The sequence below is a fragment of the Altererythrobacter sp. C41 genome (assembly GCF_016803135.1).
In the GTDB taxonomy this organism is placed as follows: domain Bacteria; phylum Pseudomonadota; class Alphaproteobacteria; order Sphingomonadales; family Sphingomonadaceae; genus Pelagerythrobacter.
In genome coordinates, this window is sequence record NZ_JAEVFE010000003.1 from 56,889 (window position 1) to 168,964 (window position 112,076).

The window sequence follows — 112,076 nt, forward strand, 5'->3', positions numbered from 1 at the left end:
CTACATCGCCGGGTTCGACGGCAAGAGAATGGCCGAGAAGAACAAGCGGCAGACGGGCGAGGACTGACGCTTGGCCGACCCGCTCGCCACTCCGCTGACCGACCTGCTCGGCTGCCGCCTGCCGGTGGTGCAGACGGCGATGGGCTGGATCGCGACGCCGCGCCTGGTGGCGGCGAGCAGCAATGCCGGGGCGTTCGGATTCTTGGCGGGCGCGGTGATGAAGCCGGCCGAACTGGCCGACGCGATCGCGGAGACCGGCAGGCTCACGCCGCACCGGTTCGGGGTCAACTTCCACAGCTTCCAGCCCGGCGCGCGCGAGATCGTCGAGGTGATCCTCGCGAACAGCGAGCGCGTCGGCGCGGTGAGTTTCGGGCGTGGGCCCGATGCCGGAATGATCGCGCGGTTCAACGAGGCTGGGATCGTCTGCATGCCGACCGTCGGTGCGGTGAAGCATGCCGAGAAGATGGTCGCGCTTGGGTGCCGGGCGATCACCGTTCAGGGCGGCGAGGGTGGCGGCCATACCGGCTCGGTCGCGACGACGGTGCTGCTGCCGCAGGTTCTGGACGCGGTGGGCGTGCCGGTCGCTGCCGCAGGCGGGTTTGCCGACGGGCGCGGCCTCGCGGCGGCGCTCGCGTGGGGCGCGAGCGGGATCGCCATGGGATCGCGCTTCATGATGACCGCCGACAGCCCGGTGCCCGAGGCGGTCAAGGCCGCCTATACGCGTGCGGGGACCGGCGACATCTTCGTCACCGACCGGATCGACGGCATTCCGCAGCGGATGATCCGCAATCCGATGCTCGACCGCATCGAGAGCGGTGGCGCGCTCGGCAAGTGGAGCCGCGGTCTTACCGCCGCCTTCGCGATGAAGCGCGCGACGGGGGCAAGCTGGGCCGACCTGCTCGCCAGTGCTCAGGCGATGCGGAGCGAGGGTGGCAAGTCCCTTCCCGAAGCCATGCTCGCCGCCGCCGCGCCCGTGCTGCTGCAGAAGGCCGTGGTGGAGGGCGATGCGGTGGGCGGTCTCATGGCCTCCGGCCAGGTCGCGGGCCGGCTCTCCGATCTGCCGACCTGCGCCGAGCTTCTCGCCCGGATCGAAACCGAAGCGCGCGAGCGGATCGCGGCGCTCGCCGGCCGCACGGCCGCAATCGAGGGAGCTGCGTGATGCCGATTGGCTGGTCCGTGGAAGAGCGCATTGCCGAAGTGGTGTTCGACGTGCCGCCGGTCAACGCGTTCGATTCCGCGACCTGGCTCAAGCTGCCGGGCATCATCGGTTCCCTGGCCGTGCGGCAGGACGTGCACTGCATCCTGATCCGCGCCGAGGGGCGGGGCTTCTGCGGGGGCGTCGATATCAAGGAAATGCAGGCGCATCCCGAGCGCATCGCCGAACTCAACCGCGGTAACTATCTGACTTTCAAGGCTGTTCGAGCCGCCGAGATCCCGGTGGTGAGCGCAGTGCACGGCTTCGTGATCGGGGGCGGCATCGGCATTTGCGGCGCGTCGGACACGATCATCGCCGCCGAGGACGCCTATTTCTCGCTGCCCGAGATCGACCGCGGGGCGATGGGCGGGGCGAGCCATCTGTCGCGGATGTTGCCGCTGCACAAGGTGCGGGCGGCGTTCTTCACCGGCGGCAAAATTCCCGCGGAAGAGGCCTGGCGGCTCGGCGCCATCGAGAAAATCGTGCCGCGCGAAGAGCTTAGGGCAGAGGCGCGCGCGTTCTGCGCCACGATAGCCGCGAAGAGCAGAAAGGCACTTACAGTAGCCAAGGAGGCACTGAACGGCCTCGAGGAGCGCGACGTCGACCGCGGCTACCGCTGGGAACAGGGTTTCACGCTCGAAATGTACATGCACGAGGACAGCCAGCGGTCGCGCGACGCGTTCGTCGAGACCGGCGGGGCGGCGAAGTTCTGATGGATCTCGCCTATACTCCCCGGCAGCAGGCTTTCCGGCAGGAGGTGCGCGAGTGGCTTGCCGCGCACGTTCCGGCCGAGCGGCTGGTCACGCTCGAGCGGCAGGACGGCTTCGACCAGCACGTCGCGTGGGAGCGCGAGCTGGCGAGCGGCAACTGGGGCATGGTGACCTGGCCGAGCGAATACGGCGGGCGCGGGCTCGACCTGATCGAGTGGCTGATCTTCGAGGAGGAATACTGGGCCGCCGGCGCGCCGCTGCGGGCGAACCAGAACGGCATCTTCCTGCTCGGCCCGACGATCATGGAATTCGGTTCGGACGAGCAGAAGGCGCGCTTCCTGCCGCCGATGGCGAGGGGCGAGGTGATCTGGGCGCAGGCGTGGTCGGAGCCCGGCGCGGGCAGCGACATGGCGGCGATCAAGACCACCGCGCGGAGAGATGGCGATCACTACGTCATCAACGGGCAGAAGACCTGGTCGAGCCGCGCGAGCTTTGCCGACTGGGGCTTCGGCCTGTTCCGCACCGAGGAAGGGAGCCAGCGGCACAAGGGCCTCTCGTTCCTGCTGTTCGACCTGAACGCGCCCGGCATCACCCGACGCCCGATCCGCCAGCTTCACGGCGACCCGGGATTTGCCGAGCTGTTCTTCGACGAAGTCCGCGTGCCCGTGGAGAACCGCATCGCGGGCGAGGGCGAGGGCTGGAAGGTGGCGATGGCGACCGCGGGCTTCGAGCGCGGGCTGATGCTGCGCTCCCCCGGCCGTTTCCAGGCGACCGCCGCGCGGCTGATGGCCCTGCTGCGCGAGGCGGCGGACCGCGCCTCGCCGGGGCTGCGCGAGGAGGTCGTGCGGCTGTGGATGGGCGCGCAGGCCTATGCCTACAACACCTATCAGGTCGCGGCGCGGATCATGGCCGGCGGCTCGATCGGGGCCGAGGCGAGCCTGAACAAGATCTTCTGGTCCGAACTCGACCGCGCGATGCACCGCGCGGCGATGCACCTGCTCGGCCCCGCCGCCGAACTGCAGACCCTGCCTGACGGCCGCGCGAACGAATGGCTCGAAGGGTACATCTTCTCGCTCTCCGGTCCGATCTACGCCGGCTCGAACGAGATCCAGCGCAACATCACCGCCGAGCGCCTGCTCGGCCTGCCGCGCGTGGGAGCGGGCTGATGGATTTCGGACTTCCACCGGAAAGCGTCGAACTGGCCGAGGCCGTGCGCGAATACCTTGCCGGCACGCATGGACCGGACGTGCTGCGGCGGCTCGACGCCGGCGGCAACCGCGACCTGCGCATCTGGCAGGGCCTCGTCGAAATGGGCCTGACCGGACTGCTCGTGCCCGAGAGCGAGGGCGGGCTGGGCATGACGCTGCTGGGCGGCGCCCTGATCGCCCGCGAATGCGGCCGCGCCTGCCTGGCCGAGCCGCTGGTCGACACCGCGCTGATCGCGGTGCCGTGGCAAATCGCGCGCGGCGAGACGGGTGACCTCGCGGCCATCGCGGCGGGCGAGAAGCTCGTCGCCCTGCCGCACGCGGCGAACCCGTGGGTCGCCGACGGGGAGGGCGACGAGTTCGCGAGCGTCGACCCGCTGCGCAACCTCGTCGCCGCGCCCGAGGACGCCGGCGACGATCCCCTGCTGCTCGATCTCGGCGCGCTGACGAGCGCGGCGCAGCTCGTCGGGCTGGCCGAGGCCATGCTCGACCAGGCGGTCGCTTATGCACAGGTGCGCGAGCAGTTCGGCCATGCGATCGGCGGGTTCCAGGCGATCAAGCACAAGCTGGCCGACGTTGCCGTTGCGCTCGAATTCGTGCGCCCGGTGCTGTGGCGCGCGGCGCAGGCGATGGACGACGGGCTGGCGAGCGCGCCGCTGCACGTCAGCCACGCCAAATATGCCGCGACCGATGCCGCCTACCTCGCCGCCGAAAGCGCGATCCAGGTCCACGGCGCGATGGGCTATACCTACGAGGTCGATCTCCATTTCTGGATGAAGCGCGCATGGGCGCTCGCCGGCGCATGGGGCGACCGCAATTTCCACTATCACCGGATCGAGGACGCCGCGCTCGGCGGCGCGCACCCCCTCGGCCCGCAGCACACGTTCGCCTGAGGAGCCGATGGCCGAAGCCTATATCATCGACGCGGTCCGTACCCCGATCGGGCGCAAGAAGGGATCGCTGGCGCAAGTGCATCCCGCCGATCTCGCCGCGCACCCGCTGCGGGTGCTGGTCGAGCGGACGGGCATCGACGCGAACGCGGTCGACGACTGCGTATGGGGCTGCTGCGATACGATCGGCCCGCAGGCCGGGGACATCGGCCGCACGGCATGGCTCGTCGCCGGCCTGCCCCAGCATGTCCCCGGAACGACGGTCGACCGCCAGTGCGGCTCCAGCCAGCAGGCGGTCCATTTCGCCGCGCAGGGCGTGATGAGCGGCACGCAGGACCTCGTCGTCGCGGGCGGCAGTCAGGCGATGAACGCGATCCCGATCTCCGCCGCGATGTTCGCCGGCCAGCCTTACGGCTTCGACAATCCGTTCAACACCGCGCGCGGGTGGGTCGAGCGCTACGGCGACGGCCTTCTCAACCAGATCAATTCGGCCGAGATGATCGCCGGGAAATGGAACATCTCGCGCGAGGCGATGGAGCGGTTCGCGCTCGCCAGCCACGAGCGCGCACAGGCGGCGTGGGACAACGGCTGGTTCGATGCCGAGGTGGCGCCGCTGGAAGGGCTCGACCGCGACGAGACGATCCGCCCGAACACGACGCTGGAAGGGCTCGCCGCGCTCAGTCCGGTGCAGGAAGGCGGGCGCGTCACCGCAGGGGTCGCGAGCCAGAACTGCGACGGCGCGGCCGCGCTGCTGATCGCTTCCGAGCAGGCGGTGAAGGACCACGGCCTCACGCCGCGCGCGCGCATCCACCACATCTCGGTGCGGGCCGACGATCCGGTGTGGATGCTGACCGCGCCGATCCCGGCGACCCAGCATGCGCTGCGAAAGGCCGGAATGACGGTCGCGGACATCGACCTGTTCGAATGCAACGAGGCCTTCGCCAGCATCCCGATGGCGTGGATGCAGGAGCTCGGCATTCCGCACGAGAAGGTCAACGTCCAAGGCGGCGCGATCGCGCTCGGCCATCCGCTGGGCGGCACGGGCGCGCGGCTGATGACCACGCTGCTCGGCGCGCTGGAGCGCACCGGCGGCCGCTACGGCCTGCAGACCATGTGCGAGGGCGGCGGCCAGGCCAACGTCACGATAATCGAGAGGCTTTGACGAATGGGGATCTGCGAAGGCAGGACTGTGATCATTACCGGCGCGGCGCGCGGGCTGGGCCGCGCCTATGCGCTGGCCTTCGCCGCCGAGGGTGCCAATGTCGTCGTCAACGACATCGGCGCCTCGCTGGGCGGCGAAGGGCGCGACACGTCGGCTGCGGACGCGGTGGTCGAGGAAATCGTTCGGAGCGGCGGGAAGGCCGTCGCCAACTACGACGACGTGACCGACTGGGACGCGGCCGGGCGGATCGTCGAGACCGCGGTGCGCGAGTTCGGCGACCTCCACGTGGTGGTCAACAACGCCGGGATCGTCCGCGACCGGATGTTCGTCTCCGCCACGCTCGACGAATGGGACGCGACCATGCACGTGCATCTGCGCGGGCACTTCTGCGTCAGCCGCCATGCGGTCGATTACTGGCGCGGCAAGGCCAAGGCGGGCGAAGCGCCCGATGCGCGGATCATCAATACGACCAGCGGCGCGGGGCTGCAGGGCTCGATCGCGCAGGCCGCCTATTCGACCGCCAAGGGCGGGATCGCCACGCTCACGCTGGTCCAGGCGGCCGAGCTCGGCCGCTACGGCATTACCGCCAATGCGCTGGCGCCTGCCGCGCGGACGCGCATGACCGAGCAGGCCTTCGCCGAGAAGATGGCGACCGAGGGCGACGCCTTCGACACGATGGACCCGGCCAATGTCGCGCCGGCGGTCGTCTGGCTCGGCAGCGCGCAGAGCGCCAAGGTGACCGGCTGCGTGTTCGAGCTCGAGGGCGGCAAGATCATGCTCGAAGACGGCTGGCGCGAAGGGCCGTTCGTCGACAAAGGCGCGCGGTGGGCGCCGGGCGAGGTGGGCGAAGCGGTGGATCGGCTGCTCGCCGAACGCATGCCGCCCCGCAAGGTCTGGGGCACCTGAGATGGCATTCGCGCTCGACGAGCAGCAGCAGATGATCGCCGAGACGGCGGCGGCGTTCTTCGCGGAGAACGCAGGGGGTGAGCGCACGCGCGCCGCGATGGCCAGCGGCATCGATCGCGACCTCTGGCGCGCCTATTGCCGCGAACTCGGCTTCGGTGGTCTGACCGTGCCCGAGGATCTCGGCGGTGCGGGGCTCGGCCACGTGGAGCTGGCGATCGTCGCCGAGCAGGCGGGGCGCACGCTGGCGGCGATCCCGCTGCTGGGCCACGCGATGGCGACCGCTGCCTTGCTTGCGAGCGACGACCGGGCGGCGATCGATGCGCATCTTCCCGCGATGATGGCGGGAGACCGGATCGTCGCGGCGGGCGAGCGAGGGGGCGAGGGCTTGCTCGTGCCGCATGCGGCGCAGTGCGATCTGCTCCTCCTGCTCGGCGAAGGCGGCGCGCGCCTGATCGATGCCGGCGCGGCGACGGTCGAGCCGCTGAAGTCGCTCGACGAGACTCGTCCGCTCGCGCGGGTTCACGCATCCGGCGGCGATCCGCTTCCCGGCGGCACAGCGCCTTGCGAGGCGGCATGCGCAGCCGGCGTCCTGTGCCTCGCAGCGGAAGCGCTCGGCGGTGCGCAGGAGGCGCTCGATCGCACGGTTGCCTTTGCGCAGGAACGCGAGCAGTTCGGACGGCCGGTGGGCTCGTTCCAGGCTTACAAGCATCGCCTTGCCGACCGCGCGGTCGAGATCGAGCAGGCGCGCTCCGCCGTGTGGTGGGCGGCCTGCGCGCTCGACGAGGGGCACGAGACCCGCGCGCTGGCGCTCCATGCCGCCAAGAGCTTCTGCGCCGACACCTACCTGCGCGTCGCGGGCGACATGATCCAGCTCCACGGCGGCATCGGCTTCACCTGGGAGCACGACGCGCATCTGTTCTTCAAGCGCGCCCGCGCCATCGCGAACATGCTCGGCGACGGCCCGCATCACCGCGAGCGCGTCGCGCGGATCATGCTGGACGAAGCGGCATGAAGCTGGGGTTCTCCGACATGGAAGAGGCGTTCCGCCGCGAATGTGCGAGCTGGCTCGACGAGCAGATGGCCGGCGAGTTCGCCGACATCCGCGGGATCGCCAATCTCGTCGACAAGCCCGAGCGCCGCAAGGCGTGGGAGCGGCGGCTGGCCGAGCATCGCTATTCGTGCATCGGCTGGCCGATCGCCTGGGGCGGGCGCGACGCCACGCTCAACGAGCAGGTCATCTTCGCCGAGGAATACGCGCGTGCCGGGGCGCCGAACCGGCTCAACCACATGGGCGTCGAGCTGCTCGGGCCGACGCTGCTCGCGCTCGGCAGTTCCGAGCAGAAGGCGCGGTTCCTGCCGGCGATCGCCGAGGGCACGGCGATCTGGTGCCAGGGCTATTCCGAACCGGGCGCCGGCTCCGACCTCGCGGCCATTCGCACCCGCGCGCGGCGCGACGGCGACGAATGGGTGATCGAGGGGCAGAAGATCTGGACCAGTCTCGCCCAGTTCGCCGACATGATCTTCGTGCTCGCGCGGACCGAGGATGGGACCAGTGGGCGCGAGGGGCTGAGCTTCCTGCTCGTCGACCTCGACCAGCCCGGCATCGCAATCCGCCCGATCCGCCAGATCAACGGCGAGGCCGAGTTCAACGAGGTGTTCTTCGACGGCGCGCGCTGCCCGGTCGAGAACATGGTCGGCGCCGAGGGGGAGGGGTGGACGGTCTCGACCACGCTGCTCTCGTTCGAGCGGGGCATCTCGACCCTCGGCCAGCAGATGCAGTTCCGCAACGAGCTCGACGCGGTGATCGCCGCGGCCAGGCGCAACGGCAAGGCGGCCGACCCGGTGTTCCGCCAGCGGCTCGCGGAAGCCGAGATCGGCCTGCGGCTGATGCGCTACGGCGCGCTTCGCATGCTGGCGGACGGAAAGGGCGGCGCGCTCGCGGGCGCGGCGCTGACCTACAAGATCCAGTGGGCGAGCTGGCGCCGGGCGCTGGGCGAGCTGGCGATGGACGTGCTCGGGCAGGAGGGCGAGGTCGCGCCCGTCGATGCCGAGGCATGGCCGCTGCTCACCAATCTCTATCTCTATTCGCGCGCCGACACGATCTACGGCGGCACCAACCAGATCCAGCGCAACCTGATCGCCGAGCGCGGGCTCGGCCTGCCGCGCGAGCCGAGAGGAAACGCATGAGCCTGACGCCGACCTATCCGCCCGGGCGCAACCTGCTTGCCGGAAAGACGGTGCTCGTCACCGCGGCCGCGGGAACGGGGATCGGCTATGCGGTCGCGAAACGCGCGGTCGAGGAAGGCGCGCGGGTCTTGATCAGCGACTGGCACGAGCGGCGCCTGGGCGAAGCGGCGGCGCGGATCGCCGAGGAGACGGGAAGCGAGCGGCCGGCGACGTTCGTCTGCGACGTGACCGATCAGGCGCAAGTCGACGCGCTGCGCGATGCGGCCGAGGCCGAGCTCGGCGGTCTCGACGTTCTCATCAACAACGCGGGCCTCGGCGGAGAGACCGCCGTCGTCGACATGACCGACGACGAGTGGCACCGCGTGCTCGACGTCACGCTCAACTCGGTCTTCCGCATGACGCGCGCGTTTCTCCCCGGAATGTATGCGCGCAAGGCGGGGGCGATCGTCAACAACGCCTCGGTCCTCGGCTGGCGGGCGCAGAAGGGGCAGGCGCACTACGCGGCGGCGAAGGCGGGGGTCATGGCCTTCACCCGCTGCTCCGCGCTCGAGGCGGCGGAGCACGGCGTGCGGATCAACGCCGTCGCGCCCTCGATCGCGATGCACGCCTTCCTCGCCAAAGTGACCAGCGACGAATTGCTCGCCGAACTGTCCGCGCGCGAGGCTTTCGGGCGCCCGGCAGAAGTGTGGGAAGTCGCCAACGTCATGCTGTTCCTCGCCTCCGACCTCGCCAGCTACATGACGGGCGAGGTTGTCCCCGTGTCGAGCCAGCACGCATGAGCGCGCCGCGGATATTCACTCGCCCCGCCGACCTGCTCGGCAGCGAGGGCGCTCCGCTCGGTCCCACCGCGTGGCTCGCGATCGAACAGGATCGCGTCGACGCCTTCGCCGAGGTGACGGGCGATCACCAGTGGATCCACGTCGACGTCGAGCGCGCGAAGGCGGGGCCGTTCGGCGGCACGATCGCGCATGGCTATCTCACGCTGGCGCTCGTGAACCATTTCCTGCCCGAGCTGATCGAAGTGCGCGGCTTCGCCCATGCGGTGAACGTCGGGGCGGACCGCCTGCGCTTCCTCGCGCCGGTGCCGGTCGGCAGCCGCATCCGCGCGGTGGGCGAGATCGTGAAGGTCGAGGAGATCAAGGGTGCGCTCCAGTCGACCGTGCGCGTGACGATCGAGATCGAGGGCGGCGACAAGCCGGCCTGCACGATCGACACGATCAGCCGCTACTATCCGGAAGAAGGGGGCGCCGGATGATCGATCCGTTGCCTCCGACCGTTCCGCATCTCGTGGCCGCGGCCGCGCGGACATGGGGCTCGCGCACCGCACTCGTCGAAGGGGAGGTGCGCTGGTCCTTCGCCGACCTCGAGCGGGAATGCCGCGCCGCCGCCTCGGCCATGCTCGCGAGCGGCGTGGGCGAGGGGGACCGGGTCGCGATCTGGGCGCCCAACGGCCGCAACTGGATCGTCGCTGCGGTTGCGGCCATGACGACCGGAGCCGCGATCGTGCCGCTCAACACCCGTCTCAAGGGCCGCGAGGCGGGGGAGATGCTGCGGCGCACCTCGGCCAAAGTGCTCGTCACCTGCGGCGACTTCCTCGGCACCGACTATCCGGCGCTGCTGGCGGGCGAGGACCTTCCCGCGCTGGAGCGGACGGTGCTGCTCGATGCCAACTGGCAGGCGTTCGTCGCCGAGGGGAACGGCGCGGACGATCCGTCGATCGACGAGGCACTGGGCCGCCTGACCGCGGGGCATGTCTCCGACATCATGTTCACCAGCGGCACGACCGGCGCGCCCAAGGGTGTGGTCTCGACCCACGACCGGATCGTGCCGATGTTCGCCGACTGGGGCCGCCAGATGGGGCTGACGAGCGACGATCGCTACCTAGTCATCAATCCCTTCTTCCACAGCTTCGGGTTCAAGGCGGGCTGGGTCGCGGCGCTGATCGCCGGTGCGCCGATCTATCCGCTGGCGACTTTCGACATTCCGCGCGTGATCGAACTGATCGAGCGCGAGCGGATCTCCTTCCTGCCCGGACCGCCGACGATCTACCAGTCGCTGCTGGCGGCGAAGGCGGAGACGGATTTCGACACCTCCTCGCTGCGCGGCGCGGCGACCGGCGCGGCCAGCGTGCCGCCGGAACTGGTCCGCCGCATGCGCAGCGAACTCGGCCTGGTCGACACCGTCACCGCCTACGGCATGACCGAGTGCGCCACGATCACCTCGTGCCGCCGCGGCGACGATGCCGAGCTGATCGCCGAAAGCTGCGGCCGCGCGCTGCCGGGGCTCGAACTGCGCATCGTCGACGACGAGGGGAAGCCGGTCGCGCAGGGCGAGGCCGGCGAGGTCCAGGTGCGCGGTTACGGCGTGATGCTCGGCTACCTCGACGATCCGCAGGCGACCGCCGAGACGATCGATCCGGACGGATGGCTCTCCACCGGCGACATCGGCTGGATCGGCCCGGAAGGCTATCTGCGGATCACCGACCGCAAGAAGGACATGTTCATCTCGGGCGGGTTCAACGTCTACCCGGCCGAAGTGGAGCACCTGCTCGCCGAACATCCGGCGATCGCTCAAGTCGCGGTGATCGGCATTCCCGACGACCGCATGGGCGAGGTCGGCAAGGCCTTCCTCGTGCTGCGCCTGGGACAGGCTCTGGCCGAGGGCGAACTCGCCGAATGGGCGCGCGGGCGCATGGCGAACTACAAGGTTCCGCGCGCTTTCACCTTCGTCGAAGGCCTGCCGCACAACGCCTCCGGCAAAGTGACGAAGGAGGCGCTGCGCGATGGCTAGCAGCCTTCCGCTCTCACCGTTCCCGGCATTCGCCACCTTCAAGGACAGTGTGGCCACGCTGTCCGGCTTATCCATTGCGTGTGGCCGACTATCGTCATCGACAAAAGCTGTGCGCCAACGCGTGCACGATAAGGGAGAGGTTTTCATGAAACGCACGAAGACGGCGCTGATGCTCGCGGCATCGGCACTCGCATGCTCACCCGCGCTCGCGGCGGCCCAGGACGCGGCAGCCGCGCCGGAGGAAGCGGAAACCACCAGCGCGCCTGCGACCGGCGGCAGCAACGAGATCGTCGTCACCGCGCAGCGGCGCGAAGAGCGGCTGGTCGACGTTCCGATCTCGGTCAGCGCGGTCAATCAGGCGGCGCTCGACCGCGCGCAGGTCCGCACGGTCAGCGACATCGCGACCGTCGTGCCCAACATCCAGATCAACGAGACGATCGGCAATACCTACGGCCCGCTGATCACGATCCGCGGGCTCTCCCCATCGGCAGACACGAGCCTCGCGCGCGACCAGCCCGTGGGCCTCTACATCGACGGCGTGCCGATCGGGAAGTCGACCGGCGCAGCGTTCGACATCGTCGATCTCGAACGGGTCGAAGTCCTGCGTGGCCCGCAGGGGACGCTCTACGGCAAGAACACCATCGGCGGCGCGGTGAACCTCATCACCCAGAAGCCGAGCGGTGAGTTCGGCGGGCAGGTGTCGACCAGCTACGGAACCTACGACAATTTCGTCGGCAAGATGGTGGTCGATCTGCCCGAGGTCGCCGGCTTCAGCCTGAAGCTGAGCGGCGTGACCAAGCAGTACGGCGGCTACTACCGCAACTCGGCTACCGGCGAGAATTTCGGCGAACAGGATCTGTGGGCCGGCCGGGTCGACCTGCAATGGCAGCCGGCGGACAGCTTCAGCGCGCTCTACAGCTACGACATTTCCAACAGCAAGGGCACCCCCAGCCAGCTCGCTCTGCTGGCGGTGACGGGCGCCGGGTCGGTCGCGTTCCTCAACCCTCTGCTGGCGCCCTACGTCGTGGACGGACGGACCCGCACGACCGGCTCCAACAGCGCGCTGCAGAGCGACTTCGAGACCACCGGCCACGCGCTCACGCTGCAATGGGAGCCGGGCCTGGGCGATCTCACGCTGAAGTCCATCACCGCGCGGCGGACGGCGAAGACCCGCTCGATGAGCGACTTCGACGGCACCCCGATCGACCTCATGCGCTTCACGCTCAATAACGATTACGAGCAGTTCACGCAGGAAGTGCAGGCGCTCGGCACGCTGGGCGACTTCAAGTACACGCTCGGGTTCTTCTACCTCGACGACAACTACGACGTGTACAACCCGCGCTGGAACTTCCAGTTCGGCGGCAACGAGGTGTTCGACATCTCCGAGCGGGGCGGCGAGAGCAAGTCCTACGCCGGATACGGGCAGCTTGCCTGGACGCCTTCGGCACTCGACGGCCGGCTGACGCTGTCCGCCGGCGCGCGCTACAGCCACGAGGAGAAGTCGGCTTACGAACTGCTGCTGGCGAACACGGCCTACGCGACCAATCCGGCGAGCCCGAGTTCCGGCGTGTTCGTGCGCGACGAAAACGGCAATCCGGTCACGCGCAGCGGCCAGCCCGCGGCGGGCGCGCGGCCGGGGGCCGGCGGCATCGGTTACACCGACCTCATTCCGCTGACCAACAGCGGAACGTGGAAGAAGTTCACGCCTGAATTCAACATCCTGTACAAGATTCAGCCGAGCTTCTCAGTCTATGCGCGCTACGCCACCGGCTTCAAGAGCGGCGGCATCAACGATACCGCGGCGACCAATGCGGCGTTCCTGACGCCGTATGATCCGGAGAACCTCACCTCGTACGAAGCCGGCCTCAAGTATGCCGGCTGGAACGGGCGCGTGCAGCTCAACGCAGCCGTCTATCACTCGATCTACAAGGATTTCCAGGCCGGCGTGTTCGTGCCGACGCTCGTCACCACGAACATCATCAACGCGGGCGAGGCCCAGTTCACGGGCTTCGAGATCGACGGTGCGCTGCGTCCGACGGACTCGCTGACGATCAACTTCGGCGGCGGCTATGTCGATGCGCGCTATACCGACTTCGTCCTGCCCGACGGGACCGACGTGACCGACAGCTACGTCCTCTCGCGCGTGCCGAAGTGGAACTGGCAGCTCGGTGCGGTGCATCAGGCCGACCTTGGCTTCGCGACGCTGGAGACGAGCGCGAACTATTCGTGGCGCTCGTCGCAATACTCCAGCATCGTGTCCGATCCGCTCTCGCAGATGCCCTCCTACGGGCTGCTGAACGCGCGGATCGCGCTGACCGACATCGAGCTCGGCAACGGCTCGACGCTGGAAGTGGCGGCCTGGGGCAAGAACCTGACCGACAAGGAATATCTGGTCAGCGCCATCAACCTGTCGGTCCTGACCGTCGGGCAGTTCGGCGAACCGCTGTCGGCCGGCGTGGAAGCCCGCGTCAAGTTCTGATCCGGCGGAGGGACTGGGGTTGGAAGGCGTGTCGTTCACGCGTGGGCGGCACGTCTTCGCTTTTCTCGGCGTCGTCACTTTCCTGACGGCGATCGGCAATCTCGGGCTGGTTTCGGTCATGCCGACGATCGGGCGGGCCGTGGGCATGCCCGACTATCTCGTCGCGAGCGTGTTCTCGCTGTCGGCGATGACCTGGGCGGTCAGTTCGCCGTTCTGGACCCGCCATGTCGCAAGGGCGGGGCCGAACCGCTACATCCGCGCGGGGCTGGTCGGCTTTCTGCTGTCGATGGCAGGCTGCGGCGGTGCGGTCGCGTTCGGACTGGCCGGACTGATCACGCCGTTCGCGTGTTTTCTGGGCTTTTTCGTCTTGCGCGCGGTGTTCGGTTTTCTCGGCTCCGCCTCGGCGATCGCGACCCAGTCGCTGATCGCGCATGCGACCGCCGGAGAGCAGCGCACGCGCGTCCTCACCGGATTGGCCGGGGCGCTGAGCCTCGGCACGATCGTCGGACCTGCGGTGGCGCCATTCGCGATCGTGGAGCCCTTCGGCCTCACCGGGCCGATGGTGCTGTTCGCCGTGCTCGGCGCCCTGGCGCTGGCGGGGACCTATGTATTCCTGCCGCGCGGAGCGGATGCCGCGGCGCCTTCGGCGGCGCGCACGGGTTCGGACAACTCGATCCTGGCGGTCTGGCGCGGGCGGGGAAGCGGGCCGGCGCTCAGCTTCGGACTGCTGCTCTGCAGCGCGCAGGCGATCAACCTCTACACTATCGGCTTCGTCCTGCTCGACCGCGTGCGGGGCGGTCCGCTCGCGGCGCAGGACAGCATCGGCCTGACGATGACCCTTGGCGCGGCGATGGCGCTGGTGGCGCAATGGGGACTGCCGCGGATCATGCGGCCGGTGCCGATGCGGATGATGCTGATCGGGACCGCATTGTCGCTCGTGGGCAACCTGATCGCGCTTTTCGATTCGAGCGAACTGGCGGCATCGGCCGGATTCGTCGTCGCCTGCTTCGGCTACGGCCAGGCGCGGCCGGGTTTCAGCGCTGCGGCCTCGTTGGGCGGAACCGATGCCGAACAGGTGGCGATCGCCTCCGCGACGTCGTTCATCGCAGGGGCTTCGATCATGCTGCCGCCGGTGGTCGCCGCTGCCGCTTACGAGGGCTGGGCAGGGGCGCCATTTGCGCTGGCGATCGGCTTGCTGGTGCTCGGCATCGGTGCGCTCGCGGCAGGGCCCATTGTCTTTCGCGAGCGATAAACAGTTTGCTGCGGGGCGCTTTATCGCCGGCCGTGCGCGGCCTTATCCTCTCCGTCTGATTTCGAATGTGCGCGCCCGCCGAGGCGCGGCACGGATTTGTGGAGACGGATCAAATGGATCGCTACCTGGTAATTTCCTCCGACGGACACGTGGGCCTCCCGCCCGAGCGCTACCGCGAATATCTCGACAGCAAGTATCACGAGCTGTTCGACGAGACGGTGCAGAAGGAGATCAAGGCGCGCGAGGAGCACGAGAAGCGCTTCCTGATCGACGACTTCAACAACAAGTGGCGCGCCAAGGTCGGCGACGGCCTCGAAGGCGCGTGGGACGGTGCGATCCGCAATCGCATTCTCGACGGCGACGGCGTCGCGGCCGAAGTCCTGTTCCCCGACGGCATCACGGAGCGGAACGCCCCGCCGTTCGGCGCCGACATCGGCCTGCGCCCCAATGCCGACCGGGCCGAGCTCCAGTGGGCCGGCGCGCGCGCTCACAACCGCTGGCTGGCCGAATTCTGCCAGGACGATCCGCATCGCCGCATCGGCCTGGCCGTGGTCCCCGCGCTCTACGATCTCGACGAGACGATGAAGGAGATCCGCTGGGCGGCCGACAACGGGCTCAAGGGCGTGTTCTTCCCCTCGTTCACCGAGGGCTACGACATGTACAACCACACCAAGTATCACAAGGTATGGGCGATGCTGGAGGAGATGAACCTCCCGCTGCACTTCCATTCGGGCGCCTCCCCGGCCTACGATACCACGCAGCCGGGCTGGATCGGCACTTACCTGTGCGAATTCGCCTTCTGGATGACCCGCCCGCTCTGGGGCATGACCTTCGGCGGCGTGTTCGAGGAATATCCGAAGCTCAAGGTCTGCTTCACCGAAGCCGGCGGCGAGTTCTGGTTCCCGTGGATCATGCAGCTCATGGACATCCGCGCCTCGGCCAAGCACACGAGCGGCAAGCTCGGCGACTACTACGCCAACATGAGCATGAAACCGAGCGAGTACTTCGCGCGCAACGTGTGGGTCGGCTGCTCCGCGCTGCCCGACGAGGAGACCACGCAGTCGTATTACGATATCGGCATCGACCGGATCCTCTGGGGCACCGACTATCCGCACCCCGAGGGGACCTGGCCGAACACGGCGGACAAGATGTTCGCCAGCCTCGGCGGCCTGCCCGACGCGGACATCCAGAAGATGCTCGGCACCAACGCGCTCGAGGTCTACGATCTCAACGAGAAGGCGCTGTGGGACATCGCGGCGAAGATCGGGCCGCGGCGCGAGTCGTTCATCAAGGAAGCGGCCGAGTAAGCCGAACTGTCAACCAAGTCCGGACCGATTGTTTTCCCGGGCGGCGATGCTAAGCGTCGCCGCACGGGAGAACGCATGTCCAACTGGCGCGGCATCGAGGAATTTCTGGCGGTCGTACGCCACGGCAGCTTCACCGCTGCCGGCGAGAAGCTCGGCGTCTCCAAATCCTTCGTCAGCAAGACCGTGCAGGAGCTGGAGCAGCGCCTGGGCGTGCAGCTTCTCGTGCGCACCACCCGGCGGCTGTCGCTGACGGGTGCAGGCAAGAGCTTCTACGCCGAATGCTCCGAGCTGCAGGACCGGCTCGAACAGGTGGAGCGCAGAGTCGCGCGCTACAGTTCCGAGCCTGTCGGCCGCCTGCGCGTCGGGCTGAGCGACATCTTCGGCTCCGACTTCATGTCGATGATGCTGGCCGAATTCAGCCGCGAGAACCCGGCCGTGGTGATCGAGGCGATCGCCTATCTCGACGAGAACGAGATCTCGCAGGAACAGTACGACGTCGTCATCCGCTACGGCAATCTGCCGAGCTCGAGCCTGCGGGCCCGCATGTTCGGTTATCTGTCGTACTGCCTCTGCGCCTCGCCCGACTATGTCGAGCGCAAGGGCTGGCCCTCCAAACCGGCGGACTTGCGCAATCACGACTGCCTGACCGACCTTACCGCCACCATGCGGTTCAACGACGACGTCGAGGTCAAGGTCTCGCCACGCTGGCGCAGCAACAGCGGGATTTCGCTGCGCAGCGCGGTGCGGCAGGGAATAGGCATCGCGAGCCTGCCGATCTCGATCATGCGCCAGGGTCTGGCCGAAGGGACGGTGCTCGCGCTGGAGGAGGACTGGGCCTATTTCGACCGCGAGTGCTGGGTCGTCTACTCGCCCGGGATCATGGCCGCCTCGACCCGTGCCTTCATCGATTTCCTCGTGCGCTACGTGAACCGCGAGAAGGTGCGTCCGTCGCTCGCGGCCAAGCTGGCGGCGCGGTACTGAGCCGCCAGGCGCGATTGTTCGCTCACATGCACGAAGAGTGCGCGACCGAAGCCTTCCGCACCGGACCCCAGCGGTTATTCTGCCATCAAATGAACAGACAGGCGAGTTCGCCCGACGGGTGAACAACGCCGGAGAAGAGAGGATAGTGATCGTGCCCCAGGTGGAACGTTTCCCCATGCCCATCCCGTTCGGCTGGTTCTGCGTGGGCTATTCGTCGGACCTTGCCGTAGGCGACGTGAAGCCGCTCCGCTATTTCGGCCGCGATCTGGTGCTGTTCCGTAACGAGCAGGGCGAGGCAGGGCTACTCGACGCCTACTGTCCGCACCTCGGCGCGCACCTCGGCTACGGCGGACGGGTCGAGGGGGATTCGATCCGCTGCCCGTTCCATGCCTGGCAGTTCCGGCCGGACGGGTTCTGCTCGAAGATCCCTTACGCCAAGGCTTTCCCGCCGCGGGCCAAGCGCGAGCCGCTGGCGCAGTCCTATCCCGTCGCCGAAAATTCGGGCGTGATCTGGGCCTGGTATCACCCCGACGATATCGCGCCCGAGTTCGACGTGCTCGACTATCCCGAATTCGTCGATCCGGAGTGGGCCGAGCCGACCAAGCGCGAGTGGCGCTTCGCCAGCAATCCGCAGGAAATCGCCGAGAACGGCGTCGACGTCGCCCACTTCGCCTACGTCCATTCGATGGACGCCGTGCCGGAGGGGGAGACGAAGTACGAAGGCGTGCGCCGCCATTCGTTCGTACACGGTCACCGCACGATCCCGATGCCGTCGGGCGAGGTCAAGGAAGTGCCTTACTCGGTCGAGACCGTGCAGAACGGCGCGGGGCAGAAGTTTACGCGACTCAAGGGCCTGGTCGAGCTGAGCCTGCTGGTTCTCGCGACGCCGGTCGAGGCGGACGACGTCGAGCTGCGCTTCTGCTTCACTCATCCGAAGGTCGAGCCCGGCTCGATGGAGGAGAAGGTGGTGCAGGAAGCTATCGCCAACACCTGCGGCCAGAAGGGCGTCGAAGGCGATATTCCGATCTGGGAGAACAAGATCCACCGCGCGCAGCCCTATCTGTGCGACGGCGACGGCCCGATCCTGCGATTCCGCCGGTACTTCGAGCAGTTCTACGCCGAAGGTCCGGAAGGCGGCCGGTTGAGCGTCGCCGCCGAATAGGCGCGGCGCGGCCGGGCGCGGCCAAAAATTTCGAACAGAACGAACGAGAGAGGAGAAGTCTTATGTCCAGGCTCCGCTATGTCGAGGGTCCGAGCGATAACCGTGGGGCCGGCATGCTGCGCAACACCGTCCACGGCATCCGCGCGACTTACGAGACCGACCGCGAAGTGATCGACGCCCTGCTGCCGCGCCCGCTGGAAGCGCTCGAGCGGCCCGAGATCTGGCTGCAGATGGTCCACGTGGCGATGCACCGGAGTGAGGACGAGACGATCGAGATCGGCGCGCTCACCATGACGGTGCCCTGCACGCACGAAGGCGCGCCCGGCGCCTATTGCTTCCACATGGCGATGGAGGGCGAAAGCGTCGTCACTTCGGGCCGCGAGCGTTACGGCGAGCCGAAGAAGATCGCCGAGACCCACTTCGAGCGTGACGGCGACCGCATTCGCGCGACCTGCACTCGCCACGGCATCCCCTATTTCGAGATCGAAGGCACGATCGGCGACAAGATCGACCAGCCGCTCGAGTTCGAGGAGCACATCTTCTGCTACAAGGGTCTGCCCTCGATCAGCACGCCCGGCGAGTTCGACGGCGACGTATTCCTCACGCGCCTCAACTGGGAGCGCCGCTACACCGATCGCCGCGCGATGACCGGGAAGATCACCCTGCGTGAATCGCCGTGGGATCCGCTCGCGGACATCCCGGTGCGCAAGCTCGTCGACATGCAGTTCGTCGAAGGCGGCACGGCGACCGGCGGGCAACTCCTGCGCACGGTGCCGGGCGAATGGATCGCGCCGCACTGGGTCGGCCGGATGGACGACCCGCGCAACGTCGGGATCGAACTCGGTCAGCGAAAGGCCGCCTGATGCAGGATTACTCGGGCCGCGTCGCGGTCGTTACCGGCGGGGCCAGCGGCGTCGGCAAGTGCCTTTGCACCCAGCTTGCGGAGCAGGGCGCGCATGTCGTGATCGTCGACATCGATCCGAAGCGGATCGAGGAGACGCGCAGTGCCCTCGAGGGCACCGGCAGCGGCCGCGTGCTCGGTATGGCCTGCGACGTGACCCGCGAAGAGGATGTGCGCGCGCTGGCGGAGAAGGTCTTCGCCGAGTTCCCGACCGTCCACCTGCTGTTCAACAACGCGGGGGTCGGTCTGGGCGAGGCGGCCAAGAAGATGTGGGACATTCCCATGAGCGATTGGCGCTGGGGGCTCGACGTCAACGTCCTCGGCGTGGTCCACGGGATCGCCGCCTTCGTACCGCGGATGCTCGCTGCCGGAGAGGAAGGGGTGGTGATCAACACCTCCTCCACCAACGGCGGGCTCCGTTCGCTGCCCAACACGCCGATCTACGCGGCGACCAAGGCGGCGGTGACGAGCATATCCGAAGTGCTGCATCAGCAATTGCTGCGCGAGGGCGGCAAGCTGCGGGCCGCGATCCTGTTCCCCGGGCCGCATACGGTGAACACCGGCATTTTGGCGTCGGGCGAAGTGCGACCCGCGCAGTACGTCGACAATGAGGATCAGAAGAAGGTCGCCTACCGCACGATGGACGATCTGCTGAAGACCACCGGCTTGCAGATGAAGCTGACCGAGCCGGAGGAAGTCGCCGAGTTCGCCCTCGCAGGCGTCAGGTCGGGCCGGTTCTGGCTGATCCCGGACAATCCGGACGGCGACAAGCTGATAGCGACCCGCACGGACCAGATTCTCGCCCGGCAGGACCCGCCGTCCGCATGGTAGCCGCTTCACCCGCCGCGTCGCAGGGAAGCGACGCCACCGCACCGCGCCTGGGCCGCTTTTATCCGTGGCTGGTCGTCGCGATCCTGTTCGTCGGTTACTGTTTCAGCGCGATCGACTCGCGCGTCCTGACCCTGATGGTCGGCCCGATCCAGCGGGATCTGGGCCTGTCCGATTTCGAGATGGGCCTGCTGCAGGGCTTCGCCTTCGCGATCCTCTACTCGATCGCGGCGCTGCCCATCGGCCGCTTCGTCGACCGGACGAAGCGGCGGGCGGCGCTGATTTTCTGGGGCGTGCTGTTCTGGTCGCTGATGACCGCGACCTGCGGCTTCGCCAGCAGCTTCATCGGTCTGTTCATTGCCCGCGTCGGTGTGGGCGTGGGGGAGGCGACGCTCAGCCCGACCGCCTATTCGCTGATCAGCGATTACTTCGACCGACGAAGACGGGCGCTGGCGATCAGTTGCTACGCGATCGGCTACCCGATCGGCGGCGGCCTGGCGCTGTTGATCGGCGGCGGGCTGCTCACGTACTTCAACGACCGGGGCGGGCTCGTCCTCCCGCTCTTGGGGGAATTCGCCCCTTGGCAGGCGGTGTTCCTATGCGTTGCTGCGCCCGGCATACTGGTGGCGGCGGCGATGCTGCTCATCCGCGAGCCGCCGCGCCGCGAGATGGCGAAGGAACTCGCCCAGCAGAGCACGCTGCGCGAAGGTTTCGACTACGTGATGCGGCGCAAGGTGCTGTTCGGATCGCTGATCGGCTCGCTCGGGCTGATCGCGCTGCTCGCGATCGGCACGGCGCTGTGGTTCCCGACCTTCCTGATCCGCACTTACGGCATGAGCCCGGGCGACGTGGGGCTTTACTACGGCGGCGTGATGTTCGTGTTCGGGACGATCGGCACGCTGTTCGGCGGCTGGCTCTCCGGACGGTTGATGCATTCAGGGCGGGCGGACGCGAACATGCGGATCGTGCTGTTCTCGACGCTGCTGAAGGGCTTCCCGTTGATCCTTGCACCGCTGATGCCCACCGCCACGCTCGCGCTGACGATGATGGCGCTGGGAACGCTGATCGGGCAGGCCTCGCAAGGAGTGATGCTCGCGGCGATCCAGGACGTGACGCCGAACCAGCTCCGCGGACAGGTCACGGCGATCGCGCTGCTGGCGGTCAACCTGCTCGGCATGGGCCTGGGGGCGAGCGTCATCGCCGCGATCACCGACTTCGGTTTCGGCGATCAGGGCGCCCTGCGGTACTCGATCGCGATCACCGGCGCGGTGACGCTGCCGCTGATCCTCGTCATGCTGGTAGCGGCGCTGCCGCACTACCGGCGCGCGGTGGAGCAGCTCTCGAGCTGACGATCCGGCAATCGGTTTCGACCGGGCTCGGCCTCGCAGCGGGCCGGGCCTGGCGCTGCCTCGGATGTTTCGCGAAACCAGGTGCCGCGCCCGGCGTTGGGAGAGGTATGAGGGCGGCGGTTGATCCTTGATGGCTGGTAGGGCGCAGATCTGGCTCACCTATTGCGGTTCGGCGCCGGCACCTGCAGAACTCGCCGCGCGCTGGAACTGGGATCCATGGCTGCTTGCCGCGATAGCCGCTGCGACGGCGGGTCACGTCCTGCTCGCCTCCCGGGACCGGATTCGTGATGTGGCCTTCGCCGGGCTTGTGCTGGCGGCTCTCGTGCTTTTCGTTTCGCCGTTCTGCGCGCTGAGCGCGGCGCTGTTTACGGCGCGGGTCGTGCATCATCTGGCGCTCGTGTTCGTGGCGGCGCCCCTGATGGTGATCCTGTGGGGCGAAGCCCTGCAGCGCGCGTCGGGATCCCTGACCATATGGACGGCCGTTCAGGCGCTGGTGTTCTGGGCGTGGCACGCGCCGGCGCTCTACGCCGGGGCGCTTTCGCACGACGGCCTGTTCTGGGCGATGCAGCTCTCGATCACCCTTTCCTCCGCCGTCTGGTGGGCCAAGCTCACGCGCGCGCCTGCCGCCGGTGCCGTCGCCGGCCTGCTGGTTGCAATGGTGCTGATGGGGCTGCTGGGCGCTTTGCTGACGTTCACGCCCCGGGCGATCTACGAGCCGCATCTCCTGACGACCCAGCCCTGGGGCTTTGCGCCGCTGGAAGACCAGCAGATCGGCGGTGTCGTGATGTGGGCCCCGGGATCGCTGATCTATCTGCTGGCGGCGATGGCGATCCTGTTCCGCAAGCTGTTCCGCATGCCGACTGCGGAGACCGTGCGGTGAGGGAGACCATTGCCGAGTGGGCGGAGGACTATCGCAGCCGCGGCCGCTACACGCCGGTCGGGGTCGCCTTTCACTGGGTCATGGCGGCGGTGGTCATATTCCAGCTCGTCTCCGGCTGGATGATGCAGCGCTATCCGGTCGGGGCGGACAAGGTCGAGGCCTACCGGCTGCACAGCGAAATCGGGCTGACGCTGCTGCTGCTGGGCGCGCTCCGTCTTCTCTGGCGGCTCATGGTGCCGGGCCCGATCAACGCGGCCGACCACATGGGCTGGAAGACCACGATGGCCCATGCCCTACACATCATCTTCTACGCCCTGTTCGTCATTCTGCCGCTGACCGGGTGGATCATGTGGTCGTCGATCGACCCGCCGATGCCGCTCAGCCTCGCCGGTCTGGTCGAGGTGCCGCCGATGCCGTTCGCGGACCTGACGCCCGAATGGCGCATGTGGCTGCTCGACTGGGCGGAAGATGCCCATGCCGCCGGCGTGGTCCTGCTGACGCTGCTGGTTCCGGTCCACGTCGTCGCGGCGGTCAAGCACCACTTCTGGGATCGGGACGACGTTCTGGAAGGGATGCTGCCCGAGGTTCCCGACGATCCCTCGCATCCGGCGGGCCCGCAACACACGCCGCCACAGCTTGAAGTTCCCGCTCGTGCAACAGGCGACTGACCTGGCCCATCGCCCCTTGGGGATCGCCGTACCGTTCGCCGCTGCGCCAGGCGCGCAACTGGCTTTCGTTGTAAGCCGCCGTCTGCCACGCGAGCGGCGGTCCCGCAGCACCCGCCCCGGCGAGATCTCGGCCATGACACGCGGTGCAGGCGGGCAGATTGCGGGAGGGGTCGCCGGAGAAGACGAGCCGTCGTGCGGCGGCGGTGCAGGCCGGCCCGCCAGCATCGGATGCGGGCGGCGCTTCCCTATCGGCGTAATAGCTCGCGGCGGCGTTGCGGGCGTCCCAGGACAGGTGCGCAGCGATCGCTTCCATTTCGGGGTGCCGTCGCTGCCCGATCTCGTAGAGCTCGAGCTGACGCACGAAATAGCCCGGATCGAGCCCGGCGAGCCGCGGCGTCAGCTTGCCGTCGCCTTCTCCCTCGATCCCGTGGCAGACGATGCAGGCATTGGCCGCGCCGGCATCGCCGCCGGACAGCGCGATCAGTTCGCCGCTCCGCTCGAAGGGGTCGGCGACGGGCGCGGTGTCGGTGCAGCCTGTGGAGAGCGTGACCGCGATCATGACGAACAAGGCGTTTTTCACTCTCCCCATCGTGGGCAGGAACCGGCGCCGGGCATGAACGGTTCCCCAATCTAATGGGGGAGTGCGATGCAACGATCGGATATCGCTGGATGCAGCAAGTCGCGGTGGCGGCCGCCTTGCTGACAGTGGTGGCATGCAAGCCGCCGCCCGACGACCGCACGTCGCTCTCCGCCGACGCCGCCGAACGCGGCAAGGCGGTGATCGAGCGTGTCTCATGCGGGTCCTGTCATGCGATCCCCGGCATCGACTGGCCGCGCGGCGGTGCGGCTCCCTCGCTCGAAGACTTCGACGACGTCGGGCTGATCGCCGGGGCCCTGCCGAATACGCCGGGCAATCTGGCTGCCTTCGTCCGCGATGCGCCCGCGGCCAAGCCCGGCTCCACCATGCCGCCGATGCCGATCACCGCCGCCGAAGCGGAGGATGTCGCGGCCTACCTCTATGGGATGAATGATGAATAAGGGCGCAGCATCCGGCATCATGGAGGCGCTGTGGGGCTGGCCGCCGCCGGTGTTCGATCCGGCCGGGCCCTATGCAAGCAGCGTGACGACGCTTGCCTGGGTCCTTCTGGCCCTGGGCGTGGCGGTCACGGGCATCGTGATCGCGGCGCTCTACGTCGCGATCAAGGGGCCGGAACGCTGGCGGAAGAAACTGGGCGGTGAGAAGGCGGTGTGGATCGGAGGGATCGCCTTTCCGGCCGTGGTGCTTACCGGCCTGCTGATCTGGGGCCTGGCGCTCACCGCATCGCTGACCGAGCCGATCAGGGGGCGCGAGGCGCGCGTGCGGGTCACGGGCGAGATGTGGTGGTTCCGCGTCGAATATCTCGATCCGGCAGGCCGCGTGATCGTGCGCGACGCGAACGAACTGCACCTGCCGCTCGACCGGCCCGTTGTGCTCGAGCTGCGATCCGCGGACGTCGTCCACAGCATCTGGATACCGCACCTGTCGGGCAAGATGGACATGGTGCCGGGGCGGATCAATCAACTGCGGGTGGAAGCGAGCCGGACCGGCCGGTTCGGCGGCGTCTGCGCGGAATATTGCGGCGGGCCGCACGCGCTGATGGGTTTCGTGACCCAGGTTCACGAGGCGGCGGATTACGACCGCTGGCTCGCGGCGCGCGCGGCGCGGCAGGCGCAGCCGGTCGCGGCCGGCGCGACGCCCGGGCGGCCGGGCGCCGTCGTGCGCGACCCTGCGGAACCCCAGCGCTACGATCCGGCCCTGGGGTGGACGCTGTTCCGCGATACCGGGTGCGCCGCCTGCCACCGCATCGCGGGGACAGAGGCGAACGGCCTCGCCGGCCCCGATCTCACCCACGTCGGCAGCCGGCTGAGCCTGGGCGCCGGCATCCTGCCCAACCATCGCGGCACGATGATCGGGTGGATCGCCGACAGCCAGTCGATCAAGCCGGGCAACCGCATGCCCAGCTACGACCGGCTCTCGGCCGAGGAGCTCGGCCATATCGCCGCCTTCCTGGAAGCGCAGAAGTGAGCGAGACCGGCTTCGACCATTCGCTCTACGACCGCTTCCCCACGTCTGGCCCGCGTCCGGAAGGGGAACTGGAGAAGCTGGAGAAGGCCTGGCGCGTTCCGCCGGGCTGGGGCCTGCTGACCGAGGTCAACAACAACTACGTCGGCTTCTGGTACGTCGCGGTCGCGTTCCTGTTCTTCATTCTCGCCGGCATTCTCGCGCTGGTCATGCGGGTGCAACTCGCGGTGCCGCTGCAGGACATCGTGCCGATGGAGACCTACAACCAGGTCTTCACCATGCACGGCACGGTGATGATGTTCCTCTTCGCCGTGCCGATGGTCGAGGCGATCGGCGTGCTGCTGCTGCCGCAGATGCTCGGCGCGCGCGATCTGCCGTTCCCGCGCCTGTCGGCCTTCGCCTTCTGGGCCTACGCGATCGGGGGAATCTCGTTCTTCTTCTCGCTGTTCGTCGGCCTCGCGCCCGATGGCGGCTGGTTCATGTATCCGCCGCTCACTTCGATCGCGTTCTCGCCCGGGATCAACGCCGATTTCTGGCTGCTCGGGATCGGTTTCATCGAGATTTCAGCCATTGCGGGCGCGATCGAGATCATCGTCGGCGTGCTGCGCACCCGTGCGCCGGGCATGACGCTCGACCGCATGCCGATGTTCGCCTGGGCGATGCTGGTCTTCGCGTTCATGATCATCCTCGCCTTCCCCTCGGTGATCCTGTGCACCCTGCTGCTGGAGCTGGAGCGGGCGTTCAACTGGCCCTTCTTCGACCCCACGCGGGGCGGCGATCCGCTGCTGTGGCAACACCTGTTCTGGTTCTTCGGCCATCCGGAGGTCTATATCATCTTCCTGCCCGCGGCCGGGCTGATGAGCATGATGGCGACCACCGTGGTACGGAAGAGCCTCGTCGGCTATCGGCTCAACGCATTGGCGCTGGTGGCGACGGGCTTCATCAGCTTCGGCGTCTGGGCGCACCACATGTTCGCAACCGGCATGCCGCGGGTCGCGACCGGCTATTTCTCCGCCGCCTCGATGGCGGTCAGCCTGCCCGCCGGCATCCAGGTGTTCTGCTGGATCGCGACGCTGGCGAGCGGGCGCATCCGCTGGAACACCGTGTCGCTGTTCGTGATCGGCAGCGTGCTCGTCTTCACCATGGGCGGGCTGACCGGCGTGATGGTGGCGATGGTGCCGTTCGACTGGCAGGCGCACGACACCTACTTCATCGTCGCGCACCTTCATTACGTGCTGATCGGCGGAATGGTGTTTCCGATGTTCGCCGCCTTCTACCACTGGGCCGGGCTGACGAGCCGGAACGCGCTGTCCGAACGGGTCGGGAAGTGGGTCTTCGGCCTGATGTTCGCCGGCATTCACATCGCCTTCTTGCCGATGCACCTTACCGGCCTGATGGGGATGCCGCGGCGGGTCTATACCTACCTGCCCGACCGGGGGTTCGATCTGCTGAACCTAATCTCGACCATCGGCGCCTTCGTGATGGCTGCGGGGGTTGCGCTGTTCGTCTTCGACCTCGCGCGCCGCTTCCGCTTCACGGTCGATAAGGACGCGGGCAACGTCTACGACGCGGGCACGATCGACTGGCTGCCGACCGGCCTCTATTCGGTCCGTTCGATCCCGGTGATCCGCAGCCGCGAGCCGCTGTGGGACAATCCGGAGATCTGCCGCGACGTGGAGGAGGGACGCTACTTCCTGCCCGGAACCGCGACGGGCCTGCGGGAAACCATCATTACCTCCCCTGCCAATGCCGAACCCGAATATCTCCAGATCATGCCGGGGCCGTCGCCCTGGCCGGTCGCTTCGGCGGTGTTCACCGCGGGCTTCTTCCTGTCGCTGACCGTGCAGGCCTATACCTTCGGCTTCGCGTGCGCCGCGATTGCCGTGTTCGCGACGCTGCGCTGGCTGTGGGAGACCGATCGCCCGGTCCGGAAGCGGACGGCGGACATCGGCGCGGGCATCGAAGTGCCGATTCAGATCCCGGGTCCGAAAAGCCATGGCTGGTGGGCGCTGAATTCGCTCATGGCAGTGATCGGAATGATCGCGCTCATGGCGGGTTTCGCTTATCTCTACCTCTACGGCATCCATCCCGATGTGTGGATCGCCCCGCCTGCCTTGCCGGCGACCGGCACGATCATCGCCTTGCTGCTGCTGGCGCTCGCCGCCGCCTGGGGCGGGCGGCGCGTGCTGGCCCGGCACGAGGAGGGCACCTTTGCCGGCCAGGTGCCCTGGCTGCTGGCCGTCGTCAGCGCGACGCTTTCGGGCGCGGCTTGCTGGTTCGACGTCGAGACCTGGACCGCCACCGGCCTCGCGCCCACGAACAGCGGGCAGGGCGCGACCGTCTTCGCGATGATCGCGCTGCAGGGCGGCGTGGTCTTCGTCGGCGCGATCATGGCGCTCTACCTCGGCCTGCGCAGCGGGCGCGGACTGCTGCGGCCACCGGTTAACACGACCATGGACATCGTCTCGCGCTTCCTTGGCTTCGCGGCCTTACAAGGTCTCGGGTTTACGGTCCTGACGCGGCTGGCACCGGGGCTGGCATGAGCGAATTCGACAACCGCACCGACTGGATCGCCGTCGTCGCCGCGTTGGTGATCTGGACCGCGCAATTCATGGCGAAGTGGGCGGCCAGCGTGATTTTCCCGGACGCCGCGCCGGGCCGCATCATCGGGCTGTTGCTTTCGCTCGCCGGGCTGGCCGCGCTCGCGTGGCTATGGCGTGCGCGACAGGTTCGCTCGCTGTGGACGACGGCGGGGCTGGCGATCGCGATCGCCGCGCTCGCAACGCTGTTCGACACGCTCCCTCCGCTGTTCGGCTAGAGGGTGGCGAGCAGCCCCAGCCCGAGGACGAACAGCAGGATCACCGCCGCGGAATCGTAGCCCATTTTCAAGACCGTACGGTCGCGGTGCTCGAGTAAGCCGACCAGAAAGATGCCGATCAGCGCGGCACCTAGAAGCGCCGAGACGACCTCGAAGGTACCCAGTTCGTTGATCAGGGGGCCGCCGGCGAAGAGCACGTCGCCGAGCAGGATCAGCGACAGGTTGACGAAGTTGGTGCCGAGCACCTGACCGAAGGCCATCTCGGGACGGCGAAGGCGCAGGGCCGTGAGAATGGTCGCGAGTTCGGGCGTCGATGTGGCGAGCCCGATCAATGCGAAGCCGACCAGTGCGCTGGTCATGCCGGTCTGCTCGGCAATAGCGTCCCCGGTCTGCGACAGCGCGTAGCCGGCGGCGAAGATCAGGCTGCCGTCGATGGCGACCCGGAACCAAAGCGCGGCCGTGCCGATCGGTGCGTCTTCGGCGTCATCCGCTCCGCGTTCGGTCTCGTCCATGTCGACCGACCACGGAGACCGTGCGTCGTAGCCGGTCGCCAGCCGGAAGCAGCCGATGCTGAGCGCGCAGATCGCCAGGCCGCCCACGCCGACGCCGAACACGGTAACGTCGCCGATCGTGATCGCCAGCGCGACGGCGATCAGCACCAGCATGCACAGGGTCGCCATCATCATCGTCGAGGGCCGGGCGACGATGCCGGTCACCGCATGGCGCCCGATCCATGCATCGGCGACCGCGAGCAGGACGACATTGATCGCCGCGCTGCCGAGCAGGTTGTTTGCGGCGAGCGCCGGGTTCCCCATCACGGAGGCGGTGGCGACATTCGCCACCTCGGGCAGCGAGGTGATGCCCCCGAGCAGCAGCATCCCCACGAACACCCGGTCGATCCGCAACCGCGCGGCGAGCGTGTCGAGGTTGCGGGTCAGCCGGACGCCGGCGAACCACACCACGATCCCGGCCACCAGGAATATCGCGGCGTTGGCCCAGAGCGGGTTGGAGGCGGCGTCGGTCAGCGGCATGGCTTCGGAACGGGGCTGGCCGCCTGGGCGGGCGGCGGCCCGTTAGAGAATGGTCCTCCCGCCGGTGACCCCGACCGTGGCGCCCGAGACGTAGCTCGCCTCGTCCGCCGCGAGCATGACATAGACCGGCGCCAGTTCCGCCGGCTGCGCGGGCCGTCCGAGCGGTGTGTCCTGGCCGAAGGTCTTCACCTGCTCGACCGGCATGGTCGAGGGGATCAGCGGCGTCCAGACCGGCCCGGGCGCGACGCAGTTCACCCTGATCTTCTTCTCTCCGAGCAGCTGGGCGAGGCCGCCGGTGAAGTTCTGGATCGCGCCCTTGGTGGTCGCGTAGGCAAGCAGGGTCGGCCGCGGCATATCGGCGTTGATCGAGGTCGTGTTGATGATCGATGCGCCTTCGCCCATGTGCGGCAGCGCGGCCTTCACCAGATAGAACATCGCGTGGATGTTCACCGCGAAGGTCTTCTCCCATTCTGCGTCAGGAATGTCCTCCATGTTCTCGTAAGTCATCTGGTGGGCGGCGTTGTTGACCACGATGTCGATGCGCCCGAACAGTTCGGCGGCCTTACCGGCGATCGTGCGGCAGTGATCGGCCGAGGCGATGTCACCCGGTACGAGCACGGCCTTGCGGCCCGCCGCCTCGATCCAGCGGGCGGTCTCCTTCGCATCCTCGTCCTCGCAGAGATAGGAGATCAGGACATCCGCACCCTCGCGGGCGAAGGCGATTGCGACGGCCCGCCCGATGCCGCTGTCGCCGCCGGTGATGATGGCCTTCTTGCCTTCCAGCCGGCCCGAGCCGCGATAACTCTCCTCCCCGTGATCGGGCCGCGGGTCCATTGCGTCGGTCGTGCCGGGGACCTGCTGCTGCTGGGCCGGCAGCGGCGGCGTCACGGTTTCGGGCGGTGTGGTCTGGTTCATGGGAAGCGTTCCTCGATCGACATCTGCCGGGCAGTGCGGGCGTGCGGCGCCTCGTTGATCGAGGCGCGGCCTCGGTTTTCGAAACGAGCCTTCGGAAGCGCCGTTCCTGAAACTCTCGATCTCGAACGAGAGTGTAACGGCGGTGCTTTTCTCACCGTTTGAGACGCAGCGGCTACTGCGACGACGGGCGCGGGATTATCGTGATGCCCGCATCGTTCTCGAGCACGGCATGCTTGATCTGGTCGAGCCGCTCCAGACCATGCTGGGCGCGCGCGGACATCATGATGTCGGCGGTATCCATGCGGGTCTTCCTCAGGGCCCGTTCGTCGATCTTGCCGTCGTGGATCAGAAAGGTCGGCCGCCCGTCGATCACCTTGGATACGGCGGGGGACCAGCGCTTGAGATACGACAGGCCGATATCGAGCATGAACAGGGTAACGATCAGGAGCACGGCGTTGGTGATCGAGAAGTCGTCGCCCAGCAGCGCCTGCTGGGTTGTCTCCGCCACGATCAGAAGCAGGACGAAGTCGAACGGTGTGGCCTGTGCCATAGTGCGGCGCCCCGAGGCACGGATGATGACCACCAGCAACAGATAGATCGCGACGCCTCTGATTATGCTGTCCATGCAGCTCTCCTAAGGCAGTACGACAATGGGCAGGTCCGCTGTCCGCGCGCCGTTCACCTCGAAACGGCCCATGTGGGAGGGCAGCAGGATCTGGCTCGGACGAATGGAGAAGACCACGCTCCGCTCACCGGGGGCGGGCGAGGAATCGAACGAATACAAATGGCCCTCGGCCGTTGCAATGACCGAGGAGGGGGACGGGCTGACCGCCTCGACGGCGAATACCTCCCCGAACTTCGCAGGCACGAGAATTTCGATCCCGTTGTCGGCCGGCTGGTCCACCTTGACGGTCAGATGATCGGTCGCGGACCATCGGCCGACGCGCGGAATATCCAGCTCCGCCGTGCCCAATGTCACCTGCTGGCGGGATAGCGTCCCGCCGCTCCCCGTCAGCCCCGCCAGCGCGACGATCACCAGCGCGAGCATGATGAGCCACACGATCCGGCTGAGAAACCAGTGCCGTTCCTGAAGCCGGGGGTCGACGTCTATGTCGATGGACTGTTGGGACGCCATCTCCATATCCCGGAATTGCCGGTGGTCAGAGAGTGGTCGCTTGGGCGGGAGGGAGCCCGCTGGTTTCCGCCTGCGCCTTAAGCTCCTTCTTGCGGGCCAGCAATTGCTCGCCGAGCGCGTTCAGATCGACGTCGGTGGCGCGCGCCTGCTGGAACATGTTGCCCTGCATCTTCTCTTCCTCGCGCACGTGGTGCTCGATCTGCTCCTTCAGCACCGAAACCTTGGCGTCGTAGAACTCCTCGTCGGGGCTGCCCTCGGCGATCTCGTTCACGAGCACCTTGGCGCCGTCGTGCTCGACATAGGCTTCCTCGAGCAGGCTCTCCTCGATCTTGCCCTTGAGAGCGGGATAGAAGATCTCCTCCTCGATCATCGTGTGGATCTTGAGTTCGTTGCAGATCGTCTGCGCGATTTCCCTCTTGCGATCGAGGCCGGAGGATTTCTCGTATTTCGAAAACAGGTCCTCGACCTCGCGGTGGTCGGCCTGCAGGATGTGGGTTGCGTCGGTATCGGTTGTCGTCGCCATGTTCGTGCTCCTCGGCAGGCAGACGCTCCCGCACGGTTCGTCGTTCCTCTTTCAAAGTTGAGGAGGCTGCGAAGCGTGGCGCCTGCGCGCCCATCCGTGCGGGCAGTTAACCGATATCAAAGCGTGGGAATGGGGCGCCGCTGGAGGGTCAGGCGCGGCCCCTGAACAGCAGATCCTTGGGCAGACGCCGGCTCGGGCGCAGGACGATGACCAGCACGCCGGCGATGGCGATGGCAGCGCCGGCGAGCAGTTCGGTCGTCAGCGGTTCGCCCGCCAGCAGGGCGCCGAGCGCGACTGCCAGCAGCGGGTTCATCAGCGTCAGCGGCGCGACGACATTCACGTCGTGTCTGCCGAGGAGCCAGAAATAGACCGTGTGTGCGCCGACCGACACGACGAGCGCGGAGAAGAGCAGGACGCCGACGAAGTTCCAGCCGGCGTCGAGCGTGCGCGTGATCTGGCCCGACTCCGTCAGCAGCGAAATCGGGAGGAGCAGGAGCGCTCCGGAAAGCCCCGACCACGCCTGCAGCCGGAGCGGGGCGATATCGAGCTTCTTGAGCATGACGCTGCCGAGCGCGCCCGTGAGCGCCGAGACCGCCACGAATGCCAGGCCGAGGGACGCGGACAGCGCCCCCTGACCGACGAGCACGACCCCGATGCCGACCAGTGCCAGGACGATCCCGAGCGTTCGCCGCCAGCGCACAGTCTCCCCGAGGAGCACGATGGCGAACAGCACCGCGGCCGGCGCGCTCGCGAGGCTTACGATGGCGGCGGACGACGCGGTGGCGGTCCGCAGGCCGACGAACAGGAGCGCGAACGACGCTCCGCCAAGGAGGAGCGCGACCAGGACCGTCCTTCCGAGCGGGGAGGGGAGCGGGCGCAGCCATGGGAAGAGGACCGCGGCGACCAGCGCGGAGCGGACCGCGGCGAAGAAGACCGGCGGGAGGTCGAACGGCCCGACAGCGAACTTGCTCACCACGACGTTGAGCGCCCAGACGAGGCAAACCCCGAACAGGATCAGAAAATCGCGAACGGGCATCAGGCGGTGACGGGGCCTTCGAACGCGGCCCAGCGGCAGCCATAAGGCTCCAGCTCGAAGGCCTGTGTCCGCTCGACCGTGTCGCCCACGGCTTCAGCGCGCGAAGAGAAGATGATGCGCCCGCTTTCGCTCTGCGCGGAGGAGAGGTCGATCTCCGCCCGGGCCTTGCCGCCGGAGAGATTGTGCAATGTCAGCAGCGTGCGCCGCTGGTGCTCGTAGGCGATGGCGACGACCGCGCGGTGGCCGCTGTCCAGAACCTGCGGCGCGGCGCTGCCGATTTCCCGGCACCGCCGCCGCGTGCGCGTGAGCTTGCGGATCCAGTTCAGCAACGAATCGGAATCGAGATCCTGCACGGCGACGTTGACTTTCCTGTATCCGAACGGCCCCTTGCCGACCGGCTCGCGAACGGGCTGCGCCTGCGTGAATCCGGCGCCCCTGACATCCGACCATTGCATCGGCGTGCGAACCGCGTCCCGCCCGGCGAGGGAGAGGTCGTCGCCCATGCCGAGTTCGTCGCCATAGATGATCGCGGGAGACCCGGGCAAGGCGAACAGCAAGCTGTAGGCGAGCTTCAGTCGCTTCAGGTCCCCGTCCAGCATCGGCGCGAGCCGCCGACGGATACCGCGCCCGAAGATCTGCATGTCTTTCCTGGGTGCGAAGGCCGCGAAGACTTCCTCGCGCTGCTCGCTCGAAAGGCGCTCGAGATCGAGCTCGTCCAGGTTGCGCAGGAAGTTGATCCAGTGGCAGTCACGCGGGATCTTCGGCAGCAGCTCGAGCGCGAACCGGACCGGCTCCGCCTCTCTTCGCGCGAGGGCGAGGAAGAGGTAGTTCGTCATCAGAAAATTGAGCAGCGCGTGCAGTTCGTCGTCGTCTCCGAAGAAGGAGGCGATCTCGTCGGGGTTCTCGTCCGCCTCGCCGATCAGCATGGCGTCGACGGTCGTGGTGTCCACGAAGGAGCGGATCTGCTTCAGGACGTCGTGGCCGGCCTCCAGCGGCGCATCGGCGCGGCCTTTCGGCTCGACCATGTGCGACGCGGCGTCGACCCGGAAGCCGCTCGCGCCGCACTTCAGCCAGAAGCGCAGAATGCGGTCGATTTCGCTGCGCAGCGTAGGGTTGGTGTGGTTGAGGTCGGGCTGGAAGCTGTAGAAGCGGTGATAATACCACTTCCCGCTGACTTCGTCCCTGGCCCAGACACTGTCCTCCACCCCGGGGAAGATGGGGCCGTTCCCGGGCATGGGCGGTGCCGGTTCGTCGGACCAGACGTAGAAATCGTGCTCCTCGCTCGCGGGATCGTTCCGCGCCTTTTCGAACCACGGGTGTTCGTCGGAAGTATGGTTCAGCACGAGGTCGAGGACGACGCGAATGCCGCGCTCGTTGGCAAGGGTGATGAATTCGATCAAGCCGCCGAAGTCGCCCACGTTGGGGTCGACCGCGTAATAGTCGGAAACGTCGTAGCCGTTGTCCCGCCCGGGCGTGCGGAAGAACGGCATCAGCCATACGCAGTTGACGCCGAGGTCCTCGATATAGTCGAGCCGCTCGATCAGGCCGCGAAAGTCGCCGATCCCGTCGCCGTTGCCGTCCTGGAACAGGCCGACGTCGATGCCGTAGATGATCGCGTCCTTGTACCAAGGGTTCTGCGGGTCGGACATTCGTTCGTTCCTGTCAGTTGGCCCGGACGTTCGCCGGCAGCCGGGGAAGGACCTGCTCGCCGAACGCCGTCAGGAAGGCGCCCTGGTTGCCGCCGACGTTATGGAGGTAGAGTTCCTCGAAGCCGAGGTCGGCCACGTCCGCGATCGCCGCGACGAACCGGTCCGGATCGGAAGACATGATCACGTGGCCCTCGAGATCGTCGGCACCGAGGTCGCGCGTCGCCTCCTCGAACCCCTGCGGGCTGGGGCAGTTCTCCGCGATTGCGGGCTCGACCACGTTGAACCGCCAGTTGCGCAGCGCGAGCTCACGCGCCTCCGCTTCGGTCGGCGCCCACGACAGGTGCATCTGCAGGACGAGCCGCTTGCCGGCGCCCCCGCCGCGATGGAACGCCGCGACGATCTCGCGCAGTTGTTCGGACGGCATGTTCACGGTGATCAGGCCGTCGGCCCAACCGCCCAGCCATTCCGCAGTCTCGGCGCTGAGTGCGGCGCCAAGAAGCAGCGGGTGTGGACGGGCCGGCTGGGTGTAGAGGCGCGCGTCCTGCACGGGGATCGGGCGGTCGCGCGACACGGTCTCGCCGTTCCACAGCGCGCGGACGATCTGCGCGCCGGCTTCGAGGCGGCGGTTGCGCTCCGCTTTCGGAGGCCAGCCTCGGCCCACCACGGTCTCGTTCAGCGCTTCCCCGCTGCCGAGGCCCAACCAGCCGAGCCGACCGGGGAAGAGCCGCGACAGCGTCGCCCCGGCCTGCGCCACAATGGCGGGGTGGTATCGCCAGCCGCCCGGAACGGCGAGAGTGCCGAAAGGCACGCTCGTCGCCTGCATGGCCGCGCCGAGCCAGCTCCACGCGAAGCCGGACTGGCCCTGCAGATCGCTCCAGGGCTTGAAGTGATCGGAGGACATCACCGCGTCGAAACCGGCGTGCTCCGCCTCCCGCGCCAGATGGAGGAGGTCTTCCGGAGGGAACTGCTCGTGCGATGCGTGGTAACCGATCAGCACGCAGGTACCTCTTATTCGGCCGGCAAAGCGTAGGCGATCAGTTCATCGCCGATCGGCGTCTCCATGAAGTGATGGCCGCCCGCCATGACGACCACGTACTGGCGCCCGTTCGCCTCGTAGGTAATCGGCGTCGCCTGGCCGCCGGCGGGCAGCACGTCCTGCCACAGCGTCTCGCCGGTGCGCATGTCGATCGCGCGGAACAGGTTGTCGGTCGTCGCGGCGATGAAGATCAGCCCGCCGGCCGTGACCACGCTGCCGCCGTTGTTCGGCGTGCCGATCTCGAACGGCATCATCGAGGGGATGCCGAACGGCCCGTTACGCCGCGCCGAGCCGAGCGGGCGGTCCCAGATCGTCTCCCCGGTGCGCAGATCGATCGCGCGAATGCCGCCGTAGGGCGGTTCCTTGCACAGCAGGCCGGTGAACGGCAGGCGCCAGCCGGCGTTGACGTCGATCGCGTAAGGGGCGCCCATCTGCGGATCGCCGGCGCCCTCCGCGCCGCCGCCCATGTCCCCGCCGCGCGCCGCCCCGCGGGGAGCCCAGCCCATCTCGTCCGCCTCTTCGCGCGGGACGAGGCGGTTGTAGTTCGGCATGTCGTTGTAATTGGCGACGATCACGCCCCGGAGTGGATCGATCGCGATCCCGCCCCAGTCGGACCCGCCGTTGTAGCCCGGGTACTGGACCCAGCGCTGATCCGCAGTTGGCGGGGTATACATGCCCTTGTAGGACGCGCGCCGGAACTGGATGCGGCAGACCATCTGGTCGATCGGCGACATGCCCCACATGTCGCGCTCGTCGAGCTCCAGCCGCGCGAGCGTGTGGAACAGCGAGTAGGGCTGGGTCGGCGACCGCTGGGCAGGCTCGACGCCGCCTTGCGGCACCGGACGTTCCTCCACCGCCGTCAGCAGATTGCCGTTGCGGCGGTCGAGAACGTAGATGTCGCCCTGCTTGCTCGCGAGAACCACCGCGGGCACGCCGCCGGGTAGATCGATGAGCGTCGGCTGCGAGCCGAGGTCGTAGTCCCACACATCCTTGTGCACGGTCTGGAAATGCCAGGCGGGACGGCCGGTCTCCGCATCGAGGGCAACCAGCGAGGTCGCATACTCGTTCTCAGCCGGCAGGCGGTCGCTGCTCCAATAATCGCCGGCCGCGTTGCCCATCGGCAGGTAGACCAGGCCCAGCTCCTCGTCGGCGGCGGCCATGGTCCACATGTTCGGGGTTCCGCGGGTGTAGGTCTCGCCGTTCTCGGGTCGGCCCTGGCGATCCGGCGCGGTCATGTCCCACGCCCAGGCCAGTTCGCCCGTGACAGCGTCGAAGGCCTGGATCACGCCCGAAGGCGCGTCGAGCTTCTGGCCGTCGAGCACCTGATGCCCCGTAACGATGTTGCCGCGCACGACTACGGGCGGCGAGGTGATCGAGACCATGCCCGGCACCACCGGGCCCATGCCGGGCAGGATGCTGACCGAACCGTTGGTGCCGAAGTCCTGGCAGGGCCGTCCGGTCCGGGCATCGACGGCAATCAGCCGCGCATCCAGCGTGCCTTCGATGATCCGCCGGGCACAGGGTGCATCCGCCTCGGCGCTCGCGACTTCGTGGTATGCCACGCCGCGGCAGGCGGCGGTGTAGGGAATCCACTCGTCCGGGACCTGCGGATCATAGCGCCACCGCTCGTCGCCGGTCGCCGGGTCGAGCGCGATCAGGATGTTCTTGGCCGAGCAGAGATAGAGCGTGTCGCCGATCTTGAGCGGCGTGGTTTCCGCGCCGTAGCTGTTGTCCTTCATGTCCTCCGGGAGATCTCGCGTATGCGCGACCCAGGCCCGCTCGAGCCCGCCGACGTTGTCGGGCGTGATCTGCGTCAGCGGGGAATAGCGCTGCGCGCCTTGCGTGCCGCCATAGGCGACCCAGTCGCCTTCAGGCGCGATGAAGGTGCCGCCCGCGGCGTAGTTCGCGGCCGGAAGCTCGCGCACGGGGGAGGAAGATTCGTTGCGCGCGACGAGGAACGTGCCGGCGGCCATGACCGCGACGAATACGGCGGCTATCCCGAGCGCGCCCGGCCAGCCCAGTGGGCGCCGGCGCATCAATGGGGCGACGAGCACGACGAGAACCATCAGCACCGCGGGGCCGACGATACGTGGGACGAGGGCCCAGACATCCGCACCCGATTCCCAGAAGGCCCAGATCACCGTCCCGACGAAAACCAGAGCATAGAGCCACACGCCCATGACGTTGCGCAGGGCGATCAGGGTGCCGCTGGCGATAAGGGCAAGGCCTGCGATGAGGTAGTACGGAGAGCCGCCGAGAGAGAGCAGCCAGATGCCGCCCGCGGTCAGCACCAGGCCGATCAGCCCCAGAACGATGCCGAGCGCGACCGCAGCCCAGCCTCCGCGCCGTTCGGTCGAAGTGCTCTCGTTCGTATCATCCATGGATATTCCCCCAAGCGACGTCGCGGATGCGCCCGGACCCTGGGCGCCCGCGATCAAAATGGCTTCGACCGAGGCGGGGTTCCCCGCGGCGGGATAAAACCTCCTAACTTATGTTGGTTTATCCGGGTTTTCGGATCACGCGCGGGAACGCGGCGGCGGCGGATTCTATTGACGTATTTGAACTGGCAGGAGGTCGAGACGTGCATGTCCGCGGCGTGAGGAGACCGGCAGAATGACCCGGCGCATCGTGATCGGCATCGTGATCCTCGTCGCGGCGATAGTCGTCGGATGGATGCTGCTCCAGCCGATGGGGCGGCAGGACGACGGCACCTATCCTCCGCCCGACGCGGACTTCGGCTCGGTCGTCACGATCGCGGACGCCCGCATCGCTCTGCCGGCCACCGCAGGCGACCCCGCCGCGGTCCTGTTCGACATCACCAATCGCGGGCAGCGCACCGTCTTCCTGTCGGACGTGGTGGTCGAACATGGCGGGCGGGCGCAATTGACCGATCTCTCGCATCCCGACCCCAAGCCGCTCGACACCGTCGAGATCGAGCCGGGGCAAACGCTGCGTTTCGGCCCCGAAGCCGGTCGTGCAGTGCTGACGGATTATGACGAGTATGTCGTGCCCGGCGCCGCGGTCACGGTGGAGTTCACCTTCGGCAACGGGGAATCGCTGTCGGTTCGGGCCGCGGTCGAAGAAGCCCGGCAGGATAGAGGCGCAGAGGAAGGCTGAAGGCCGGCGCGGCCGCTAGCGGTCGTGCAGGGTGCGCAGCGCGAGCTCGCCGGTGCCGTAGAGATAGGAACCGTCGAATTCGCCCAGCCGCCGGATCAGCGCTTCGTCGAGGATCTCGATCCTGCCTTCGCCGCACGGCCGCAGCGCCCCGCGTTCGCGCAGCGTGCGGAAGCTGCGGTTGGCATGGACCGGCGTTATGCCGCATGCTTCCGCATAGTCGCGCTGCAGCAGCGGTATCGGCAGCACCCTGCCGTCGTAGAGCTCGACCAGGCGCAGTCGTTCGATCAGCTCCGCAATCAGATGTGCGATGCGCCCTTCGGCGTTGAGTCTGCCAAGTCCGAAGATCCACTCGCGGTGCATGGCCGCATCGAGCAGGGTGGAGAACCAGAGGGCCCGGCCGAGGTGCGGATAGGCGTCGATCAGTTCGGTAATCTTGCGGTGCGAGATCTGCGCAAGTGTCGCGCGAGTCAACGAGCCGACGTCGTGATCGAGACGCTTCATCGCATAGCCGTGCAGATCGACGAAATCGCCGGGAATGTGCACCGCCACCAGTTGCCGCTCTCCGCGCCGGTCGTCGATGTGCCGCAGCATCGTGCCTTCGACCAGGTAATAGCTGTGCTCGATCAGCTTGCCGCGCTCCACCAGCGTCGTGCGGGGGCGGATTTCGATCGTCCTGGCGACCGCGTTCTCAAGCGCACTCCGCTCTTCCTCGTTGAGGTCGTGGCGAAGACGTCCCTTGAGAAACAGTGCGGTAAGCAATTGTGGCCCCTCCTAGGTGAAGCCAGCGGATAAGCACAGGTTAAGAAGAGGGCTGTATCACCTATGTTAGCTGCTTGACGGATTTATATTTTTTGCCGCGACCCGCCTGCGCGCGGGATCAGCGCTCGAACGGGCCGATTGGTTCCTCCGACTACCGCACTCCGGTGCCCCTTCTAATCTAGGTGATTGAGAAGCCGTCCCTTCTTGGGGTCAGATTATCTCGCTTGAAGCATCGGCGTCTGCCGTCCGGCGCGCCGGGACGTTTCGAAGGAGAACCCCTATGTCGCTGCTCGATCGCATCGCCTCCACCGTCACCCCCGCGGCCTCGCATGAGGATCGCGCGGAAGCGCGGCGCAAGGTCGAAGGGCTCGCCGCGCATGAGCCGTGGGTGCGGCTGATCGTCGACCAGCACAAGCAGATCGAGAGCCGATTCAGCGAGGCGCGCAACGCCCCCGAGCCGCACACTGCGGCGCGGGCGGTGGAGGAGCTCGCTACGCTCCTGACCGGTCATGCCAATGCCGAGGAAGCGGTGCTCTATCCGGAAGTCGCCGAGTACAGCGGGAAGAGCCACGCAGCCATGGCTTACGAGGAGCATGCTATGACCAAGGTGCAACTCGCCAAGCTGCGAGACCTGAACCCGCAAGGGGAGGAATGGCGCGAGAAACTCGACCATATCGAAAGCGCCGTTCAGCAGCACGTCTACCAGGAAGAGGATAGCTGGCTGCCCGATCTCGCCGCGAATCTGCCGGCGGAGCGCAAGGACCTTCTCACGCGCCGCTACGAGGAGGAATTCAGCCGCTACTACGACAACGAAGCCGTGGGCCGCGGCGAACGGCTGCCCGAAGGTCTTTAGCAGGAGGCCGACGATGACCGGCGATGACAGCAGGAAACCAACCCAGGCGGTTCCGGAGGAAAGCGAGCGCCGCGGTACGCCCGACGGCGTCAACAGCCAGGCCGAACGGGGCGCGACAGGCGGCAGCGATGACGCCGCGCCATATCCCAATCCCCATTCGGGAAAGAGCGACGAGGAACGTGAGCACGTGGCCGACGGCCCGCTCTCGCACGGGGGACAGTCCGAAATCGGCTATCACGGATCGGGGCGGCTGGGCGAACGGAAGACGAAGCCGGAAGGCAATCTCAACGCCGGAGCAGGCGAGAACTCGTAGCCGCGCAGGCCCTGCGGAGAATGAACTACAACCGGGCTTCCTCCGTGCCTCGATTCGTATCAGGCTGCGATGACATTGATATGGCTGCCGATCTCGTCCGCAAAAACGGAGTGCGCCCGGCGAATCTGTTCGGCGTTGGCCATGCCGACCACGCGATCGTGGGCGTCGAGCAGCGGGATCGTGTCGAGCTTTCCGTCGACCATGGCCAGCAGGATGCTCTCGGGATCGTCGTCCGCGCGGCAGCACAGTGCCGGGGCGGTCATGAAATCACGGACGCGGGTGAGCCACCCGTCCAGACCTTCCGCGACCATGCGGATCACGATGTCGCGGTCGCTGATGGTGCCGACGAACTTGCCGTCCTGCGTCACCGGAAGAACTCGCGCGCCCGTGTCCCGCATCATCCGGGCTGCGGCCTCCAGCGTGTCGAGGTGTCTGAGGCAGGGCACATCCTGCGCGGCGGCGGGGGAAGGTCTCATCGGATGCTCCTCTCGGGGGGGAGGTATTTGAAACCTTGGGAAAAACTGCGCACTAAACTGCCTCAATAACGGGGAGGGAATCCGGTGAACGGTGGCTCGCGAGCGATGAATGCCTAGCGGTCGAGCGGTTCGGCCATGCGGCGCTGCATGGCGGCGACCACCTCGTCCGGCAGGATGTCGGCGAATGCCGTCCTGACCTTGTTCATGAACCCGGTCACCACCTGATCCTCGTCGTCCAGCATGGCCGCATATCCGGCTGCTGCGACGGTCGTGGGATCGGCCTTCTCCTGCCGGCCGATGCGGGTGTTCTCCATATGCGCGCGGCGGAAGAAGTTCGTTTCCGTGGCGCCCGGTTCGAGAACCGTAACCGAGACGCCGCTGCTGCGCAGCTCGTCCCGCAAGCCGATGCAGAAGTCGTTGAGGAACGCCTTGGTGGAATTGTAGACCAGCTGGAACGAGCCCGGAATGTGCCCTGCGATCGAGCCGGTGACCATGATCCGCCCGGCATCGCGATCGCGCATCCGCCGACCCACGATGTGGATGAGGCGAAGCGTGCCGGTGACGTTGGTGTTGATGATCTGAAGCGCGGTGTCCCAGTCCTCGTCCAGGAACGGTCCGTTCGCACCCTGTCCGGCATTGGCGAACAGGGCGGCGACGGGGCGGTCGCCGATCCGTTCGACCAGTGCGCTAACCCCTGCTTCCGTGCCGAGATCGCACTCCACGGTGTCGACCTCGTTGGCGCCCGCCGCGCGAACCTCGCGCGCAGCGGCGGAAAGGTCCCTGTCGGCAGCCAGCAACAGGTCCACTCCGTCGCGGGCCGCGCGTTTCGCAAGCTCCAGGCCGATCCCGCTCGACGCACCGGTGACGACGACCAGGCCCTCGAGCCTGTCGATCTTGCGGTTCACTGCCGTGTTTCCATGCCGGGTTTCAGCACGACTTTTGTCCAGGTGTTCTGCTCGTCGTGGAAGCAGCGATAGCCGCGCGGCGCTTCCTCGAGGGGCAGCGTGTGGCTGATGAGGAAGGTGGTATCGATCACCCCTTCCTCGATCATGGCAAGTAGCCGGTCGGTGTACCGCTGCACGTGGGTCTGCCCGGCGCGGACGGTGATGCCCTTTTCCATCAGGGCGCCGAGGGGAAACTTGTCGGTCATCCCGCCATAGACCCCCGGGACCGAGAGGCGTCCACCCGGGCGGACCGCGAGCAGCGCCTGCTTGAACACGCTCGCGCGGTCGGCGCCGATGCCGACCTTCTGCTTCACTACGTCGAGCATGTTGTCGATCGCGAAGCCGTGGGCTTCCATGCCGACCGCGTCGATCGCGGCATCGACGCCGATGCCGCCGGTCATTTCCATCAGGGCTTCGCGCACATGCGTTTCGCGGAAGTTGATCGTTTCCGCGCCGAGCTTGTGCGCAAGCTCCAGACGGTGCGGATAGTGATCGATGGCGATGACCCGGGCGGCGCCCATTGCCAGTGCCGACTGGACCGCGAACAGGCCGACCGGGCCGCAGCCCCACACCGCCACCGTATCGTCCGGCTGGATCTCCGCATTCTCCGCCGCCATCCATCCGGTGGGCAGGATGTCGGAGAGGAACAGGACCTTCTCGTCCTCCAGATGGTCGGGGACCACGATCGGCCCGACGTCGGAGAACGGCACACGGACGTATTCGGCCTGCCCCCCTGAATATCCTCCGGTCATGTGCGAGTAGCCGAACAGGCCCGCCATGGGATGGCCGTAGAGCATGGCCGAGGCGTCCTGCTTCTCGACCGGATTGGAGTTCTCGCACGCCGAATATTGTTCGATCCGGCAGTGGAAACAGCCGCCGCAGCTTATGGTGAAAGGCACCACCACGCGCTGTCCTATTTGCAAAGTGCTGGCGGGGCCTGTTTCGACGACTTCGCCCATGAACTCGTGGCCGAGGATGTCGCCCGCCATCATGCCGGGAATGACGCCGTCGTAGAGGTGGAGGTCCGATCCGCAGATTGCCGTGCTCGACACCTTGATGATGGCGTCGCGCGGATTGACGATCTCGGGATCATCGACGGTCTCGACCCGCACGTCCTTGGTGCCGTGCCACGTCAGCGCTCGCATCAGGCATTCTCCATCTTGGCCGCGCGCGTCGCATCCTTGCGGCGCGCCGAGGTGGCGATCTCGCCGGTTTCCATCAGCATCTTGAAGCGCTTGAGATCGTGCCGTGCCTGGACCTCCGGTTCGCGCCGGAGGAGCTTGGCGGCCGCGCGGCCGGCCTCTCCCATCGGCGGGACATAGGCGATGATCAGCCCGACCCGCGTGCCGCGCTGGCCCGGCGCATCTTCGAACGTCACCCGGCCTTCCGTATCGATGTCCGATCCTTCGACGGAGCGCCACGCGATCAGCTCGCCGTCGACTTCCCGTGCGATGCGGGTCTCGACCTGGACCGTCTGGCCCCCTGGGGCGCGGATGGTCCAGACCGAATGCCCCTCGGCGCCGGTCGGAGAAACCTCGTTCAGGTTCTCCATGAACTGCGCGAGATTGCCGAAGTTGCGCCAAAAAGCGAACAGCTCAGCCCGCGGCCGCGCAATCGTCACGCTCCGGCCGACGACTTCGTAGCGGCCGAAGTCGCGCCGGGCGGTGAAGCCGGGAGCGTCGTCGGCGGGGTGATCGTGATGCCGCCGCCGGTTCTGCTGCTTCGCCGCAAGGGCGATCGCGCCCGCGGCGAGCGCAATACCGGCGGCAAGCGCGCCGTGAGTTCGTCGGTGTGAAGTCATCGCCTGGATTCCCGCTGTTTCTCACGGGATCAACGGGCGCGGACGGTTTCGTTTCTCGGACGCCTGCCACGTTCGTCCCGCAGAAAGAACGCTCTGCCTAAACTATTGAATATTATGTGAAAATTATAACATGAGTTAAGTTATTGTCCGCCATCAAGGCATGTCAAATGGCGTCCCCTCGTTGCAGGCGATTGCGTTTGCGGCCGAGATTCCGGGCCAGTCCGGCGGGGTCGTGCAGCGTCACGCGGCCGCTCCGCCAGGACAGGTCGCCGCTCCTGCGGCAGGCCTGCAGCGTGCGGTTCAGGTGAACGGGCGTAAGCCCCAGCGCGTCGGCGAAGCACTCCTGCGTCAACGGCATCGCGAACGTATTGCCCTCGGCCTCACCCGAGCGCTGGAGCCGTTCGAGCAGCTCGAGCAGCAGGTCGCAGACGCGCTCGCGTGCATCCATGCGTCCGAGCCGGGTGACGTTGTCGATGAGCTGCAGGCGGTGGGCCAGCCGCTCCTTGTCGTATGCAAGCGAGAGGCCAGAACCGTGCTCCGCTTCCGGCGCCGTGCAGAGAACGACGTTGTCGAGCGCAACCTGCGAGGTCAATGCGGAGTGCTGGCAGCTCCAGCTTCGCCCGAAGAGTTCACCCGCAAGGGTGAAACCGACGATCTGCCGGCGACCGTCGGGCAGGATGCGCTGATGTGCCACCCACCCGCGCAGCAGCAAGGTCGGCCTGGCGGGCTCCGCACCTTCGCGCACGATCTCGGTGCGCGCGGGGAAATAGCGTGCCTGGGCCGCGGCATCCGCGATTCTTCGGAGCTCGGATTCGGAGAGGCGGGCAAGCGAACCCAGGCGGCGCACCGCCGCCTGCTCGGGCTGGGCGATGGCATAGCTCCGGCTCAGCACGGGCCGCTCCGGATCATGGCGCGGAGGGCGGAAATCAGCTCCTTGTCGCCGGCGGGTTTGGTAAGCCGCGGCTGCGAGAGATAGGGTTCGGGTAAATGCCAGCCGTCGTAGCCAGTTACGAACAGCACCGGAACCTGCTCCTCCATCAGGCGATCGGCCAGCCGGTAGGAGGTCTTGCTGCCCAGCTCTATGTCGAGGATGGCTGCATCTGGTGCGTTGTCGGCGAGTGTCTCGTTGGCTTGGGCCACGCTCGCCACGGGGCCGATCACGATCATCTGGTCGCGCTGCAGCGCCCGCGTCAGGTCGGCGGCGATGAAGTAGTCGTCCTCCACCACGAGTATCCGCTTGCCCTTCAGCTGGTCACGCATCGGGCGCCTCCATGGCGGCTGCAGTCCCGCGGATCTCGATCGGCGTGGAGATGAAGCACCGCACTCCGCCGCCGTGAATATCGAGCCGTGTCTCGGCTCCCAGGCGGTAGGGAAGCGCCTTTTCGATCAGCTCTTTGCCGAAGCCGTCTCGTTGTCCCACCACCGGCACGATCGGTACTCCTGTTTCCACCCAACGTAAGTTCAAGATCGGGCGGCCGCGTTCATCCATGTTAACCGACCAACCTATATCGAGCGTCGCACCCGGCACGCCGAGGGCGCCGAACTTGATCGCGTTCATCGTCAACTCGTGAATCGCGAGGCCGATGTTCTCCGCTGCGACGGCGTCGATCTGGACGGGAGGCCCGTCGATGATCAGCGTCGCTCCGTCGCCCTGGCCGACGCTGAGGAGCTCGTCGCGGATCATGACTTCGAGATCGACCAGACCCGAGGGGCTCTGCGCGACGATCACCTGCGTCCGTGCCAGCGCATCGAGCCGGCCCTTGAAATGCATCGACGCTTCGTCGATGTCGGCACTGGTCTCGACGGTCCGCGAGAACACATAGCGGACGATCGAAAGCATGTTGCGCACGCGGTGCTGCAGCTCTGCCACCAGCACCTTTTGCCGTTCCATCGACTGACGCGCGGCCTGTCCGAAGCTGCTCAGCCGCCTCTGGTGGGAGACCGCATTCATCCGGTGCGCCGCACTCACGAAGGGGGAGATGGAGCCCATCAGGCGCAGGTCCTCTCGGTCGAACTCGCGCCGTTCGTCGTGGGACAGCAGCCAGATGAGGCCAACCGGGGCAGCGCCATGATAGAAAGGGATCAGCAGAGCCTCGTGAACGGGGATGCCGTCTTTGGACCCCGAGCAGAGCGGCCCGGGCTGCGCGACCAGCAGAGGCTGGTCCAGCACGATCGCCCGGCTGCAGGACCGCGCGTCAAGCGGCGGGGGCCCCTCCGCGCGGCTCCACGCTCCTGAACGCGCGATCTCGCGAAAGTCCCGCGTTGCGTCGCTCGTGGAAAGGACACTGATGCCTGCGGAGTGGGCCAGATTCGACTCGACGAGCAGATCGCACATGTCTTGTGCGACGCATCCAGGCTGTCTGGCCAGCGAGGATGCGAGCAGCACGAGAAGCTCGGCTTCCAGCTTGTGGTCTGGCGGCCGAGAGGAGCGGCACTTCAGCGACTCGATCGTTCGATCAGCACCAAGGTCCGCGGGCTCCACACTCGGCGTCATGCCAAAAGAAATGACAGCCGGGCGACGAAGTTCCCTGCACGCGGGACGAACTGTTTGGCGGCCGCGCCCGATCTACTTCGATGAATTATAACAAATATTAGAGTTGCTGCTTGGTGATGCACTTGCAGTGTCGAGCCACAGGGGAGAGCAACGCGCTAAACCCAAGAATTATTGGGGCTTGCACCTTCCGCGGCTTACGAGGCAGATCGCCTGAATTGCCACAGCGGATGCCGCGATGACCACCAAGCACAGCATTCTCATCGTCGACGACCATCCGATCACGCAAAGCGGTCTGCGCCTGCTGTTCTCCCGGCACGACAAGTACGAGATCGTCGAGGCGCTCGATCGCGGGGCCACGGCCAGCGCCTTCGTCCAGTCGCAGCCGGTCGACATCGTCATCCTCGACCTCAACATGCCGGACGTGCGCGGGGTGAACGTCCTCGCGGAGATCGTCGGCTCGCGCGACATGACGGTGATCATCCTGACCGGCGAAAGCCAGTTCCAGGAGATCGACTACGCGTTGAAGCTCGGCGCGCGCGGAGTCGTGAGCAAGGCCGATCCGCCGGACGAGATCATCGCCGCCTGCGAAGCGGCGCTTGCCGGCGACGTCTATGTCTCCCCGCAGATGCGGGAGGGCCTCAGCCGGCTGGCGGAAGCGCCGGTCGCGCTTTCCTCACGCCAGATGGCGATCCTGCACTATCTGGCGCAGGGGGAAAGCAACAAGGAGATCTCCTATCGGCTGTCGATCGCGCAGCCGACCGTCTCGTTCCATATCGCCGAGCTGCGGCGCAAGCTCGACGTATCGAACAACCGCAAGATCGTGGAGCGCGCGCAGGAGCTAAACCTCCTCTGACACCGCCGCGAGAGCCGGATGGTCGCGCATCTCGCGGCAGAGCGGCTTGATCAGCATCATGCCGACCGTCTCGCTCAGCCGCCCACGCGTGACGGTCGTATCGTCGTAAGTTGCCGCGGCGACCCGCGTCTGCGGGACCGCGGCCGACTTGAGCGCGGCCCGGAACGCGTCCCGCCGGTCGAAATCCAGCACGCGCCAACCCGGCAGGGCGCCATCGAGCTCGCTCGTGGTGCAGGGCGTGACGGCGAGCTGCGCGCAGGGCAGGACGATCCGAACCCGGGTGCCCGCGGGACCGGACGAGATGATTTCCAGCGACCCCGAAAGGCGCTCGATCAGCCGTCTGGCGGAGCGGAAGCCGGAGCCGGTCCCCTGCCCGGCGCCTTCCTCGCGGGCGCGGGGCACGGCATCGTCGGCAAGTTGCCGGACCATGGCCGGCGTCATGCCCACGCCGGTGTCGGCGATCTCGATGATTGCCCGCGTCGCGTCGATCCGCAGCGAGACGGTAGCGCCACCGGCTTCGGTATAATGATAGCTGTTGCTCAGCAGGTTCGCGAGCGCCCGCATGAGCATCGGCCGATCGGACACGATGATCGCATGATCGTCCACCTCGGAGGTCAGCGTCAGGCTCTTGCCCGCGAACAGCGTCCGGAACATCATCAGCAGTGGCTCGATCAGCGCCTGCCCCTTGAAGGCGCTGAGCGCGATGAAGCCCGACTCGTTGCCCACGATCGCGGCGCCCGAGATGGTCGTCGCGGCGATCTCGCTCAGGTAATTGGACGAGCTTTGCAGGATTTCGGTCAGCTCCCGGTGCGCGCCGGTTTCGTCGCTGCGTTTGAGCACGTCGATGGCGCTGTTGAGCGCGAGGATGACCTGTCGGCTGTCGTGGCCCGAGGCATGGAGCAGCGCGTTCTGGCTGTTCACCGTTGCGAGCGCGAAAGCCTTCTCTTCGGCCAGTTGCTTCGCACGTTCGCTGATCGCCAGCCGCTCCGCCATCGACCGGGCGTAGTTCGCATCGGCTTCCTGCTGGGCGGCCCGAATCTTCTTCAGATTGAGCCCCAGCGCCAGCGTGACCATGATGGATTCGAACAGCCCGATGGGACCGGCAAGGTGCCAGTTGACCGGCAGCCAGGTAAACACGCCCATCGATGCGATCGCCGCATAGATGATGAACAGCGCAAGGCTGCCCCAGCCGACCAGCAGCGGCCATAACTGACGCCCGATCTGGCGCATGGCGGCAAACCCGATGAACGGCAGGAACAGCGCGACGGCGACGGTGATGAACCAGGTGCCGATATGCAGCATCTCGCGGAACGCCTGGTCGTAAACCGCGAGGCCCGCCTGAAGCACGATCACCGCGAGCCCGGCCGCGATCAGCGTCTTGAGGACCAGATCGCGCCGCGGGAAAGTCGCGGCCGTGCGCACGAAGCTGCGGGCGAACTGCGCCATCGCCACCGCGAAGGCGCACTTGATCGAATCCTCGATCGCGACGCCCAGCAGCGGCGCGTCGGGCAGGAAGAAGATCGTGAAATAGCCTTCCGAATGGATCGTGTTGAGCGCGAAGAATCCCTCCGCCACGGCCAGCCACACGAACTCGCGGTGGCCCGTGATCGAGAAGAACATGAAATTGAGGAAGATCAGCACGGCGACGCCCAGAACCACGCCCGACACCATCGCGATGTTCGCGCGCCGATCCTTGAAGAACGTGCCGTAGGTCTCGATCCGCAGGGGCATGTAGGTCGAGTTTTCCGACAGGAAGTCGATCAGGATCGTCTTCTCCTGCCCGGGCTCCAGCGCCAGTTCGGTGCTGAAGGCCTGATAGGTTCGCAGGTTCTCGCGCGCGGCCTCGGGATCGGTGCCATCGACCAGCAGCTCCAGCCGTCCGTCCTCCACTTCGTAGAGGCGGAAGTGGCTCAGCGATCCGCGCCCTGTGGTGAGGATCCAGCTTCCTGCCACCGTTCCGGCGTTGCGGACCTTGAGCGCGACGGTGGTGCGATCCCCAGGCGGGCCGAAATGGACTCCGCGGCCATCAAGCCGCTCCGACGCGCCGGCAACCACCTCGGCTGGCGGGCGGGCGGCGATGTCGCCTCCATCGCGGGTGTAGCGGATGTAAGGCGCGATGGCGGGTGCGTCGCTCCCCGCATGCAGTTGGACGGCGGGCAGCGAGTCCTGCGCCATGGCCGCCGGCCCCGATAGCCCCGTCAGCGCGAGCAGCACCGCGGCAGCGATCCACGCTCTCACCAGGTGAAACGCCCCCCGTTTCGAATCCCTGTCACCTTGCATGCCGTGGTTCCCCCCAGAACCCGCGAATCACCCTAAAATTCATTGGGTAGACGACAAGTGTTTGCGTGAACTAGCTCACGCCGACAAATTTTAATGGGCCGGCACCTGTCGGTCAGGGGCGCAACGAACAGAGCGGAACGAATGGCGGAGCGCGCATGGGCGCGCTTCGGGCGGCGTTTCCGCGCACGTGCACGAATTCAGGGGGAGTTTTCTGCCATGACGAAATTATCCAAGTCGCATCTTCTGGCAACCAGCGCAGTCGCAGGCCTTGCCATCCTGCAACTGACGCCCGCTGCTCAGGCGCAGGACGCGCCCGAACCGCAGGTGATCACGGTGGCGGAAGGCGAGACGGTCGAGGGTGAGGTCGGCGTCTACGCCGATGCGGATGTCGGCAGGATCGAGAACCACGGCACGATCCGCGGCACCGTGCGCGAAGGTGTCTATGCGGCGACGCCCGCCGATGCGACGCTCGAGATCGAGAATACCGCAGGGGCCGAGATCGCGGGCGCGACCTCGGGCGTGAGAGCGGAGACCGGCGGCGTGGCGCTGACCAACGCGGGCAGCATCCGCGGCGACGGCCGGGGGGACGGCGTCAGCGCGCCGCCCGACGGCGGCGTCAGCCTGTCCGGCACGAGCTCGACCATCACCAACAGCGGCGAGATTTCCGGCGCGCAGTTCGGCGTGGTGACTTACCCGGTCTACGATCCGGAAACCGATACGCTGACCGGCACGATCGCAGACACCACCGTCGTCAACAGCGGCACGATCACCGGCGAGAATGACGACGGCATCCGCCTCGCCGGCGGTGGCACCCTGACCAACTCGGGCACGATCCAGGGGCAGACGCAGAACGCCTTCGGCGGGACCGACGGCGTCTCGATCTTCGCCCACAACGATCAGGATCTCGCGGGCTACACGGGCACGCTGATCAACGAGGAAGGCGGAGTGATTTCGGGCATCCGCTCCGGCGCGGCGCTGTCGAGCGGCGGCACGGTGACGAACGCAGGCACGATCACCGGCGAAGGGCAGGGCGTCTTCATCCAGGGCAACGCACTCGACGGGGTGGAGCGCGAAGGTCAGACCGGTACGCTGACCAACAGCGGCACGATCAGCGGCACGGGTAATTTCGGTGGAACCTGGGCCGGCGGCATGGGCGTAAGCTTCGGCAGCAATCTCGATACGGCCACGCTGACCAACAGCGGCACGATCATGAGCGCATTTGCCGAAGGTGTCAGCCAGGGCTCGCTTGCCGATCTGACGATCACCAACGAGGAAGGCGGCGTGATCGAGGGCGGCACGTCGGGCATCTACGGCGGCTCGGAAGGCACCATGACGATCGTCAACGCCGGCACCATCCGCGGCAATGGCGCTTACGACGGCTTCGATGCGCCGCCGGACGCCGGGATCACCATCGCCACTGCGACCTCCAGCGTGACGAACAGCGGCACCATCACCGGCGCCGGCGGCGGGATCACCTCGGCTTACGTCTACGATGAGGCGATCGGCGATGTTGTCGGCCTCGCCGTGGGCACGCAGGTGACCAACAGCGGCACGATCGTAGGCGAAAGCAACGACGGTGTGCGCCTGATCGGCGGCGGCACGGTCACCAACAGCGGGACGATCGCGGGCGAAGGCGCGCCCTTTGCGGATGGCGTGTCGATGTATGCCTTCGCCGATCAGGCGAATGAGGACTTCAGTGCTTCTGTCGTCAACCAGGCCGGCGGCGAGATCGACGGCGAGCGCTTCGGCGTGATCTTCTCGGGCGGCGGCTCGGTGGATAATGCCGGGGCGATCACCGGCGTTGCGGGCGGTGTCTTCCTTCAGGGCACTGCACTCGACAGCGAGCAGGACCGCAGCGACCTGGTCGCGGCGGTCGTCAACAGTGGGACGATCGACGGCACCGGCGATTTCGGCGGCACGTACACGAACGGTTTCGGCGTCGGCTTTGGCAGCGACCTCGCCACCGCGACGCTGACCAACAGCGGCACGATCACCAGCGCGTTTGCCGAAGGCGTGATGCAGGGGTCGAGCGGCGACCTCACCATCACGAACGAAGCCGCCGGTGTGATCGAGGGCGCTACTTCGGGCATCTATGGCGGCTCGGAAGGCACGATGACGATCGTCAACGCCGGCACGATCCGCGGCAATGGCGCCTACGACGGCTTCGACGCGCCGCCGGACGCGGGCATCACGATCGCGACCGCCGATTCCAGCGTGACCAACAGCGGCACGATTTCGGGCGGGGCGGCCGGCATCACCACGGCTTATCTGTTCGATGCCGAGATCAACGAACTCATCGGTCTGGCCGTCGGCACGCAAGTGACCAACAGTGGCACGATCCTGGGCGAGAGCAACGATGGCGTGCGCCTGATCGGCGGCGGCACGGTTGCCAACAGCGGCACGATCACCGGCGAGGGTAGCGACCTTTCCGACGGCGTGTCGATGTTCCGCTATGAAGGTCAGCCGGCCGACGGCTACGCGGCAGTCCTGACCAACGCGGCGGGCGGTGCGGTCACCGGTACGCGCTTCGGCGCGATCCTCTCGGGCGGCGGCACGATCGAGAATGCCGGCACGATCACCGGCGAAGGTGCGGGCGGCGTGCTCATCCAGCCGCAGGGTATCGAGGGTGAGACCGGCATAACCGGGACCATCGCCAACAGCGGCACGATCACCGGCACCACCGGCTACGGTGCGGTGATCCTGGCGACGGACATGGGGACGCTCACCAACAGTGGCACGATCTCGGGGGCGACGTTCGGCGTGGTCGTAGAAGCGGTCGAAAGTCCCACCGAAGTGACACGGGTTGCAACGCTGACGAACAGCGGCACGATCTCCGGCGCGGGCGACTTCGGCGCAGCCGTGGCCGGCTTCTTCGACGAAGCGACCGTCGCTAACAGCGGCACGATCGCCGGTGAGAGCCATGGCGTGATCCTGGGCAATTTCGGCAACGCGGCGCTGACGAACACCGGCGCAATCTCCGGCGGCCAGCTGGGGGTCTGGGGCGACGGCAGCGGCCCGGTCGTTCTCGACAATGCGGGAACGATTAGCGGCGGAAGCGGCGTCGCGGTCCTGCTCGGCGGCTTCGACGACAGCGTCACGCTGCGGACCGGCAGCAATATCGAAGGCATGGTCGATGCCGGAGAGGGCGTCGACAGCCTGACGCTCGAAGGCGATGTCCTCGAACTGACGGAGGAGCAGCAACTCGGCGCCTCCATCGGTTTCGAAACTCTCGACGTGGCGTCGGGTTACTGGACGACCGCAGGCATGGTGGGCGAATTCGCTACCGTCACCATCGGCGAGGCGGGCGCGCTCCAGGTCAACGAAGTCGATCTCGGCGAGGACGGCCTGAGCTCGCCGATCCTGACCTCGGCGGTCACGACCGACGGCCTGCTCGTGCTCAACTTCAGCGAGGACGACCTCGTTTCGCAGCTCGACACGCTGACCATCGATGGAACCGGCGGGATCGAACTGATCGGCGAGGCCGTGTTCACCGTCGATACCGACACGCTGACCTACACCGGCGGAACGACCATCTCGAACGGCGGCCTCGTCCTCACGGGCACTTTGCAGGGCGACGTCACGACGGCGGGCGACGGCTACTTCGAACTTGGCGCCGGCGGCACCGAAGGCACGTTCAGCGGCGACATCGTCAACAACGGCCGCTTCGTGTTCAACCGCTCCGACGATTACGACTTCCTCGGCGCCTTCTCCGGATCGGGCGTGCTCGACAAGCGCGGGGAAGGGGTGCTGACCTTCGAGGGTGACTACGCCTTCCAGGGCGTCACCAACATCTTCGGCGGCTCCGTGCGGATCGGCGGGATCATCGATCCCGGCACCGACTTCAACCTCGGCGACGGCGGCACCCTCGACATCACGGGCAACGACCAGACGGTCGGCGGTCTCGAAGGCGAAGAGGAAGCCACAGTCGAACTGGGCGAGCAGACGCTCACGGTCGATCAGGAGGAGAACACCGAATTCGCCGGCGCGATCGGCGGACTCGGCGGAATCGTCAAGCAGGGTGACGGTATCCTCAACCTGACGGGCACCAACACTTACACCGGCCCGACCGAAGTCAATGGCGGCAAGCTGGCGGTCAACGGCTCGATCGTCTCGAATGTGACGGTCAATGCAGGCGGCACGCTGGGCGGCAACGGCTCGGTCGGTGACACGCAAGTCGGCGACGACGGCACGCTGGCGCCGGGCAACTCGATCGGCCGCCTGACCGTCGATGGCGACCTGAACTTCGCCGCCGGCTCGATCTACGAGGTCGAGGTCAACGCCGCGGGTCAGGCCGACCGGGTCGACGCCACCGGCGAGGTGACGATCGCCAGCACGGCCAGCGTCTCGGTCCTGGCCGAGGAGGGCAACTATGCTCCGCGCACCGACTACGTCATCCTGACGGGCGCGGAAGGGGTCACCGGCACCTTCGGTTCGGTGACCACCGACCTTGCGTTCCTCGATCCGCTGCTCCGCTACGGCGCCAACGAAGTCACGCTCTCGCTCTATCGCAACGACGTCGACTTCGCGGACGTCGCCACCAACGCCAACCAGGTGGCCGTCGCCGGAGCGGTCCAGGCGCTCGGTATCGACAACCCGCTGTTCGAAGGGGTGCTCACGCAGAACGCGGCCACCGCCAGCACCACCTTCGGCGACCTGTCGGGCGAGATCAACGCCAGCACGCTGGCGGGCCTCACCGACGACAGCCGCCATCTGCGCAATGCTCTGCTGGGCATGGCCGCACCGGAGGCTGCCGGCACCTTCGTCTGGGGCTCGGCCTTCGGCGGCTGGGGCGACTTCGACGGAAGCGCGGACAACTTCGGCATGGAGACCGACCACAAGGGCCTCGTCGCCGGCGTCGGCTTCGGCGGCGAACGCTTCGCGGTTGCGCTTTCGGGCGGCATCGGCGGGTCGGACTTCAACCGCGACGGACGCAGCGATGCGGCCAGTGTCGACAGCAAGTACCTCGCTGCCCATGGCACCGTCGGAGCCGCAGGCGGCTTCCACGGCGCGGCAGGTATCGCCTATGCCTGGCACGAGGTTGAGACCACCCGGTCCGTCACCGGCGCTCCGCTGAGCCAGACGCTGACTTCGGACCGCGATGCGACCACGCTGCAGGTGTTCGGCGAGCTCGGCTACGACATGATGGCGGGGACCACCGCGATCACGCCGTTCGCCCGCCTGGCGCACGTCAGCACGGAGAGCGATGCTTTCGCCGAAACCGGCGGCACGGCGGCACTCGAAGTGGCCAAGGCGGATCAGGAGACGACCTTCCTCAGCCTCGGCGCCAAGGCCCGCTTCAACGCCGGCCAGCGGGGCTTCCAGCCCTATCTCTCGGCGGCGTGGAGCCACGCCTTCGGCGACCGCACGGCACGGCTCTCGTCGCAGTTCGCCGCGGGCGGGCCGGTGTTCTCGGTCGTCGGCGCGGAGATCCCGAAGGACTCGGCCGAGGTCGAGGCGGGCTTCGACTACACCTCGGGCGCCTTCACCATCGGCGCGGCCTACTCCGGAACGCTCGCCTCGGACCGCACCAGCCACGGTGCGCGGGTGATGGCGCGGTTCGTCTTCTGACGGTTTGAACCCGGACGGCGGAGGGCCGGGGCGGCAATGCCGCTCCGGCCCTTTTCGTATCCGGCTTCGTGGATCAGTAGCTGCGCGGCATGCCGAGCACGTGCTCGGCGAGGTAGGAGAGGATCAGGTTGGTCGAGATCGGCGCCACCTGGTAGAGGCGCGTCTCGCGGAACTTGCGCTCCACGTCGTACTCCTCGGCGAAGCCGAACCCGCCGTGCGTCTGGATGCAGGCATTGCCCGCCTCGACCGAGGCGTCGGCCGCGAGCATCTTCGCCATGTTCGCCTCCGCGCCCATCGGCTTGCCCGCTTCATAGAGCCGCGCCGCCTCGCGCGCCATGAGCTCGGCCGCGCGCATGTTGGCGTAGGCGCGGGCGATGGGAAAGGATACGCCCTGGTTCGCCCCGATCGGACGGCCGAAGACCTGCCGCTCCTTCGCATAGACGCTCGCCCTGGCGAGGAACCACTTGGCATCGCCGACGCATTCGGCGGCGATCAGCGTCCGCTCCGCATTCATGCCCGAAAGGATGTAGCGGAAGCCCTTGCCTTCCTCTCCCACCAGCGCACTCGCCGGAATGCGCATGTTGTCGAAGAACACCTCGGTCGTCGCGTGGTTCATCATCGTGCGGATCGGCCGGATCGTCAGCGACTTGCCAGCAACCTCGCGCATGTCGACGATGAAGGTAGAAAGGCCATCGGTCTTCTTCGCCACCTGCTCGCGCGGGGTCGTGCGCGCGAGCAGCAGCATCAAGTCCGAATGCTCGGCGCGGCTGGTCCAGATCTTCTGTCCGTTGACGACGTATTCGTCCCCGTCGCGCACGGCCGTGGTGCGCAGCGCGGTCGTGTCGGTGCCGCTGGTCGGCTCGGTGACGCCGAAGGCCTGGAGGCGCAGCTCGCCGCTGGCAATCCGGGGCAGGTATTCGCGCTTCTGCTCCTCCGACCCGTGCCGCAGGATCGTGCCCATGATGTACATCTGCGCGTGGCAGGCGCCGCCGTTGCACCCCTCCGCCTGGATCGTCTCGAGGATCGCGGCAGCCGCCGAAAGGCCGAGGCCGGAGCCGCCGTATTCCTCGGGGATCAGGACCGAGAGATAGCCGGCCTCGGTCAGCGCGCGCACGAACGCGGTCGGATATTCGCGCGCCGCGTCGAGCTTGCGCCAGTATTCGCCGGGAAACTGCGCGCAGAGCCGCCGCACGCCTTCGCGGATCTCGGGAAAGTCCTCTGTGTCGTAAGGGCTGAGGTTCATGATGCTCCGCCGCTCAGAGGAATTCGCGCAGTTCCGCCAGGAAGTCGTCGAAGCGGTCGTGGTGCACCCAGTGACCGGCGTTGTCGTAGTCAGTCACGGTGGCGGTGCGGAAATGCGCGATGCGCCCGTCCTTCGCCGGGTTCGACGCCCAGCTGTCGTTGCCGTAGATCAGGCGGGTCGGGCACTCGATCCGGTTCCACAGCGCTTCCATCTGGCGGTAGGTCATGTCCTCCGGCGGCCAGGCGTGGACGTGCGGGTCGAACTTCCAGCTGAACGTGCCGTCCTCGTTGCGCATCACCGCGTGCTGGGTGAGGTGGAGCGCCTGTTCCGCCGAAAGGTAGCTGTTCGCCTCGTGCATGCGGCTCAGCGCATCCTCGAACGTGGCATAGCGGCGCGGCTGGCGGGCGGCCGCCTCGCGCTTCTTCTCGAAATAGTCGCCCCAGATCTTCTCCGGTCCCATCGCCTCGCGCTCCGCCTGCCGTTCGGGGGAGGAGCCCAGCCCCTCGATCGCGACGAGCTTGCGCACTTTGTCCGGATAGAGGCCGGTGAAGCGCAGCGCGACGTTGCCGCCGAGCGAGTGCGCCACGATCGTGACCGGCGCCAGATCGTTGAGCAGCACCAGCTGCAGCAGGTCGAAGACGTAGCCCATCACCTGGTAATGGCCGGTGCGGCTCCACCCGCTGTCGCCGTGGCCGCGCAGATCGGGGCAGATCACGTGCCAGTCGCCCCGCAGCGCCTTCGCGGTCCAGTCCCAGCTCCGGCAGTGGTCGCGCCCGCCGTGGAGCAGGATCAGCGGCGGTGCCTCGGGATTGCCCCAGTCGGCGTAATGCAGCTTGGTGCGCTGCGAGATATAGCTGCGCGAGACGGGGCCGATCAGGTCCATGTGCGCCCCCTCAGTCCACGAAGTCTTCGACGCGCTCGATCACGATTGCGGGCGCCATGCCGCCTGCCGCGCACATCGTCACCAGCGCATAGCGCCCGCCCGTGCGTTCGAGCTCGTCGAGCGCGGTGCCGATCAGGATCGATCCGGTCGCGCCGATGGGGTGGCCGAGCGCGATGGCGCCGCCGTTCACGTTCACCTTGTCCTCGGGCAGGTCGAGGTCGCGGATGAACTTCGCCGCGACGACGGCGAAGGCCTCGTTGATCTCCCACAGGTCGATGTCATCCTTGGTCAAACCCGCCTTGGCGAGCACTTTCTTCGCCGCCGGAACCGGGGCGTTGAGCATCAGCGTCGGGTCGTCGCCCTGATTGGCCGTGGCGACGATCCGCGCGCGCGGCTTGAGACCGTGGCTCTGCGCATAGTCCTTGCTCGCCAGAAGAACCGCCGCTGCGCCGTCCACTACGCCAGAGCTGTTGCCCGCATGGTGGAAGTGCTTGATCTCGAGGTCGGGGTACTTCTGCGTGACCAGCCCGGCGAAGGTCGTGCCCTGCTTGTCGAGCGGGGTCTGCGCGATCTTGGCAAAGCTGGGCTGGAGCTCCGCGAGCCCTTCCGCCGTCGTCTGCGGACGGGGGAATTCCTCGCGCTCGAGCACCACGTTGCCCTGATCGTCCACCACCGTGACAAGCGACTTGTCGAACCGGCCTTCCTCGATCGCGCGCGCGGCGTTCTCCTGGCTGCGCAGCGCGAGCGCGTCGAGCTCCTCGCGGGTGAAGCCCTCGATCGTCGCGATCGCGTCGCCGCACACGCCCTGATGGCTCTGCGGGTGGACCTGGCGCAGTCGCGCGTTGCCCGAACCCATGCCCAGCGGCATGATGCCCGCCTGCATCTCCTCCTGCGTGGAGGAGGCGGTATAGCTCATCATCTCGGTGCCGCCGGCAACGACGAGATCGGCCATGCCGCTCATCACCTGCGCCGCGGCAAGGTTCACGCTGGTGATCCCGCCGCCGCAGAAGCGGTCGAGCGTCATGCCCGAGCTCGTGATGTCGTAGCCGGCGTCGAGCGCCGCCATCCGGCCCAGGTCGCCGCCCTGCTTGCCCTTCTGCGTGCTGGTCGACCAGATCACGTCGTCGACGTCTTTCGTGTCGAGCGAATTGCGCTCCGCAATGGCCTTGAGCACCGTCGCAGCGAGGTGCTGCGGGTGCATGTGCGCGAGCGCGCCCTTGCCCACCTTGCCGATACCCCGCGGGGTCCGCACCGCGTCGATGATGTAGGCCTCGCCCATTGCAGCAATCCTTCCGTTCGTTTTCCGTAAATCGGTTGACGCATGCGTAAAGCTTGGCCAGCAAGGGCACAAGAACAGTTTCGATAAGAAATGGAGTGGATGGGATGAGCGAGGAGCTGCTGACAGAGGTGCGCGACGGCGTGCTGGTCGTCACGATCAACCGCCCCGAAGCGAAGAACGCCATGAACAAGGCGGCGGCCGAGGGGATCGCGGCGGCGATGGACCGGCTCGACGCGGAGGACGACCTGCGGGTCGGCATTCTCACCGGCGCGGGCGGCACGTTCTGCTCGGGGATGGACCTCAAGGGCTTCCTGCGCGGCGAATCGCCGATGATCGAGGGGCGCGGGTTCGGAGGCGTTGTTCAGGCACCGCCGAAGAAGCCGCTGATCGCTGCGGTGGAGGGCTATGCGCTTGCCGGCGGGCTTGAGTTGATGATCGCCTGCGATCTGGTCGTCGCGAGCAGCCAAGCCAAGTTCGGCATTCCGGAAGTGAAGCGCGGTCTCGTCGCGGGGGCGGGGGGCGTGATGATGCTGCCCGACCAAATCCCGGAGCGGATCGCGATGGAGCTGGCGCTGACCGGAGATTTCATCGACGCCGCGCGCGCTTACGAGCTCGGCCTGATCAACCGCGTGGTCGAGGGGGCCGCGCTCGACGGTGCGCTCGAACTGGCGGGCCGGATCGCGGAGAACGGCCCACTGGCTGTGCGCCTGTCCAAGCAGATCATCCGCGAATCCCGCGCCTGGCCGATGGACGAGCGCTACGATCGGCAGGGGCCGATGATCGGGCAGGTCTTCGTCAGCGAGGACGCGCGCGAGGGCGCGGCCGCCTTCGCCGAGAAACGCAAGCCGAACTGGAAGGGCAAGTAGCGTGGCGGGCCCGCTCTCCGGGCTGCGCATCGTCGAGTTCGCCGGAATCGGGCCGGGGCCGTTCTGCGGCATGATGCTGGCCGATCACGGCGCGGAAGTGATCCGCATCGACCGCGCTAGCGGCGGGCGCGGCGGGTCCCAGCCGGTGGCGACGGGCGACGTGCTGGCCCGCGGGCGCAAGTCGATCGCGCTGAACCTCAAGACGGCCGAAGGCGTGGTGCTCGCGCGCAGGCTCTGTGCCAGCGCGGACGGAATTATCGAAGGCTTCCGGCCCGGTGTGATGGAGCGGCTCGGGCTCGGGCCCGACGTGCTGCTGCAGGACAATCCGAAGCTCGTCTATGGCCGCATGACCGGGTGGGGGCAGACCGGTCCCTACGCTCCTTATGCCGGGCACGACATCAACTATATCGCGCTCGCCGGCGCGCTGGCGCACTACGGTCGTGCGGGCGGCAAGCCGACGCCGCCGATCAACATGGTCGGCGATTTCGGCGGCGGCGGCATGATGCTCGCTTTCGGCATGGTGTCTGCGCTGCTCAACGTCGCCCGTGGCGGGGAAGGGCAGGTGATCGACGCGGCGATGACCGACGGCACCGCGGTGCTCATGGCCATGATCCACGGCATGAAGAACATGGGGGTCTGGTCGGAAGATCTCGGCGCCAACATGCTGGATACCGGCGCGCACTTCTACGACACCTACGAGACCGGCGACGGCAAGTTCGTCTCCATCGGCAGCATCGAGCCGCAGTTCTACGCCGAGCTGCGCCGTCTCCTCGGGCTGGAGGACGACCGCGACTTCGACGCTCAGCACGACCGCGCGAAGTGGGGCATGCTCAAGGACAGGCTCGCCGCACTGTTCAAGACCAGAACGCGCGACGAATGGGACGCGCTGCTGGAACACACGGACGTCTGCTACGCGCCGGTGCTGACCATGAGCGAGGCTGCCCGCCATCCGCACAACGTGGCGCGGGAAACATTCGTCGAGGTAGACGGCGATGTGCAGCCCGCGCCGGCGCCGCGCTATTCCGCGACCGCGCCGGACAAGCCCCGATCCGCCCCAATGCCCGGCCACGATAGCGACGCGATCCTCGCCACGCTTGGCATGGATGCCGACGAGATAGCCGCCCTGCGCGAAGCGGGCACGATCGCCTGACAGAACAACCGGAGAGGAACACTTTCATGCCCGTTATCGACGTCCCCGACCCAGAGTTCATGCAGGACGAGGAGATCGCGGTCTTCAGGGATGCGGTCGGCAAGTTCTTCGAGCAGCACGCGCCGGAGAAGCGGGTCGAGAAGTGGCGCGAAGACGGCATGGTCGAGCGCGAATTCTGGACCGAAGCGGGCGCGGCGGGGATTCTCGGCATGACGGTGCCCGAGGAATACGGCGGCCACGGCGGCGATTTCCGGCACGATCTGGTCGTGCTCGACCAGCAGGCGGAGAAGGGCGTCGACGGGTTCGCCGCGAGCCTGCACAACGTGATCATCCTTCCCTATGTCGTTCGCCACGGGACGGAGGAGCAGAAGAAGCGCTGGCTGCCGCGGCTCGTTTCGGGCGAGCTGATCTCGGCCATCGCAATGACCGAGCCGGGCGTGGGCTCGGACTTGCAGAGCGTCGCCACGACGGCGGTGAAGGACGGCAACGGCTACCGCCTCAACGGCGCCAAGACCTTCATCTCCAGCGGGCAGCTCGCGAACTTCATCGTCGTCGTCGCCAAGACGAACCCGAACGAGCGCGCCAAGGGCATCAGCCTGATGTGCCTCGAGACAGAGGGAGCGGAAGGTTTTCGGCGAGGCAAGAAGCTCGACAAGATCGGGATGGACGCGGCGGATACCAGCGAGCTGTTCTTCGACGATGTTTTCATCCCGGGCGAGAACGTCCTTGGCGGACAGGAGGGGCGCGGCTTCTACCAGCTCATGGGCGAGCTGCCGCAGGAGAGGCTGGTGATCGCCGTCGGCGCGATGAGCACGATCGAGAAGGCGCTCGACAGCACGGTCGAATACGTCAAGCAGCGCAAGGCCTTCGGGCAGACGATCTGGGACTTCCAGAACACGCAGTTCGTGCTCGCCGACCTCAAGGCGCGAGGCACAGCGGCCAAGGTCTTCCTCAACGACTGCATCGCCAAGCTGCTGAAGGGCGAACTCGACGTCACGACCGCTTCGATCGCCAAGTACTGGCTGACGGAGCTGCAAGGGGAGGTCGTCGATAAGTGCCTCCAGCTTCATGGCGGCTGGGGCTACATCAACGAGTACCCGATTGCGAAGATGTTCCGCGACAGCCGGGTGACGCGGATCTTCGGCGGTTCGAACGAGATCATGAAGATGCTGATCGCCCGCTCCATGTAAGCGGGCGGCCGGTTCAGTCCTCGAACGGGCGGTTGCCGACGATCGACAGGCCGTAGCCTTCGAGCGCCACCAGCGAGTGGTGCGAGTTGGTCAGCAGTTCCATGTCGTGCACGCCCAGTTCGGCGAGGATCTGCGCACCTACACCGTAGTCGCGGAACTCCTCGATATCCTGCTCGATCGGCTCGCCGCGATGAAGGCGGGTGATCGCGGTCATGTCCTTGCCCGCCGACTTGTTGATCACCACGATCACGCCGGCGCCTTCCGCGGCGATGGCCTCCATCGATTTCTGCAGGAGACCGCCGCGCGGCGAATCCTCGCCGAAGATGTCGGCGAAGGGATTGAGCAGGTGCATGCGCACGAGCGTCGGCTTGCTCGGATCGATCCGGCCGAGGACGAGCGCCAGCGTATCGTCGCCGGTCGCCTTGTTGTGGAAGCCGATCGCGTTCCACGCGCCGCCGAAGCGACTGGCGAAACGGGTCTCGGCGCGCTTCTCGACCATATGGTCGTGCTTGCGGCGATAGGCGATGAGGTCGCGGATCGTGCCGACCTTCAGGTCATGACGGCGGGCGAAGGCGATCAGGTCGTCGAGCCGCGCCATCGTGCCGTCGTCGTTCATGATCTCGCAGATCACGCCCGACGGATTGAGCCCGGCGAGGCGCGAGATATCGACCGCCGCCTCGGTATGTCCGGCGCGGACCAGCACGCCGCCGTCGCGCGCGACGAGGGGGAAGACATGACCCGGCGTCACGATATCGTCCGGCCCGTGCGCCGCGTCGATCGCAACGCTGATCGTGCGCGCGCGGTCGGCCGCGCTGATCCCGGTGGTGACGCCCTCGCGCGCCTCGATCGAGGTGGTGAACGCCGTTTCGTGCCGGGTCCGGTTATTGCGGCTCATCGGTTCCAGGCGGAGCTGGTCGCAGCGCGCCTTGGTCATCGACAGGCAGACGAGGCCCTTGCCGTGAGTCGCCATGAAGTTGATCGCGGCCGGGGTGGCCATCTGGGCGGGGATCACCAGATCGCCCTCGTTCTCCCGATCCTCGTCGTCCACCAGCACGAACATGCGCCCGTTGCGGGCCTCGTCGATGATCTCCTCGATAGTGGCGAGCACCGGGCGATCGTCGTTCGCCTTGAGGAACGCGGCCAGCTTCTCCAGCGTGTCGGCGGTCGGATTCCAGCCCTCGTCGCTGCAATCGCGCAAGGTGTTGGCGTGCAGGCCCGCGGCGCGCGCGATGCCGGCGCGCGACATCTTGCCGGCATCGACAAGGGACTGGATCTTCTGCTTGATGGCGGCTGTGCTGAGTTCGGTCATGCGCTGCATTTAAACAGCACCATGTGATTCTGCAATGAGAAATCACATTTTAATGTGATTCTGCCCGATTTCAGTCCTGCGTATTCAGCAAACTGCCAATGTGCAGCGCCCCAGGACCATAGAGATAGGCGGGGTCGAAGTCACCGTGTTCCTCGAGCTTGGCGCGATCGGTGAAAGTCAGCGTCCCGCGCCGGAAGTCCGCCACCCCGAGCCGGCGCAGTTCCCCGATCGCGCGGTTCATGTGCACGGCGGTCGTCCCGCTCATGTCCGCGAGATCGGTCTGGGTCAGCGGAGAGCGAAAGCCGTCCGTTCGTGAAAGGCCGACCATATCGAGGCGATGCCAGATCTCCGCCAGCAGATGCGCGACCCGGCGGTTGGCCTTGAGCTGCTCGAGCTTGAGCAGCCATTGCCGGTGCAGGGCCGCGTCCAGCAGGGTCGAGAACCAGAGCACCCGTGACAGATGCGGTTCGGTCGTCATGAGTTCGATGAGACGCTCGTGCATCACCGTGCCGACTTTGGCCGGGCCGAGGGTCACCACGTCGTGATCGAGCCGCTTCAGCGCGAACGCGTGCAGGTCGACGAAATCGCCCGGCACCTGCATCCCCACGATATAACGCCGGTCGTTCTCATGAATGGCGCGCACGATGAAGCCTTCGATCAACATCGTGCTGCGCTCGCACACCTCGCCGCGAGCGAGGATGCGGTGCCCGTCATCGTATTCGCGCACGTCGGTGATGCAGCTTTCGAGAATGTCCTTCTCACGGTCCGACATCGCCTGACGAAGGCGCCCCATCAGGAATCGACCGGTCAACGGATAGCGCTCGAGTTCGCCTTTCATCGTAGCGACTACGCGCCGTCACCGCCGCGGTTCCGAGCTGCAGGCCCGACATTCCCCTGTCACCAACCCGTCACAAGCACGGGGCAAGCCGAAAGCGACAAGGGGACTTGCCGCTGTGGACGCGATCAACATTTTCCTGACCGACGAGCTCGCCGAGACGCTCGAGGGTTTCGAGCAGGCCGGCACGCGGTTTGCTTTTGCGCGCCTCTATCCGGACGGGCCGCGACAGCTCGTCGATGGCCCCATCTGGGCTTTCGTCGACTGGGTCATGGACGATCTCGCGGGGCTCGAGATGTGCCGCCGCTTGCGCGCCGACCCGCGGACGACCGCCGCGCACGTGACGATGGTGCTGGAAAGCGACGATATCGAGGACCGCCGGCGCGCGCTGCGGGCCGGGGCCGACGATTACATGATCGGTCCGCTGGATCGAACGGCCGTACTTGATCGCGTGCTCGCGCTCCATTCCCACCAGCGCAAACGCCATCATGCGCAGCGCATCGATCTGGGTGATCTCGCGATCGACCTGGCTGCGCAACAGGCGCGCTGGAGCGGCAAGCCCATCCTGCTGCGTCCGAACGAGCTTCGCCTGCTGCGCTACTTCGCGGAGAATCCGAACCAGGTCCTCTCGCGCGGAGAACTGATCGCCGGCCTCGGCAAAGTCGATCCGCCGATCGACGAGCGGACGGTCGACGTGTGGATCGGACGCCTGCGCCGCGCGCTCAAGTCCGCCGGGGCGGACAGCCTGCTGCGCACGGTCCGTTCGCTCGGCTACGTCCTCGACGCACCCTGACCAAAAAAGAACGGGCCGCCCGAAGGCGGCCCGTCAGTAGGGTGGACTGAGAGGTTGGTTAGAATTCGGTCGAAAGCGACAGCGCGAAGCTTTGCCCGACCTCGTAGCTGTTGATCTCGATCCGGTTCGTGCCGTTCGACTGATATTCGAAGTGATCGCGCCCGAAGATGTTGCGCGCCTCCAGCTTCAGTTCGACGGGCTGGCGGAACAGATCGAGTTCCTGCCGGTAGACGAAATCCACCCGCAGGCCCGGATCCTCGACGATGTCGGGAAGGCTCGAGGTGCCGCGCGCCGTTACCCGGTCGCTCGCGTATGAGAGGAGGAAGGTAAACTGCTGCAGACGGTCGAGATCCTCGATGCCGAGCTGCAGGTTGACCAGATGGTCCGACTGGCCCGTCAGCGGCACGCCGTCGCGGAAGAAGTCCGTCGCGGGCCGTTCGCCGCTCGGGAACACCCAGGTCACATCGCCCGGTGACACTTTGATCTCGGACTGGGTGTAGGTGTAGTTCGCCACCGCAATTGCGCGTTTGCTGTCGAACCAGCCGCCCCATCCGACGAGATCGTGGTTGTACTGGAACTCCAGCTCGGCGCCGTAGAGCTGCGCCTTCGGCGCATTGGCGAAGCCGCTGACCTGCACGTTGTCGGAGAAGGCTGAGAACACCTCGATCGGGTTCTCGATGTCCTTGTAGAACCCTGCCAGCGACGCGCGGCTGCCGTTGCCGAAGTAATATTCGAGCCGGCCTTCCAGATTGGTCAGCTCGCTATCGATCAGCATCGGGTTGCCGTTGTACTGCCGGTTGGTTTCCGGATCGTAGTAGGTCTGGAAGATCAGTTCGCGGAACTGCGGCCGCGCGATCGTCTTCGAGGCGCTGATCCGGGCCTGAAGCGAATCGGTCACTTCCCAGGTCAGCGTGCCCGCGGGCAGATAGTAGTCGTTCCGCAGAAGCGTCGAGCTCGCCGAATTGATCGGCGTGGCGAACACTTCGACCGGGTTCACTGTCTGCTTGGCGTCCTCGTAGCGCACGCCGAGGTCGAGCGTGACCCCTTCCAGCGGATTGATGCGCGACTGGACGTAGCCGGCCTGGATCTCGAGCCCGGCTCTGAAAGCCGGGTCGGACTGCGTCGTCTCGATCAGGCCGATGCCGTAGTAATCGATCACCGCATCCCCGAGCAGGAGATCGGGCCGCAATGCACCTACGGCGTCTTCGAAGCCGGTGTCGGCATCGAACAGGAACTCACGCCGCTCCGAATAGCGGCTGGTGTCGGTGTAGGCGTAACCGGCCGTCAGGCGCAGCCAGTCGGTGATCGGATAGCCGACGTCGATCCCGCCGTACCACAGATCTTCCTTGAGTTCCGAGAATGCGACTGACCCGCTGCCGCGCTGGCGATCGAGCACGTTGACGAAAATATCGCCGAGCGGATCGTTCTCGTTGTTCGTCCGCACGTAGGTGAAGCTGTATTCGTAAGGCGCCTCGCGCTGCGTCTGCGCGTAACCGCCGCGAAGGTCCACGTCGAGGTTGCCGAACTCCAGCTCGGCCACGAGCTGGCTGTCGATGAGCTGCCGCTCGTACCAGGCGGTGTCCTGCTGGAACTCGCTGTCGCCGTCCTGGAAATCCTCGCCCAAGGCGAGGCGCGACTGCTTGAGGCTGTCGCGGATGTAGAGGTTGGTCCAGCGGAACGTGTGGCCCCCGACCTCCAGGCCGAAGCCCAGAAGGCCATTTACCAGCATCCGGTTGTCGGTGACGAAATCGCGGAAATCGGTGTTCAGATCGAGATCGGCGTTCCGCGCCGTCTGCGAAATGATCGAACGGTTGCGCCACTTGTTGCTGATTCCAGCCGTCGCGATCACGCCGAACTCACCATCGGCGAAGACGGGGAACGAGGTCCCTGCGGTCAGCCCGGCGGACCAGTTGACGGGCAGTTCGTCGACCCGCTGGGTGAGGACCAGGTTCGGATTGCCGAGCTGTTTCGCGATCGCCTGCTGGTCGACCTCGAGATCGGTCATGCGCAGGCCGCTGTCGAAGAACTCCTGAAGGGCAGGCGGCGTATCGCGGGTGCCGTCGTCGAAGCCGAACCAGTCGAAGTCCGACCCGTATTGGTCGATGCCGCCCGAGAAGGTGGTCTGTTCGTCGCCGCTGATCCCGGCGCTGATCTCGAAGAAGCTTTCCTCCGGGATGGCGCGGGTGGTGAGGTTGATCACGCCGCCGCCGAACTCGCCGGGGAAGTTGGCCGAGTAGGTCTTCTGCACGAGGCTGGAGGCGACCACATCGGTGGGAAAGATGTCGAGCGGCACCACGCGGCTGAGCGGCTGCGGGCTCGGCAACGGAAGGCCGTTGAGGAGCGCGAGCGAGTAGCGGTCGCCAAGGCCGCGGACGTAGACGAAGCCCTGACCCTGCACCGACAGGCCGGTTACGCGGCCGAGCGCACCGGCGATGTCGCCTTCGCCCGTACGCGCGATCTGCTCGCTGGTGAGGACCGATACGACCTGCGTCGAGCTGCGGGTCACGTCCTGCCTGCGGCGGCCGGTGACGATGATCTCGCCGCCACCGCCGGGGATGGAGATCTCCGCTTCCTGCTCCGCTCCTGCGGCATCCTGCTCGTTCTGCGGATCGGGGGGTGTGCCCTCCGCGCCGGTTTCGGGCGTGCCAACGGTTCCCTGCGCGATTGCGGCGCACGGAAACGTGAGGGCTGTGGTGAGCAGGAGCAGCCCCGCCAACTGCTTGCCGGTGGACATGGTGGAAGACCCCCTTCGTCTCGAAAATCGGAGAAATGCTGCGGGCTCGAAGCCCTGAAAAAGGTGGGAGGCGGCCCGCCGAAAAGCGGGTCGCCTCCCTTTCTGTTGCTCGTTACGACGAGTAGACCGGCAGCGAGGTGCAATCGCCGACGTTGTCGCCGAAGCTGGCGGTTGCCGAGTTGCAGGTCCAACCCGCATACCAGGTGTCCGAAGCGTCGCGGACGGCGCCGATGTAATCGACGTTGTCGAAGAAGCTCGACAGCGCGGTCGGGTCGAAGGCCGCAACGGCGCTTTCGTTCGAACCGTTGATGAAGAGCCCGGTCAGCGTGCTGGTGTAGCCGGCGTTGTTGTTCGAGCCGGCTTCGAAGATGCCCTGCGTCTGGGCCGCGGTCACGCTGCCGCCGTCGCGGAAAGCGGTCGCGCAGTCCATGACGAACGAGTTGAACGTCGGCGCCGCAGCGACCGTTTCCGTGTCGTCGATACGGATGCAGGGGGTGTTCCCCGTCGCATCGACGAGCACCGAATTGACGATTGCATAATCGGTGCCGCCGCGGATGCGGATCGCCTGGTCCTGAGTCGCGCCGTTGTAGATGAACGTTGCGTTCGAGATCTGCGTGTTCTGCTGCGGCCGGTCGGCAATCTTCTCGTTGCTGGAGTCAGCCTCGATGATCGTGTCCCCGGCATTCGCGCGGCTGGCGACGATCACGTACTGCAGGTTCGCCCGAACGCCCGTGTCGGTGTCGAGCGCGTCGTCTTCCGAACCGACCACGATGAGGTTCTTGACGTTGGCATAGCCGCCGAAGAACTCCACCCCGTCGTCGGAGCTGTTGTAGCTCATGATGTGGCTGAGTTCGGTGCCGGTGCCGGTGCCGCCGGTCGTCAGCGACTGCAGCTCGTTATCGGCCGAAAGGACGAAGCCCGAGTAGCGGATCTGGACATACTGCATGACGCCCGAGCTGTCGTCGTCGGTCGCGCCGCCGAAGTGCGCCGCCTGAGAAGCGCCTTCGACCTGCCGCTCACAGCTTGCGGAGCCCGGGGTGGCCTCGGGGGCCACGGTGCAGTCGGTGACAGGCGCACGGCCGGCGAGCACGACGCCGCCCCACTGGCCCGAGGAGTTCTGGTTGTTCAGGCCAAGAACGTTGTCGCGGCTGGTGAAGACGATCGGCATCTCGGCGGTGCCGACGGCGTTGATCTGGTTGCCGCGGTTGACCATCAGGAACGAGGGGCCGCTGGCAAAGAAGGTCACACCCGGCTCGACCGTGAGCGTGACGTCGGTGTCGGCGTCGCTGGGGACGGGGCCACCGTCGGTGCCCACGTCGACACGGCCGTCGAGCTGGTAGAGCAGGCCTTCGACGTACGGGAGCGTGGAGGATGCGGTGAGCCGGCTCGGCAGCGCGCAGACCCGATATTCGCCGGTCGGCCCGGTAATCGTACCCTTGTCGGTGAGCCCCGGGGAGGCCGCGATCGTCGGGCAACCGGCAGCCGGCGACACGGTGGACGGCGGCGGGGGCGGCGGCGGTGGGGGCGGCGGGCTCGTCGGCGGGTTGACGATGACATTGCCGCCCGTGCCGGGCGAGCTGATTTCGTCGGCGCCGCAGCCGGTCAGAACGACCAGGCCGCAGCCGAGCATGATGGATCGTTGGAGCATTTTCACAGCGAGCGGTCCCCTCAAAAAACCGAAGAATCGACAGATGCGAAATCGAGATCGCGACTCGCGAGGTAGGACCGCCCCGTGACAGTTTCTTTGCAGAAAATACTATTAGTTATATGACTGAAATACGACAAAGAAGTGTCAGAAATGACATGGGTGAAAAATGATCCCACGTCGTTTGTTACACAACGATGACATTGTTTCATTTATGTTGCAGATAGACAAACTCTATGAGAAATTCGGCGAGTAAATGAAGCATTGGGAGAAGATGAAATGAGTATTCTGGCTGGAGCCGCAGTGCTCATCCTGGCTCAGAGCGGTGTCGCGATGGACGTTGGTTCCGAGGAACTCATCGCGGAGCGCAACGACGTCGCGATCGAGCGGATCGAGGCGAACGACCGGCTCGACCGCGACGATCCGGCTCGCCTTATCAACCTGGGGATCGCGCACGCGCGCGAGGGGCGTGAGCAGGAAGCGCGCCGGATGTTCCGCGAAGTCGCCGGCAGCGACGCCGCGATGCGGCTCGAGCTCGCCGGTGGCGAGTGGGTCGACTCGCGCGACCTGGCACGCCGCGCGCTGCGCATGCTCGACCGCGGGGAATTCGCGAGTCATAGCCGCATGACCATGCGCTGATACCGCGGCGCTGCTAGGAGGCGGAACTTCGCAGCTTGTCCGCCGCGTCCCAGGCAATCTCCTGGGCGGCGATGCTGCTGCGGCGAGCCCGTCCGATCGCGTCCATCTTGCTGTCACCAGCTTGTCATGTAGTGTGCGCAAGGAGGTCGGACGGAGGGTTCGATGATTCTCAAATGGTCGCCATGTCTGGCGCTTGCGGCGGGCATGGCCGTGACGGCAGCGCCGGCGCAGGCGGACGTCATGGAAATTGACGCTGACGGCGCGCGCTGGATCGCGGGCGATCAGGCGTCCGCGGCGGCAGAGGGCGACGCGATCGAGCTTTCGGCGGACTACGCTGTACCCAGCGAGGCCGTGGCCATGCCTGCGCGGCATGCGTCCATCGTCCCCGACCTCTACGCCGCCAAAGTGCAGGAACTCGCCCGCCGGTTCGATCTCAGCCCCGCGCTGATCGAGGCGCTGGTGTGGCAGGAGAGCCGCTGGCGCGCGAATGCGGTCTCGCCCGTCGGGGCGCGGGGTCTTGCCCAGCTCATGCCCGCCACGGCGCGCGAACTCGGCGTCGATCCGGCCGATCCCTTTGCCAATCTCGAGGGCGGCGCACGCTACCTGCGCGCGCAGCTCGATCGTTTCGACGGCGACCTGGAGAAGGCGCTCGCCGCCTACAACGCCGGTCCGGGGCGGGTCGAGCGCGCCGGCGGTGTGCCCGAGATCCGCGAGACCAAGACTTATGTCGCGGCCATCATGGGCCGCCTTTCCAACCATTCCCGCGAGGTTCAGTAACTCATGCGTTCGATCGTCCGTCTTTCGGCCCTGGCCGCACTTTCCGCTCCGACAGCCGCTTACGCGCAGGCCGTCGCCGACCCGCAGGGATCGGGGCCGATCGTCGCTGCGCTCGGCTGGCTCCAGGGAACGCTTCTGGGCAATGTCGCTACGGCGGTCGCCGTGATGGCGGTCGCAGCGGTCGGGTTCCTGATGCTGACCGGCCGCATGAACTGGCGTTTCGGTGCAACGGTGATCATCGGCTGCTTCATCCTGTTCGGCGCCGCCTCGATCGTCGCCGGCATCCAGCAGGCGGCGGGGGCCTGAGGTGGACCAGCTCGTCCGCCACCCCGTCCATCGCGCCCTCACACGGCCGCAGATGTTCGCGGGGGTGACGTACAACTTCTTCATCATCAACGCGGCGGTGACGACCGAGCTGTTCCTGATCACGGGCAGCTTCCTCGCGCTGCCCGCCGCGCTCGTCATTCACGGCATCGGCTATTTCGCGTGCCTGCGGGAGCCCCGCGTGTTCGACCTGTGGATCACGAAGGTTTCGAAGTGCCCGCGGGTGAAGAACTGGAAGCGCTGGGGCTGCAACAGCTACGCCGCGTGACGGACCTGGAAGGGGTCGAAAGATTATGAGCAAGTGGATCGGAGCCGCAGCCTGGAGCGCGAGGGAAGCCCGCGCCGGCGATCGGCTGCCCTACGCCGGGCTGATCGATGCGAGCACGATGCTGCTGCGCGACGGATCGGTCATGGCCGCGATCCAAGTGCCCGGCCTGCTGTTCGAAACCGAGGACAGCGATGCGCTGAACGCACATGCCGCCACGCGCGAGGTCATGCTGCGCTCGACACTCGATGCGCGGTTCGTGATGTACCACCACGTCGTCCGCCGCCGGGTGGAAGTGGAGCTCGACGCCGAGTTCGACGATCCGCTCAGCCGGCACATCGACGCGCGGTGGAGGGAGCGGCTCGGTTCGGGCGCGCTCTTCGTCAACGACCAGTTCGTCACGCTCATTCGGCGGCCCGCCAGGGGGAAGGCCGGGCTCGTCGAACGCGCGGCGCGCTTGTGGAACCGCCGCGGGCGTAAGGAGATCGAGGCCGACCCGAAGGACATCCGTTCGCTCAAGGCGGCGGTGACCGGGCTCGTGGCCGCGCTTCAACCTTACGGCGCGGCGGTTCTCGGCGACTACGAAGGGCCGCAGGGCAAGGCCAACAACGAACTGCTCGAACTTCTCTCGGCGCTCTACAATGGCGAGATGCGCCCCGTGCGCAGGCCGCACGAGGACAGCGACGTCGGCCAGATGCTGCCCTATCGCCGGGCGAGTTTCGGGCTCGACGCGATGGAACTGCGCGGCTCGGGCGAGCCGGATTTCGCTGCGCTGCTGAGCCTCAAGGACTATCCCGACGCGACCTCGCCCGGTCTGTTGGATGGACTGCTGCGGCTGCCGTACGAGATGGTCGTTTCCGAAAGCTACGCCCCCGCCGAGCGGCAGACCGCGCGCGAGCGAATGGACTTGGCGTTGCGGCGCCTGCGTTCGGCCGACGAGGAAGCCGCCGCCGAACGCGCCGATATGCTCGCTGCTCGTGATGCGCTTGGCAACGGCGCGGTCGGCTTCGGGGATCACCACCTGACCGTGCTCGTTCGCGAGCGCGATCTCGGTCGGCTCGACGAGGCGACCGCCGCCTGCGCCGCCGCGCTTGCCGACACCGGCGCCATCGCGGTGCGCGAGGACACCAATCTCGAACCCGCCTTCTGGGCGCAGTTCCCCGGCAACGAACAATACATCGTGCGCCGCGCGATGATCTCGTCCGCCAATATGGCGAGCTTCGGCAGCCTGCACGGCATGGCGCTGGGTCAGGCGCAGGGCAATCACTGGGGCGAGGCGGTCACGCTGCTGCAGACCACCAGCTCGACCCCGTTCTTCTTCAATTTCCACCACGGTGACCTCGGCAATTTCTCGGTCATCGGCCCGTCCGGCTCGGGCAAGACCGTGGTGATGAACTTCCTCGCCGCGCAGGCGCAGAAGTTCAAGCCGCGCACGATCCTGTTCGACAAGGATCGCGGTGCCGAGCTGTTCGTGCGCGGGATCGGCGGACGCTACGACCGGATCAGCGCGGGCGAACCGACCGGCTTCAACCCGCTCGCGCTGCCCGATACGGCCGTGAACCGTGCCTTCCTGCGCGACTGGCTCGGCGTGTTGCTCAACGCCGAAGGGCCCGAGGAACTGGCGACGGTCAGCCAGGCCGTCGACGCCGCTTATGCCAACGACGGTACGCTGCGCCGCTTGCGGCACTTCAAGGAACTGCTCTCCGGTGCGCGGCGCCCCGAGGCAGGCGATCTTGCCGACCGCCTATCCGCCTGGATCGGGCAGGGCGAGCATGGCTGGCTGTTCGACAATGCCGAAGACCGGCTCGATCTGTCGAACCGCGTGCTCGGCTTCGACATGACCGCGCTGCTGGAGAACCCCAGGCTGCGCACGCCGGTCATGATGTACCTCTTCCACCGTATCGACGAACGGCTCGACGGTCAGCCGACGATGATCCTGATCGACGAGGGCTGGAAGGCACTCGACGATGCGGTCTTCGCCGCACGTATCCGCGACTGGCTGAAGACGCTGCGCAAGCGTAACGCGCTGGTCGGTTTCGCGACGCAGAGCGCGCGCGACGCGCTCGAGAGCCGCATTTCGACCGCGCTGGTCGAACAGACGGCGACGATGGTCTTCATGCCCAACTCGCGCGCGCGGCCGGAGGATTACTGCGATGGCTTCGGCCTCACCCAGCACGAGCTGGCCGTCATCCGCAGTCTGCCCGCGCACAGCCGCTGCTTCCTCGTCCGCCAGCCCGATGCGAGCGTGGTGGTACGCCTCGACCTTTCGAACGCGCCCGAGGTGCTGACTATTCTTTCGGGCCGCGAAAGCTCGGTTCGCCGGCTCGATCTGCTCCGCGCTGCGGTCGGCGACAATCCGGCCGAATGGTATCCCGCTCTCACCGGACACGGTTGGCCGGCGGCAGTCAACGACGAGGGGGAGGGCGACGTGGTGCCCTTCCGCCAGGCCGCCGAATGAGCGCCGCGTGCCAGGCCGCCGCCGCCGAAGTCGGCAACGGCGTCGCAGCGGCACTGCAGGCGGTCGACTGCACGGCCGGCGAATTCACCGCGCAGGCTTTCGGCCGCCTCTTCGCTCCCGGCGGTGCGCTCACCCCGGTGCTGACCATCGCACTGACGCTGTTCGTCGCGTTCTTCGCGATCTCTCTTCTGTTGGGCCGCTCGAGCATCGGGGTGCGCTCGGTTACCCCTCGCATGATCACGCTCGGCCTGGTGGTCACCTTCGCGACGAGCTGGGTCGCGTACCAGAGCGTCGTGTGGAACCTCGCGCTGTCCGCGCCGGACTGGCTTGCCACCGTGCTCGGCGGAACGGAGGGCTCGGCCACGCAGGTCTTCGCGCAGAAGATCGATGTCGTCTTTCTTGCCGTTCAGGAGGCGACGAAGGGGCAGGAGAATTTCGGAGCGTTTTCGCCGACGGGTATCCTGTGGCTCGGCGCGATGCTCTTCCTCCTCGGGACCGTAGGCGTGCTGGTAACGGCGCGGATCGGGCTGGCCGTGCTCGTCGCGCTGGGTCCGATCTTCGTCGTCATGGCGCTGTTCAACGGGACGCGCGGGCTCTTCACCGGTTGGCTCAAGGGCGTGGTCCTTCTCGCCCTGACGCCGCTTTTCGCGGTGCTCGGCGGCGGCGTCATGCTCGAACTGGCAGTGCCCATCCTGGCGGCGCTCTCGGCGACCCCGGGCATGGTCGATCCGCAGGCGGCAGTGGCGTTCTTCATGATCGGGGCGGTGCACGTCGCTCTGATGGCAATGGCGCTCAAGGTGGCAGGGACGATGGTGGCCGGTTGGCGCGTGTTCGGCCTCGTGCGGAGCGACGAGGACCGCCAGTCCGAGCGCGATCGAGCCCCCGCGCCGCCGGCTGCACAAGGCGCTGCCGCGGCCGCGCAGGGGCCGGCATCCCCGTCCGGGGCGACGCAGCGCCGCATCGCGGTGAGCGCGATTACGCCGGGCGCGGCCGCGAACGACATCGGCCCCGGCGCGCAGGGTTCCACGCGCCGCGAAACCCGCATTGTCACGGCCACGCAGGGCGGTTCGCAAGTGCAGCCGCTCAGTTCCTCGACTTCGCGCGCGAGCGGCATAGGCAGCCGCTTTCGTGCGCCGCAAAAACGCATATCGGAGACGTTGAAATGAACCGCGTGGTCTTTCCCGCGCTCGCTCTCGCACTTGTGGCCGCCCCTGCCGCGGCGGAAGATCCGCGCCTGGTGGAACGGCTGTATGACCCCGCCCAGGTGGTGAGGATCGAAGGCCGCACCAAGGTTCAGGCGACGATCCAGTTCGGCGAGGACGAGGCGATCGAGAACGTCGCGATCGGCGATTCCGAAGCCTGGCAGGTGACGCCGAACAAGCGGGCCGATCTCCTGTTCGTGAAGCCCCTCGCGCCGACCGCGGCGACAAACATGACGGTGGTGACCAACAAGCGCACCTATCTGTTCGACCTCGTCGCGAGCCCGCGCGCCAGGCCGCTCTACGTGCTGAAGTTCACTTATCCGGACGAGCCGAAGGAGGAGGAACCGAAGTTGGCCCAGGCGCCGAACGCCGTGGAGGTCGCAGCGGCGACGGATCCTTACGCCGTGGTCGATCCGGCGGAGCTCAACTTCGCTTGGGCCGCCCAGGGCGACGCCGAGCTGCTGCCCACCCGCACTTACGACGACGGCGATGCGACGTTCCTTACTTGGCCCGCCGATCGCCCGGTGCCGGCGATCCTGATCAAGAACCACGAGGGGACCGAAGGCCCGGTGAACTTCACCGTGCGCGGAGATACGATCGTGGTGGACGGCGTGCCGCGCGAGATCGTCCTTCGCGCCGGCGACGACAGCGCCGTCCTCACCAACACGGGGCCCGAACGGGCTTCGCCGGAGCGCGCCCAGGCCGCGCTCGCCCAGGCAGGGGAGAAACGATAATGCGCCTCGCCATGCGTCTGCCAGCCCGCAAGAGCGGGGAAAGCGCCAACGATGTCGATCCGCGCGAGCAGGAATCGGCCGAGATCATCGATCTCGCAAGCCGCAACGCATTCCCCGCGGTAACCCAGCGCAAGGGCAAGTCGGACACGTTCGGCCTCGTCGCCGGTGTCGCCATCGTTGCCCTGCTCGGGGCCGCGACTTTCATCGGAATGGATTCGACCCGCCTGGGAGAGCCGGAGGGCATAGGCGGGGCGCAAGCGCCGCAGGCGCCGGTGCAGCAGACCGCCCCGCAGCCCGTGCCGACAGCGGGTGCACCCGCGCCGGCCCCGGTCGGACTTGCGCAGCCGGATCCAGCGCCGGCCCCGGTCCTTGCGGCAGACCCCGGCGCCTCGCCGGCGCCGATGGGCAACCCCTATGCGAGCCCGACCGTCGTGTTCGATGCAAGTGCCGCGGCGGCACCCGCAGGCGCGGTTGCGCCGGTCGGCGCCGAAGGCGGCGCGGCGACCACCGGCAATTCGGCTTCGGACTTCGCCAGCCGCATCGGCGGCGTCGGCGGTGCGCCGGCACAGGCCAAGGCGATGGTCAATCCGCAAACCACCGTCACCCAGGGCACGCTCATCCCGGCGGTTCTCGAAACGGCGATCAACACCGACGTTCCGGGCTATGTCCGGGCCGTGGTGAGCCAGGATGTGCGCAGTTTCGACGGCACGCGCGTGCTGGTGCCCCGCAGCAGCCGCCTCATCGGGCAGTACCAGTCCGGCCTGCAGGGCGGGCAGAAGCGCGCCTACGTGATTTGGACGCGGCTGATCCGGCCGGACGGCGCGTCGGTCAATCTCGGCTCCCCCGCGATCGGGTTCGACGGAACGACCGGCCTAGCCGGCGAGGTCGACAGTCACTTCTTCAAGCGCTTCGGTTCGGCGATGCTGCTGTCCGTCATCGGCGGGCTTTCTGCGATCGGCAGCGGCGGCGCCTCGGTCATACTGGGCGGCGCGGGGCAGTCCGCAGCGGGCGTCGCCGCGCAGCAGGACAGCCAGATCGGCCCGACCGTCCGCGTCCGCCAGGGCGAGCCGATCCGCGTGTTCACCGCGCGCGACCTCGACTTCTCGCAAGTCCCGGCAGTCAAGTAGAGCAGGGCGATGGCGGCCGACGTACACTCACTCAAGTCCGAAGCCGACGGCGAGCGGAGTGTCTATCTCGACGCCTATCTCGCACCGTTCCGCGAATGGCTCGACCGCGACACGGTGACCGAGATCCTCGTCAATCGCCCCGGCGAGGTGTGGGTGGAGGACGCGGCGGCGCCCGGCATGCAGCGGATAGAGACGCCGCATATCGACGACATGCTGATCCAGCGCCTGGCCGAGCAGGTGGCGCGGGTCAGCCATCAGGGCATCAACCGCGAGCATCCGCTGCTCGGTGCTACCCTGCCGGTCAGGGAATGGGGCGGCGCGCGCGTTCAGTTCTGCGGGCCGCCCGCCGCCCGCCGTCACTGGGCGATGGCGATCCGCCGTCACCGCCGGCTCGACCTGCCGCTCGACGCTTACGACACCGGCCCGCTCGCGCCGCCGCAGCCGCCGCCGATGCCGGATGCTCAGGTCGAGCCGATCGCCTTCCTGCGCGAGGCGATCCGTCAGCGGAGCACGATCCTGATCTCCGGCGGCACGAGCACCGGCAAGACGACCTTCCTCAACGCCATGCTCGGCGAGATCCCGCGCCATGAGCGCGTGGTGCTGGTGGAGGACACACCCGAGCTTCGCCTGCCTGGCGAGAATGGGGTGGGCCTTGTCGCGGTCAAGGGCGAACTGGGCGAAGCCAAGGTGACCGCCAACGAACTGCTCCAGGCCGCGCTGCGCCTGCGGCCCGATCGCATCGTGCTCGGCGAATTGCGCGGCGCCGAGAGCGTTAGCTTCCTGCGCGCGATCAATACCGGCCATCCGGGCAGCTTCTCGACCATTCACGCCAACTCGCTGCGCGGAGCGCTCGAGCAACTGGCTCTGATGGTGATGCAGACCGGCATCGGGCTTACTCGCTCCGACACGATCGCCTATGCCGCCTCGGTGATCGACGTGATCGTGCAACTGGGTCGGAGCGCGGATGGCAAACGGGGCATCACCCAGATAGCGAAAACCTCCTCGCTGGTGTGAGTCTCGCGCCAATTCGGGCGAGCGTTAGTCTCCCGAGTGCAACATCGGTGAATAAATTCCCTGGAGCAGTCCGCGTTGTCCAAGACGGATTGACGTAGGGGAATGCTGCATTCCGCGGCTTTTTCGATGCAATCGTATTCGGAAATTTCCGAATTGCCGGGCGGGTCCCTAAGGCAACCCTATTGCCAGAAGCGCTTCTTCTGATTTACTTTCCTTGCAGTTCAAGTCGCATCAGACGACTGGACAAGAGGAGAGGACGAATGAGGGGCAAGGCTACCCTGCTTGCCGGCATTTGTGCCGGCGTGCTCGCATTTCCCGTTAACGCTCAGGAGACTGACGCAGATGAGGGCGCCGCGGCTGCGACCGGTGGTCCCGTCATCGTCGTCACTGCCCAGCGCCAGAACCAGAGTCTTCAGGAAGTCCCGATCGCGGTCAGCGCGTTCACGGCCGAAGCGCTCGAAGCGCAGCAGATCGAGAACGCGAGCGACCTGCAACTGACGCTTCCGAACGTCTCGTTCACCAAGAGCAACTTCACGGGCGCGAGCTTCACCATCCGCGGGATCGGCGATCTGTGCGTCGGTGTGAGCTGCGACAGCGCCACGGCGATCCACACCAACGGCGCGCCTCTGTTCGGCACGCGCCTGTTCGAGACCGAGTATTTCGATCTCGAGCGGGTCGAAGTGCTGCGCGGCCCGCAGGGCACTCTGTTCGGCCGCAACGCGACCTCTGGCGTGGTCAACGTCGTCACGGCCAAGCCCGATCTCTCAGGCGTCGCCGCCGCGGCGGAGCTCGAATACGGCAATTACAACAGCATCAAGGCCAAGGGCATGATCAATCTGCCCATTGGCGACGTTCTGGGCGTGCGGATCGCGGGCTTCTATCTCAATCGCGACGGCTATACCCGCAATCTCTACGACGACAGCCGGATCGACGACCGCGACATGTACGCGATCCGCGGCAGCTTGCGGTTCGAGCCGGGGCCGGACACCACGATCGACCTCATGGGATACTACTTCCGCGAGAACGACAACCGGTTGCGCATCCAGAAGCAGGCCTGCCAGCGCGACCCGACCGGCGTTCTGGGCTGCCTCAACGCCCGGCTCGATTTCGACAAGGCCAATGCGGACTCCACGCTGGCGTCGGTCCTGAGCTCGCGGGAGCTCTTCGCCATTCAGGGCATCCCGGCGGTGCTGGGGCTCGGCAGCATCTATGCCGATGACGGCGACGGCTACTCGAACTTCGACGAGCCGGACGACGTGCGCACGGTTCGCACTGCGTTCACGCCCGAATATTTCGCCGACGAGCTGCAGGTACAGGCGCGCCTGGAGCAGCGCTTCGGCGATCTGACCCTGTCGGTCGGGGGGCTCTATCAGGAGACCTCGGTCGATTCCCGGCAGGACTACAACCTCGGGGTGCTCGACCGTTCGGCTGGCTACTTGACGGCACTGAACGCCCTGGCGTTCTTTGCGGCGAACGGCCTCCCGGTGCCGGGTTCGAGCGCCTATTTCACGCCGATCGTGGAAGCGCTGATCCCGAACGGACCGACCGGCGAACTCTGCACCTCGAGCAACCGCCAGGAGAGCCAGGGGGCCTACGAAGGGCACGCGATCTGCTCCGACGTGCCGCTCGCTTTCGACCGATCGAACGGTGATCAGAAATCCTGGTCGGCCGAAGCCATCCTGAGCAGCGACTTCGACGGACCGTTCAACTTCCTGGTCGGCGGCATCTACGCGAACAGCAGGGTGCTCGAGAACAGCTACTATGTGAACTCGTTCGGCCTCGACTATGCGACAGGTATTCTCGGCACTTTCTCGGCATTCGCGAACGGCGCGCCGCCGTCGTATCTCGCAACGTCGATGTACCGCAACAACACCAGCGATTTCGAGCTCGACAGCTACGGCATCTTCGGCGAAGTCTACTACGAGATCAGCGATCGGCTGAAGTTCACCGGCGGTCTGCGCTACAACAACGACAAGAAGTCGATCGTCGCGCGCAACACGCTGGCGAGCTTCCTCAATCCCTTCAGCAACGACGGCGATCCATTCGATTCACCGTTCGTGGGTTCGTACGACGCGGACCCGGGCCTGGATGGGAACCAGATCGTGCAGGAGCGTTCGGTCTCCTTCGACGAGATCACCGGCCGTGCGGTGCTCGACTTCCAGATGACGCCGGACAACCTGATCTACGCCTCCTACTCGCGGGGCTATAAATCCGGCGGCATCAACCCGCCGCTCTCGCCGGCATTCGAAGTCGCCGAGAGCTTCGGCTCCGAGCAGATCGATGCGTTCGAGATCGGAACCAAGAACACGTTCGCCAATGGAGCCCTGCAACTCAACGCAACGGCTTTCTACTACAAGTACAAGGACTTGCAGCTCAGCCGCATCGTTGCGCGGACCTCCGTGAACGACTCGATCGATGCTAATATCTGGGGCTTCGAGATCGAAGGCATCATCCGTCCCAGCCCGCGGTGGCTGATCAATGCGAACTTCAGTTATCTCAATGCCGAGGTCGCGGGTGATCAGTTCTTCTCCAATCCGCGCGATCCGGGCGGCGGCGACCCCGACGCGGTGATCGTCAAGGATATCTCGAACGGTGCCCTCTGTGCCGTCACTGGCGCTGGAGCGAACGCCTTCGTTACCGCCGTGAACAGTCCACTGGGGCTGCGAGCGCCATCGTCGTTTCCGGCCGACGGCAACATTGCCTCCACGGGCGCGTTCGGCATCTGTGCCGCACTCGCGGCGGGTGCGGCGGGCGATATCGGGCTGTTCAATCCCGCGCTTGCCCCACTGCAACCGCTTCTGAACAGCTTCGGACCGGTCGATGTCCTCAGCCCCGGCGTCCAGGTGAACATCAAGGGCAACAAACTGCCCCAGGCGCCGGAGATGAAGGCATCGGTGGGCGTGCAGTACACCGCTGAATTCGCCAACGGCATGACGCTCGTGCCGCGCTTCGATATCGCGCTGACCGGCGAGCAATACGGCAATGTCTTCAACGGCAACGTCAATCGGATCGAGCCGTTCGTCCAGGCGAATGCGCAGGTCCAGCTCAATGGGCCGGACGAGCGCTGGTATGTGCGCGGGTTCATCCAGAACATCTTCGACAGTTCGTCGATGACGGGCCTTTACGTCACCGACGCCACGTCGGGGAACTTCACCAACATCTTTACGCTCGACCCGCGCCGCTACGGCATCGCGGTGGGCGCGAGGTTCTGACCGCAACGACGGTTGGGGAGAGGGGAGGGGGTCGGACCTTCGGGTCCGGCCCCTTTTCCTATCCGCGCTGCGCCGTTCCGGCAAAGGGCGAGAAGTTGGTTTCGGTATCGTAGATGTCGACTCCCTCGCGCCGTTTGAGCGCGCCGACGACCAGATAGGTTACCGGCGTCAGCAAGGCCTCCCAGGCCGTCTTGATCAGCCACTGCGACAGCACGACCTGCCACAGCAGCTCGACCGGCCATCCCGCCAGGCCCCAGAACGCGAGCGGGTAGAAGATCAGGCTGTCGAGCCCCTGGCCGATTGCGGTCGAGCCGATCGTCCGCGCCCACAGCGCCTTGCCCTCGGTCCAGACCTTCATCTTGGCGAGCACGAAGCTGTTGGCGAACTCGCCGGCCCAGAACGCCACCATCGAGGCGATCACGATACGCCATGAATTGCCGAACACGAACTCGTAGGCGTCCTGCCCGGGCCACCCGTCTGCCGGGGGCAAGGCGACGACGATCCAGGCCATGGCCGCCATGAAGGCGAGCGCCGCGAAGCCGGTCCAGATCACCCGCCGCGCCCGCGCGTAGCCGTAGACCTCCGTCAGCACGTCGCCGATGATGTAGCTGATCGGAAAGAACAGCACGCCTGCGCCGAACGACCATTCCGTGCCGCCCGGCAGCGTAACGTACGACGGCTTGGAAGCTCCGATGATGTTCGACAGCAGCAGGATCGCGACGAAGGCGGCCATGACCAGATCGTAGTAACGGAAGGCCGGCGGCGGGCCTCGCCCCGTCTCGATGCGCTGCGGTGTCTCGTCCATGGCGCTGCCTATCGCGATTTGCGCCTCCGGAAAAGCGCGCTATGGCGCATGGCGCGCGCGCCCGTAGCTCATCTGGATAGAGCGCGAGACTTCTAATCTTGAGGCAGCAGGTTCGAGTCCTGCCGGGCGCGCCACTTCCTCAAGGTCCCCAATTTCGGTCCTTACATCCGTGATCTCGCCGGTTTCGCCGGACGGTTCGAAGGGCCGGATCGGCGGGATGAAATCAGGGGAAGCCAAACGGGTGTCGGTCGTGTATGGAGCCCTGCCGCCAGTGAGGCGGCCGGCCGGCGTAGCGGCCGTATTTTTCCATGACCGAGGCCGAAGGAACCGCTTGTCGCGGCCCCTCCTGCGCTCCGCCGTCCCCTGTGGCAGCCCCGGTCCGTTAGTGAGCATCATGACTTTTTCCACTCTCCCGCCAATGCTTGGCGAAGCACTTGCCGAGCGCGGCTATGCCGAGCTGACTGCCGTCCAGACGGCCGTACTCGCACCCGAGGCTGCCGGCCGCGACCTGATCGTCTCGGCCCAGACCGGCTCGGGCAAGACCGTCGCATTCGGTCTCTCCATGGCCCGCGATCTGCTCGGCGCCTTCGAGGCGCCGACCCAGTCGCCTCTCGCCCTGGTCATCGCACCGACGCGCGAACTGGCCCTGCAGGTCAGCCGCGAGCTGGGCTGGCTCTACGCCAAGGCCGGCGCCCGCATCGCGACCTGCGTCGGCGGAATGGACGCATCGAAGGAGCGGCGCGCGTTGCGGGCCGGTCCGCACGTCGTCGTCGGGACGCCCGGCCGGCTGCGCGATCATCTCGAGCGGGGCGCGCTCGACTTGTCCAACCTCCGCGAAGTCGTGCTCGACGAGGCGGACGAGATGCTCGACATGGGCTTCCGCGAGGATCTCGAGGAGATCCTCGACGCGACCCCGGCGGAGCGGCGCACGCTGCTGTTTTCGGCGACAATGCCGAAGCCGATCGTCGCGCTGGCCGAGCGCTATCAGCGAGGCGCCTTGCGGATATCGACGGCGGGCGACGATCGCGGCCATGGGGACATCGCCTTCCAGGCGATCACTGTTTCGCCGGCGGAAGTCGAGGCGGCGACGGTCAACCTCCTGCGCTTCCACGAAGCGGAGACGGCGATCCTCTTCTGCGCCACCCGGGACAACGTTCGCCGCTTGCATGCGACGCTGCAGGAGCGCGGCTTCGCGGTCGTCGCGCTGTCCGGCGAACACTCGCAGTCGGAGCGTAACCAGGCGCTTCAGGCCCTGCGTGACCGGCGCGCGCGTGTCTGCGTCGCCACCGATGTCGCGGCCCGCGGTATCGATCTGCCGAGCCTCAGTCTCGTCGTCCATGTCGACCTTCCGCGCGATGCGGAAACGCTCCAGCATCGCTCGGGCCGGACCGGCCGTGCGGGAAAGAAGGGCACTGCGGTGCTGATCGTGCCGTTTCCGCGGCGCAAGCGTGTGGAATCAATGCTGCGCGGCGCCAGGATCCAGGCGGACTGGATCGATGCGCCGACCCCGGATGCGATCCGCACGCGGGACCGCGAACGCCTGCTAGCCGCGCTCCTCCAGCCGGTCGAATTCGATGATGAGGATCGCGCACTGGCGCAGCGCCTGCTCGCCGAGCGCTCGCCGGAGGATATCGCAGCCGCTCTGGTGCGGGCGCATCGCGCGGCGATGCCGCAGCCGGAAGAAATGCTGGAGAACACGCCCGAGGCGCGGCGTGCGGCGCAGCAGGACCGGCATCGCCCGGGGTTCGAGGACACCGTCTGGTTCCGTATGGATGTCGGGCGCCGGCAGAATGCCGATCCGCGCTGGATCCTGCCGCTGCTGTGCCGCCGCGGCCATATCACGCGTAACGAGGTCGGGGCGATCCGTATCGGCGCCAACGAGACCCACTTCCAGATACCGCGTGCCATTGCCGGGAAATTCGGCGCGGCGCTCGAACGGACGGCGCGCGACGAGAGCGAGGATGAGGGCGTGCGGATCGAGCCCTCGGAAGGCCCGCGTGAGGCTGCCCATGCCAACCGCCGGGTCAAGCCCAACAAGTTCTCGCACAAAGGCCGGAAGCCCGGTCCCGGCGCTCCGAAGGGACGGCCGGGCGCGAAACACAAGCCTCGCGGCCGCAAGGAGCGGAATGTGTGACGATGCTCTCCGGTGCAGTTGCTAGCCGCGGCTGAGGCCCTGCAGGCGCTCGCGGGTGACGGGGTAGCCGGCATCGTCGGGAATGCAGATCCAGCCTTCGCCGTCATGCTCTTCGAAGAAGGGGATGATCGTGCGGGGCGGATGGGCGGCGCAGTCGGTCAGGGCAGCGTCGAAGTCATCGAACTGCGCGAGGCGTTCGAGGTTGCGGCGAGTGGGGAAGATCACGCTGATCTCGCCGCGGTCGGCGGCGGCGAGGGCATCGCGGGCGGTGATCCAGAACAGGTGCGTGTTCTCCGTCGCGTCGACCGCGATGTCGACGGCGCCGGTGCCGAGGTCGGCGAGATAGAAGCGCGTGTCGAACACCCGCGGCAGGCGCTCGTTCTTGGGGAACCAGCGGGCGAAGGGCACGATTGCCTCGAGATCGAGCGACCAGTCCATCATCTCGAGCACGGGCGCCAGGGCGTCCCTCTCGTGGAGGATCCGGCGCGCCTCGGCCGCGCGCTCCGCGTCGATGTCGCCGACCAGCCCGACCGCGAGTCCGGTTTCCTCCAGCGTCTCGCGGATCGCGGCGATGCGGTGGGCGGCTTCGTCCGTGTTTTCAATCCCGTTCTGGCGCTCGGCGAGATCCCGATCCGCCTGATCGACCCGGCCGCCGGGGAAGACGGCGGCGCCGGCGGCGAATTTCATGAAATTCGCGCGTGTGACCATTAGAAGTTCGGGGGGGGCGCCCCCGGGGCCGCGGCGGAAGATCACGAGGGTGGCGGCGGGAATGCCGTCTGCGGGGATGTCGCTCATCGAAGGACTGTGGAGGCGCGCGGGCGGGATGCCAAGGGGTGTCGGAATTTCTGACACTCGGCGTGCAGGGTTAATGCCTCTTCACCTTCGCCTGCAGCACATTCGCGCCATTCGGGAGAACTGGCACGGGGAATGCATTGCAGACCGCACCCACAGTGGTCTTCGAACGAGGCGGCGCCACCCCCCAGTCTCCGGCGCCGTCTCCCCGCAAGCGAAAGGGCCCGCCCGAGAAATCGGACGGGCCCTTTCTGCATCCGCGAGGCGGAACGTCAGGCCTTGGCGACCTGCTTTTCGGTGAGAAGCTGCTGAAGCTCGCCGGCTTCGAACATCTCCATCATGATGTCGCTGCCGCCGACGAATTCGCCCTTCACGTAGAGCTGCGGGATGGTCGGCCAGTCGGAGAAGGCCTTGATCCCCTGCCGGATCTCCATGTCCTGCAGCACGTCGACGCTCTCGTACGAGACGCCGCAGTGATCGAGGATCGCCACCGCACGGCTGGAAAAGCCGCACTGCGGGAACAACGGCGTGCCTTTCATGAAGAGGACCACATCGTTCTCGCCGACGATGCCGGAAATGCGCTCATTGGTATCGGACATGGGAAAAACTTCCGCTCAGGTAATGCAAGTCGTGAGAGTCAGGTGGGCGCTTGCGTGGTCAGTTGCAAGGCATGGAGCACGCCGCCCATTTTCCCGCCGAGCGCCTCGTAGACCATCTTGTGCTGCTGCACCCGGCTCTTTCCGGCGAAGGCGGGGGAGACGACGTGCGCCGCATAGTGATCTCCGTCGCCGGCGAGATCGCGGATCTCGACTTCGGCATCGGGCAGGGCGGACTTGATCATCCCTTCGATTTCGGCGGCGCTCATCGGCATGACGGGTTCCTAGGCGCGCCGATCAGCTTTCGCTCATCAACTGGCGCTTGGCCTCGACGGTCTTCTCGTCGAGCTTGGCGCGGATGTCGGCTTCGCTGACATCGCATTCGGCGGCGGTGAGGTCGCCGAGCAGCTTGCGGATCACGTCCTCGTCGCCGGCTTCCTCGAAATCGGCCTGGACGACCGCCTTCTTGTAGGCATCGGCTTCCTCGGCCGTAAGGCCCATCAGGCCGGCCGCCCACTCGCCCAGCAGGCGATTACGCCGCGCCGCGACGCGAAACGCGGTTTCCCCGTCCATCGCGAACTTGGCTTCTTCCGCGCGTTCGCGATCCTTGAAGTCGGTCATGCAATCCTCTTGGGTTGGGATAGGAGGTCGAGATAGTCGCCTGCCCGCGCTCGGGCAAGTCACTCCATTGCCCGTGTATGATTGCCCGCATATCCGAGCGCGGGTCTTTCCCTCTCCCGCAGGTGGGAGGAGGCGGGCAGCGAGGTTGCAACAGCCCACCCCGCTGCGACCAGGTTCGCTGCGCTCACCAGGTCTCGCTGCCCCTCCCGCATGCGGGAGGGGAGAGGGTGTTCAAACCGACCCGCTGCCCATCGTCACCACGAGCTTGCCGACCGCCTGCCGGTTCTCCAGCCTGGCGATCGCCTCGCCGCCGCGTTCGAGCGGGAACGTCTCGGAGATCAGCGGATCGATCCTGCCCGCCTTCAGCAGGCCGAACAGCTCGTCCACCTGGGCGCGGAACCGCTCGGGCTCGCGTGCAGTGAAGGCGCCCCAGAACACGCCGCAGATGTCGCACGACTTCAGCAGCGTGAGGTTGAGCGGCATCCTGGCGATACCCGCGGGAAAGCCGACCACCAGGAAGCGCCCCTCCCACGCGATAGCGCGCAGGGCCGGCTCCGAATACTGCCCGCCGACGACGTCGTAGACGATGTTCGCGCCTTCGGGCCCGCAGGCGGCCTTGAAGGCGTTCGCCAGTTCCTTGCTGGCAGCCTTGTCCATCTCGCCCTTGGGATAGACGACCACCTCGTCCGCCCCGGCCTTGCGGGCGACTTCGCCCTTCTCCTCGCTGGAGACGGCGGCGATCACCCGCGCGCCGTAAGCCTTGCCGAGCTCGACCGCCGAGAGGCCGACGCCCCCCGCCGCGCCGAGCACGAGCAGCACGTCGCCTTCCTTGATATGGCCGCGATCCTTGAGCCCGTGGATCGTCGTGCCGTAAGTCATCATCAGCGAGGCGGCCTTTTCGAACGGCACCCCTTCGGGCACCGCGAACATGCGCGCCGCGGGCACCGCGACTTTCTCCGCCAGTCCGCCGTTGCCGATCCCGGCAAGCACGCGGTCGCCGACCTGCCAGCCTTCGACGCCTTCGCCGACCGCCTCGATCACCCCCGCGATCTCGCCGCCGGGCGCGTAGGGCCGCTCCGGCTTGAACTGATAGAGATCGCGGATCATCAGCGTGTCGGGAAAGTTGATCGCGCAGGCCTTCACGTCGACCAGCACCTGCCCCTTGGCCGGCTGCGGCACCTCGACTTCGTCCAGCGTGAGCGTGTCGGGTCCGCCGACGGCGTGAGTGCGCAATGCTTTCATGATTGGGCTTTCATATGACGATCGTGGGATTTGCGAGCTGCCCCGGTTGGGGGCGAGCGGTCGTGCCGGTTCCCGGCGATGGAATGTTCGCGCCGAGCGCGCAGAGATCGCGGAGGAAGCAGGGCTGGTTCTCGCAGAGGCGCGGAGACGCAGAGATGGCGTGCCGGCCGCGAAGCGGTCCTTCGTGTTTCGACGTTGAAGCGTGGTGCGCCGACGAGGTGGGCAAGGGGCCCGTCGGCCCGAACCTTCTCTCCGCGTCTCCGCGTGAATCCCAACCTCTGCCCGCTTTGCGATCTCTGCGCGAATCCCCGAAAAGGCGTCGCCGAACGCGCGACACCGGCCTGCCGCCCGGCGTGTTCGCGAACGACGCGCCTGCCTTTCACAAGGCGGCCTTCATGCGGCTTTTTCCCGAGGAGCGGCGAGCCAGGGCAGGTCCTGCGCCTGGCGCTGTTCGTAATCCGCAATCGCCGCGTCGCGGGTCAGCGTGAGGCCGACTTCGTCGAGCCCTTCCAGCAGGCAGTGCTTGCGGAAGGGATCGATCTCGAATGTGAAGCGGTCCTGGAAGGGCGTGGTGACGGTCTGGTGCTCGAGATCGATCGAAACCGGGTGTTCGCGCGCCACTTCGAGCAGGCGGTCGATCTGATCCTGCGGCAGGGCCACGGTCAGGATGCCGTTCTTGAACGCGTTGCCGCTGAAGATGTCGGAGAAGCTGGGCGCGATGACCGCGCGAATGCCGAGGTCGAGGATCGCCCAGGCGGCGTGCTCGCGGCTCGACCCGCAGCCGAAGTTGTCGCCCGCGATCAGGATCGGGGCGCCGGCGAACTCCGGATCGTCGAACACGTTGCCGGGCTGCGCCCGCACCGCCTCGAACGCGCCGCGCCCAAGGCCCTCGCGGGTCATCGTCTTGAGCCAGTGCGCCGGAATGATCACGTCGGTGTCGACGTTCTTGGCGCCGAACGGGATCGCGCGCCCCTCTATGGTCGAGACCGGCTCCATCAATCGGTCTCCGGCTTTTCGCCGGACGGGATCGGGCCGGGCTGGGTCGGCGCGTTCTTCGGCTTGCGCTTGGAGGCGTAGAGCATGGCGGCGGCAATGGCCGCCGATCCGATCGCGGCGCCCGCCAGAGCGGCCTTTCCGCCGAGCGAACTGGGGAGTTTCTTGGTCATCGGGCTTTCATGCGAGGCCCGCGGATTCTTGGCAAGGGGTCAGGCGAGGAAATCGGCTAGACGCGCCCAAAGGCGCTCTTTCTCGGCCAGCGGCATGGCGGCGTAGGCGGGAGACGAAGACGGCAGGTCGATCAATGCCAGATCGCTGCCGGCAAGCTGCGGCCGCCCGATCGCGGCGCTCTTGCGGCCGTTGAAGGCGACCGCGCGCAAGCCGGACAGGGTGGCGACGAACTCGGCGAGCGGCGCATGCTCGGCCTCGCGGATCGCGGCGTCGCCGCTGCCGAGCCGGTGCGCAGAGGCGACCGTGTCCCACAACGCGATCCGGTGCGCCTTGAGCGCTTCGAGCCGGTCGTCGTAGTCGAGCCCTGCGAGGTCCACGCCGATCGCGCGGCCGACGAGGTGCCAGAACCGGTTCTGCGGATGCGCATAATACCGCCGCGCGGCGAGCGAGGCCTCGCCCGGCAGGCTGCCGAGGATCAGCACCCGCGCGTCGGGCGCGGCGACTGCGGCGAAGGCGGACTTGCGCGCGGTCAGCGGGCAGCCTCTGGAAAGGTCGGCAGCCTGGCGACGTCGGCCGGCTCGTGCTGGATGACGACTTTCGCGCCGAGGTTCTGCGCCATCTTCTTGAAGCGGTCGAACGAGGCGAGCGTGTCGGCGCGGTCGGTATTGAACGTGGGCACCCCTTCGCGCTCGTAGTTCTCGGTGAAATGGGCAAGGTCGCCGGTCAGCAGCACCGGCCCGGTCCGAGGCAGGCGGACGAGCAGCGCGTGGTGTCCGGGCGTGTGGCCGGGCATGTCGAGGATCACCACGCTGCGGTCGCCGAACACGTCCTTGTCGCCGGCGAATGTCTCGACCTTCGCCTTGCCGGCGATCCAGGCCGGAAAATCCGCGGGGTTGGCGTTGCCGAGCGGCGGATCGTGCGTGATCGCCTGCCAGTCCTCCTCGCCGATCAGCAGGGTGGCCTGTGGGAAGGCCTTGGCCTGACCCGTGTGGTCGTAGTGGTAGTGGCTCACGCCGACGAACTCGATATCGGCCGGCGTCACGCCGAGCTGCGCCAGTTGCTCGACCAGAGTCCGGTCGAGCAGGAAGCCGCCATCCGGATCGCCGCTGGTGGCCGGGTCGATGCCCGTGTCCCAGATCATCAGCCGCTCGTCGTGCCGGACGAGGTAGCACGATCCGACGATCGCCTTCTTCAGATCGGCCGCGCCGCCGGTGTCGTCGAACGCGCCCAGCGGCCAGGGCTCGATCGCCCGCCCGCAATCGAGCCGGGTGAGGCTCAGGTCGGGTGCCTGCTCCGCCGCGCTTGCCGCCATGGGCGCGCAGGCGAGCGCAATCGCCAGAAGTCGTTTCATCGCCTCGTTCCTCCCCGCGCGGTTGTGCGGCGCGCGAGGCGCAGAGGTCAAGCGGTCAGAAGGCCTTGCCGTCGCCGATGTGGCCGGTGCCCGTCTCTATGAACTCGTCATCCTCGTCGAACACGCAGCGGCCGTCCCGGTAGCTCACCCCGACGCCGTCGATTTCGTCCTGCGCGAACAACCGGGTGTTGACGCCGATGCGGTCCAGGGGGTGCGCGCCGCTGGCGGTATAGTGCGTGGTCGCGCCGCAGCGTGGGCAGAAATGGAGCACGAGCCAAGGGTCGTCGAGGTCCTCGCGCGAATACCCCGCGACCTCGCCATCGACCTTCACCTCGGCCGGATCGAAATAACCCCAGGCTGCGCCGGAACTGCGGCACAGGCGGCAGTTGCAGAGGTGGATGTAATCGGGGCTGCGCGGCAACGCGAGGGTGACGCGCCCGCAGAGGCAGCTCCCCTTCATCACGCGCGCTCTCGCCCGCCAGCGAGATCGGTGATGAGCTTAGCCGCTTCCTTCGTCGAAACGGGGGCAATCATCGGGATCGACTTGATAGCCATGCTCCTCTTGCTCGCCGTCGCGCCATAGCCGGCGCCATACCCGCCCCGATTCATCGTCTCAGGGAAGCGAGAATGACGCGTCCTCGCCGGCGGTATGGGCTTACAGATCCACCCCGCTGGCGATGGCTTCGAGTTTGCGGATGCGTTCCTTGAGGTCGGCGATTTCGATGCGGGCGGCGCCGATCGGCGCGCCACCTTCGATCTCTCGCTGAGGATGGGCGCCGCGCTCGAGCTCGCGTTCCTTGAGCGCCAGCCAGCCCTGCCAGCCGCGCAGCGCGGCGAGGGCGATGATGCCTATTGCGACGAGCGCTGCGGCGGCGATGATGATCTGGTCGCTCATGTGCATTGCTCCTTCCCGTTCGAATCCTCTCGTGCCGGTCCTTACTTGTCGCGCAGCCGCTCGATCTCGTCGGCGATCGCCTTGGCCTCGCGCCCGTCGACGGTGATCTGTTCAAGGACCTTCACTCGCTCGCGCAGTTCCTCCAGCTCGCGCCGGGTGCCGGGATCGGGCGGGGGCGCGGCGAGGTCGGTCCCGGGTTCGCCGTGCCGGCGCCTGCGGTGGGCCTGGCGCGAAGTGACGATCTGCACGAAGCCCCAGATGGCGACGATCACGACCAGAGCGGTCCAGAAGCTCATTGCAGTTTCTCCCCGATATCCGGCTGGTCGCGCAGGTCCTCGATCTCCATCGCGAGATCGGCGCCGCGGTCGGTCGCGATCCGCTCGAGCACGCGGACGCGCTGCTCCAGCTTCTCGGCCCGGGTCGCATATTGCGCGGCCTGTTCGGCGGTCTTGTTCGCCATCAGCTCCATGTGCCGTTCCTTGTGGCGCAGCCAGCGGTGCAGCATGTCGTTGCCGATCCCGAGGACCACCGCCGTGATCACGACCACGAAGATGAGGATGGCGATGAGCTGGGCGGACATCAGTTGACGCCTTCCTTGTCGGCGGGACGGATGTCGTGCAGCCGGTTGATCTCATGCGTGAGCTGGTAGCCGCTGTCGGTGACGATCCGCTCCACGTTGGCGAGGCGGTCCTTCATCGATCCCATTTCGGCGCGCAGCTCGGCGTTCTCCTGCGTCAGCAGCTTGATCCGCTCGGCCGCCTGGGCATCGGTGCTCGGCTTGAGCGACTGGCCCCACATACCTTCCAGCGGGTAGCCGTGCTTAATCCGCAGCCGCGTGGTGTGGATCCATCCGAACACGCTCGCCAGACCCACGGCGGTCGCGCCGGCGATGATCCAGGGCACGTAGGGGAGGAGTTCGATGCCTTGCACCTGCATCACGCGTTCTCCTTGTTCGGCATGCGCAGCGGCACGCCGGCGTCGCGTTCCTCGACCTCGCGCTTGTCGCGCAGGGCCTCGATCTGGGTGGCGATGTCGTAGCCGCGGTCGGTGACGATGCGTTCGAGCACCTGGACCCGCTGTTCGAGCTCCGCGACGCGGCTGGAGTACTGCGCGGCCTGTTCCGCCGTCTGGCTGGCGGTGGCGGCGATGCGCTTCTCCTCCAGCTTGCTGTGCTTCACGATCCAGACGATGCCGAGCACCATCAGGAAGGGCGCCAGCGGTACGAGAATTCCAAGCTCCATTTCGTTTCCCCTTCCTTGGCGGGTGTTCTCAGCGCAGGCGCTCGATCTCGGCGGTCAGGCGCGGGTTGCTGGAGACGTAGTAGGTTTCGACTTCGGCCAGGCGGCGGTCGATGTCGCGCATGCGGGCGCGGATCTCGCGGGCGGTGCGCTTCGGGCTCTGCCGCACGCGCTGCCAGTACTGCTGCTCCTCCCGGTCGACGTAGAGATGCGGCGGCTTCTTGTTCAGCAGCAGGCCGGCGATGAAGTAGAACGGGATGGTGCCGCCGCCCGCCAGGAACGTCAGCCCGATGAAGCCGAGCCGGACCCAGAGCGCGTTGACCCCGGTGTAGTCCGCGATCCCGGCGCAGACGCCCATCAGCTTGGCGTTCTGCTTGTCCCGGTAGAGCGTGGTGCGCGAGCTGTTCACTAGTGGGCTCCCTTCTTCTCGGCGAGCAGGCGGTCGAGCTCGCGCAGCTTTTCGTTGTCGACTTCGCGGTCGTGCATCAGCCGGGCCGGCTTGAACTCGGGGTTGTCCGAGGCGACGAGCCGCTCGACCGTGTCCATCCGCTCGTCGAGCCGCTTGGCGAGGCTGTAGAGCTCATCGAGCAGCGCTTCATCGTCCGTGGTGATTGTCGCCGAGGTCTTCCACTTGGTAACATAGTGGAGAATGATCCACGGCAGCGCGATAAAGATTGCGGCAACTACCAGCACTTTGTCCATGGATCAGTCCCCCTTGTTTCCTGCGTCGCCCTTGCCGAGCGCGCGCTTCATGGCTTCCAGTTCGGCATCGACCTTGTCCGAGTCCTCGAGCGAGGCGATCTCGTCGGCGAGCGAGAGCTGGTTGCTGCCGTCCGACAGCGAGAGCGCGTCGGCGCGCCCTTCGGCATAGTCGACGCGGCGTTCGAGCTGGTCGAAGCGCGCCAGCGCCTCGTCGGTCCGCTCGGTGCTCATCAGCGTGCGCAGCTTGACGCGGTTCTCGGCGCTTTCGAGGCGCGCGGCGATCGCCGTCTGGCGGCTGCGGGCTTCGCGCAGGCGCTGCTGCAGCTTGGCGATGTCCTGCTCGTAAGCGCGCAGCGCATCGTCGAGCACGGCGATCTCCTGCTTGAGCTGATCGGCCATGTCGGCCGCCTTCTTCTTCTCGACCAGTGCGGCGCGGGCGAGATCCTCGCGATCCTTGCTCAGCGCGAGCTGGGCCTTTTCCGCCCAGTCGGCCTGGAGCCGGTCGAGCTTGACCGTATGGCGATGCATCTCCTTCTGGTCGGCGATGGTGCGCGCGGCGCTCGCGCGGACCTCGACCAGCGTCTCCTCCATCTCGAGGATGATCATGCGGATCATCTTGGCCGGGTCGTCGGCCTTGTCGAGCATGTCGTTGAAGTTCGCGGCGATGATGTCGCGGGTACGGCTGAAAATTCCCATCAGGGGCACTCCGTTGAAATTGAACTCGCTCGACCAGCCGCTGCCGGCGCGGGCGTGCGACCGGCCCTGCGTGGGGGTGGGGCTGGTGCGCAGGCGCTCGACTTCCTCGTCGAGGCGCGAGAGGCGGCTATGGGCCGAAGCGCGATCGGCGCGGTGTCCGGCGCCGCGGGACTGGGGGGGCTCGCGCTCCGGCCCAAACGGGTCGAGATCGGTCGGCTTGATCACGCCAGTTCGACCTGTTCGCAGCCGATCGTCGCGGCCATGGCCGGGGTCGCCTGCATCTGGCCGCTCAGCGCCACGAACAGGGCCATCGCGGTAATGCTGGCGAGGGCGGCCTGTCCCAGCTTGGTCTGAAAGAAGCGGCGGTCGTACATCGTGTGGGTCCTCCCGGAACTCGGTTACGGGAACGATTTCGCAAGAGGTGTGCCAAACTCATAAAACTGTGAAATAACAAGAGCATCTTCTCATATCGCAGGATAAGCGTTGGTTTCTATTGCCAACAATCGGCGAATTTCACTATAGGTTGGCCATGGATCGCGACAGCCAGTTCATCGGTCAATCGAGCGCGTTTCTCGACGCGGTCGAACGCGCCAGCCGCGCGGCTCCGATGCGCAGGCCGGTGCTGGTGATCGGCGAGCGGGGGACCGGCAAGGAACTGATCGCCGAACGCCTCCACCGCCTCTCGACCCGCTGGGACGAGCCGCTCGTGACGATGAACTGCGCCGCGCTCCCCGAAACGCTGATCGAGGCGGAGCTGTTCGGCCACGAGGCCGGAGCGTTCACCGGTGCTACCAGAGTGCGCGCGGGAAGGTTCGAGGAAGCCGATAAAGGGACGCTTTTCCTCGACGAACTGGGCACGCTGTCGATGGCGGCGCAGGAACGGCTGCTGCGCGCGGTCGAATACGGCGAAGTCACCCGGATCGGTTCGAGCCGCCCGATTCGAGTCGACGTGCGGATCGTCGCCGCGACCAATGAAAACCTGCCCGAACTGGCCGAGCGCGGCGAGTTCCGCGCCGACCTGCTCGACCGGCTGAGCTTCGAAGTCATCACCCTGCCGCCGCTGCGCGTGCGCGAGGGCGACGTCGAGGTGCTCGCCGAATACTTCGGCCGCCGCATGGCGGCGGAGCTGCACTGGGAAGGCTGGCCCGGCTTCGCAGAGCACGTCGCGCGCCAGCTCGAGGACCACGCCTGGCCGGGCAACGTGCGCGAGCTGCGCAACGTGGTCGAGCGCGCGGTCTATCGCTGGGATAGCTGGCACGAGCCGATCGGGCACGTGCAGTTCGATCCGTTCGATTCGCCGTGGAAACCGTTCTCGCCCTCCACGCGCAAGGCGCAGACCGGCGCGGCCTCCCCGGCAGCGCCCGCCCGGCAAGGCGGGCTCGACCTCGATACGGTCGAGGATTTGCGCGCCGAGGTCGACGCGCACGAACGCCGCATCGTCGAGCATGCGCTCGGCAAGCATCGCTGGAACCAGCGCCAGACGGCGCGGGCGCTCGGCCTCACCTACGATCAGCTACGCCATTGCATCAAGAAACACGGGTTGATGGAGGGCGAATAGGCTAGCCGGCGAAGCCAAGAACGACCATCAGCTTCCTTTCCAACTCCGCTAGCGTCACATCGCCGATCACCCCGATCCGTTTGCGCAGCCGCGAACGGCGCATGACGTTCAGTTTTTCGAGCATGACCCAGCTATCGATCTGTAATCCGGTAGATCCACCCGCTCCAACGGCAACGCGGAGCAGAGGCAAATCCACCGACATGGATGTCAACGGGATGGCGAGGACGGAATCGGTATCGCTAAAACGATCGCTCTGTACGATGATCCAGGGGCGGGGCTTTCGAGTGTAGTCCGAAGTTTCCGTGCCGACCCAGATTTCCCCGCGCTTCACCGATCGTCGCTGGCGTTTTCGGCAGCATGAAATTCTGCTTCGGCAGCGTCGAGTTCCGCGAACAACTCATCGTTCCACGAATCGATCAGCTTTTGAACTTCCTCGCTGTCGGAGCATTGGGCCGCCAACCTGGACTGCCGTTCCGCTTCTCGGATGAACGCGGGATCGTTCACATCCGGCAGCCAGAACTGCTTTGGCCTGAGGCCTTGTGCTCGCAGCTTGGCGCGCCGCCTTGCGGCTCGCTCGGCAGTGGTGAGAGGCTCGTGCTTGCCCATCGCATATCTCCGTTACATGTAACGTAATGTGGGTAAGCGCCACGCGCAAGCGCGCGCGCCGGCGATGCCGCCGGGCGCGAGCGAGATGCGCAGGGTTGTCTGCCGTTAGTCCGGCTGCGTGACGTTTTCGATCGTCAGCAGGCGTTCCTCGCCGTTGCGGTCGGGCCAGCTTATCGACTGGCCGATGCGCAGGCCGATCAGGCCGGCGCCGACCGGGGTCAGGATCGAGAGCCGCCCCTCGGCGATATCGGCGTCTTTCGGATAGACGAGCTTTACCGTCCGCCGTTCGCCCGTCTTCTGGACGGCGAACTCGACTGTCGAGCCCATGGTCACCACGTCGCCGGGCATATCCTCGGCGGAAAGGGTATCCGCCCGGTCGATTTCCTCGAGCAGCAGGCGGCTGACGTTAGGATGGCGGGCGCGAATCCCGAAGGCGAGATCGGCCAGTGTGTCGGCTTCGCTTTCGATGAGGGTGATGGGAGGCCGCTGCGCGGCCTGCTCGGGGGTCATTGATCGAATCTTTCGAAAGATGGAAACATGCGCGAGGCGCAACAAAGGTTGGATGCTCGCCCCGGGTACGGGGCGTGCGCGCACCGGACCCGGGGCTAGATGCCCGCGAGAAGCTGTTCCCCGTGATGTCGAAAGTATGCCGTGTTCATCGTGCGATGCTGTCACCTTGCTGCGTGGGTGTCAAATGGAGTTGCAAATGCGGATTGCCAGGTCTATCTGCGCATCAATCCCGACATTGTCGCGACACTGGAGGGGCTGGCGCCGCAAGGGGCCGGCCAAAGGGCCTTTGAGCAACCTGCCTGTCGCATCCGTCGTGTAGACATGGAGACCGAATGGCCGATCTGACACGCCTGACCGAGATCATCGAGCCCGAAGCGAACGCGCTCGGCTTCGATCTCGTGCGCGTGAAGATGATCGCCTCGGAAGCCGGCGAGGGCGGGCAGGCCCTGCAGGTCATGGCCGAAGATCCGGCGACCGGGCAGCTCGTGCTCGACCAGTGTGCCGCACTGTCGCGCCGCATCTCCGACCGGATCGACGCACTCGAGGAACAGGGCACGGTGCTGGTCGAAGGCGCCTATCACCTCGAGGTCAGCTCCCCCGGAATCGACCGGCCGCTCACCCGGCCCAAGGATTTCGAGAACTGGGCGGGGCACGAGGCCAAGTTCGCGCTGGTCGAGAAGATCGACGGGCTGCGCAACCTGCGCGGGCCTCTCGGCGGTTTCGAGGACGGCAAGGCCGTGATCGAAGACCGCAAGGCGGGCCGCATCGCGGTGCCGCTCGACGCAATCCATTCGGCGAAGCTCGTCCTTACCGACGAACTCATCGCCGCAACCAGACCGCTCGACACCACTGGTGCCGACGAAATCGACGAAGTCACAGAAGAGAAGGCTGACGACTGATGGCCAGTGCAATTTCCGCCAACAAGGCCGAGCTGCTTGCGATCGCGAACGCGGTCGCCTCGGAGAAGATGATCGACAAGGCGATCGTCATCGAGGCGATGGAAGAAGCGATCCAGAAGAGCGCGCGCAACCGCTACGGCGCGGAGAACGACATTCGCGCCAAGCTCGACCCGCAGACCGGCGACCTGCGCCTGTGGCGCGTGGTCGAGGTGGTCGAGGAGGTCGAGGACTACTTCAAGCAGGTCGATCTCGACGCGGCGAAGAAGCTCGATAGCGAGGCGAAGCTGGGCGACTTCATCGTCGATCCGCTGCCGCCGGTCGATCTCGGCCGCATCGACGCGCAGAGCGCCAAGCAGGTGATCTTCCAGAAGGTCCGCGATGCGGAGCGCGAGCGCCAGTACGAGGAATTCAAGGACCGCGCCGGCGAAGTGATCACCGGCGTGATCAAGTCGGTCGAATTTGGCCATGTGATCGTCAACCTCGGCCGGGCCGAAGGCGTCATCCGCCGCGACCAGCAAATCCCGCGCGAGGCGGCCCGCGTCGGCGAGCGCGTGCGCGCGCTGATCACCAAAGTCGAGCGCAACAACCGCGGGCAGCAGATCTTCCTCAGCCGCGCGCATCCCGAATTCATGAAGAAGCTCTTCGCGCAGGAAGTGCCCGAGATCTACGACGGCATCATCGAGATCAAGGCTGCCGCCCGCGACCCGGGCAGCCGCGCCAAGATCGGCGTGATCAGCCGCGACAGCTCGATCGACCCGGTCGGCGCCTGCGTCGGCATGAAGGGCAGCCGCGTCCAGGCGGTGGTGCAGGAACTGCAGGGCGAGAAGATCGACATCATTCCCTGGAGCGAGGACACGGCGACGTTCGTGGTCAACGCGCTCCAGCCCGCCACGGTCAGCCGCGTCGTGCTCGACGAGGACGAAGGGCGGATCGAGGTCGTGGTGCCCGACGACCAGCTCAGCCTCGCGATCGGCCGCCGCGGCCAGAACGTGCGCCTCGCCAGCCAGCTCACCGGTCACCAGATCGACATCATGACCGAGGAAGAGGCGAGCGAGAAGCGGCAGAAGGAATTCGCCGAACGCTCGAAGATGTTCGAGGAAGAGCTCGACGTCGACGAGACGCTGTCGCAGCTTCTCGTCGCCGAAGGCTTCGCCGAGCTCGACGAAGTGGCCTATGTGGAGCTCGACGAGCTGGCCTCGATCGAGGGCTTCGACGAGGAACTCGCCGAAGAGCTGCAGAGCCGCGCGCTCGAGGCGATCGAGCGGCACGAGGAAGCGGCGCGCACCGAGCGCCGCGAACTCGGCGTCGAGGATGCCCTGGCCGAGATCCCGCACCTGACCGAGCAGATGCTCGTCACGCTGGGCAAGGCCGGCATCAAGACGCTCGACGACCTGGCCGACCTCGCCACCGACGAGCTGATCGCCAAGAAGCGCGAAGCCCCGCGCCGCCGCAACAATGCCGATGGTCCGCCGACCCGGCGCCCCGCGGCCCGCGAGCACGACAAGGGCGGCGTGCTCGGCGAATACGGCCTGAGCGAAGAGCAGGGCAACGAGATCATCATGGCCGCGCGCGCGCACTGGTTCGAAGATGAAGAACCGGCTCCTGCGCCTGCCGCCGAGGAACCCGTCACCGAGGAGGCCGCCGATGCGGACTCCGAACAATGAGCGCCTGACGTCCGACATCGCTGACGCCGCCGGTGCGGGGAAATCCGCGCCGGAGCGGCGATGCATCCTCTCCGGGGAGCATGGCGCGCGCGATGCGCTGATCCGGCTGGCGATTTCGCCGGACGGGCTGGTGCTGCCCGATCCGCTCGCCAAGGCTCCCGGCCGCGGCGCCTGGATCGGCGTCACCCGCGCAGTACTGGAAGAGGCAATGGCGAAAGGCCGGCTGCGCGGAGCGCTGGCGCGCGCGTTCAAGGGCGCGCCGCTGACCGTGCCGGAGGACCTGCCGCAGAAAGTCGACGACGCGCTGGTGCGCGTGCTGCTCGACCGGCTGGGGCTCGAAATGCGCGCCGGAGCGCTTATCTTGGGGTCCGACCGGATCGCCGAGCACGCGCGCAGCGGGCGCGTGGCTCTGCTGCTTCACGCCGCCGACGCGAGCGAGGACGGGACGAGGAAGCTCGACCAGGCCTGGCGCGTCGGGCGCGAGGCGGAAGGGACCGGCGAGAGGGGCATCCGCTTGCCACTGGACCGGGCGGCGCTGTCTGTGGCATTGGGCCGCGACAATGTCGTCCACTTGGCGCTGGCCGGTGATGCTGCGGCCGAGCGGATCCGAGCGATCCTCGCGCGCCTGTTGCATTTCAGGGGCCTTGCGGCCGCCGACGATGACGGTGAACCGGTTACCGGTCCGCCGCGGTTCCCGGTTTCGGCCGGGAACGAAGCCGATTGAGTTTTGAAGGATTGACGAGTTTTATGAGCGATAGTGACAACCAGCGCCCCCGCAAACCGCTCGGCCTGAAGAGGTCGGTGGACGCGGGCGAGGTCAAGCAGACCTTCAGTCACGGCCGCACCAACAAGGTCGCGGTCGAGGTGAAGCGCCGCCGCAAGCTCGTCAAGCCGGGCGAAGCGGCGCCGCCGCCGCCCCCTCCGCCGCCCCCTCCGCCGCCCCCGGCGCCGGAGCCGGTCGCGAAGAAGCCCGCGCCCAAGAAGGCGCCTCCGGGCGAGACCCCGCAGGAACGCGTCGCGCGCCTTCAGCGCGAGGCCGAGGAAGAGCGCCTGCGTCTGGCCGAAGAGGCACGCCGCCGCGACGACGAAGCCGCGCGCCAGGCTGCCGAGGACGAGAAGCGCCGCGCCGAGGAGAATCGCAAGGCCGCCGAGGAAGCGGAGAAGCGCGCGGCCGAGGAAGCCGCCGCGCCCGCCCCCGCGCCTGCGCCGGCCTCCGGCGAAGCGGAAGAGACGCCGGCCCCGGCCGAGACGCAGCCGTCGGCCTCTGCCGAGACCAAGGCCCCGGCGCCGCGCCGGTTCACCCCGGTCGCGCGCCCCGAGCCGAAGAAGCCGGAAAAGAAGAAGAAGGACGACAAACGCGGCGGCAGCAGCGCTGCCACGGAGCGGGTCGACAAGCGCCGCTCGGGCAAGCTCACCGTCACCAAGGCGCTCAACGAGGACGAAGGGCGTCGCGCGCGTTCGCTCGCCGCGCTCAAGCGTGCGCGCGAGAAGGAGCGCCGGATGCAGGGCGGGCCTTCGCGGCCGCGTGAGAAGCAGGTGCGCGATGTCGTCGTGCCCGAGGCGATCACCGTCCAGGAACTCGCCAACCGCATGGCCGAGAAGGGCGCCGACCTGGTGAAGGCGCTGTTCAACATGGGCATGATGGTCACCGTCAATCAGACGATCGACCAGGATACCGCAGAGCTGCTGGTCGAGGAATTCGGCCACAACATCACGCGCGTCTCGGAAAGCGACGTCGACATCGACACGACCGTGGACGTCGACCCGGACGAAGCGCTCAAGCCGCGTCCGCCGGTCGTCACCATCATGGGCCACGTCGACCACGGCAAGACCTCGCTGCTCGACGCGCTGCGCGGCACCAACGTCGTGAAGGGCGAGGCCGGCGGCATCACCCAGCACATCGGCAGCTATCAGGTGAAAACCAAGAGCGGCGACAGGATCACGTTCCTCGACACGCCGGGCCACGCCGCGTTCACCGAAATGCGCGCGCGCGGTGCCAACGTGACCGACATCGTCGTGCTGGTGGTCGCCGCCGACGACGGGATCATGCCGCAGACGATCGAGGCCATCAATCACACCAAGGCCGCGGGCGTGCCGATGATCGTCGCGATCAACAAGGTCGACAAGGAAGAAGCCAACCCGCAGCGCATCCGCGAGCGTCTGCTCGAACACGAAGTGATCGTGGAGGAGATGTCGGGTGACGTGCAGGATGTCGAGATTTCGGCCCTCAAGGGCACGGGCCTCGACGATCTGCTCGAGAAGATCGCGCTCCAGGCGGAGCTGCTGGAGCTCAAGGCCAACCCCGACCGTGCGGCCGATGCGACGGTGATCGAGGCGCAGCTCGACAAGGGCCGCGGCCCGGTTGCGACCGTGCTCGTCACGCGCGGCACGCTCAAGCGGGGCGACACTTTCGTGGTCGGCACCGAGAGCGGCCGCGTGCGCGCGCTGATCGACGACCAGGGCAAGCAGATCAAGGAAGCCGGCCCCTCGATGCCGGTCGAGGTCCTGGGCCTCGGCGGCGTTCCGATGGCGGGCGACCAGCTCACCGTGGTCGAGAACGAGCAGCGTGCCCGCGAGGTTGCGCAGTACCGTCAGGAGAAGGCGACCGAGAAGCGCACGGCGCTCGCCCCGACGAACTTCGACACGATGTTCAGCAACCTTCAGTCGAACGTCGTCGAATTCCCGGTGGTGGTGAAGGCGGACGTGCAGGGCAGCGTGGAAGCGATCAATTCGGCGCTGCACAATCTCTCGAACGATCTCATCAAGGTCCGCGTGCTCCATGCGGGCGTGGGTGCGATCACCGAAAGCGACGTGCAGCTCGCCGCCGCCTCGAAGGCGCCGATCCTCGGCTTCAACGTGCGTCCGAATGCCAAGGCGCGCCAGCTGGTCGAGCGCGAGAAGGTGCGGATGATGTACTACGACGTCATCTATCACCTGACCGAGGAAATCGCGAAGGAGATGGCGGGCGAGCTCGGACCCGAGCGGATCGAGCACGTCGTCGGCCGCGCCGAAGTCAAGCAGGTGTTCCCTGCAGGCAAGAAGGATAAGGCCGCCGGCCTCCTCGTGCTCGAAGGCGCCATCCGCAAGGGCCTGCACGCGCGCCTCACGCGCGAGGACGTCATCGTCAGCGCGACCGTCATCGCCTCGCTTCGGCGCTTCAAGGACGACGTGGACGAAGTCCGCGCCGGTCTCGAATGCGGCGTGGTCCTGGCCGACACGAACGACATCAAGCCGGGCGACCACCTGGAAGTGTTCGAGGTCGAGGAACGCGAACGGACGTTGTAAGTCTCAGGAGATTGATCGGAATCGGCGCAAATTCTGCGCTATCCGGAGCAATAGAAATCTGCCTTACCGCTGCATGCCGCAACTGCGGCGGAGAGGCAGGTGATTTTATTGGAAATAGAACTCGCGGTAGTTCTGGTTCTCGGCGTAGCCACGTTCATCGTGGCTTTCGTCGGGCTTGTAGTGAAGCTCGTTGAGCTGAGCCGCAAGTAACCGGTGAGGAGGTCGGCGCGGCAACGCCGGCCTCCGATAAGAATTCGGGCCCGGATGCGGCAACATCCGAGCCCGGCAGGCGAAATTGGAAACTTCACCGTGGTAGCGAACACTTATATACACATTTGACCCCGATTTTCAATATGGCCCGCAACCAATCCACCCCCGAACAGCAGTCGGTCCGCGTCCTCAAGGTGGGGGAGCGGGTGCGGCATATCCTGTCCGAACTGCTCGCACGCGGCGAGGTGCATGACGAGGTGCTGACCGCGCATTCGGTCAGCGTGACCGAGGTGCGGATGACGCCCGACCTGCGCAACGCTAATGCCTATGTGAAGCCGCTGCTGGGCGAGGACGAGACGGCGGTGCTGAAGGCGCTGCGCACCAATACCGCCTTCTTCCAGCGCGAGGTGGCGAAGCGGCTCGGCCTCAAGTTCGCGCCCAGGCTGCAGTTCAAACCCGACGAGAGCTTCGACGAGGCCGAGCGGATCGAGCGGCTGCTGAACGATCCGCGCGTCGCGCGGGATCTCGACGAGGACTGATCGAAGGCGGCTACTCCGCCACCGCCGGGGCGGTCGGTTGAACCGTCGTCGGCGGATCCATGAACACGCCGGCGCCCGGGCCGAGCGGAAGATCGAGCATGACCCAGCCGATCGTCATCACCAGCCCCGCAAGCAGCAACCCGATCGAGTAGGGCAGCATGGTCGCGGCGAGGCTGCCGAGGCCGAAGTCCTTCTGCCAGCGCTGGCAGAAGATCAGGATCAGCGGGAAGTAGACCATCAGCGGGGTGATGATATTGGTCGCCCCGTCACCGACGCGATAGGCGGCGGTCGCCATTTCGGGGGTGATCCCGAGCAGCATCAGCATCGGCACCAGCACCGGCGCGAGCAGCGCCCACTTGGCGCTCGCCGAGCCGATGAAGATGTTGAGCAGCGCCGATACCACCACGATCGCTCCGAGCAGGGCCCACGCGGGGAGCCCTGAATTGCCGAGGAAGTCCGCGCCGTTGACCGCCAGGATCAGTCCGAGGTTGGACCAGGCGAACATGGCCACGAAGTGCGCGGCGGCGAAGGCGAGTACGAGGTAATAGGCCATGTCGCCCATGGAGCCCGACATCATCTTCACCAGCGCGCGGTGGTCGTCGATTGTGCCCGCCGCCGCGCCGTAAGCCCAGCCGGCGAGCAGGAAGAGCAGGAAGAAGCCCGCGACGAGGCTCTGGTAGAACGGCGTCAGCCGCGCTTCCGGCGTTGCGGTCTCGTCGATAAGCGGCGTGCCCGGGCCGAAGGTGAACGCGAGCCACAGCGCGACGACCCCGAGCACGGCAAGGCCCGCGCGGCGCAGACCCTTGCGTTCCTCGCCGGTCAGCGGGCGGTCGCCCTGTTCGCCGGAATCCTCGCGCCCCGCCATTCCCGGGTTCCATGCGCCGAGCCGCGGTTCGATCATCCGGTCGGTGACGTACCAGATCACCGGCAGGAACAGCACCGTCATCGCGGCGATGAAGTACCAGTTGCCGGCGATGTTCGCGGTGAAATCGCCGAACACCGTCTCGACCGAGGCTTCGGTGATGCCGAACAGCAGCGCATCGAGCTGGCCGGGCAGGAGGTTGGCGGAAAAGCCGCCCGACACGCCGGCGAAGGCGGCGGCGATACCCGCCACCGGATGGCGCCCGGCGGCGTGGAAGATGATCCCCGCGAGCGGAATCAGCACGACGTAGGCCGCATCGGCGGCGAGGTTGCCCATCATGCCGACGAAGGCAACGATGGGGGTGAGCAGGAACGTGGGCGCGTTGCGCACGCCGGCGCGCATCGCGGTTCCGAACAGCCCGGCGCGCTCCGCCACGCCCGCGCCGAGCATGACCACGAGCACGTAGCCGAGCGGGTGGAAGTGGGTGAAGGTTGCAGGCATCTCCACCCATAGCCGCTGGATGTTCTCGGCCGAGAGCAGGCTGGTGGCGGCGATCACGCGCGCCTGGCCCGTCGCCTCGTCGATCTCGGTCGGATGGACCACCGACCAGCCGAGCAGGCTGCCCAGCAGCGAAATCGCGATCACCACCGCGATCAGCCAGAAGAACAGGAACACCGGATCGGGCAGCTTGTTGCCGCTCCGCTCGATCCAGCCGAGAATACCCTTCTGTGCTCGGCCCTCTGCCGCTTCCACCACGCCTGTTCCTCTCCACGGTCCTTCGTGCGCGGGAGCTAGCATCGCCCGCAGCAGCTGTCGCCCCGGTTAATCCGCCCCCACATCGGAGACGAAAATATTTGACATCGGCAACTATATCGGTGACTCGGGAACGATGGAGGCCGACGCTCTCCCCGTGACCGACCGGGTCGTCCAGCGCTTGCGGGCGTTCAACCGCGATTTCTCGCAACTGATGGGACTGCTGGAGTCCCGCTACATGGGCAGCGATCTGTCGGTGGTGGAGGCGCGGGTCCTTTACGAGATCGTCCAGCGAGAACCCGTCCTAGCGCGCGACATAGCCCGTCCCTTGCGGCTCGACCCCGGCTATCTCAGCCGCATCGTCGCGCGCCTGCTTCGGCGCGGGTTCGTGGAGCGGGGACGCGGGGAGGACGCGCGGGAGCGGCCGCTCTCACTGACGGCGGCGGGGCGTACTGCCTATGCGGAACTCGACCGGACCACGGCGGCACAGACGGCGCGCATGATCGCACCGCTGGGCGAGGACGGTGCGCGGCGTCTTGGCGCGCTGCTGGGGGAGGCGGGCATGCTGCTGTTCGGCGCGGTGCCCGGGGAGTGGTCGCTGCGCACCTTTCGCACCGGCGACATGGGCCTGATCACCGCGCGGCAGTCGATCCTCTATCACGAAGGCTATGGCTGGGGGCGCGGCATGGAAGCGCTGATCGGGGAGATCACCGCGGCGTTTCTGCGCGACTTCAAGTCCGGGCGCGAGCAATGCTGGATCGCGGAGCGGGAGGGGCGGATGCTGGGCTCGGTATTTCTCGTCGAGGAGGACGCGGAGACCGCCCGTCTCCGCCTGCTCTACGTCGAGCCGGAAGCACGCGGGATGGGCGTCGGCCAGGCGTTGGTGAAGCAGTGCACGGCGTTCGCGCGGGAGGCCGGATATCGCCGGATCGTGCTGTGGACTCACGCGGTGCTCGAAAGCGCCCGGCGCATCTATGTTGCCGAGGGCTATCGGATTGCCGAGACCCACACGCATGACGATTTCGGCAAGCCGGAACTGAGCGAGAGCTGGCTGCTGGAACTGTGAGCAATTGGGGCGCCGCGATTGGCAGCCGCCCGCCCGGCGCTTAGCCAACCGGAATGGCCAAGCTCTATTTCTACTACGCCAGCATGAACGCCGGGAAATCGACCACGCTGCTGCAGGCCGATTTCAACTACCGCGAGCGCGGCATGCACACGATGCTGTGGACCGCCGCGCTCGACGACCGGGGGGAGCATCAGGCGATCGAAAGCCGCATCGGCCTCGGCGCGGATGCGCAGCGCTACGATGAGGGGACCGACCTGTGGCAGCGCGTGACGGCGGCGCACAAGGCGGAACCGCTCGGCTGCGTCCTGATCGACGAGGCGCAGTTCCTCACCAGAGCCCAGGTCTGGCAATGCGCGCGGCTGGCGGACGAGGCGAATATCCCGGTGCTCTGTTACGGATTGCGAACCGACTTCCAGGGCGAGCTGTTCCCCGGCTCTGCCGTGCTGCTCGGGATCGCCGACGCGCTGGTCGAGCTCAAGGCCGTATGTCACTGCGGCCGCAAGGCGACGATGAACCTGCGTGTCGATGAAAGCGGCGCGGCCGTCAGGCATGGGGCGCAGACGGAGATCGGCGGCAACGACCGCTACGTCGCGCTCTGCCGCAGGCACTTTTCGGAGGCGTTGGCCGGGTGATGGCGCTTGGCGCGCTTGCGCCGCCACCCTATCTACCCGCGATGACCGAAACCCTGATCCTCGCCGCGATCCTGATCCCCTGCCTGGTGATCGCGATCGTGTTCCACGAAGTCGCGCACGGCTGGACCGCGCTGATGCTCGGCGATCCGACGGCGAAGGAGCAGCGGCGGCTTTCGCTCAATCCGCTCCGCCATGTCGATCCGGTCGGCACGCTGATCGTGCCGGGCGCGCTGGCGCTGTTCGGCGGGCCGGTGTTCGGCTGGGCCAAGCCGGTGCCGGTGCGCAAGAACCGGCTCGACAACCCGCGCTACGGCATGATGGCGGTCGCAGCGGCTGGGCCGGGCACCAATCTCGTGCTCGCGGGAATCGGGGCGGTTGCGCTCGGGCTGGTCGGCACCACGCTGACGCTGCCGCCCAGCGGTGCGGTCGAGTGGGTGCTGACGGGCCTCAACTATTTCATCGTCATCAACATCTTCCTCGCGCTGTTCAACCTGCTGCCGATCCCGCCGTTCGACGGCTCGCATATCGTCGAGGGGCTGCTGCCCCGCTCGATGGCGGCGCAGTATGCGCGGCTGCAGCAGATCGGCATGTTCCTGCTGATCGCGCTGATCGCGATCACCTGGGCCTTCCCCGACAGCGGGATCATCGAGAACGTCGTCCTTCCGCCGGTCGAATGGCTGCGCGAGAAGTATCTGGCCCTGGCGTTGTGGATCGCGAATTAATTCATCCGGGTATAATTGACTATTTTTATCCGGGTTATATATGCGCCTCCCAACGGAGGTAATCGATGACGCTCACGGTGTTCCTGAAAGACGAGATCGTCGCCCACGGCGCGGCCGACGACGTCCTGCCCACGATGCGCGCGCTGCAGCCGCTCGAGCGCAGCTCCGACCTGCTGGCGTTCGACGACGAGACGGGGCGGCAGATCGATCTCGACCTGCGGCCCGAAGCGCAGCCCGCGCCGCGCCCGCGGGGGCGCCCGGCTCTGGGTGTCGAGGCGAAGGAAGTCACGCTCCTGCCGCGCCATTGGGAATGGCTGGCGAAGCAGCGCGGCGGCGCTTCGGCGACCTTGCGCAAGCTGGTCGAGGAGGCACTGCGGAAGGGGCGAACGGCCAAGGACCATCACGACAGCGCCTATCGCTTCCTCAACACGATGGCAGGCAATCTGCCGCATTTCGTGGACGCGGTGCGGGAGATGTACGCCGGGAACAAGGTCGGTTACGACCATTTCACCCATGACTGGCCGCCGGCGATCCGCGACCACGGACGGAGGCTCGCGTTTCCCGAATGACGCAACTTCACGGCTGGCTGATCCTCGACAAGCCCCGCGGCCTGGGCTCGACCCAGGCGGTCGGGGCCGTCAAGCGCAACTTGCGCGAGGGGGGCTATGCGAAAACCAAGGTCGGGCACGGCGGCACGCTCGATCCGCTCGCGGAAGGCGTGCTGCCGATCGCGCTGGGCGAGGCGACCAAGCTCGCCGGGCGGATGCTCGATGCGAGCAAGGTCTATGAATTTACGGTGCAATTCGGTGAAGAGACGGACACGCTCGATACCGAAGGCGAGGTGGTCGCGCGGTCCGATCATCGGCCGCCGATCGCTGCGATCGAGGCGATTCTGCACCATTTCACCGGAGAGATCGAACAGGTCCCGCCTTCCTATTCGGCGGTGAAGATCGACGGCAAGCGCGCCTATGATCGTGCGCGCGCCGGGGAGGACGTCGCGATGCAGGCGCGCCGAGTGACGGTGCACGACCTTCGCGTCCTTCGTGAGCGAGAGGAGAGCGGCGAGAGGCTCGAGTCCTCATTCGCGTCGGACGCGGGCCGTCTCGGCCCCTTCGATCCCACGGCGCCGCTCGAACTGGCCGACAGCATCACGCTCGTCGCGCATGTCAGCAAGGGCACGTACATCCGCAGCCTGGCAAGGGACGTTGCCAGGGCGCTTGGAACGGTCGGTCACGTCACCTATCTCAGGCGCATCAAGGCCGGTCCATTCATGCAGGATCAGGCGATTTCGCTGGACACGCTCAACGAAATCGGTAAGGGCGCGCGCCTTGAAGACCACCTCCTGCCGCTCGAGGCGGGGCTGGACGGTATCCCGGCCCACCAACTCGATCCGGAAAGCGCGCAGGCGGTCCGCCAGGGCCGGGTCCTTTCCGGAATGCCCCATCCCGACGGGCTCCTTCTTGCAAAGGCCGGCAATGTGCCGGTTGCACTGATGGAAGTCGAAGGGGGGACGGCGAAAGTCGTCAGGGGCTTCAACATCCCCGATACCGCGGAGTGAAATGAATGTCGGTTACCGCCGAGAAGAAGCAGGAAGTCATCAAGGACAACGCCCGCGCCAAGAACGACACGGGCAGCCCGGAAGTGCAGGTCGCGATCCTGACCGAGCGTATCCGCAACCTGACCGAGCACTTCAAGGAACACCACAAGGACAACCACTCGCGCCGCGGCCTGCTGACCATGGTCAACAAGCGCCGCAGCCTGCTCGCCTACCTCAAGAAGACGGATGTCGAGCGGTACAATGCGCTGATCCAGAAGCTGGGTCTGCGGAAATAAGAGTTTCGGAAACGGCCCCGTTGCGGGCCGTTTCTTGTATTCGTGAGTCCCCGCGAAGGCGGGGACCTCGTGCCACCGGCGCTCCGCCAATTGCCTGAGGCCCCCGCTTTCGCGGGAGCTCACGAGAATGAGGTCATCCTTCGCAATCCGGCGGAGGGGCCTTGGGGCACGGAAAAAGGCCCCGCACCGGACCGGGACGGAATCCCCGGCAGCAAGCCCCGCCGATGCAATAGGGCCGGCGGGTCAAAGGAAAATCAGATGTTCGACACGAAAACCGTATCGCTGGAGTGGGGCGGAAAGACCCTCACTCTGGAAACCGGGCGTATTGCCCGTCAGGCCGATGGCGCCGTGCTGGCGACCTACGGCGAGACCGTGGTGCTGTGCGCCGTCACTGCCGCCAAGTCGGTCAAGGAAGGGCAGGATTTCTTCCCGCTCACCGTCCACTATCAGGAAAAGTTCTCCGCCGCCGGGCGCATCCCGGGCGGCTTCTTCAAGCGCGAAGGCCGCGCGACGGAGAAGGAAACGCTCACCTCCCGCCTGATCGACCGCCCCGTGCGGCCGCTCTTCCCGGAAGGGTTCTACAACGAGATCAACGTGATCGCGCAGGTCCTCTCCTATGACGGTGAGACCGAGCCCGATATCCTCGCGATGGTCGCGGCCAGCGCTGCGCTGACCATTTCCGGCGTGCCCTTCATGGGCCCGATCGGCGCTGCGCGCGTCGGCTTCATCGACGGCGAATACGTGCTCAACCCGCGCCAGGACAAGGCGCTGGAGGACGGCCGCCTCGACCTCGTCGTCGCCGCGACGCAAGATGCGGTGATGATGGTCGAATCCGAGGCCAAGGAACTGACCGAGGAAGAGATGCTCGGCGCGGTGATGTTCGCGCACGAGGAATCGAAGAAGGTCATCGGCGCGATCATCGAATTGGCTGAGCAGGCTGCGAAGGATCCGTGGGAGCTTCCCGCTTCCGACGATCACTCGGAAATGAAGGCCGCGATCAAGGCGATGATCGGCGACGACATCGCCAAGGCCTACAAGATGACCAGCAAGGCCGACCGCCGCGATACGATCGATGCCGCGCGCGAGAAGGTGAAGGCGCACTACTCGTCGGACGAGTTCGACGGGCAGCAGCTCATGACCGCGATCAAGCTGACCAAGAAGCTCGAAGCGGAAATCGTGCGCGGTGCGATCCTCAAGGAAGGCACCCGCATCGACGGCCGCAAGGTCGATCAGGTCCGTCCGATCGAGGCGATGGTCGGCCTGCTGCCGCGCACGCACGGTTCGGCGCTGTTCACCCGCGGCGAGACGCAGGCGATCTGCACCACCACGCTCGGCACCAAGGATGCCGAGCAGATGATCGACGGGCTCGAAGGCCTGTCGTACAACCACTTCATGCTGCACTACAACTTCCCGCCCTACTCGGTCGGCGAAGTGGGCCGCTTCGGCTTCACCAGCCGCCGCGAGACCGGCCACGGCAAGCTCGCCTGGCGCGCGCTGCACCCGGTCCTGCCCAAGCATGAGGACTTCCCGTACACGATCCGCATCCTGTCGGACATCACCGAGTCCAACGGCTCGAGCTCGATGGCGACGGTCTGCGGCGGGTGTCTCTCGATGATGGATGCCGGCGTTCCGATCGAACGCCCGGTCTCCGGCATCGCGATGGGCCTGATCCTCGAAGGCGAGGAATTCACCGTGCTCAGCGACATCCTCGGCGACGAGGATCACCTCGGCGACATGGACTTCAAGGTCGCCGGCACCGAAGCGGGCATCACCTCGCTGCAGATGGACATCAAGGTCGCCGGCATCACGCAGGAGATCATGACCAAGGCGCTGGCGCAGGCGAAGGAAGGCCGCGCGCATATCCTGGGCGAGATGACCAAGGCGCTCGGCTCCGCGCGCACCGACGTGTCCAAGCACGCGCCGCGCATCGAGACGATGCAGATCGACAAGTCGAAGATCCGCGACGTCATCGGCACGGGCGGCAAGGTGATCCGCGAGATCGTCGCCGAAACCGGCGCGAAGGTGGACATCGACGATGAGGGCGTGATCAAGATCTCGTCCAGCGACCTGTCGCAGATCGAGGCCGCCAAGGCCTGGATCCAGGGCATCGTCGAGGAGCCCGAGGTCGGCAAGATCTACAACGGCAAGGTCGTCAACATCGTCGATTTCGGCGCGTTCGTGAACTTCATGGGCGGCAAGGACGGTCTCGTCCACGTCTCCGAAATGAAGAACGAGCGGGTCGAGAAGCCGACCGATGTCGTTTCCGAAGGCCAGGAAGTGAAGGTCAAGGTCCTCGAGATCGACAACCGCGGCAAGGTCCGCCTGTCGATGCGCGTGGTCGACCAGGAAACCGGCGAGGAGCTGGAGGACACCCGTCCCCCGCGCGAACCGCGCGGTGACCGCGAAGGCGGCCGCGGTGGACGCGGCGGCGGCGATCGCCGCGGCCGGAGCGGCGGCGGGCGTGACCGCGATCGCGGCCCCCGGGGCGATCGTGGCGGCCGCGAGCGCGGCGGTGACGAGGGCGGCGGCGAAGGCCACGTCCCCGACTTCCTGAAGGACTAAACAGCCCGAGCCCCCTTTGCGGGAGCTCGCACAAGAAGAGGGGCCGCGAGCATATCGCGGCCCCTTTCGTTTATGGAGACTGCCGATGCTGCCGCGCGAAACCCTTGCCACCGCCCATATCCCCGGCGGCGACACGCTGACGCTGATCAGCCACGGCCGCGACTTCGTGATCATGCTCGGCCGCGACGAGCTGATGGGCACCCGCATGCGGTTCTCCGAAGAGCAGCTTGCGGAACTCACGCTCGCCCGGCTCACCGCGCCCCGGCCGCGGGTGCTGATCGGCGGCTACGGCATGGGGTTCACCTACCGTGCCGCGCTCGCGCATGTGCCGGAAGGGGGCCGGGTGGTCGTCGCCGAGGTGGTGCCGGAAATTCTCGAATGGGCGCAGGGGCCGCTGGCGGAGCTGACCGGCGAAACGCTCGCCGATCCGCGCGGCGAGGTCGTGATCGCCGACGTCGCCGCCCTGATCGACGACGCAGTGGACGGCACCAGCGACCGCTACGACGCGATCCTGCTCGATGTCGACAATGGCCCGGACGGGATCGTTCGCGACGGCAACGAGCGGCTCTACGGGCGCGGAGGGCTGGCGCGGGCGCGCGACGCACTCAATCCCGGCGGCGTGCTCGCGGTATGGTCTGCGGCGCCCGACCCGCGCTTCACGCGGCGGCTGAAGGACGCCGGCTTTGCGGTGGAGGAGCGGACCGTCCGCGCCCGTCCGAACAACAAGGGTCCCCGCCACACGATCTGGTTCGCACGGCGCCCCGCGTGACGGGTCAGTCGCGCTTGATCCGCAACCGTCCCATGAAGTCGCGCTTGCCCAGCGGCAGCCCCGTCATCCGCAGGATGTCGTAGGCAGTCGCGGCGTGGAAATAGAAGTTCGGCTGGCTGAAGCTGAGCAGGAACTCTTCCGCGGCGAAATCCATCGACCTTTCGCCCATCACGAAGCGCATCGGGCGGCCGATCCAGCTTTCCATCTCGTCCACGCCCACGCTTTCGAGAGCGCCCGCCGCTTCGTCGAGCCTGGTGCGCATGGCCTCGAAGGTCGCCGGCGGCACGCTCATGTCGGGCGAGAACACGCCCTCGCGCACGCCCTCGATCGCGCCCTGCGTGTGCACGGCGACGCTCTTCACCTGATAGTCGAAGGCGAACATGTCGTCGGCCAGACGCGCGCCGACGAGCGTGTCGTGGCCGCAGCCCTGCTCGCCGCACCAGCTTTCCGCCCTGTCGACGAGCTTCCGGGTGGCGCCGAGCATCTGCAAGGCGCTCGGAACGAAGGCGGCGTGAAGCGAAAGCGGCATCGGGCGATCTCCTTGCGATCGGGTCTGCGACCGCACCTAATCGCCTTGCCGGTTTCAGGCCAGCGCCGATCGCGCCGGCGTGCCGCGGCCGCGGGTCAGCGGACCCGCGGACCGCCGAACGGCAGCGGGGGAGGGGGTCTGCGTGCGCCGCGCGGGAGCTGCGCCTGATAGGCCCGGCCGCAATGCTCGACGCAGTAGGGGAAGCCGGGGTTCACGGCCTCGCCGCAGAAATGGAAGTCCGGCTCGCCCGGATGGCCCATCGGCCAGCGGCAGACCTTGTCGTTCAGGTCGAGCAGGCTGGTCTTGTCGGCGATCTCGGGGCTCGGCTTGGCCGGCACCAGGCGGCGCGGCGGGGCCGGCGGGATCGGCGCCTGCTGGTCGCCGGGGCCCTGGCGCAGGAAGCCGCCCGGGCCGACCGAGACGATCTTGGGCAGGTTGGAGCTCGGATTCGGCAGGGGCTGCGACGACGGCGGCGCGGCAGGCGCACGCTCGCCGGCGCTCGTCTGGCGCGGCGGTGCGGGCGGCGCTGCAGGCTCGGGCGTCTTGGCTGCTGCGGGGCGCGGCGCAGGTTTCCGCGGAGCGGGCGCAGGGGCGGCGGCCTTCTTCTCCGCCTTCTTCGGCTCGTTCGCCTTCACCGGCGACGG

The 112,076-nt window shown here is 66.9% G+C and carries 111 protein-coding genes and 1 tRNA gene (2 of these 112 cut by a window edge); 61 read left to right on the top strand and 51 right to left on the bottom strand.

The features are described from left to right. The 26 genes from JNO53_RS07215 to JNO53_RS07340 all read left to right on the top strand — a co-directional run. On the top strand, positions 1–67 hold the 3' portion of the coding sequence (locus JNO53_RS07215; protein WP_203109170.1) for an enoyl-CoA hydratase. The gene continues 845 nt to the left of window position 1, outside the view; only the last 67 of its 912 coding nucleotides appear in the window; its start codon lies beyond the left edge, outside the window; its stop codon occupies positions 65–67. Positions 68–70: 3 nt separating this feature from the next. Beyond that, positions 71–1,159: an NAD(P)H-dependent flavin oxidoreductase gene (locus tag JNO53_RS07220; protein ID WP_203109172.1), complete on the top strand. Its 1,089-nt coding sequence runs from the start codon at positions 71–73 to the stop codon at positions 1,157–1,159. Beyond that, on the top strand, positions 1,159–1,908 hold the full coding sequence (locus JNO53_RS07225) for an enoyl-CoA hydratase family protein (RefSeq protein WP_203109174.1): 750 nt from the start codon (positions 1,159–1,161) through the stop codon (positions 1,906–1,908). Before JNO53_RS07220 ends, JNO53_RS07225 begins: the two co-directional genes overlap by 1 nt. Then, complete coding sequence (locus JNO53_RS07230; protein ID WP_203109176.1) at positions 1,908–3,071, top strand: acyl-CoA dehydrogenase family protein; 1,164 nt, start codon at positions 1,908–1,910, stop codon at positions 3,069–3,071. Before JNO53_RS07225 ends, JNO53_RS07230 begins: the two co-directional genes overlap by 1 nt. Further along, a complete protein-coding gene (locus tag JNO53_RS07235; protein ID WP_203109177.1) occupies positions 3,071–4,003 on the top strand; it encodes an acyl-CoA dehydrogenase family protein in 933 nt (310 codons plus the stop codon). The genes JNO53_RS07230 and JNO53_RS07235 overlap by 1 nt, the downstream gene beginning before the upstream one ends. 7 nt (positions 4,004–4,010) lie before the next feature. After that, positions 4,011–5,162 carry an acetyl-CoA C-acetyltransferase gene (locus tag JNO53_RS07240; protein ID WP_203109179.1) on the top strand — a complete coding sequence of 384 codons (1,152 nt, stop codon included), beginning with the start codon at positions 4,011–4,013 and terminating at the stop codon, positions 5,160–5,162. 3 nt (positions 5,163–5,165) lie between these two features. After that, positions 5,166–6,068 (top strand): SDR family oxidoreductase, encoded by a 903-nt coding sequence (locus tag JNO53_RS07245; protein WP_203109181.1) that lies wholly within the window; start codon positions 5,166–5,168, stop codon positions 6,066–6,068. Position 6,069: 1 nt separating this feature from the next. Beyond that, positions 6,070–7,080: an acyl-CoA dehydrogenase family protein gene (locus tag JNO53_RS07250; RefSeq protein ID WP_203109183.1), complete on the top strand. Its 1,011-nt coding sequence runs from the start codon at positions 6,070–6,072 to the stop codon at positions 7,078–7,080. Beyond that, the gene (locus tag JNO53_RS07255; protein ID WP_203109185.1) at positions 7,077–8,255 is read left to right on the top strand and encodes an acyl-CoA dehydrogenase family protein; all 1,179 of its coding nucleotides are present in this window, start codon (positions 7,077–7,079) and stop codon (positions 8,253–8,255) included. Before JNO53_RS07250 ends, JNO53_RS07255 begins: the two co-directional genes overlap by 4 nt. Next, a complete protein-coding gene (locus JNO53_RS07260) occupies positions 8,252–9,034 on the top strand; it encodes an SDR family oxidoreductase (RefSeq protein WP_203109186.1) in 783 nt (260 codons plus the stop codon). Before JNO53_RS07255 ends, JNO53_RS07260 begins: the two co-directional genes overlap by 4 nt. Then, positions 9,031–9,510: a MaoC family dehydratase gene (locus tag JNO53_RS07265; RefSeq protein ID WP_203109188.1), complete on the top strand. Its 480-nt coding sequence runs from the start codon at positions 9,031–9,033 to the stop codon at positions 9,508–9,510. Before JNO53_RS07260 ends, JNO53_RS07265 begins: the two co-directional genes overlap by 4 nt. Further along, positions 9,507–11,045: a FadD3 family acyl-CoA ligase gene (locus JNO53_RS07270; protein ID WP_203109190.1), complete on the top strand. Its 1,539-nt coding sequence runs from the start codon at positions 9,507–9,509 to the stop codon at positions 11,043–11,045. The genes JNO53_RS07265 and JNO53_RS07270 overlap by 4 nt, the downstream gene beginning before the upstream one ends. Before the next feature lie 145 nt (positions 11,046–11,190). Further along, on the top strand, positions 11,191–13,524 hold the full coding sequence (locus tag JNO53_RS07275) for a TonB-dependent receptor (RefSeq protein ID WP_238401735.1): 2,334 nt from the start codon (positions 11,191–11,193) through the stop codon (positions 13,522–13,524). A 28-nt stretch (positions 13,525–13,552) separates the two neighbouring features. Beyond that, positions 13,553–14,776 (top strand): MFS transporter, encoded by a 1,224-nt coding sequence (locus JNO53_RS07280; protein ID WP_203109192.1) that lies wholly within the window; start codon positions 13,553–13,555, stop codon positions 14,774–14,776. Positions 14,777–14,889: 113 nt separating this feature from the next. Beyond that, entirely contained in the window at positions 14,890–16,083 is a 1,194-nt protein-coding gene (locus tag JNO53_RS07285) for an amidohydrolase family protein (RefSeq protein ID WP_203109194.1), read from the top strand. Positions 16,084–16,158: 75 nt separating this feature from the next. Next, entirely contained in the window at positions 16,159–17,064 is a 906-nt protein-coding gene (locus JNO53_RS07290) for a LysR family transcriptional regulator (RefSeq protein ID WP_203109196.1), read from the top strand. A gap of 145 nt (positions 17,065–17,209) precedes the next feature. After that, positions 17,210–18,226, top strand: coding sequence for a Rieske 2Fe-2S domain-containing protein (locus tag JNO53_RS07295; RefSeq protein WP_338015320.1), 1,017 nt, complete (start codon positions 17,210–17,212; stop codon positions 18,224–18,226). Between the two features lie 62 nt (positions 18,227–18,288). After that, a complete protein-coding gene (locus tag JNO53_RS07300; RefSeq protein WP_203109198.1) occupies positions 18,289–19,089 on the top strand; it encodes an acetoacetate decarboxylase family protein in 801 nt (266 codons plus the stop codon). Next, on the top strand, positions 19,089–19,958 hold the full coding sequence (locus JNO53_RS07305; protein WP_203109200.1) for an SDR family NAD(P)-dependent oxidoreductase: 870 nt from the start codon (positions 19,089–19,091) through the stop codon (positions 19,956–19,958). Before JNO53_RS07300 ends, JNO53_RS07305 begins: the two co-directional genes overlap by 1 nt. Further along, positions 19,952–21,304, top strand: coding sequence for an MFS transporter (locus JNO53_RS07310; protein ID WP_203109202.1), 1,353 nt, complete (start codon positions 19,952–19,954; stop codon positions 21,302–21,304). The genes JNO53_RS07305 and JNO53_RS07310 overlap by 7 nt, the downstream gene beginning before the upstream one ends. Positions 21,305–21,434: 130 nt before the next feature. Further along, the gene (locus JNO53_RS07315; protein WP_203109204.1) at positions 21,435–22,184 is read left to right on the top strand and encodes a cytochrome c oxidase assembly protein; all 750 of its coding nucleotides are present in this window, start codon (positions 21,435–21,437) and stop codon (positions 22,182–22,184) included. Further along, the gene (locus tag JNO53_RS07320) at positions 22,181–22,852 is read left to right on the top strand and encodes a cytochrome b (RefSeq protein ID WP_338015321.1); all 672 of its coding nucleotides are present in this window, start codon (positions 22,181–22,183) and stop codon (positions 22,850–22,852) included. The genes JNO53_RS07315 and JNO53_RS07320 overlap by 4 nt, the downstream gene beginning before the upstream one ends. 669 nt (positions 22,853–23,521) lie before the next feature. Next, positions 23,522–23,890, top strand: coding sequence for a c-type cytochrome (locus JNO53_RS07325; protein WP_203109206.1), 369 nt, complete (start codon positions 23,522–23,524; stop codon positions 23,888–23,890). After that, on the top strand, positions 23,883–24,917 hold the full coding sequence (locus tag JNO53_RS07330) for a cytochrome c oxidase subunit II (RefSeq protein ID WP_203109208.1): 1,035 nt from the start codon (positions 23,883–23,885) through the stop codon (positions 24,915–24,917). The genes JNO53_RS07325 and JNO53_RS07330 overlap by 8 nt, the downstream gene beginning before the upstream one ends. Beyond that, positions 24,914–27,457, top strand: a complete 2,544-nt coding sequence (locus JNO53_RS07335) for a cbb3-type cytochrome c oxidase subunit I (RefSeq protein WP_203109210.1) — start codon at positions 24,914–24,916, stop codon at positions 27,455–27,457. The genes JNO53_RS07330 and JNO53_RS07335 overlap by 4 nt, the downstream gene beginning before the upstream one ends. Continuing rightward, entirely contained in the window at positions 27,454–27,732 is a 279-nt protein-coding gene (locus tag JNO53_RS07340; RefSeq protein ID WP_203109212.1) for a hypothetical protein, read from the top strand. Before JNO53_RS07335 ends, JNO53_RS07340 begins: the two co-directional genes overlap by 4 nt. Here JNO53_RS07340 and JNO53_RS07345 read toward each other — a convergent pair. From JNO53_RS07345 to JNO53_RS07385, 9 genes are all read right to left on the bottom strand, one after another. Beyond that, positions 27,729–28,763, bottom strand: a complete 1,035-nt coding sequence (locus JNO53_RS07345) for a sodium:calcium antiporter (RefSeq protein WP_203109214.1) — start codon at positions 28,761–28,763, stop codon at positions 27,729–27,731. The genes JNO53_RS07340 and JNO53_RS07345 overlap by 4 nt on opposite strands. Positions 28,764–28,805: 42 nt before the next feature. Then, positions 28,806–29,678, bottom strand: a complete 873-nt coding sequence (locus tag JNO53_RS07350) for a glucose 1-dehydrogenase (RefSeq protein ID WP_203109216.1) — start codon at positions 29,676–29,678, stop codon at positions 28,806–28,808. A gap of 172 nt (positions 29,679–29,850) precedes the next feature. After that, positions 29,851–30,303 carry a DUF421 domain-containing protein gene (locus tag JNO53_RS07355; RefSeq protein ID WP_203109218.1) on the bottom strand — a complete coding sequence of 151 codons (453 nt, stop codon included), beginning with the start codon at positions 30,301–30,303 and terminating at the stop codon, positions 29,851–29,853. 9 nt (positions 30,304–30,312) lie between these two features. Beyond that, positions 30,313–30,813, bottom strand: coding sequence for a hypothetical protein (locus JNO53_RS07360; protein WP_203109220.1), 501 nt, complete (start codon positions 30,811–30,813; stop codon positions 30,313–30,315). A 25-nt stretch (positions 30,814–30,838) separates the two neighbouring features. Beyond that, the gene (locus JNO53_RS07365) at positions 30,839–31,336 is read right to left on the bottom strand and encodes a hemerythrin domain-containing protein (RefSeq protein ID WP_203109222.1); all 498 of its coding nucleotides are present in this window, start codon (positions 31,334–31,336) and stop codon (positions 30,839–30,841) included. A gap of 148 nt (positions 31,337–31,484) precedes the next feature. After that, entirely contained in the window at positions 31,485–32,372 is an 888-nt protein-coding gene (locus JNO53_RS07370; protein WP_203109224.1) for a DMT family transporter, read from the bottom strand. Beyond that, entirely contained in the window at positions 32,372–34,021 is a 1,650-nt protein-coding gene (locus JNO53_RS07375) for an alpha-amylase family protein (protein ID WP_203109226.1), read from the bottom strand. The genes JNO53_RS07370 and JNO53_RS07375 overlap by 1 nt, the downstream gene beginning before the upstream one ends. 13 nt (positions 34,022–34,034) lie before the next feature. After that, complete coding sequence (locus JNO53_RS07380; RefSeq protein WP_203109228.1) at positions 34,035–35,018, bottom strand: TIGR03885 family FMN-dependent LLM class oxidoreductase; 984 nt, start codon at positions 35,016–35,018, stop codon at positions 34,035–34,037. A gap of 11 nt (positions 35,019–35,029) precedes the next feature. Further along, the gene (locus JNO53_RS07385) at positions 35,030–37,438 is read right to left on the bottom strand and encodes a membrane-bound PQQ-dependent dehydrogenase, glucose/quinate/shikimate family (RefSeq protein ID WP_203109230.1); all 2,409 of its coding nucleotides are present in this window, start codon (positions 37,436–37,438) and stop codon (positions 35,030–35,032) included. A gap of 232 nt (positions 37,439–37,670) precedes the next feature. Between JNO53_RS07385 and JNO53_RS07390 the strand changes: the two genes are divergently transcribed. Then, positions 37,671–38,174: a copper chaperone PCu(A)C gene (locus JNO53_RS07390; protein ID WP_203109232.1), complete on the top strand. Its 504-nt coding sequence runs from the start codon at positions 37,671–37,673 to the stop codon at positions 38,172–38,174. A gap of 15 nt (positions 38,175–38,189) precedes the next feature. Here JNO53_RS07390 and JNO53_RS07395 read toward each other — a convergent pair whose 3' ends face one another. After that, the gene (locus JNO53_RS07395) at positions 38,190–38,933 is read right to left on the bottom strand and encodes a Crp/Fnr family transcriptional regulator (protein ID WP_203109234.1); all 744 of its coding nucleotides are present in this window, start codon (positions 38,931–38,933) and stop codon (positions 38,190–38,192) included. A 280-nt stretch (positions 38,934–39,213) separates the two neighbouring features. Here JNO53_RS07395 and JNO53_RS07400 point away from each other — a divergent pair, with 280 nt between their 5' ends. Both JNO53_RS07400 and JNO53_RS07405 read left to right on the top strand, forming a co-directional pair. Further along, entirely contained in the window at positions 39,214–39,786 is a 573-nt protein-coding gene (locus tag JNO53_RS07400) for a hemerythrin domain-containing protein (RefSeq protein ID WP_203109235.1), read from the top strand. 13 nt (positions 39,787–39,799) lie between these two features. Beyond that, positions 39,800–40,099 (top strand): hypothetical protein, encoded by a 300-nt coding sequence (locus JNO53_RS07405; protein WP_203109238.1) that lies wholly within the window; start codon positions 39,800–39,802, stop codon positions 40,097–40,099. A 59-nt stretch (positions 40,100–40,158) separates the two neighbouring features. Here the strand turns inward: JNO53_RS07405 and JNO53_RS07410 are convergent, their stop codons facing one another. The 7 genes from JNO53_RS07410 to JNO53_RS07440 form a co-directional block, all read right to left on the bottom strand. Beyond that, positions 40,159–40,575: a CBS domain-containing protein gene (locus tag JNO53_RS07410; RefSeq protein ID WP_203109240.1), complete on the bottom strand. Its 417-nt coding sequence runs from the start codon at positions 40,573–40,575 to the stop codon at positions 40,159–40,161. 113 nt (positions 40,576–40,688) lie between these two features. Continuing rightward, positions 40,689–41,480, bottom strand: a complete 792-nt coding sequence (locus JNO53_RS07415; RefSeq protein ID WP_203109242.1) for an SDR family NAD(P)-dependent oxidoreductase — start codon at positions 41,478–41,480, stop codon at positions 40,689–40,691. After that, a complete protein-coding gene (locus JNO53_RS07420) occupies positions 41,477–42,664 on the bottom strand; it encodes a zinc-dependent alcohol dehydrogenase (protein WP_203109244.1) in 1,188 nt (395 codons plus the stop codon). Before JNO53_RS07420 ends, JNO53_RS07415 begins: the two co-directional genes overlap by 4 nt. After that, positions 42,664–43,320 (bottom strand): SRPBCC family protein, encoded by a 657-nt coding sequence (locus JNO53_RS07425; RefSeq protein WP_203109246.1) that lies wholly within the window; start codon positions 43,318–43,320, stop codon positions 42,664–42,666. The genes JNO53_RS07420 and JNO53_RS07425 overlap by 1 nt, the downstream gene beginning before the upstream one ends. 163 nt (positions 43,321–43,483) lie before the next feature. Beyond that, positions 43,484–44,212: a helix-turn-helix domain-containing protein gene (locus tag JNO53_RS07430; RefSeq protein WP_203109248.1), complete on the bottom strand. Its 729-nt coding sequence runs from the start codon at positions 44,210–44,212 to the stop codon at positions 43,484–43,486. Further along, a complete protein-coding gene (locus JNO53_RS07435; protein ID WP_203109250.1) occupies positions 44,206–44,580 on the bottom strand; it encodes a response regulator in 375 nt (124 codons plus the stop codon). The genes JNO53_RS07430 and JNO53_RS07435 overlap by 7 nt, the downstream gene beginning before the upstream one ends. Continuing rightward, complete coding sequence (locus JNO53_RS07440) at positions 44,573–45,655, bottom strand: sensor histidine kinase (protein WP_203109252.1); 1,083 nt, start codon at positions 45,653–45,655, stop codon at positions 44,573–44,575. The genes JNO53_RS07435 and JNO53_RS07440 overlap by 8 nt, the downstream gene beginning before the upstream one ends. A gap of 394 nt (positions 45,656–46,049) precedes the next feature. Here JNO53_RS07440 and JNO53_RS07445 point away from each other — a divergent pair, with 394 nt between their 5' ends. Continuing rightward, on the top strand, positions 46,050–46,667 hold the full coding sequence (locus JNO53_RS07445) for a response regulator transcription factor (protein ID WP_203109254.1): 618 nt from the start codon (positions 46,050–46,052) through the stop codon (positions 46,665–46,667). Here the strand turns inward: JNO53_RS07445 and JNO53_RS07450 are convergent. Then, the gene (locus JNO53_RS07450; RefSeq protein WP_203109256.1) at positions 46,653–48,905 is read right to left on the bottom strand and encodes an ATP-binding protein; all 2,253 of its coding nucleotides are present in this window, start codon (positions 48,903–48,905) and stop codon (positions 46,653–46,655) included. The genes JNO53_RS07445 and JNO53_RS07450 overlap by 15 nt on opposite strands. Positions 48,906–49,163: 258 nt before the next feature. On the opposite strand from JNO53_RS07450, the gene JNO53_RS07455 reads away from it, so the two are divergent. Next, positions 49,164–54,515, top strand: a complete 5,352-nt coding sequence (locus JNO53_RS07455) for an autotransporter domain-containing protein (RefSeq protein WP_203109263.1) — start codon at positions 49,164–49,166, stop codon at positions 54,513–54,515. A 73-nt stretch (positions 54,516–54,588) separates the two neighbouring features. Here the strand turns inward: JNO53_RS07455 and JNO53_RS07460 are convergent, their stop codons facing one another. The 3 genes from JNO53_RS07460 to JNO53_RS07470 are packed head-to-tail and all read right to left on the bottom strand — an operon-like array spanning position 54,589 to position 57,920. Continuing rightward, the gene (locus JNO53_RS07460; protein ID WP_203109265.1) at positions 54,589–55,758 is read right to left on the bottom strand and encodes an acyl-CoA dehydrogenase family protein; all 1,170 of its coding nucleotides are present in this window, start codon (positions 55,756–55,758) and stop codon (positions 54,589–54,591) included. A 13-nt stretch (positions 55,759–55,771) separates the two neighbouring features. Continuing rightward, the gene (locus tag JNO53_RS07465) at positions 55,772–56,641 is read right to left on the bottom strand and encodes an alpha/beta fold hydrolase (RefSeq protein WP_203109267.1); all 870 of its coding nucleotides are present in this window, start codon (positions 56,639–56,641) and stop codon (positions 55,772–55,774) included. A gap of 10 nt (positions 56,642–56,651) precedes the next feature. Further along, complete coding sequence (locus tag JNO53_RS07470; RefSeq protein ID WP_203109269.1) at positions 56,652–57,920, bottom strand: acetyl-CoA C-acetyltransferase; 1,269 nt, start codon at positions 57,918–57,920, stop codon at positions 56,652–56,654. 104 nt (positions 57,921–58,024) lie between these two features. Between JNO53_RS07470 and JNO53_RS07475 the strand changes: the two genes are divergently transcribed. From JNO53_RS07475 to JNO53_RS07485, 3 genes are read left to right on the top strand one after another with little or no spacing between them, the layout of a single operon-like run. After that, positions 58,025–58,786, top strand: a complete 762-nt coding sequence (locus JNO53_RS07475; RefSeq protein WP_203109271.1) for a crotonase/enoyl-CoA hydratase family protein — start codon at positions 58,025–58,027, stop codon at positions 58,784–58,786. A gap of 1 nt (position 58,787) precedes the next feature. Further along, positions 58,788–59,936, top strand: coding sequence for a CoA transferase (locus JNO53_RS07480; RefSeq protein ID WP_203109273.1), 1,149 nt, complete (start codon positions 58,788–58,790; stop codon positions 59,934–59,936). A gap of 26 nt (positions 59,937–59,962) precedes the next feature. Further along, positions 59,963–61,126, top strand: coding sequence for an acyl-CoA dehydrogenase family protein (locus JNO53_RS07485; RefSeq protein ID WP_203109275.1), 1,164 nt, complete (start codon positions 59,963–59,965; stop codon positions 61,124–61,126). Between the two features lie 13 nt (positions 61,127–61,139). Here JNO53_RS07485 and ribB read toward each other — a convergent pair whose 3' ends face one another. After that, on the bottom strand, positions 61,140–62,435 hold the full coding sequence (gene ribB / locus JNO53_RS07490; RefSeq protein WP_203109278.1) for a 3,4-dihydroxy-2-butanone-4-phosphate synthase: 1,296 nt from the start codon (positions 62,433–62,435) through the stop codon (positions 61,140–61,142). A gap of 70 nt (positions 62,436–62,505) precedes the next feature. Next, positions 62,506–63,273 carry a Crp/Fnr family transcriptional regulator gene (locus tag JNO53_RS07495; RefSeq protein ID WP_203109280.1) on the bottom strand — a complete coding sequence of 256 codons (768 nt, stop codon included), beginning with the start codon at positions 63,271–63,273 and terminating at the stop codon, positions 62,506–62,508. 115 nt (positions 63,274–63,388) lie between these two features. On the opposite strand from JNO53_RS07495, the gene JNO53_RS07500 reads away from it, so the two are divergent. Next, positions 63,389–64,063, top strand: a complete 675-nt coding sequence (locus tag JNO53_RS07500) for a response regulator transcription factor (protein ID WP_338015322.1) — start codon at positions 63,389–63,391, stop codon at positions 64,061–64,063. A gap of 58 nt (positions 64,064–64,121) precedes the next feature. Here JNO53_RS07500 and JNO53_RS07505 read toward each other — a convergent pair whose 3' ends face one another. After that, the gene (locus JNO53_RS07505; protein WP_203109282.1) at positions 64,122–66,797 is read right to left on the bottom strand and encodes a TonB-dependent receptor domain-containing protein; all 2,676 of its coding nucleotides are present in this window, start codon (positions 66,795–66,797) and stop codon (positions 64,122–64,124) included. Between the two features lie 112 nt (positions 66,798–66,909). After that, entirely contained in the window at positions 66,910–68,445 is a 1,536-nt protein-coding gene (locus JNO53_RS07510; RefSeq protein WP_203109283.1) for a hypothetical protein, read from the bottom strand. Between the two features lie 276 nt (positions 68,446–68,721). Between JNO53_RS07510 and JNO53_RS07515 the strand changes: the two genes are divergently transcribed. The 10 genes from JNO53_RS07515 to JNO53_RS07560 all read left to right on the top strand — a co-directional run bounded on the left by JNO53_RS07515 (position 68,722) and on the right by JNO53_RS07560 (position 80,194). Next, positions 68,722–69,081: a hypothetical protein gene (locus tag JNO53_RS07515; protein WP_203109285.1), complete on the top strand. Its 360-nt coding sequence runs from the start codon at positions 68,722–68,724 to the stop codon at positions 69,079–69,081. 162 nt (positions 69,082–69,243) lie between these two features. Further along, a complete protein-coding gene (locus JNO53_RS07520; protein WP_238401736.1) occupies positions 69,244–69,858 on the top strand; it encodes a lytic transglycosylase domain-containing protein in 615 nt (204 codons plus the stop codon). A gap of 3 nt (positions 69,859–69,861) precedes the next feature. Then, positions 69,862–70,164, top strand: a complete 303-nt coding sequence (locus tag JNO53_RS07525; protein WP_203109287.1) for a TrbC/VirB2 family protein — start codon at positions 69,862–69,864, stop codon at positions 70,162–70,164. 1 nt (position 70,165) lies between these two features. Next, positions 70,166–70,450: a type IV secretion system protein VirB3 gene (locus JNO53_RS07530; protein WP_119514376.1), complete on the top strand. Its 285-nt coding sequence runs from the start codon at positions 70,166–70,168 to the stop codon at positions 70,448–70,450. A gap of 25 nt (positions 70,451–70,475) precedes the next feature. Next, positions 70,476–72,905, top strand: a complete 2,430-nt coding sequence (locus tag JNO53_RS07535; RefSeq protein ID WP_203109289.1) for a VirB4 family type IV secretion/conjugal transfer ATPase — start codon at positions 70,476–70,478, stop codon at positions 72,903–72,905. Beyond that, the gene (locus JNO53_RS07540) at positions 72,902–74,071 is read left to right on the top strand and encodes a type IV secretion system protein (protein ID WP_203109292.1); all 1,170 of its coding nucleotides are present in this window, start codon (positions 72,902–72,904) and stop codon (positions 74,069–74,071) included. The genes JNO53_RS07535 and JNO53_RS07540 overlap by 4 nt, the downstream gene beginning before the upstream one ends. Beyond that, positions 74,068–74,841, top strand: coding sequence for a TrbG/VirB9 family P-type conjugative transfer protein (locus JNO53_RS07545; protein WP_203109293.1), 774 nt, complete (start codon positions 74,068–74,070; stop codon positions 74,839–74,841). Before JNO53_RS07540 ends, JNO53_RS07545 begins: the two co-directional genes overlap by 4 nt. An 11-nt stretch (positions 74,842–74,852) precedes the next feature. Continuing rightward, positions 74,853–75,968, top strand: coding sequence for a TrbI/VirB10 family protein (locus JNO53_RS07550; protein WP_203109294.1), 1,116 nt, complete (start codon positions 74,853–74,855; stop codon positions 75,966–75,968). Positions 75,969–75,977: 9 nt separating this feature from the next. Beyond that, positions 75,978–76,982 (top strand): P-type DNA transfer ATPase VirB11, encoded by a 1,005-nt coding sequence (gene virB11, locus JNO53_RS07555; protein ID WP_203109295.1) that lies wholly within the window; start codon positions 75,978–75,980, stop codon positions 76,980–76,982. A gap of 260 nt (positions 76,983–77,242) precedes the next feature. Continuing rightward, entirely contained in the window at positions 77,243–80,194 is a 2,952-nt protein-coding gene (locus JNO53_RS07560) for a TonB-dependent receptor (RefSeq protein ID WP_203109297.1), read from the top strand. 58 nt (positions 80,195–80,252) lie between these two features. On the opposite strand, the gene JNO53_RS07565 is transcribed toward JNO53_RS07560, so the two are convergent. Continuing rightward, positions 80,253–80,999 (bottom strand): queuosine precursor transporter, encoded by a 747-nt coding sequence (locus JNO53_RS07565; protein ID WP_203109299.1) that lies wholly within the window; start codon positions 80,997–80,999, stop codon positions 80,253–80,255. Positions 81,000–81,056: 57 nt separating this feature from the next. Here JNO53_RS07565 and JNO53_RS07570 point away from each other — a divergent pair. Both JNO53_RS07570 and JNO53_RS07575 read left to right on the top strand, forming a co-directional pair. Further along, positions 81,057–81,133, top strand: a tRNA-Arg gene (locus JNO53_RS07570). Positions 81,134–81,393: 260 nt separating this feature from the next. Continuing rightward, complete coding sequence (locus JNO53_RS07575; RefSeq protein WP_203109301.1) at positions 81,394–83,133, top strand: DEAD/DEAH box helicase; 1,740 nt, start codon at positions 81,394–81,396, stop codon at positions 83,131–83,133. A 21-nt stretch (positions 83,134–83,154) separates the two neighbouring features. Here the strand turns inward: JNO53_RS07575 and JNO53_RS07580 are convergent, their stop codons facing one another. From JNO53_RS07580 to JNO53_RS07670, 19 genes are all read right to left on the bottom strand, one after another. Next, the gene (locus JNO53_RS07580; protein WP_203109303.1) at positions 83,155–83,928 is read right to left on the bottom strand and encodes an NUDIX hydrolase; all 774 of its coding nucleotides are present in this window, start codon (positions 83,926–83,928) and stop codon (positions 83,155–83,157) included. A 269-nt stretch (positions 83,929–84,197) separates the two neighbouring features. Next, positions 84,198–84,524, bottom strand: coding sequence for a Grx4 family monothiol glutaredoxin (gene grxD / locus JNO53_RS07585; RefSeq protein WP_203109305.1), 327 nt, complete (start codon positions 84,522–84,524; stop codon positions 84,198–84,200). Between the two features lie 38 nt (positions 84,525–84,562). Beyond that, on the bottom strand, positions 84,563–84,796 hold the full coding sequence (locus JNO53_RS07590) for a BolA family protein (protein WP_119514366.1): 234 nt from the start codon (positions 84,794–84,796) through the stop codon (positions 84,563–84,565). A 22-nt stretch (positions 84,797–84,818) separates the two neighbouring features. Then, positions 84,819–85,142, bottom strand: a complete 324-nt coding sequence (locus JNO53_RS07595) for a DUF1476 domain-containing protein (protein WP_203109307.1) — start codon at positions 85,140–85,142, stop codon at positions 84,819–84,821. Positions 85,143–85,373: 231 nt separating this feature from the next. Then, on the bottom strand, positions 85,374–86,384 hold the full coding sequence (locus JNO53_RS07600; protein WP_203109309.1) for an NADPH:quinone oxidoreductase family protein: 1,011 nt from the start codon (positions 86,382–86,384) through the stop codon (positions 85,374–85,376). Between the two features lie 393 nt (positions 86,385–86,777). Then, entirely contained in the window at positions 86,778–87,380 is a 603-nt protein-coding gene (leuD, locus tag JNO53_RS07605; protein WP_203109311.1) for a 3-isopropylmalate dehydratase small subunit, read from the bottom strand. Continuing rightward, positions 87,380–87,550 (bottom strand): isopropylmalate isomerase, encoded by a 171-nt coding sequence (locus JNO53_RS07610; RefSeq protein ID WP_203109313.1) that lies wholly within the window; start codon positions 87,548–87,550, stop codon positions 87,380–87,382. The genes leuD and JNO53_RS07610 overlap by 1 nt, the downstream gene beginning before the upstream one ends. Before the next feature lie 39 nt (positions 87,551–87,589). Beyond that, positions 87,590–88,084 (bottom strand): DNA-deoxyinosine glycosylase, encoded by a 495-nt coding sequence (locus tag JNO53_RS07615; RefSeq protein WP_203109732.1) that lies wholly within the window; start codon positions 88,082–88,084, stop codon positions 87,590–87,592. Continuing rightward, on the bottom strand, positions 88,081–88,902 hold the full coding sequence (locus JNO53_RS07620; RefSeq protein WP_203109315.1) for an N-acyl homoserine lactonase family protein: 822 nt from the start codon (positions 88,900–88,902) through the stop codon (positions 88,081–88,083). The genes JNO53_RS07615 and JNO53_RS07620 overlap by 4 nt, the downstream gene beginning before the upstream one ends. A gap of 55 nt (positions 88,903–88,957) precedes the next feature. Then, the gene (locus tag JNO53_RS07625; RefSeq protein WP_203109317.1) at positions 88,958–89,362 is read right to left on the bottom strand and encodes a GFA family protein; all 405 of its coding nucleotides are present in this window, start codon (positions 89,360–89,362) and stop codon (positions 88,958–88,960) included. A gap of 195 nt (positions 89,363–89,557) precedes the next feature. Beyond that, on the bottom strand, positions 89,558–89,797 hold the full coding sequence (locus JNO53_RS07630; protein ID WP_203109319.1) for a hypothetical protein: 240 nt from the start codon (positions 89,795–89,797) through the stop codon (positions 89,558–89,560). 41 nt (positions 89,798–89,838) lie between these two features. Beyond that, positions 89,839–90,093 carry a resistance to Congo red protein gene (locus JNO53_RS07635; protein WP_203109322.1) on the bottom strand — a complete coding sequence of 85 codons (255 nt, stop codon included), beginning with the start codon at positions 90,091–90,093 and terminating at the stop codon, positions 89,839–89,841. After that, positions 90,090–90,377: a hypothetical protein gene (locus JNO53_RS07640; protein ID WP_203109325.1), complete on the bottom strand. Its 288-nt coding sequence runs from the start codon at positions 90,375–90,377 to the stop codon at positions 90,090–90,092. Before JNO53_RS07640 ends, JNO53_RS07635 begins: the two co-directional genes overlap by 4 nt. Beyond that, complete coding sequence (locus tag JNO53_RS07645; RefSeq protein WP_203109327.1) at positions 90,377–90,733, bottom strand: hypothetical protein; 357 nt, start codon at positions 90,731–90,733, stop codon at positions 90,377–90,379. The genes JNO53_RS07640 and JNO53_RS07645 overlap by 1 nt, the downstream gene beginning before the upstream one ends. Continuing rightward, entirely contained in the window at positions 90,733–91,038 is a 306-nt protein-coding gene (locus tag JNO53_RS07650; protein WP_238401737.1) for a phage shock protein B, read from the bottom strand. Before JNO53_RS07650 ends, JNO53_RS07645 begins: the two co-directional genes overlap by 1 nt. A gap of 28 nt (positions 91,039–91,066) precedes the next feature. After that, positions 91,067–91,444 (bottom strand): envelope stress response membrane protein PspC, encoded by a 378-nt coding sequence (gene pspC, locus JNO53_RS07655; RefSeq protein WP_203109329.1) that lies wholly within the window; start codon positions 91,442–91,444, stop codon positions 91,067–91,069. Next, positions 91,444–91,737, bottom strand: a complete 294-nt coding sequence (pspB, locus tag JNO53_RS07660; RefSeq protein ID WP_203109331.1) for an envelope stress response membrane protein PspB — start codon at positions 91,735–91,737, stop codon at positions 91,444–91,446. The genes pspC and pspB overlap by 1 nt, the downstream gene beginning before the upstream one ends. Before the next feature lie 3 nt (positions 91,738–91,740). Beyond that, a complete protein-coding gene (gene pspA / locus JNO53_RS07665; protein ID WP_443111167.1) occupies positions 91,741–92,658 on the bottom strand; it encodes a phage shock protein PspA in 918 nt (305 codons plus the stop codon). Beyond that, complete coding sequence (locus JNO53_RS07670) at positions 92,655–92,807, bottom strand: hypothetical protein (protein ID WP_203109333.1); 153 nt, start codon at positions 92,805–92,807, stop codon at positions 92,655–92,657. The genes pspA and JNO53_RS07670 overlap by 4 nt, the downstream gene beginning before the upstream one ends. Before the next feature lie 155 nt (positions 92,808–92,962). Here JNO53_RS07670 and pspF point away from each other — a divergent pair, with 155 nt between their 5' ends. Next, complete coding sequence (gene pspF / locus JNO53_RS07675; protein ID WP_203109335.1) at positions 92,963–93,991, top strand: phage shock protein operon transcriptional activator; 1,029 nt, start codon at positions 92,963–92,965, stop codon at positions 93,989–93,991. A gap of 1 nt (position 93,992) precedes the next feature. On the opposite strand, the gene JNO53_RS07680 is transcribed toward pspF, so the two are convergent. From JNO53_RS07680 to rnk, 3 genes are all read right to left on the bottom strand, one after another. Then, positions 93,993–94,322 (bottom strand): type II toxin-antitoxin system PemK/MazF family toxin, encoded by a 330-nt coding sequence (locus JNO53_RS07680; RefSeq protein ID WP_203109337.1) that lies wholly within the window; start codon positions 94,320–94,322, stop codon positions 93,993–93,995. After that, a complete protein-coding gene (locus JNO53_RS07685; RefSeq protein ID WP_203109339.1) occupies positions 94,319–94,597 on the bottom strand; it encodes an antitoxin MazE-like protein in 279 nt (92 codons plus the stop codon). Before JNO53_RS07685 ends, JNO53_RS07680 begins: the two co-directional genes overlap by 4 nt. A 105-nt stretch (positions 94,598–94,702) precedes the next feature. Next, the gene (gene rnk, locus JNO53_RS07690; protein WP_203109341.1) at positions 94,703–95,107 is read right to left on the bottom strand and encodes a nucleoside diphosphate kinase regulator; all 405 of its coding nucleotides are present in this window, start codon (positions 95,105–95,107) and stop codon (positions 94,703–94,705) included. A 332-nt stretch (positions 95,108–95,439) separates the two neighbouring features. On the opposite strand from rnk, the gene rimP reads away from it, so the two are divergent. From rimP to rbfA, 5 genes are all read left to right on the top strand, one after another. Then, entirely contained in the window at positions 95,440–96,006 is a 567-nt protein-coding gene (gene rimP / locus JNO53_RS07695; RefSeq protein ID WP_203109343.1) for a ribosome maturation protein RimP, read from the top strand. Continuing rightward, on the top strand, positions 96,006–97,670 hold the full coding sequence (gene nusA / locus JNO53_RS07700; RefSeq protein WP_203109345.1) for a transcription termination factor NusA: 1,665 nt from the start codon (positions 96,006–96,008) through the stop codon (positions 97,668–97,670). The genes rimP and nusA overlap by 1 nt, the downstream gene beginning before the upstream one ends. Continuing rightward, positions 97,651–98,394 (top strand): DUF448 domain-containing protein, encoded by a 744-nt coding sequence (locus JNO53_RS07705; protein WP_203109347.1) that lies wholly within the window; start codon positions 97,651–97,653, stop codon positions 98,392–98,394. Before nusA ends, JNO53_RS07705 begins: the two co-directional genes overlap by 20 nt. 23 nt (positions 98,395–98,417) lie before the next feature. Then, a complete protein-coding gene (infB, locus tag JNO53_RS07710) occupies positions 98,418–100,955 on the top strand; it encodes a translation initiation factor IF-2 (protein ID WP_203109348.1) in 2,538 nt (845 codons plus the stop codon). A gap of 353 nt (positions 100,956–101,308) precedes the next feature. Continuing rightward, positions 101,309–101,704, top strand: coding sequence for a 30S ribosome-binding factor RbfA (gene rbfA, locus JNO53_RS07715; protein ID WP_203109351.1), 396 nt, complete (start codon positions 101,309–101,311; stop codon positions 101,702–101,704). A 10-nt stretch (positions 101,705–101,714) separates the two neighbouring features. Here the strand turns inward: rbfA and JNO53_RS07720 are convergent, their stop codons facing one another. After that, on the bottom strand, positions 101,715–103,322 hold the full coding sequence (locus JNO53_RS07720) for an AbgT family transporter (RefSeq protein ID WP_338015323.1): 1,608 nt from the start codon (positions 103,320–103,322) through the stop codon (positions 101,715–101,717). Between the two features lie 133 nt (positions 103,323–103,455). Here JNO53_RS07720 and JNO53_RS07725 point away from each other — a divergent pair, with 133 nt between their 5' ends. From JNO53_RS07725 to JNO53_RS07760, 8 genes are all read left to right on the top strand, one after another. Then, entirely contained in the window at positions 103,456–104,385 is a 930-nt protein-coding gene (locus tag JNO53_RS07725) for a bifunctional helix-turn-helix transcriptional regulator/GNAT family N-acetyltransferase (RefSeq protein WP_203109355.1), read from the top strand. Between the two features lie 53 nt (positions 104,386–104,438). Then, positions 104,439–105,017: a thymidine kinase gene (locus JNO53_RS07730; RefSeq protein WP_203109357.1), complete on the top strand. Its 579-nt coding sequence runs from the start codon at positions 104,439–104,441 to the stop codon at positions 105,015–105,017. 41 nt (positions 105,018–105,058) lie between these two features. Continuing rightward, positions 105,059–105,739 (top strand): site-2 protease family protein, encoded by a 681-nt coding sequence (locus JNO53_RS07735; protein WP_203109744.1) that lies wholly within the window; start codon positions 105,059–105,061, stop codon positions 105,737–105,739. A 65-nt stretch (positions 105,740–105,804) separates the two neighbouring features. Next, a complete protein-coding gene (locus tag JNO53_RS07740; protein WP_203109359.1) occupies positions 105,805–106,308 on the top strand; it encodes a DUF2239 family protein in 504 nt (167 codons plus the stop codon). Further along, positions 106,305–107,297: a tRNA pseudouridine(55) synthase TruB gene (gene truB, locus JNO53_RS07745; RefSeq protein ID WP_203109361.1), complete on the top strand. Its 993-nt coding sequence runs from the start codon at positions 106,305–106,307 to the stop codon at positions 107,295–107,297. Before JNO53_RS07740 ends, truB begins: the two co-directional genes overlap by 4 nt. 5 nt (positions 107,298–107,302) lie before the next feature. Next, a complete protein-coding gene (rpsO, locus tag JNO53_RS07750) occupies positions 107,303–107,572 on the top strand; it encodes a 30S ribosomal protein S15 (RefSeq protein ID WP_203109362.1) in 270 nt (89 codons plus the stop codon). A gap of 258 nt (positions 107,573–107,830) precedes the next feature. Continuing rightward, on the top strand, positions 107,831–110,134 hold the full coding sequence (gene pnp / locus JNO53_RS07755) for a polyribonucleotide nucleotidyltransferase (protein WP_203109364.1): 2,304 nt from the start codon (positions 107,831–107,833) through the stop codon (positions 110,132–110,134). An 85-nt stretch (positions 110,135–110,219) separates the two neighbouring features. After that, on the top strand, positions 110,220–110,903 hold the full coding sequence (locus JNO53_RS07760) for a spermidine synthase (protein WP_203109366.1): 684 nt from the start codon (positions 110,220–110,222) through the stop codon (positions 110,901–110,903). A 4-nt stretch (positions 110,904–110,907) separates the two neighbouring features. Here JNO53_RS07760 and JNO53_RS07765 read toward each other — a convergent pair whose 3' ends face one another. After that, positions 110,908–111,432 carry a DUF1993 domain-containing protein gene (locus JNO53_RS07765; RefSeq protein WP_203109368.1) on the bottom strand — a complete coding sequence of 175 codons (525 nt, stop codon included), beginning with the start codon at positions 111,430–111,432 and terminating at the stop codon, positions 110,908–110,910. Between the two features lie 95 nt (positions 111,433–111,527). Further along, positions 111,528–112,076 carry the 3' portion of a GcrA family cell cycle regulator gene (locus tag JNO53_RS07770; RefSeq protein ID WP_203109370.1) on the bottom strand. It continues 144 nt past the right edge of the window, so the window shows 549 of its 693 coding nt (coding positions 145–693); the start codon falls outside the window, past its right edge — the gene reads right to left on this strand; the stop codon is at positions 111,528–111,530.

Bases quoted from the DNA above. Each gene is read 5' to 3' on its own strand.
- JNO53_RS07260 (WP_203109186.1), top strand. From the start codon at position 8,252: ATGAGCCTGACGCCGACCTATCCGCCCGGGCGCAACCTGCTTGCCGGA.
- JNO53_RS07365 (WP_203109222.1), bottom strand. From the start codon at position 31,336: ATGGCGACGACAACCGATACCGACGCAACCCACATCCTGCAGGCCGAC.
- JNO53_RS07420 (WP_203109244.1), bottom strand. From the start codon at position 42,664: ATGCGAGCGCTGACGTGGCACGGCACCAAGGACGTGCGGGTCGAGACC.
- pspB (WP_203109331.1), bottom strand. From the start codon at position 91,737: ATGGACAAAGTGCTGGTAGTTGCCGCAATCTTTATCGCGCTGCCGTGG.
- JNO53_RS07360 (WP_203109220.1), bottom strand. From the start codon at position 30,813: ATGGCGTCCCAACAGTCCATCGACATAGACGTCGACCCCCGGCTTCAG.
- JNO53_RS07635 (WP_203109322.1), bottom strand. From the start codon at position 90,093: ATGAGCTTCTGGACCGCTCTGGTCGTGATCGTCGCCATCTGGGGCTTC.
- JNO53_RS07325 (WP_203109206.1), top strand. From the start codon at position 23,522: ATGCAGCAAGTCGCGGTGGCGGCCGCCTTGCTGACAGTGGTGGCATGC.
- JNO53_RS07595 (WP_203109307.1), bottom strand. From the start codon at position 85,142: ATGACCGACTTCAAGGATCGCGAACGCGCGGAAGAAGCCAAGTTCGCG.
- JNO53_RS07650 (WP_238401737.1), bottom strand. From the start codon at position 91,038: ATGGAGCTTGGAATTCTCGTACCGCTGGCGCCCTTCCTGATGGTGCTC.
- JNO53_RS07465 (WP_203109267.1), bottom strand. From the start codon at position 56,641: ATGGACCTGATCGGCCCCGTCTCGCGCAGCTATATCTCGCAGCGCACC.
- JNO53_RS07235 (WP_203109177.1), top strand. From the start codon at position 3,071: ATGGATTTCGGACTTCCACCGGAAAGCGTCGAACTGGCCGAGGCCGTG.
- JNO53_RS07640 (WP_203109325.1), bottom strand. From the start codon at position 90,377: ATGTCCGCCCAGCTCATCGCCATCCTCATCTTCGTGGTCGTGATCACG.
- JNO53_RS07630 (WP_203109319.1), bottom strand. From the start codon at position 89,797: ATGAGCGACCAGATCATCATCGCCGCCGCAGCGCTCGTCGCAATAGGC.
- JNO53_RS07405 (WP_203109238.1), top strand. From the start codon at position 39,800: ATGACCGGCGATGACAGCAGGAAACCAACCCAGGCGGTTCCGGAGGAA.
- JNO53_RS07765 (WP_203109368.1), bottom strand. From the start codon at position 111,432: ATGCCGCTTTCGCTTCACGCCGCCTTCGTTCCGAGCGCCTTGCAGATG.
- JNO53_RS07275 (WP_238401735.1), top strand. From the start codon at position 11,191: ATGAAACGCACGAAGACGGCGCTGATGCTCGCGGCATCGGCACTCGCA.
- JNO53_RS07315 (WP_203109204.1), top strand. From the start codon at position 21,435: ATGGCTGGTAGGGCGCAGATCTGGCTCACCTATTGCGGTTCGGCGCCG.
- leuD (WP_203109311.1), bottom strand. From the start codon at position 87,380: ATGGAGCCGGTCTCGACCATAGAGGGGCGCGCGATCCCGTTCGGCGCC.
- JNO53_RS07730 (WP_203109357.1), top strand. From the start codon at position 104,439: ATGGCCAAGCTCTATTTCTACTACGCCAGCATGAACGCCGGGAAATCG.
- rnk (WP_203109341.1), bottom strand. From the start codon at position 95,107: ATGACCCCCGAGCAGGCCGCGCAGCGGCCTCCCATCACCCTCATCGAA.
- JNO53_RS07625 (WP_203109317.1), bottom strand. From the start codon at position 89,362: ATGAAGGGGAGCTGCCTCTGCGGGCGCGTCACCCTCGCGTTGCCGCGC.
- JNO53_RS07425 (WP_203109246.1), bottom strand. From the start codon at position 43,320: ATGACTTCACACCGACGAACTCACGGCGCGCTTGCCGCCGGTATTGCG.
- JNO53_RS07460 (WP_203109265.1), bottom strand. From the start codon at position 55,758: ATGAACCTCAGCCCTTACGACACAGAGGACTTTCCCGAGATCCGCGAA.
- JNO53_RS07505 (WP_203109282.1), bottom strand. From the start codon at position 66,797: ATGTCCACCGGCAAGCAGTTGGCGGGGCTGCTCCTGCTCACCACAGCC.
- JNO53_RS07390 (WP_203109232.1), top strand. From the start codon at position 37,671: ATGACCCGGCGCATCGTGATCGGCATCGTGATCCTCGTCGCGGCGATA.
- JNO53_RS07355 (WP_203109218.1), bottom strand. From the start codon at position 30,303: ATGGACAGCATAATCAGAGGCGTCGCGATCTATCTGTTGCTGGTGGTC.
- JNO53_RS07620 (WP_203109315.1), bottom strand. From the start codon at position 88,902: ATGAAACGACTTCTGGCGATTGCGCTCGCCTGCGCGCCCATGGCGGCA.
- JNO53_RS07375 (WP_203109226.1), bottom strand. From the start codon at position 34,021: ATGTCCGACCCGCAGAACCCTTGGTACAAGGACGCGATCATCTACGGC.
- infB (WP_203109348.1), top strand. From the start codon at position 98,418: ATGAGCGATAGTGACAACCAGCGCCCCCGCAAACCGCTCGGCCTGAAG.
- JNO53_RS07445 (WP_203109254.1), top strand. From the start codon at position 46,050: ATGACCACCAAGCACAGCATTCTCATCGTCGACGACCATCCGATCACG.
- pnp (WP_203109364.1), top strand. From the start codon at position 107,831: ATGTTCGACACGAAAACCGTATCGCTGGAGTGGGGCGGAAAGACCCTC.
- JNO53_RS07535 (WP_203109289.1), top strand. From the start codon at position 70,476: ATGAGCAAGTGGATCGGAGCCGCAGCCTGGAGCGCGAGGGAAGCCCGC.
- truB (WP_203109361.1), top strand. From the start codon at position 106,305: ATGACGCAACTTCACGGCTGGCTGATCCTCGACAAGCCCCGCGGCCTG.
- rimP (WP_203109343.1), top strand. From the start codon at position 95,440: ATGGCCGATCTGACACGCCTGACCGAGATCATCGAGCCCGAAGCGAAC.
- JNO53_RS07225 (WP_203109174.1), top strand. From the start codon at position 1,159: ATGCCGATTGGCTGGTCCGTGGAAGAGCGCATTGCCGAAGTGGTGTTC.
- JNO53_RS07350 (WP_203109216.1), bottom strand. From the start codon at position 29,678: ATGAACCAGACCACACCGCCCGAAACCGTGACGCCGCCGCTGCCGGCC.
- JNO53_RS07400 (WP_203109235.1), top strand. From the start codon at position 39,214: ATGTCGCTGCTCGATCGCATCGCCTCCACCGTCACCCCCGCGGCCTCG.
- JNO53_RS07740 (WP_203109359.1), top strand. From the start codon at position 105,805: ATGACGCTCACGGTGTTCCTGAAAGACGAGATCGTCGCCCACGGCGCG.
- rpsO (WP_203109362.1), top strand. From the start codon at position 107,303: ATGTCGGTTACCGCCGAGAAGAAGCAGGAAGTCATCAAGGACAACGCC.
- JNO53_RS07725 (WP_203109355.1), top strand. From the start codon at position 103,456: ATGGAGGCCGACGCTCTCCCCGTGACCGACCGGGTCGTCCAGCGCTTG.
- JNO53_RS07250 (WP_203109183.1), top strand. From the start codon at position 6,070: ATGGCATTCGCGCTCGACGAGCAGCAGCAGATGATCGCCGAGACGGCG.
- JNO53_RS07410 (WP_203109240.1), bottom strand. From the start codon at position 40,575: ATGAGACCTTCCCCCGCCGCCGCGCAGGATGTGCCCTGCCTCAGACAC.
- JNO53_RS07545 (WP_203109293.1), top strand. From the start codon at position 74,068: ATGAACCGCGTGGTCTTTCCCGCGCTCGCTCTCGCACTTGTGGCCGCC.
- JNO53_RS07550 (WP_203109294.1), top strand. From the start codon at position 74,853: ATGCGTCTGCCAGCCCGCAAGAGCGGGGAAAGCGCCAACGATGTCGAT.
- JNO53_RS07470 (WP_203109269.1), bottom strand. From the start codon at position 57,920: ATGGGCGAGGCCTACATCATCGACGCGGTGCGGACCCCGCGGGGTATC.
- JNO53_RS07305 (WP_203109200.1), top strand. From the start codon at position 19,089: ATGCAGGATTACTCGGGCCGCGTCGCGGTCGTTACCGGCGGGGCCAGC.
- JNO53_RS07540 (WP_203109292.1), top strand. From the start codon at position 72,902: ATGAGCGCCGCGTGCCAGGCCGCCGCCGCCGAAGTCGGCAACGGCGTC.
- JNO53_RS07245 (WP_203109181.1), top strand. From the start codon at position 5,166: ATGGGGATCTGCGAAGGCAGGACTGTGATCATTACCGGCGCGGCGCGC.
- JNO53_RS07495 (WP_203109280.1), bottom strand. From the start codon at position 63,273: ATGAAAGGCGAACTCGAGCGCTATCCGTTGACCGGTCGATTCCTGATG.
- JNO53_RS07455 (WP_203109263.1), top strand. From the start codon at position 49,164: ATGACGAAATTATCCAAGTCGCATCTTCTGGCAACCAGCGCAGTCGCA.
- JNO53_RS07290 (WP_203109196.1), top strand. From the start codon at position 16,159: ATGTCCAACTGGCGCGGCATCGAGGAATTTCTGGCGGTCGTACGCCAC.
- JNO53_RS07685 (WP_203109339.1), bottom strand. From the start codon at position 94,597: ATGGGCAAGCACGAGCCTCTCACCACTGCCGAGCGAGCCGCAAGGCGG.
- JNO53_RS07485 (WP_203109275.1), top strand. From the start codon at position 59,963: ATGCCCGTTATCGACGTCCCCGACCCAGAGTTCATGCAGGACGAGGAG.
- virB11 (WP_203109295.1), top strand. From the start codon at position 75,978: ATGGCGGCCGACGTACACTCACTCAAGTCCGAAGCCGACGGCGAGCGG.
- JNO53_RS07600 (WP_203109309.1), bottom strand. From the start codon at position 86,384: ATGAAAGCATTGCGCACTCACGCCGTCGGCGGACCCGACACGCTCACG.
- JNO53_RS07230 (WP_203109176.1), top strand. From the start codon at position 1,908: ATGGATCTCGCCTATACTCCCCGGCAGCAGGCTTTCCGGCAGGAGGTG.
- JNO53_RS07270 (WP_203109190.1), top strand. From the start codon at position 9,507: ATGATCGATCCGTTGCCTCCGACCGTTCCGCATCTCGTGGCCGCGGCC.
- JNO53_RS07760 (WP_203109366.1), top strand. From the start codon at position 110,220: ATGCTGCCGCGCGAAACCCTTGCCACCGCCCATATCCCCGGCGGCGAC.
- JNO53_RS07340 (WP_203109212.1), top strand. From the start codon at position 27,454: ATGAGCGAATTCGACAACCGCACCGACTGGATCGCCGTCGTCGCCGCG.
- JNO53_RS07265 (WP_203109188.1), top strand. From the start codon at position 9,031: ATGAGCGCGCCGCGGATATTCACTCGCCCCGCCGACCTGCTCGGCAGC.
- JNO53_RS07310 (WP_203109202.1), top strand. From the start codon at position 19,952: ATGGTAGCCGCTTCACCCGCCGCGTCGCAGGGAAGCGACGCCACCGCA.
- JNO53_RS07370 (WP_203109224.1), bottom strand. From the start codon at position 32,372: ATGCCCGTTCGCGATTTTCTGATCCTGTTCGGGGTTTGCCTCGTCTGG.
- JNO53_RS07300 (WP_203109198.1), top strand. From the start codon at position 18,289: ATGTCCAGGCTCCGCTATGTCGAGGGTCCGAGCGATAACCGTGGGGCC.
- ribB (WP_203109278.1), bottom strand. From the start codon at position 62,435: ATGACCGAACTCAGCACAGCCGCCATCAAGCAGAAGATCCAGTCCCTT.
- JNO53_RS07525 (WP_203109287.1), top strand. From the start codon at position 69,862: ATGCGTTCGATCGTCCGTCTTTCGGCCCTGGCCGCACTTTCCGCTCCG.
- JNO53_RS07385 (WP_203109230.1), bottom strand. From the start codon at position 37,438: ATGGATGATACGAACGAGAGCACTTCGACCGAACGGCGCGGAGGCTGG.
- JNO53_RS07255 (WP_203109185.1), top strand. From the start codon at position 7,077: ATGAAGCTGGGGTTCTCCGACATGGAAGAGGCGTTCCGCCGCGAATGT.
- JNO53_RS07565 (WP_203109299.1), bottom strand. From the start codon at position 80,999: ATGGACGAGACACCGCAGCGCATCGAGACGGGGCGAGGCCCGCCGCCG.
- pspF (WP_203109335.1), top strand. From the start codon at position 92,963: ATGGATCGCGACAGCCAGTTCATCGGTCAATCGAGCGCGTTTCTCGAC.
- JNO53_RS07510 (WP_203109283.1), bottom strand. From the start codon at position 68,445: ATGCTCCAACGATCCATCATGCTCGGCTGCGGCCTGGTCGTTCTGACC.
- JNO53_RS07330 (WP_203109208.1), top strand. From the start codon at position 23,883: ATGAATAAGGGCGCAGCATCCGGCATCATGGAGGCGCTGTGGGGCTGG.
- JNO53_RS07670 (WP_203109333.1), bottom strand. From the start codon at position 92,807: ATGTACGACCGCCGCTTCTTTCAGACCAAGCTGGGACAGGCCGCCCTC.
- JNO53_RS07240 (WP_203109179.1), top strand. From the start codon at position 4,011: ATGGCCGAAGCCTATATCATCGACGCGGTCCGTACCCCGATCGGGCGC.
- JNO53_RS07610 (WP_203109313.1), bottom strand. From the start codon at position 87,550: ATGACCAAGAAACTCCCCAGTTCGCTCGGCGGAAAGGCCGCTCTGGCG.
- JNO53_RS07475 (WP_203109271.1), top strand. From the start codon at position 58,025: ATGAGCGAGGAGCTGCTGACAGAGGTGCGCGACGGCGTGCTGGTCGTC.
- JNO53_RS07580 (WP_203109303.1), bottom strand. From the start codon at position 83,928: ATGAGCGACATCCCCGCAGACGGCATTCCCGCCGCCACCCTCGTGATC.
- JNO53_RS07440 (WP_203109252.1), bottom strand. From the start codon at position 45,655: ATGTGCGATCTGCTCGTCGAGTCGAATCTGGCCCACTCCGCAGGCATC.
- JNO53_RS07345 (WP_203109214.1), bottom strand. From the start codon at position 28,763: ATGCCGCTGACCGACGCCGCCTCCAACCCGCTCTGGGCCAACGCCGCG.
- JNO53_RS07285 (WP_203109194.1), top strand. From the start codon at position 14,890: ATGGATCGCTACCTGGTAATTTCCTCCGACGGACACGTGGGCCTCCCG.
- JNO53_RS07705 (WP_203109347.1), top strand. From the start codon at position 97,651: ATGCGGACTCCGAACAATGAGCGCCTGACGTCCGACATCGCTGACGCC.
- JNO53_RS07515 (WP_203109285.1), top strand. From the start codon at position 68,722: ATGAGTATTCTGGCTGGAGCCGCAGTGCTCATCCTGGCTCAGAGCGGT.
- JNO53_RS07735 (WP_203109744.1), top strand. From the start codon at position 105,059: ATGACCGAAACCCTGATCCTCGCCGCGATCCTGATCCCCTGCCTGGTG.
- nusA (WP_203109345.1), top strand. From the start codon at position 96,006: ATGGCCAGTGCAATTTCCGCCAACAAGGCCGAGCTGCTTGCGATCGCG.
- grxD (WP_203109305.1), bottom strand. From the start codon at position 84,524: ATGTCCGATACCAATGAGCGCATTTCCGGCATCGTCGGCGAGAACGAT.
- JNO53_RS07590 (WP_119514366.1), bottom strand. From the start codon at position 84,796: ATGCCGATGAGCGCCGCCGAAATCGAAGGGATGATCAAGTCCGCCCTG.
- JNO53_RS07560 (WP_203109297.1), top strand. From the start codon at position 77,243: ATGAGGGGCAAGGCTACCCTGCTTGCCGGCATTTGTGCCGGCGTGCTC.
- JNO53_RS07575 (WP_203109301.1), top strand. From the start codon at position 81,394: ATGACTTTTTCCACTCTCCCGCCAATGCTTGGCGAAGCACTTGCCGAG.
- JNO53_RS07435 (WP_203109250.1), bottom strand. From the start codon at position 44,580: ATGCGTGACCAGCTGAAGGGCAAGCGGATACTCGTGGTGGAGGACGAC.
- JNO53_RS07520 (WP_238401736.1), top strand. From the start codon at position 69,244: ATGATTCTCAAATGGTCGCCATGTCTGGCGCTTGCGGCGGGCATGGCC.
- rbfA (WP_203109351.1), top strand. From the start codon at position 101,309: ATGGCCCGCAACCAATCCACCCCCGAACAGCAGTCGGTCCGCGTCCTC.
- JNO53_RS07645 (WP_203109327.1), bottom strand. From the start codon at position 90,733: ATGCAGGTGCAAGGCATCGAACTCCTCCCCTACGTGCCCTGGATCATC.